Origin of the sequence: Agrobacterium salinitolerans, from assembly GCF_002008225.1 — a bacterium.
Taxonomy (GTDB): Bacteria; Pseudomonadota; Alphaproteobacteria; order Rhizobiales; family Rhizobiaceae; genus Agrobacterium; species Agrobacterium salinitolerans.
In genome coordinates, this window is the sequence record NZ_MRDH01000023.1 from 57372 (window position 1) to 172714 (window position 115343).

At 60.1% G+C, this 115343-nt stretch carries 105 protein-coding genes (2 of these 105 cut by a window edge); 39 read left to right on the forward strand and 66 right to left on the reverse strand.

Translation table 11 applies throughout. The features are described 5' to 3' along the window. The 4 genes from rpsU to BS627_RS16125 all read left to right on the forward strand — a co-directional run. Nucleotides 1-17, forward strand: the 3' end of a protein-coding gene (gene rpsU / locus BS627_RS16115; protein WP_077984195.1) for a 30S ribosomal protein S21. It extends 220 nt beyond the left edge of the window; only the last 17 of its 237 coding nucleotides appear in the window; its start codon lies off the left edge, out of view; its stop codon occupies nt 15-17. Between the two features lie 38 nt (nt 18-55). Next, the gene (locus BS627_RS16120) at nt 56-271 is read left to right on the forward strand and encodes a hypothetical protein (protein WP_077984196.1); all 216 of its coding nucleotides are present in this window, start codon (nt 56-58) and stop codon (nt 269-271) included. A 96-nt stretch (nt 272-367) separates the two neighbouring features. Beyond that, the gene (locus BS627_RS24630; RefSeq protein ID WP_162854307.1) at nt 368-505 is read left to right on the forward strand and encodes a hypothetical protein; all 138 of its coding nucleotides are present in this window, start codon (nt 368-370) and stop codon (nt 503-505) included. Between the two features lie 546 nt (nt 506-1051). Then, nucleotides 1052-1339, forward strand: coding sequence for a hypothetical protein (locus BS627_RS16125; RefSeq protein ID WP_077984197.1), 288 nt, complete (start codon nt 1052-1054; stop codon nt 1337-1339). A 367-nt stretch (nt 1340-1706) separates the two neighbouring features. Here the strand turns inward: BS627_RS16125 and BS627_RS16135 are convergent, their stop codons facing one another. Then, nucleotides 1707-2804, reverse strand: a complete 1098-nt coding sequence (locus BS627_RS16135; protein WP_077984199.1) for an acyltransferase family protein — start codon at nt 2802-2804, stop codon at nt 1707-1709. Nucleotides 2805-3115: 311 nt separating this feature from the next. Between BS627_RS16135 and BS627_RS16140 the strand changes: the two genes are divergently transcribed. After that, the gene (locus BS627_RS16140) at nt 3116-3352 is read left to right on the forward strand and encodes an acyl carrier protein (protein WP_077984357.1); all 237 of its coding nucleotides are present in this window, start codon (nt 3116-3118) and stop codon (nt 3350-3352) included. A 13-nt stretch (nt 3353-3365) separates the two neighbouring features. Here the strand turns inward: BS627_RS16140 and BS627_RS16145 are convergent, their stop codons facing one another. The 4 genes from BS627_RS16145 to BS627_RS16160 all read right to left on the reverse strand — a co-directional run bounded on the left by BS627_RS16145 (nt 3366) and on the right by BS627_RS16160 (nt 7636). Next, nucleotides 3366-5324, reverse strand: a complete 1959-nt coding sequence (locus BS627_RS16145; RefSeq protein ID WP_077984200.1) for a MacB family efflux pump subunit — start codon at nt 5322-5324, stop codon at nt 3366-3368. A 3-nt stretch (nt 5325-5327) separates the two neighbouring features. Then, nucleotides 5328-6551, reverse strand: a complete 1224-nt coding sequence (locus BS627_RS16150; RefSeq protein ID WP_077984201.1) for an efflux RND transporter periplasmic adaptor subunit — start codon at nt 6549-6551, stop codon at nt 5328-5330. A 22-nt stretch (nt 6552-6573) separates the two neighbouring features. After that, nucleotides 6574-6873, reverse strand: a complete 300-nt coding sequence (locus BS627_RS16155) for a hypothetical protein (protein WP_245307153.1) — start codon at nt 6871-6873, stop codon at nt 6574-6576. A 124-nt stretch (nt 6874-6997) separates the two neighbouring features. Then, complete coding sequence (locus tag BS627_RS16160; protein ID WP_077984202.1) at nt 6998-7636, reverse strand: hypothetical protein; 639 nt, start codon at nt 7634-7636, stop codon at nt 6998-7000. A 202-nt stretch (nt 7637-7838) separates the two neighbouring features. On the opposite strand from BS627_RS16160, the gene BS627_RS16165 reads away from it, so the two are divergent. Continuing rightward, on the forward strand, nt 7839-8570 hold the full coding sequence (locus tag BS627_RS16165; protein ID WP_193600487.1) for a response regulator: 732 nt from the start codon (nt 7839-7841) through the stop codon (nt 8568-8570). Then, complete coding sequence (locus tag BS627_RS16170) at nt 8567-9829, forward strand: HAMP domain-containing sensor histidine kinase (RefSeq protein ID WP_077984204.1); 1263 nt, start codon at nt 8567-8569, stop codon at nt 9827-9829. Before BS627_RS16165 ends, BS627_RS16170 begins: the two co-directional genes overlap by 4 nt. Nucleotides 9830-9831: 2 nt before the next feature. Here BS627_RS16170 and BS627_RS16175 read toward each other — a convergent pair whose 3' ends face one another. The 6 genes from BS627_RS16175 to BS627_RS16200 all read right to left on the reverse strand — a co-directional run bounded on the left by BS627_RS16175 (nt 9832) and on the right by BS627_RS16200 (nt 16815). Continuing rightward, the gene (locus tag BS627_RS16175) at nt 9832-10956 is read right to left on the reverse strand and encodes a glycoside hydrolase family 88/105 protein (RefSeq protein WP_077984205.1); all 1125 of its coding nucleotides are present in this window, start codon (nt 10954-10956) and stop codon (nt 9832-9834) included. A gap of 8 nt (nt 10957-10964) precedes the next feature. Continuing rightward, entirely contained in the window at nt 10965-12518 is a 1554-nt protein-coding gene (pglA, locus tag BS627_RS16180; protein ID WP_077984206.1) for a polygalacturonase PglA, read from the reverse strand. Nucleotides 12519-12629: 111 nt separating this feature from the next. Then, nucleotides 12630-13898 carry an ABC transporter substrate-binding protein gene (locus tag BS627_RS16185; RefSeq protein WP_077984207.1) on the reverse strand — a complete coding sequence of 423 codons (1269 nt, stop codon included), beginning with the start codon at nt 13896-13898 and terminating at the stop codon, nt 12630-12632. 43 nt (nt 13899-13941) lie between these two features. Continuing rightward, complete coding sequence (locus tag BS627_RS16190; protein ID WP_077984208.1) at nt 13942-15042, reverse strand: ABC transporter ATP-binding protein; 1101 nt, start codon at nt 15040-15042, stop codon at nt 13942-13944. 2 nt (nt 15043-15044) lie between these two features. Then, entirely contained in the window at nt 15045-15929 is an 885-nt protein-coding gene (locus BS627_RS16195; RefSeq protein ID WP_077984209.1) for a carbohydrate ABC transporter permease, read from the reverse strand. Nucleotides 15930-15933: 4 nt separating this feature from the next. Continuing rightward, nucleotides 15934-16815: a carbohydrate ABC transporter permease gene (locus BS627_RS16200; protein WP_077984210.1), complete on the reverse strand. Its 882-nt coding sequence runs from the start codon at nt 16813-16815 to the stop codon at nt 15934-15936. A gap of 212 nt (nt 16816-17027) precedes the next feature. Here BS627_RS16200 and BS627_RS16205 point away from each other — a divergent pair, with 212 nt between their 5' ends. Beyond that, a complete protein-coding gene (locus tag BS627_RS16205) occupies nt 17028-17954 on the forward strand; it encodes a helix-turn-helix domain-containing protein (RefSeq protein WP_077984211.1) in 927 nt (308 codons plus the stop codon). A 41-nt stretch (nt 17955-17995) separates the two neighbouring features. Here BS627_RS16205 and BS627_RS16210 read toward each other — a convergent pair whose 3' ends face one another. The 5 genes from BS627_RS16210 to kduI form a co-directional block, all read right to left on the reverse strand. Beyond that, on the reverse strand, nt 17996-18874 hold the full coding sequence (locus BS627_RS16210) for a D-galactarolactone isomerase (protein ID WP_077984212.1): 879 nt from the start codon (nt 18872-18874) through the stop codon (nt 17996-17998). After that, the gene (locus BS627_RS16215) at nt 18871-20007 is read right to left on the reverse strand and encodes a D-galactarolactone cycloisomerase (RefSeq protein ID WP_077984213.1); all 1137 of its coding nucleotides are present in this window, start codon (nt 20005-20007) and stop codon (nt 18871-18873) included. Before BS627_RS16215 ends, BS627_RS16210 begins: the two co-directional genes overlap by 4 nt. Before the next feature lie 24 nt (nt 20008-20031). Continuing rightward, on the reverse strand, nt 20032-20943 hold the full coding sequence (kdgD, locus tag BS627_RS16220) for a 5-dehydro-4-deoxyglucarate dehydratase (RefSeq protein ID WP_077984359.1): 912 nt from the start codon (nt 20941-20943) through the stop codon (nt 20032-20034). A gap of 113 nt (nt 20944-21056) precedes the next feature. Next, nucleotides 21057-21800, reverse strand: a complete 744-nt coding sequence (kduD, locus tag BS627_RS16225; protein ID WP_077984214.1) for a 2-dehydro-3-deoxy-D-gluconate 5-dehydrogenase KduD — start codon at nt 21798-21800, stop codon at nt 21057-21059. Further along, the gene (kduI, locus tag BS627_RS16230) at nt 21797-22621 is read right to left on the reverse strand and encodes a 5-dehydro-4-deoxy-D-glucuronate isomerase (RefSeq protein WP_077984215.1); all 825 of its coding nucleotides are present in this window, start codon (nt 22619-22621) and stop codon (nt 21797-21799) included. The genes kduD and kduI overlap by 4 nt, the downstream gene beginning before the upstream one ends. 139 nt (nt 22622-22760) lie before the next feature. Between kduI and BS627_RS16235 the strand changes: the two genes are divergently transcribed. The 3 genes from BS627_RS16235 to BS627_RS16245 all read left to right on the forward strand — a co-directional run bounded on the left by BS627_RS16235 (nt 22761) and on the right by BS627_RS16245 (nt 24765). Continuing rightward, nucleotides 22761-23558, forward strand: a complete 798-nt coding sequence (locus BS627_RS16235) for an NAD-dependent epimerase/dehydratase family protein (RefSeq protein ID WP_077984216.1) — start codon at nt 22761-22763, stop codon at nt 23556-23558. 109 nt (nt 23559-23667) lie between these two features. Then, on the forward strand, nt 23668-24405 hold the full coding sequence (locus BS627_RS16240; RefSeq protein ID WP_077984217.1) for a FadR/GntR family transcriptional regulator: 738 nt from the start codon (nt 23668-23670) through the stop codon (nt 24403-24405). Between the two features lie 42 nt (nt 24406-24447). After that, on the forward strand, nt 24448-24765 hold the full coding sequence (locus BS627_RS16245; RefSeq protein ID WP_003522691.1) for a cupin domain-containing protein: 318 nt from the start codon (nt 24448-24450) through the stop codon (nt 24763-24765). An 8-nt stretch (nt 24766-24773) separates the two neighbouring features. Here the strand turns inward: BS627_RS16245 and BS627_RS16250 are convergent, their stop codons facing one another. The 6 genes from BS627_RS16250 to BS627_RS16275 form a co-directional block, all read right to left on the reverse strand. Further along, entirely contained in the window at nt 24774-26006 is a 1233-nt protein-coding gene (locus BS627_RS16250) for a M24 family metallopeptidase (RefSeq protein WP_077984218.1), read from the reverse strand. 313 nt (nt 26007-26319) lie between these two features. Beyond that, complete coding sequence (locus BS627_RS16255) at nt 26320-28323, reverse strand: aldo/keto reductase (protein WP_077984360.1); 2004 nt, start codon at nt 28321-28323, stop codon at nt 26320-26322. A gap of 45 nt (nt 28324-28368) precedes the next feature. Then, nucleotides 28369-29454, reverse strand: a complete 1086-nt coding sequence (locus BS627_RS16260) for an ABC transporter ATP-binding protein (RefSeq protein ID WP_077984219.1) — start codon at nt 29452-29454, stop codon at nt 28369-28371. An 11-nt stretch (nt 29455-29465) separates the two neighbouring features. After that, nucleotides 29466-30302: a carbohydrate ABC transporter permease gene (locus BS627_RS16265; protein WP_077984220.1), complete on the reverse strand. Its 837-nt coding sequence runs from the start codon at nt 30300-30302 to the stop codon at nt 29466-29468. Then, on the reverse strand, nt 30299-31159 hold the full coding sequence (locus BS627_RS16270; RefSeq protein WP_065656190.1) for a carbohydrate ABC transporter permease: 861 nt from the start codon (nt 31157-31159) through the stop codon (nt 30299-30301). Before BS627_RS16270 ends, BS627_RS16265 begins: the two co-directional genes overlap by 4 nt. A 475-nt stretch (nt 31160-31634) precedes the next feature. After that, a complete protein-coding gene (locus BS627_RS16275) occupies nt 31635-32906 on the reverse strand; it encodes an ABC transporter substrate-binding protein (protein WP_077984221.1) in 1272 nt (423 codons plus the stop codon). A gap of 92 nt (nt 32907-32998) precedes the next feature. On the opposite strand from BS627_RS16275, the gene BS627_RS16280 reads away from it, so the two are divergent. Then, nucleotides 32999-33889 carry a helix-turn-helix domain-containing protein gene (locus BS627_RS16280; protein ID WP_077984222.1) on the forward strand — a complete coding sequence of 297 codons (891 nt, stop codon included), beginning with the start codon at nt 32999-33001 and terminating at the stop codon, nt 33887-33889. Here the strand turns inward: BS627_RS16280 and BS627_RS16285 are convergent. Beyond that, a complete protein-coding gene (locus tag BS627_RS16285; protein WP_077984223.1) occupies nt 33886-34731 on the reverse strand; it encodes an AraC family transcriptional regulator in 846 nt (281 codons plus the stop codon). The two genes, BS627_RS16280 and BS627_RS16285, sit on opposite strands and share 4 nt — an antisense overlap. Before the next feature lie 124 nt (nt 34732-34855). On the opposite strand from BS627_RS16285, the gene BS627_RS16290 reads away from it, so the two are divergent. Beyond that, nucleotides 34856-36052 carry an MFS transporter gene (locus BS627_RS16290; protein WP_077984224.1) on the forward strand — a complete coding sequence of 399 codons (1197 nt, stop codon included), beginning with the start codon at nt 34856-34858 and terminating at the stop codon, nt 36050-36052. A 47-nt stretch (nt 36053-36099) separates the two neighbouring features. Here BS627_RS16290 and BS627_RS16295 read toward each other — a convergent pair whose 3' ends face one another. The 11 genes from BS627_RS16295 to aztA all read right to left on the reverse strand — a co-directional run bounded on the left by BS627_RS16295 (nt 36100) and on the right by aztA (nt 47137). Next, the gene (locus tag BS627_RS16295; protein WP_077984225.1) at nt 36100-37113 is read right to left on the reverse strand and encodes a LacI family DNA-binding transcriptional regulator; all 1014 of its coding nucleotides are present in this window, start codon (nt 37111-37113) and stop codon (nt 36100-36102) included. Nucleotides 37114-37284: 171 nt separating this feature from the next. Continuing rightward, nucleotides 37285-38361 (reverse strand): ABC transporter ATP-binding protein, encoded by a 1077-nt coding sequence (locus BS627_RS16300; protein WP_077984226.1) that lies wholly within the window; start codon nt 38359-38361, stop codon nt 37285-37287. A gap of 4 nt (nt 38362-38365) precedes the next feature. Next, a complete protein-coding gene (locus tag BS627_RS16305; protein WP_077984227.1) occupies nt 38366-39196 on the reverse strand; it encodes a carbohydrate ABC transporter permease in 831 nt (276 codons plus the stop codon). A gap of 3 nt (nt 39197-39199) precedes the next feature. Next, nucleotides 39200-40144 (reverse strand): carbohydrate ABC transporter permease, encoded by a 945-nt coding sequence (locus BS627_RS16310; RefSeq protein ID WP_003499971.1) that lies wholly within the window; start codon nt 40142-40144, stop codon nt 39200-39202. A gap of 150 nt (nt 40145-40294) precedes the next feature. Next, nucleotides 40295-41554, reverse strand: a complete 1260-nt coding sequence (locus BS627_RS16315; protein ID WP_077984228.1) for an ABC transporter substrate-binding protein — start codon at nt 41552-41554, stop codon at nt 40295-40297. 36 nt (nt 41555-41590) lie between these two features. Further along, nucleotides 41591-42763, reverse strand: a complete 1173-nt coding sequence (locus BS627_RS16320) for a PLP-dependent transferase (RefSeq protein ID WP_077984229.1) — start codon at nt 42761-42763, stop codon at nt 41591-41593. Then, nucleotides 42760-43452 (reverse strand): FadR/GntR family transcriptional regulator, encoded by a 693-nt coding sequence (locus BS627_RS16325; protein WP_162520603.1) that lies wholly within the window; start codon nt 43450-43452, stop codon nt 42760-42762. The genes BS627_RS16320 and BS627_RS16325 overlap by 4 nt, the downstream gene beginning before the upstream one ends. 282 nt (nt 43453-43734) lie before the next feature. Then, nucleotides 43735-44208, reverse strand: coding sequence for a ribonuclease H family protein (locus BS627_RS16330; protein WP_077984231.1), 474 nt, complete (start codon nt 44206-44208; stop codon nt 43735-43737). A gap of 170 nt (nt 44209-44378) precedes the next feature. Beyond that, nucleotides 44379-45404 carry a zinc ABC transporter substrate-binding protein AztC gene (gene aztC / locus BS627_RS16335; protein WP_077984232.1) on the reverse strand — a complete coding sequence of 342 codons (1026 nt, stop codon included), beginning with the start codon at nt 45402-45404 and terminating at the stop codon, nt 44379-44381. A 28-nt stretch (nt 45405-45432) separates the two neighbouring features. Next, nucleotides 45433-46299, reverse strand: a complete 867-nt coding sequence (aztB, locus tag BS627_RS16340; RefSeq protein WP_077984362.1) for a zinc ABC transporter permease AztB — start codon at nt 46297-46299, stop codon at nt 45433-45435. Then, a complete protein-coding gene (gene aztA, locus BS627_RS16345; protein WP_077984233.1) occupies nt 46292-47137 on the reverse strand; it encodes a zinc ABC transporter ATP-binding protein AztA in 846 nt (281 codons plus the stop codon). Before aztA ends, aztB begins: the two co-directional genes overlap by 8 nt. Before the next feature lie 296 nt (nt 47138-47433). On the opposite strand from aztA, the gene zigA reads away from it, so the two are divergent. Next, entirely contained in the window at nt 47434-48639 is a 1206-nt protein-coding gene (gene zigA / locus BS627_RS16350; RefSeq protein WP_077984234.1) for a zinc metallochaperone GTPase ZigA, read from the forward strand. 93 nt (nt 48640-48732) lie between these two features. Here zigA and BS627_RS16355 read toward each other — a convergent pair whose 3' ends face one another. The 3 genes from BS627_RS16355 to BS627_RS16365 all read right to left on the reverse strand — a co-directional run bounded on the left by BS627_RS16355 (nt 48733) and on the right by BS627_RS16365 (nt 50640). Then, entirely contained in the window at nt 48733-49170 is a 438-nt protein-coding gene (locus tag BS627_RS16355; protein ID WP_077984235.1) for a YqaA family protein, read from the reverse strand. Nucleotides 49171-49267: 97 nt separating this feature from the next. Then, nucleotides 49268-49537 (reverse strand): hypothetical protein, encoded by a 270-nt coding sequence (locus BS627_RS16360; RefSeq protein WP_077984236.1) that lies wholly within the window; start codon nt 49535-49537, stop codon nt 49268-49270. After that, nucleotides 49534-50640, reverse strand: coding sequence for a CobW family GTP-binding protein (locus BS627_RS16365; protein WP_476726633.1), 1107 nt, complete (start codon nt 50638-50640; stop codon nt 49534-49536). The genes BS627_RS16360 and BS627_RS16365 overlap by 4 nt, the downstream gene beginning before the upstream one ends. Before the next feature lie 338 nt (nt 50641-50978). On the opposite strand from BS627_RS16365, the gene ugpB reads away from it, so the two are divergent. The 4 genes from ugpB to BS627_RS16385 all read left to right on the forward strand — a co-directional run bounded on the left by ugpB (nt 50979) and on the right by BS627_RS16385 (nt 55159). Continuing rightward, entirely contained in the window at nt 50979-52289 is a 1311-nt protein-coding gene (ugpB, locus tag BS627_RS16370; protein ID WP_169538598.1) for a sn-glycerol-3-phosphate ABC transporter substrate-binding protein UgpB, read from the forward strand. Nucleotides 52290-52358: 69 nt separating this feature from the next. Beyond that, nucleotides 52359-53240, forward strand: a complete 882-nt coding sequence (ugpA, locus tag BS627_RS16375) for a sn-glycerol-3-phosphate ABC transporter permease UgpA (RefSeq protein ID WP_077984238.1) — start codon at nt 52359-52361, stop codon at nt 53238-53240. A 9-nt stretch (nt 53241-53249) separates the two neighbouring features. Then, nucleotides 53250-54098 carry a sn-glycerol-3-phosphate ABC transporter permease UgpE gene (gene ugpE / locus BS627_RS16380; RefSeq protein ID WP_077984239.1) on the forward strand — a complete coding sequence of 283 codons (849 nt, stop codon included), beginning with the start codon at nt 53250-53252 and terminating at the stop codon, nt 54096-54098. Continuing rightward, nucleotides 54098-55159 (forward strand): sn-glycerol-3-phosphate import ATP-binding protein UgpC, encoded by a 1062-nt coding sequence (locus BS627_RS16385; protein ID WP_077984240.1) that lies wholly within the window; start codon nt 54098-54100, stop codon nt 55157-55159. Before ugpE ends, BS627_RS16385 begins: the two co-directional genes overlap by 1 nt. Nucleotides 55160-55230: 71 nt before the next feature. On the opposite strand, the gene BS627_RS16390 is transcribed toward BS627_RS16385, so the two are convergent. The 7 genes from BS627_RS16390 to odc2 all read right to left on the reverse strand — a co-directional run bounded on the left by BS627_RS16390 (nt 55231) and on the right by odc2 (nt 60776). After that, nucleotides 55231-55674, reverse strand: a complete 444-nt coding sequence (locus BS627_RS16390) for a glyoxalase superfamily protein (RefSeq protein WP_077984241.1) — start codon at nt 55672-55674, stop codon at nt 55231-55233. Between the two features lie 209 nt (nt 55675-55883). Continuing rightward, nucleotides 55884-56582 carry an OmpW/AlkL family protein gene (locus BS627_RS16395; protein ID WP_077984242.1) on the reverse strand — a complete coding sequence of 233 codons (699 nt, stop codon included), beginning with the start codon at nt 56580-56582 and terminating at the stop codon, nt 55884-55886. A 64-nt stretch (nt 56583-56646) separates the two neighbouring features. Then, nucleotides 56647-56862, reverse strand: coding sequence for a hypothetical protein (locus tag BS627_RS24360; protein WP_131829426.1), 216 nt, complete (start codon nt 56860-56862; stop codon nt 56647-56649). A 31-nt stretch (nt 56863-56893) separates the two neighbouring features. Further along, complete coding sequence (locus BS627_RS16405; RefSeq protein ID WP_077984244.1) at nt 56894-58189, reverse strand: MFS transporter; 1296 nt, start codon at nt 58187-58189, stop codon at nt 56894-56896. A gap of 89 nt (nt 58190-58278) precedes the next feature. Continuing rightward, nucleotides 58279-58680, reverse strand: coding sequence for a MarR family winged helix-turn-helix transcriptional regulator (locus BS627_RS16410; protein ID WP_077984245.1), 402 nt, complete (start codon nt 58678-58680; stop codon nt 58279-58281). 142 nt (nt 58681-58822) lie between these two features. Then, nucleotides 58823-59392 carry a GNAT family N-acetyltransferase gene (locus BS627_RS16415; protein ID WP_077984246.1) on the reverse strand — a complete coding sequence of 190 codons (570 nt, stop codon included), beginning with the start codon at nt 59390-59392 and terminating at the stop codon, nt 58823-58825. Between the two features lie 250 nt (nt 59393-59642). Further along, nucleotides 59643-60776, reverse strand: coding sequence for an ornithine/lysine decarboxylase (gene odc2 / locus BS627_RS16420; protein ID WP_077984247.1), 1134 nt, complete (start codon nt 60774-60776; stop codon nt 59643-59645). 537 nt (nt 60777-61313) lie between these two features. Between odc2 and BS627_RS16425 the strand changes: the two genes are divergently transcribed. Then, nucleotides 61314-62207, forward strand: coding sequence for a LysR family transcriptional regulator (locus BS627_RS16425; RefSeq protein WP_077984248.1), 894 nt, complete (start codon nt 61314-61316; stop codon nt 62205-62207). Nucleotides 62208-62263: 56 nt separating this feature from the next. On the opposite strand, the gene BS627_RS16430 is transcribed toward BS627_RS16425, so the two are convergent. The 9 genes from BS627_RS16430 to BS627_RS16475 all read right to left on the reverse strand — a co-directional run bounded on the left by BS627_RS16430 (nt 62264) and on the right by BS627_RS16475 (nt 75206). Beyond that, nucleotides 62264-63217, reverse strand: coding sequence for a substrate-binding domain-containing protein (locus tag BS627_RS16430; RefSeq protein WP_077984249.1), 954 nt, complete (start codon nt 63215-63217; stop codon nt 62264-62266). Between the two features lie 71 nt (nt 63218-63288). Continuing rightward, nucleotides 63289-64290, reverse strand: coding sequence for an ABC transporter permease (locus BS627_RS16435; protein ID WP_077984250.1), 1002 nt, complete (start codon nt 64288-64290; stop codon nt 63289-63291). Between the two features lie 50 nt (nt 64291-64340). Then, a complete protein-coding gene (locus BS627_RS16440; RefSeq protein ID WP_077984251.1) occupies nt 64341-65864 on the reverse strand; it encodes a sugar ABC transporter ATP-binding protein in 1524 nt (507 codons plus the stop codon). Between the two features lie 201 nt (nt 65865-66065). Next, nucleotides 66066-66689 (reverse strand): TetR family transcriptional regulator, encoded by a 624-nt coding sequence (locus BS627_RS16445; protein ID WP_077984252.1) that lies wholly within the window; start codon nt 66687-66689, stop codon nt 66066-66068. A 118-nt stretch (nt 66690-66807) separates the two neighbouring features. Further along, the gene (locus tag BS627_RS16450; RefSeq protein ID WP_077984253.1) at nt 66808-69942 is read right to left on the reverse strand and encodes an efflux RND transporter permease subunit; all 3135 of its coding nucleotides are present in this window, start codon (nt 69940-69942) and stop codon (nt 66808-66810) included. Nucleotides 69943-69954: 12 nt separating this feature from the next. Next, a complete protein-coding gene (locus BS627_RS16455; protein WP_077984364.1) occupies nt 69955-71145 on the reverse strand; it encodes an efflux RND transporter periplasmic adaptor subunit in 1191 nt (396 codons plus the stop codon). A 423-nt stretch (nt 71146-71568) separates the two neighbouring features. Then, the gene (locus tag BS627_RS16465) at nt 71569-73074 is read right to left on the reverse strand and encodes a sensor domain-containing diguanylate cyclase (RefSeq protein WP_077984365.1); all 1506 of its coding nucleotides are present in this window, start codon (nt 73072-73074) and stop codon (nt 71569-71571) included. Between the two features lie 168 nt (nt 73075-73242). Then, nucleotides 73243-74067 (reverse strand): bifunctional allantoicase/(S)-ureidoglycine aminohydrolase, encoded by an 825-nt coding sequence (locus tag BS627_RS16470; protein WP_077984254.1) that lies wholly within the window; start codon nt 74065-74067, stop codon nt 73243-73245. A gap of 92 nt (nt 74068-74159) precedes the next feature. Next, nucleotides 74160-75206 carry a class I SAM-dependent methyltransferase gene (locus BS627_RS16475; RefSeq protein WP_162520321.1) on the reverse strand — a complete coding sequence of 349 codons (1047 nt, stop codon included), beginning with the start codon at nt 75204-75206 and terminating at the stop codon, nt 74160-74162. A 316-nt stretch (nt 75207-75522) separates the two neighbouring features. On the opposite strand from BS627_RS16475, the gene BS627_RS16480 reads away from it, so the two are divergent. Continuing rightward, on the forward strand, nt 75523-77517 hold the full coding sequence (locus BS627_RS16480) for a putative bifunctional diguanylate cyclase/phosphodiesterase (protein ID WP_077984255.1): 1995 nt from the start codon (nt 75523-75525) through the stop codon (nt 77515-77517). A 42-nt stretch (nt 77518-77559) separates the two neighbouring features. Here the strand turns inward: BS627_RS16480 and BS627_RS16485 are convergent, their stop codons facing one another. Together BS627_RS16485 and BS627_RS16490 are read right to left on the reverse strand one after the other, a co-directional pair. After that, the gene (locus BS627_RS16485; protein WP_165691279.1) at nt 77560-78636 is read right to left on the reverse strand and encodes an Ldh family oxidoreductase; all 1077 of its coding nucleotides are present in this window, start codon (nt 78634-78636) and stop codon (nt 77560-77562) included. A gap of 91 nt (nt 78637-78727) precedes the next feature. Then, entirely contained in the window at nt 78728-81433 is a 2706-nt protein-coding gene (locus tag BS627_RS16490; RefSeq protein WP_077984256.1) for a DNA translocase FtsK, read from the reverse strand. Between the two features lie 375 nt (nt 81434-81808). Between BS627_RS16490 and BS627_RS16495 the strand changes: the two genes are divergently transcribed. From BS627_RS16495 to BS627_RS24635, 7 genes are all read left to right on the forward strand, one after another. Beyond that, nucleotides 81809-83419: an ABC transporter substrate-binding protein gene (locus BS627_RS16495; protein WP_077984257.1), complete on the forward strand. Its 1611-nt coding sequence runs from the start codon at nt 81809-81811 to the stop codon at nt 83417-83419. A 9-nt stretch (nt 83420-83428) separates the two neighbouring features. Next, nucleotides 83429-84418: an ABC transporter permease gene (locus tag BS627_RS16500; RefSeq protein ID WP_077984258.1), complete on the forward strand. Its 990-nt coding sequence runs from the start codon at nt 83429-83431 to the stop codon at nt 84416-84418. Continuing rightward, nucleotides 84415-85245, forward strand: a complete 831-nt coding sequence (locus tag BS627_RS16505; RefSeq protein WP_077984259.1) for an ABC transporter permease — start codon at nt 84415-84417, stop codon at nt 85243-85245. The genes BS627_RS16500 and BS627_RS16505 overlap by 4 nt, the downstream gene beginning before the upstream one ends. Next, the gene (locus BS627_RS16510) at nt 85242-86045 is read left to right on the forward strand and encodes an ABC transporter ATP-binding protein (RefSeq protein ID WP_077984260.1); all 804 of its coding nucleotides are present in this window, start codon (nt 85242-85244) and stop codon (nt 86043-86045) included. The genes BS627_RS16505 and BS627_RS16510 overlap by 4 nt, the downstream gene beginning before the upstream one ends. After that, on the forward strand, nt 86042-86821 hold the full coding sequence (locus BS627_RS16515) for an ABC transporter ATP-binding protein (RefSeq protein WP_077984261.1): 780 nt from the start codon (nt 86042-86044) through the stop codon (nt 86819-86821). Before BS627_RS16510 ends, BS627_RS16515 begins: the two co-directional genes overlap by 4 nt. A gap of 9 nt (nt 86822-86830) precedes the next feature. Further along, nucleotides 86831-87958: a pyridoxal-phosphate-dependent aminotransferase family protein gene (locus tag BS627_RS16520; protein ID WP_077984262.1), complete on the forward strand. Its 1128-nt coding sequence runs from the start codon at nt 86831-86833 to the stop codon at nt 87956-87958. Nucleotides 87959-88107: 149 nt separating this feature from the next. Beyond that, nucleotides 88108-88302, forward strand: coding sequence for a hypothetical protein (locus BS627_RS24635; RefSeq protein WP_077984263.1), 195 nt, complete (start codon nt 88108-88110; stop codon nt 88300-88302). A gap of 182 nt (nt 88303-88484) precedes the next feature. Here BS627_RS24635 and BS627_RS16530 read toward each other — a convergent pair whose 3' ends face one another. After that, a complete protein-coding gene (locus BS627_RS16530) occupies nt 88485-90296 on the reverse strand; it encodes an IlvD/Edd family dehydratase (protein WP_077984264.1) in 1812 nt (603 codons plus the stop codon). Nucleotides 90297-90820: 524 nt separating this feature from the next. Here BS627_RS16530 and ytfQ point away from each other — a divergent pair. From ytfQ to BS627_RS16565, 6 genes are all read left to right on the forward strand, one after another. After that, nucleotides 90821-91780 carry a galactofuranose ABC transporter, galactofuranose-binding protein YtfQ gene (gene ytfQ / locus BS627_RS16535; RefSeq protein ID WP_077984265.1) on the forward strand — a complete coding sequence of 320 codons (960 nt, stop codon included), beginning with the start codon at nt 90821-90823 and terminating at the stop codon, nt 91778-91780. A gap of 310 nt (nt 91781-92090) precedes the next feature. Next, nucleotides 92091-93614, forward strand: a complete 1524-nt coding sequence (locus tag BS627_RS16545) for a sugar ABC transporter ATP-binding protein (RefSeq protein WP_077984267.1) — start codon at nt 92091-92093, stop codon at nt 93612-93614. Beyond that, a complete protein-coding gene (locus BS627_RS16550; RefSeq protein WP_077984268.1) occupies nt 93611-94657 on the forward strand; it encodes an ABC transporter permease in 1047 nt (348 codons plus the stop codon). The genes BS627_RS16545 and BS627_RS16550 overlap by 4 nt, the downstream gene beginning before the upstream one ends. Further along, the gene (gene yjfF / locus BS627_RS16555; protein ID WP_077984269.1) at nt 94654-95634 is read left to right on the forward strand and encodes a galactofuranose ABC transporter, permease protein YjfF; all 981 of its coding nucleotides are present in this window, start codon (nt 94654-94656) and stop codon (nt 95632-95634) included. Before BS627_RS16550 ends, yjfF begins: the two co-directional genes overlap by 4 nt. An 18-nt stretch (nt 95635-95652) precedes the next feature. Then, the gene (locus tag BS627_RS16560; protein ID WP_077984270.1) at nt 95653-96387 is read left to right on the forward strand and encodes a FadR/GntR family transcriptional regulator; all 735 of its coding nucleotides are present in this window, start codon (nt 95653-95655) and stop codon (nt 96385-96387) included. A 130-nt stretch (nt 96388-96517) separates the two neighbouring features. After that, nucleotides 96518-97456 (forward strand): AraC family transcriptional regulator, encoded by a 939-nt coding sequence (locus BS627_RS16565; protein WP_077984271.1) that lies wholly within the window; start codon nt 96518-96520, stop codon nt 97454-97456. 7 nt (nt 97457-97463) lie between these two features. Here BS627_RS16565 and BS627_RS16570 read toward each other — a convergent pair whose 3' ends face one another. The 3 genes from BS627_RS16570 to BS627_RS16580 are packed head-to-tail and all read right to left on the reverse strand — an operon-like array spanning nt 97464 to nt 102932. Then, complete coding sequence (locus tag BS627_RS16570; protein ID WP_077984272.1) at nt 97464-100739, reverse strand: error-prone DNA polymerase; 3276 nt, start codon at nt 100737-100739, stop codon at nt 97464-97466. Continuing rightward, entirely contained in the window at nt 100736-102253 is a 1518-nt protein-coding gene (locus BS627_RS16575; RefSeq protein ID WP_165691280.1) for a Y-family DNA polymerase, read from the reverse strand. Before BS627_RS16575 ends, BS627_RS16570 begins: the two co-directional genes overlap by 4 nt. Further along, complete coding sequence (locus BS627_RS16580) at nt 102168-102932, reverse strand: ImuA family protein (RefSeq protein WP_077984273.1); 765 nt, start codon at nt 102930-102932, stop codon at nt 102168-102170. Before BS627_RS16580 ends, BS627_RS16575 begins: the two co-directional genes overlap by 86 nt. Before the next feature lie 227 nt (nt 102933-103159). On the opposite strand from BS627_RS16580, the gene BS627_RS16585 reads away from it, so the two are divergent. The 3 genes from BS627_RS16585 (at nt 103160) to BS627_RS16595 (ending at nt 105177) form a co-directional block, all read left to right on the forward strand. Further along, entirely contained in the window at nt 103160-103513 is a 354-nt protein-coding gene (locus BS627_RS16585) for a DUF1304 domain-containing protein (protein WP_077984274.1), read from the forward strand. A 4-nt stretch (nt 103514-103517) separates the two neighbouring features. Further along, complete coding sequence (locus tag BS627_RS16590; RefSeq protein WP_077984369.1) at nt 103518-104804, forward strand: glycerate kinase type-2 family protein; 1287 nt, start codon at nt 103518-103520, stop codon at nt 104802-104804. A gap of 121 nt (nt 104805-104925) precedes the next feature. After that, nucleotides 104926-105177, forward strand: coding sequence for a hypothetical protein (locus BS627_RS16595; protein WP_077984275.1), 252 nt, complete (start codon nt 104926-104928; stop codon nt 105175-105177). 103 nt (nt 105178-105280) lie between these two features. On the opposite strand, the gene BS627_RS16600 is transcribed toward BS627_RS16595, so the two are convergent. The 6 genes from BS627_RS16600 to BS627_RS16625 form a co-directional block, all read right to left on the reverse strand. Then, nucleotides 105281-106468 carry a Gfo/Idh/MocA family protein gene (locus BS627_RS16600; RefSeq protein WP_077984276.1) on the reverse strand — a complete coding sequence of 396 codons (1188 nt, stop codon included), beginning with the start codon at nt 106466-106468 and terminating at the stop codon, nt 105281-105283. Between the two features lie 21 nt (nt 106469-106489). Then, entirely contained in the window at nt 106490-107542 is a 1053-nt protein-coding gene (locus tag BS627_RS16605; RefSeq protein WP_077984277.1) for a sugar phosphate isomerase/epimerase family protein, read from the reverse strand. A 143-nt stretch (nt 107543-107685) separates the two neighbouring features. Next, entirely contained in the window at nt 107686-108759 is a 1074-nt protein-coding gene (locus BS627_RS16610; RefSeq protein ID WP_077984278.1) for an ABC transporter ATP-binding protein, read from the reverse strand. A 17-nt stretch (nt 108760-108776) separates the two neighbouring features. Then, on the reverse strand, nt 108777-109625 hold the full coding sequence (locus tag BS627_RS16615) for a carbohydrate ABC transporter permease (RefSeq protein ID WP_077984279.1): 849 nt from the start codon (nt 109623-109625) through the stop codon (nt 108777-108779). Continuing rightward, entirely contained in the window at nt 109618-110556 is a 939-nt protein-coding gene (locus tag BS627_RS16620; protein WP_077984280.1) for a carbohydrate ABC transporter permease, read from the reverse strand. Before BS627_RS16620 ends, BS627_RS16615 begins: the two co-directional genes overlap by 8 nt. A gap of 70 nt (nt 110557-110626) precedes the next feature. Beyond that, complete coding sequence (locus BS627_RS16625) at nt 110627-111928, reverse strand: ABC transporter substrate-binding protein (protein WP_077984281.1); 1302 nt, start codon at nt 111926-111928, stop codon at nt 110627-110629. Nucleotides 111929-112121: 193 nt separating this feature from the next. Here BS627_RS16625 and BS627_RS16630 point away from each other — a divergent pair, with 193 nt between their 5' ends. Genes BS627_RS16630 through BS627_RS16640 form a run of 3 tightly spaced genes read left to right on the forward strand, consistent with a single transcriptional unit; the run spans nt 112122 to nt 115133 of the window. Beyond that, nucleotides 112122-113321, forward strand: coding sequence for an ROK family transcriptional regulator (locus tag BS627_RS16630; RefSeq protein ID WP_077984282.1), 1200 nt, complete (start codon nt 112122-112124; stop codon nt 113319-113321). A gap of 52 nt (nt 113322-113373) precedes the next feature. Further along, nucleotides 113374-114474: a Gfo/Idh/MocA family protein gene (locus BS627_RS16635; protein WP_077984283.1), complete on the forward strand. Its 1101-nt coding sequence runs from the start codon at nt 113374-113376 to the stop codon at nt 114472-114474. A gap of 17 nt (nt 114475-114491) precedes the next feature. Further along, a complete protein-coding gene (locus tag BS627_RS16640; RefSeq protein WP_077984284.1) occupies nt 114492-115133 on the forward strand; it encodes a ThuA domain-containing protein in 642 nt (213 codons plus the stop codon). A gap of 45 nt (nt 115134-115178) precedes the next feature. Here BS627_RS16640 and BS627_RS16645 read toward each other — a convergent pair whose 3' ends face one another. Continuing rightward, a protein-coding gene (locus BS627_RS16645) for an amidase (protein WP_077984285.1) crosses the window boundary here: on the reverse strand, nt 115179-115343 show its 3' portion. 1194 nt of this gene lie beyond the right edge of the window; the window shows 165 of its 1359 coding nt (coding positions 1195-1359); its start codon lies beyond the right edge, outside the window — the gene reads right to left on this strand; it ends in the stop codon at nt 115179-115181.

The following is a 115343-nucleotide window of genomic DNA, read 5'->3' on the forward strand; positions in this document are numbered from 1 at the left end:
CCGCCCGCACCCGCTAAGCCCTTTGATACTGCTCTCTTACGTCAAGGAGAATGACATGGCCGCGACTAAAGAAGCTTTCTTCAAGCCCGGCAAGCTATCCGCACAGGACAAAGCATCACTGACGGATAACGCCGCAAAACAGATCATAAATACCGAGGCCGACCAGCGCGCCCGCAAAACAGAGCGCCTTCGCCAGCTTCGTGAGGCACAGGAAGCGTCATTTATCGCTGACGCGCCCGCATCCGCAAAGAAACGATCCGGCAAGAAATAGCCGGACGGGATTTCCAGAACCGCCCCGTCAAACGGGTCTTGAGGGGATGATCAATACCCGCTCGAGACCTCATGAATTCAGCAGGAGGAGGACACCATGGCCAAGGGTCAATTGCGCAGCAACAAGGAAATCCGCAAACCTAAAAAAGACAAGACGAAAACGCCAGCAGCAGCCCCGCCAGGCTCGCAGGTTAAGTTTGCCAATGCAACCACCGGGGATGGCAAGAAGACATGACGCCACCTGTGGCTGGGAAATCAGAACGAATAAATGCATCGCCATGAATGCAGGTCTTGATTTAGCCACATTGCCAAACTAAATCTCTTCCATAGCAACTGCTGGTGAGCGCGAATGAAATCGATGTTCGCAGTTGCTCCAGTCGCTTTTAGACTTTTGACCACGGATGTACTGGCACTGGTGTTGAGAGCGATATGAGGAAGGTCGGTGCAATATTGCCCCGGCCTTTTTTGTTGCCTGCGTCAGCGGCTATACCTCCCACCGTGTTTAGCGGAATTAACTTGCCTATTCCCCTTAAACGGCGCAGGCTCCGTGATAGTTAACTAAGCGGCGTTGCCACCGTCTGGTCTGTTGCGCCCTCAGCCCTGTCCCGCCTGTTGACGGCGGTAACGATCCGCAATTCACGCGACATGGATGACAGCACGCGCCGGAAACGGTTTATCTGACGCGTCCGCATTTCGAAACGTTGAAGCGTCCCAGCGCCATCTCTGGACGGCAGCGCGACGCTCCGGTTTTTTTCTAACTCCCGCAGGAAAGGACGACCTCATGTCTTCCGCACACGAAAATTGCATCATCACATCGCAGGACCTGAAAATGCTTCAGTCAGTCCTGGAAGGTCTCGGTTACGATAGCCGCACCATGGATGACGAAGTCATTCTCTACGACAATGCCGCCCGCAAGGTGATCCAGCTCTTTCAGGATGGCTTGACCGACCCTGCCGATATTTCGAAGGAAATGCTGTTCCTGTTCGGCGTTCACAAACATGAGCGCGTCAAACCGTGGAAACCGCTGCCGCGTTACGCCATTCAGGGCCTGCCGCCTCTTTACCAGTGATGGGCTTGCCGCCCTTTTCGTGGCGGCCTTCAAAATCACCGATGAAAATAACGGCTTGGCAAAAGTCGTATATCAGGCAACACTGAAATTGAGCATCCCGCGCGCGATCAGGCGCGTCCGGGAGTTTGGGTATCGAATGTGCATCCGGTGCGTTGCGGGGCCATGACAGGTCTGCGCCAGGTTTCGGTTGTTTCCCATACCGGTAAGTTTTGCGTCTGCGTGGAGGTGAGTATGACGTATGACTGGAGCGGCCGCAAAATGCGCCGCATGCGAGCGGCGAAACTGACGATCATCAGCCTCGTCGCAGCTTTTGTGCTGACAGCCCCGATTTTCGCCCATTATTGAGGTTTTCAGCCGCGAGGCAGGGTCATACCGGCTGGCGGATTTCGCTCCGCTTTCTCAACCGGTTCTTCAGCCATTTCTGAACGGGCTGATCGTAATAGACCGTCAGCAACCATGACAGGCATGTCGTGCCGATGAGAAAAACAAGGCCGGCCGACAAAGCGAGGTTTTCCCGGTGCACCGCGGGGATAAGAAGCTCCGTCCAGGCCAGAAGCGGAATATGCAGCACATAGACCGCATAGGACGCCGTGCCGAGAAACACCGACACCATTGACACCCCGCGCCCCGGAACCGTCTTGCTGGCGATAAACAGCAGGAGCGGCCAGACGACAAGGACAACCGCAAGATCGAAGAACGGCCGAAGCTCGCGCGACATCGGCACGGCCAGAATGAAGCAGACCAGCAGAAGGCAAAGCACCGCCTGAAAGGGTTTCAACTGCGGCACGCGATTGCGGAAACGGTAAATAAGCACGCCAGCAAAAAACGAGAAGAACACTCGCCCCATGCCGGCATACATTTCATGCCAGCGAAAACCGGCATGCAAACGGCCAAACTCGGCGGCAGCCACCATCAACACAAGGGCGCTGACCGTGAGCACCGCGGCGGTTTGTTTCGGCGTGGCCCGGACACCGAAGCGGGCGTAAAACGCATTCACTACCAGCTCATTGAAAAGCGACCATGCCGGGCTGACGAGAAACAGCGCACCGTTCAGCGTGAGCGTAAAGGGCGCCGGCAGAAAGAGCAGCCCTGTTACCAAGGCGAAAGCAAGCTCGCCCGGATCGATGAGACGGTGCAGATCGTCGATCGGCGTCGGCAGGCCCAGCACGTAGAGGCAGATGAAATAGGCGGCCATCAGGGCCAGCGCCAGCCCATAAAGAGGGTAAAGACGTGCGAAGCGCGCCTTCATGAAAAAGCCTGGCGTAATCGCCCCTTCGGCCAGTTTCCGGCTATAGGCATGCGCGAGCACGAAACCGCTGAGCGCAAAGAACAGATCCACGGCGAGATAACTCGAAGCCGTGCTTTTCCCGAACAGATCCTCGGCATGGCGGTGGACGATGAAAAGTGCGGCCACGCCCCTTATGCCATCGAGCAATATAAAGCGTTCCGGGGACGACTGGACCATGGCATGAGGCTCGGTGTGGCTGACGGATTTGAGGTTCACAGGCAACGAGCTTTACCGCGTTGCGGTTCACCGCCGCCAGTCACAAACTGTTTAACGTGGCGAACGTCCCATATTATTATGGAATACTAACGGGTGATCGACACTCTTTCGCGGCTGCGAAAGGCGTGCTACGTCCGGATGTCATCGATCTTTCGAGCCTTTGACTCTGCGGCCTGTCCTTTCGAAACTCAGCTTGATTTCGCTTGGATATCTTCGGCGCAAATTCAGATGGAGCGGCGTTCGGCGGCAGGCAACTTTCGCGGAGTCTCACCATGTCCACCATTGCAGAACGTATCAGAAAAATCATCGTGGACCAGCTTGGCGCAGACCCTGCCACCATCGTGGATGAGGCCAGTTTTGCTGACGATCTCGGTGCGGATTCGCTCGAGACCGTTCAGATCGTCATGGAAATCGAAGAGGAATTCGGGGTGGAAATTCCAGATTCCGCCGCAAGCACGATCCTGACCGTTGGCGACGCCATCCGTTTCGTCGAAAAAAACAAGACGTGACCGGCGGGGGGATTTACCCCGCAGACAAAGCCGCGACGGGATCGAGCTTCGACGCATTGCGCGCCGGCAGATAACCGAAGACAACACCGATCAGCGTCGAGCAGACGAAGGCGGCGATGATCGGCGCCGTGGAATAGACCATTGCGAAATTGCTGCTGAAGGCGGAGAAAAGCGCGCCGAAGCCGAGGCTGCCGAGCACGCCCAGCGTACCGCCGATGATGCAGACCAGCACCGCCTCGATGAGGAACTGCCGCAGAATATCGGTGCGGCGCGCGCCCACCGCCATGCGCACGCCGATTTCCGAAACGCGTTCAGACACCGAAACGAGCATGATGTTCATCACCCCGATGCCGCCGACCAGCAGCGAAATCACCGCAATCGCCGCAATCAGAAGAGTCAGCGTCTGCGTGGTGCTGGTGATGGTCTGGCGGATATCGTCGGTATTGAGAATGTAGAAATCCCGTGTGTCGTGCCGCTGGGTCAGAAGTGTCGTCACTGCCTGCTCGGCGATTGAGGCATCGACATCGTCAGCCACCTGCACCGTGATGCTGCGCAGCGACAGGTTGCCGAGAAAGCGCGACTGGACGGCGGTATAGGGCAGGTAAAGCGACAGGTTCTGGCTTGAGCCGAAACCGCCCTGCTGCGCCTGCGTGACGCCGACGATGCGGGCCGGCACCTTGCCGATGAGAATGACCTGGCCGACAGGGCTGCCGTCGAAATCCGCAAACAGCGATTTGCGGGTATTTTCGTCGATCACCACGTCCTGCGCCTTCTGCGCGACGCTTCCGCCATCGAAAAAGCGTCCCTGCGACAGCTTGGTGCCCTTGGCGACGAAATAGCGTTCGCTGACGCCGTTCACCAGCGCATTCGCCTCCTTCGCGCCGAAACGCACCGTGCTGGAGGTCGAGACCGTCGGCGTCACCGCCGCGACATAGGATTGCTTGGCAAGCGCGTCGGCATCGGAAACGACGAGCGTGGTGATCTTGCCCGACCTTATGTCGCCGAAATCCTTGCCGGCGAAGATTTCCAGCGTGTTGGTGCCGAGGCTCGATATGTTCTGCAACACCCGCTGCTGCGACCCCTGCCCCAGCGCCACGACGCTGATGACCGAGGCGATGCCGATGATGATGCCGAGCATGGTGAGAAAGGTGCGCAGCTTGTGCGCCCGCATCGACAGAAGCGCCATGCGCAACGCCTCGCGCAGAGACGAAACGAGACCCGCAAGACCCGAAGACCCGACGGAAACGGCAGCGGGTTCGGCATCGACCTGCGGTACGAGCGTTGCATCCGTCCTGCGGTCGGAAATGATCGTTCCGTCGCTGATTTCGATGATCCGCCCGGCGCGTCTGGCAATCGACATATCATGGGTGACGATGATGACGGTGCGGCCTTCGGCATGCAGCTCGCCGAGGATGCGCAACACCTCGTCGCCGCTGGCGCTGTCGAGCGCGCCGGTCGGTTCGTCGGCAAGAATGATCTCTGCACCGTTCATCAGGGCGCGGGCGATGGAAACGCGCTGCTGCTGGCCGCCGGAAAGCTGGCCGGGACGGTGATCGAGGCGTTCCGCCATGCCGAGGCGGCCAAGCAGCCTTGCGGCATTTTGCCTGCGGTCGCCCTGCGTCTTGCCGGCATAGATTGCCGGAATTTCGACATTGCCCAGCGCCGTCAGTTCGGCCAGCAGATGGTAGCGCTGGAAGATGAAGCCGAGATTTTCACGCCTGAGCGCCGAAAGCGCGTCGGCATCGAGATTACCCGTTTCCCGGCCCCTGATGCTGTAGCTACCCGATGTCGGGCGGTCGAGGCAGCCGAGAATATTCATCATCGTCGACTTGCCCGACCCGGACGCGCCGACGATCGCCACCATCTCACCGGCCTCGATGGTGAGGTCGATGTTCTTCAGCACGCTGATCGTGCCTTCGCCGGAGGGATAATCCCGCCGCACGGATTTAAGCGAAATCAAAGGTTCAGCCATGGTTCAAAGCCCCATCGGCGGGCCGCCCGGCCCCGGCATGGCGTTTGTGGCGGTGTCGGTGGAACGCTCGCCGGTCACCACGCGCTCGTTTTCGGCAAGGCCGGAACGCACTTCCGCAGTGACCTTGTTGTTCAGCCCGATCTCGACCTTGCGCTCGGAAACCCTGCCATCGGCACCGGCCACACGCACCGCATAGCTGCCGTCGCTGTTCATGCTGCCAAGGGCCGCCGAGGGGACGGTCAGCACGTCCCTCGCTTCGCCGAGAACGATATGGACCTCCGCCGTCATATAGGTACGCAGCTTGCCTTCCGGGTTCGGCACTTCGAACACGCCATTATAATAGATAGCCTCGGATGACGACGTGCTGGAAGAGGATGAGCTGGAGGATGAAGAGGTCGAGGAACTGAAGCTGGAATCGCTGCGCACCGATTCCGGCGCCGGCTCTATCGAGGCGAGCGTTGCGTCATACCGCTGCTGCGGCTCGCCGAGCACCGTGAAATAGACCGGCAGGTCCGGTTTGACCCGCGTTACATCCGCCTCGGAAATTTCCGTGCGCACCGTCATCCGGTCGAGCTGGCCCAGAATGACGATGGTTGGCGCGGATTGCGTGGCGTTGACGGTCTGCCCTTCCTGGCTGACGATCAACAGAACCGTGCCTTCGATGGGCGCTGTGATCTTGGTATAGCCAAGATTGGCCTCGGCCGTTTCCACCGCGACCTGCGCTTCCTCGATCTGGGCGTCGATGGCTTCGATCTGCGCCTCGGTGACGGCAAGGGCTGCGGTGGCGCTTTCGAAATCGGCGCGGGAGGCCGCGTTCTTCGACACCATCTCCTGCTGACGGGCAAGGCTCTGGCGGTTGAGAAGAAGCGTCGCCTGCTTCTCAACCCGCTGCGCCTTCACGTTCGCCAGGGCCGCCTGCGCCGTGCGCAGACTGTTCGTCTGGGTAACGGAATCGATTTCGGCGATCAGATCGCCCGCCTTGACCGTATCGCCGAGCGCCACCTTGACGGCGGTGATGCGGCCGGAGGCCTGCGCGCCGACGGCGACAAGGCGAACGGGTTTCAGCGTTCCCGTCGCCAGCACCGTCCGCTCGATATCGCCGCGCGTCACCGGCGCGGTGATATAGCCGGGTGTGGCCGCCCGCGTATATTGCGAGGACAGCCAGTAGCCGCCCACAGCGAGAGCGACAACCGCCAGCAATGCGCCTGCCTTGCGTGCCGTTTTCATATTGATGTCCTGTCCAGCCGGTTCACTCGAAGGAAGAAACCGGCGTCATCTCGTGTTTCACGAGGATGAAACCCCTCTCCGCTTCGATCCATTCATAGGCAGAGGCCGAGTTTCGCACCGCGGCCTTGAAGCAGGTGCTGCGAAGACGTCTGGAGTCCGTCTTTCCGCGCAGATCCTTCGCACAGGCGGGCTGGCGCCGCTGTTCATCCTGCCGGGACTTGGCCGCCGGCTGTTGCACGGGCTTGTCCTTTGCCACGGCCACCGACCAGGCAAAGCTCAAACCAAAAGCCGTTGCCAGCACCAGATAGAAATATCTCATCATCATGTTCCTGCTTGAAAATCACGCGGGGGATCGCAGGCGTGCGATCCCCCGGCTCCAGCCGTTGCCGGCTGATTTCCTCCTTTACTGGGGGGCAGATTAAAGGAGGAAACTTCGAAAGGTTGCCTCAGCCCCGTTCCGCCTCGGGAACCGGCGGCCTCATATCGCCATGCGGGGGAGCAAAGCCGCCGCGCTCTGCGGGGCCATGACGCGGGCCGGGAGGCGGAGGCGGCATCAGCGCACGCTCGAGTTCGGCAAGCTTCAGCACCTGCTGCGGCGAAAGCTTCGGTTTCAGCGCCGCAACGGCGTCCTGCAGGGCTTTGGCCTTTTCCGCCTTCTGCGCGATGATGCCTGCCAGTTCCTCTCCCGCAAGACGCGGCTCGGGCTTGGCCTTGCCTTCACCCGCCACCGGCGGCGGCGGATTGCGCTCCGGACCGGGGGAAACGAGATCGATCAACGCCGTGGTATAGGCGCGCCATGGACCGAGCTGTTCCGGCGTGACGCCGAGATAGATTTCGGCCGCCGAAAGCTTCGTCGCCAGCCCCAGAACATCCGGGCCGGGCATTCTGCGCATATGCGGCGGCAGCGGCCTTTCATCCGGACCCCGATCCGGGCCGATGTCCGGGCCGAGATCGAGATTGGCGGGCGGCGGCGCAGCCTGTTCGGTCGCCTGGGGTGCGGGCGCATTCTCTTCCGCTGCCTGCGCGGCGGCGGAAACGCCCATAGTTGCTGTCGCGATGGCGGCGGCCAGTAGCGAGTGTCTCATCTTACCTTCCTTCCGTTTTCCAACATGAAAGGATGATAGGAGCATCGCGTTTCCGGCTTTGGTCCGAATGTTTCCAGGCTGCTTCCGCAAACCGCCTATTTGTAACCGAATGTTGCCAGAATGGCCCCGGAAAGCTTTCGTTGCAAAAATCCGCCGTTTCTTTTCAGCGCTTATGTATAGTGGCATCAAAAGGTTGGACGATATGACGACAGTTTCGGTGACACATATATTGATCGTCGATGACGATCCGGAAATACGCACATTGCTCGCGAAATATCTCGGCTCGCAGGGGTTTCGCGTGTCGATGGCCGCCGACAGGCGTGAGTTCGAGGAAAAGATCGCCAGCTCCGATCCCGATCTCATCGTGCTCGACGTGATGCTGCCCGATGGCTCCGGCCTCGATATCTGCCGCGATCTGCAGGGCCGCCGGCCGCGCACGCCGGTCATTCTCCTGACTGCGCTGAAGGAAGATGTCGACCGGATCGTCGGGCTGGAAATCGGCGCAGACGACTATCTCGGCAAACCCTTCAATCCGCGCGAACTGACCGCGCGCATCAAGGCCGTGCTGCGCCGCGCGACACCGCAGGAGGCTCCCCGCCCCTCATCCGCCGCCTATGGTTTTGCGGATTTTACCGCCGATCCCGAGCAGCGCTCCGTCATCCGCGCCAGCGGTGAAAAGATAGATTTGACGGGAGCGGAATTCGATCTGCTGAAAGTCTTTCTCGACAGGCCCGGTCGGCTGCTTTCCCGCGATCAGCTTCTTGATCTCACGCAGGGCAAGGATCGCGGCCCGTTCGACCGTTCCATCGACGTGCTGATGAGCCGCTTGCGCAAGAAGCTGGACGCCGACACCCAGACGCCGATCTTCAAGACCGTGCGCAATGGCGGTTACCAGATGACGGTTCAGGTCAGAACCCTACCGGTGCAGCGATGAGCTCGCTTAAAAACCGCATCACGGCGCTGATGATCGTCTCCATCATCGCCGTCATCGCACTTGCGACTTTTGTGGCGGACCGGACGTTGCAGCCGCCGCCGCCCGACGCCACTATCGAGCCGCTGGCCCGCAGCCTCGCCTTTGCCGTGACCATGGCCGAACGTGATCCTTCCCTGCAGCAGCCCGGCTATTTCCAGATAGAACAGAAGCCGCCGCAAGGCGATCTCGACGGCATGCTTTCGGAATTTCTGGAAAAGGCGCTGGCCCGCGTCGGAGAGCCGCGCACCGCGATGGTCATCCGCTCACCGGGAAATCCTGCCCCCGTGGCGGCTATCGCGCTGGAAAAAGGCGGCTGGCTGGTTGCGGAAATTCCGCATATGGGTCCGCCGCCGGGCGGCTGGAAGATTTTCGGCATGTGGATCGGGCTGATCATTCTCGGCAGTGCCGCCGTTTCGATCTTTGCCGCCAGCAAGATCACCCGCCCGCTCGACATGCTGGAAAATGCGGCCGCCAGCATCGGGCCTGACGGTTCGCTGCCGCACCTGCCGGAAATCGGACCGGGCGAAATCCGCGCCACGGCGCGGGCGCTGAACGAACTCGCCACCCGCCTGAAGGCGGCGATGGAAAGCCGCATGCGCCTCGTCGCCGCCGCCGGCCACGATCTCAGAACCCCGATGACCCGCATGCGGCTCAGGGCGGAATTCATCGAAAACGGCGAGGAACGGGCCAAATGGCTGGCGGATCTCGAGGAACTGGACGCCATCGCCGACAGCGCCATCCTGCTGGTACGGGAAGAGGTCCGCCAGGACAGCATCCAGACGATCGACATCGGCAGGCTTCTCAGCGAAATCGTTAGCGATGTTTCCGGTCTCGGTCATGCGGGCTCGCTTGTCTTCATCGAGCCGGAAGCCGCCATGACCATCAAGGCGGCCCCGCTGGCGCTCAAGAGAGCCCTGCGCAACCTCATCCTGAACGCAGTCACCCATGGCAAGAAGGCTCATATCGATCTGATCGGAGACGAGAGCGAAATCGTCGTGACCATCAGGGATGAAGGCCCCGGCATTCCGCAGGAACTGATCGGGCGGGTTTTCGAACCCTTCTTCCGGGTGGACCTCGCGCGGCGCAAATCAATCCCCGGCGTGGGTCTTGGTCTTGCCATCGCCAGGGAAATCATCGAGCGCTTCGGCGGCACGATCACCATTGCCAACCACAAGAAACAGGGCCTTATCCAGACCGTGACCTTCGCAAGGGCAGCGTGACGTCACGCCGCTGAAACAGCCTGCGCCTGCCGCTTGGCCAGAAGCAGGTTTTCAGCATAGGCCATCATCAACGGCCCGACGCCCTTGGCATCATCAGACACCACCGGCTCGGTCAGATAATATTCCGGCGTTCCATCGCGATAATTGCCCTCGAAGCCGCCAAGGCCCGCGACGTGCACGATGCCCGTGAGGCGCGTCACGCCTTCTTCATCGGCTTTCAGCCGCGTTTCCAGAAGCGCCTCAAGCGCGCGGCGACCCGCCGAAAGGGCGGCATTCGCCTCTTCGCCCTGCACGAGCTTAAGCCGCGCCGCGCGCAGCAAGGCATAGGCGAACATGGCCGAGGCGGATGTTTCCTCATAATTGTCCGCAAGGTCCGGATTGTCGACAACCTGCATCCAGAGGCCGGTCTCGGTCTGCCGGGCGATGATACCGGCCAGAAGCGACTGCGTCTTGTTGCGAAGCGCCACCATCGCATCGTCATCCGGCAGGGTGGCCAGCGCGTCCACCAGCGCCATGGCGAGCCAGCCCACCGCGCGTGCCCATATAGCGGGAGATTTTCCGCTTTGAGGATCGGCCCAGCGCTGGCTGCGGCTCTCGTCATAACCATGGACATAAAGCCCGCCGCTATCCTTCGTCGCCGCGAGCGCTGCTGAAAACTGCCGCAGCGCATCGTCGATCAGTTCCGTCCGGCCCGTCGCCTGCGCATATTCTATCTGGAAAGGAAGCCCCATATATAGCCCGTCCAGCCAGACCTGATGCGGATAACGCTTCTTGTGCCAGTAATTTCCGGATGCGATGCGTGGATGGCTGCGCAGTTGCCCCGCCAGATGTTCCGCCGCAGCGAGGTAACGCGGATCGCCCGTTTCCGCCGCAAGGGGAAAGAGGATACGGCCGGCAAGGATATGGTCGATATTATATTCGTGCGGATCGTAACCGGCGAGCGTGCCGTCTGGCGCTATCTGCGCATCGGCGAGACGATGCAGATGATCGTTCCAGCGCGCCTCCCCGGTCGCCTCGAACAGCTGCTGCAGACCGCGATAAATGCATCCATCCTCATAACACCAGCTTCCGCCCTTGTAATGTTTATAAAGGCTGGAGAATTGATCAAAATATTCAGTGGCTTTCATCTGTTTTCTCAATTGGAATCTGACACAATGGAAACGGAAGCATCGCTCAACAGGGCAGGATTATCGCAGACTATATGCGCCTGCTCGAAAACAATCGCCTCATGGCGCATGGGACGCACCCCGTCGGCCATGATCGGCGGCGTTGCGATGGCCGAAGGATCGCGCGAGACGATGGTGAGATTGCGGATGGCGACGTTGCGGATGGGCGCTTCGGCAAGGCCCAGAAAAGCGCCGGCCGCATGGGAGAGATTGCGGATCTCGACGTCCTCCACGCTAATGCCGTCGATAAAGGGCGTGCCGCCATCGACCGGCGCCGGGTTTCGCGATTGCACCCAGTCGTCATGTCCATCGGCATCGCAATGATAATGGGCATTGGCGGAAAGCGCGGTCTGCACGCCATCCAGCAGCACCCGGCGCATGGCAATGTTGCTGACGGTGCCGCCGCGCCCGCGCCGTGTCTTGAGGCGCAGGCCGCGATCCGTGCCGACCATCTCGCAATCCTCAACCGCCACGTCACGCACACCGCCGGACATTTCCGAACCGATCACCAGCCCGCCATGGCCTCGTTCCATTAGGCAATAGCGCACCCGAACGCCCCGCGTTTCCGAAAGATGATCGTTCTCGCCATCAGGACCGCGCTTTCCCGCCTTCACCGCAATGCAATCGTCGCCGACGGAAAAGCGCACGCCTGATATCGTGACGTTGCGGCAGCTTTCCGGGTTGAAACCATCGGTGTTCGGGCTGTCATGGGGCGCGACGATGCTGAGGCCGGCGGCAATCAAGTCTTCGCAGCCCTGCGGATGGATCGTCCAGGAGGCAGCGTTTCGGATCGTGAAACCGAGCAGGTTTGTCTTCCGGCAGGAAACGAGATGCAGGCCGCGCGGCCGGCGCGCGCCGTCGCGGGTTTCTTTCGGCCAGCTCCACCAATCGCCTCTGTCGCCAGAACCGTCGAGAACGCCCCTGCCCTCGATGACGAGATTGTCTGCCGCAATCGCATGAACCGGCGCGGCGAAACAGGCGTCCGGCAAGCCTTCCCAGCTTCCGAGCATACGGCCTGCCTCATCGCGGGCAGGCAGGATCGGCCAGCTCCTGCGGGTGGAGGGCGCGCGCAGCACGGCTCCTTCGGCAAGGTGGAAGGTCATATTGCTTTTGAGGCGTACGGGAAATGCCGTCCAGAGACCGCCCCCGAGACGCAACGTGCCGCCGTGCGGCACCGCGGCCACGGCCCTTTCCAGCGCCTGCGCGTTGGCGCGCACACCTTCTTCATCATCGAGCGCAACATTCGACATCAGGGAAAATGCCGCAGCCTCGACAAGCCCGGCGCAGGAGGCGGTTTTGAACGCCAGCGTCGCGAACCCCTCCGCCTCGAAGAGATAACGAGTATCCGGGGAGAGATCATGCAGCAGCGTCACCACGGACGCGGTTTCACCGCGCCGTTCGTCGCCATCCGGCGACGTCAGACGCCATGCCGTTTTAGACGGAAGGAAATATCGGGCGCCGGGCGCAGCAAGGCAAAGCGCAGCCATTCGCGCCGAAGACGCGATGATAAGGGGTTCGTTCATGCTCTCTTCTCGTCTTTTTTTGCATAGCCGACCAAACCCTTGGCGGACATGCTTCATATCGTCCGGCGTCCGGATAGAGGGCCCGCCACCGGAGGCGGCGGGCCATTGTCATCAATCGAACTTGGCAAGAACATCGTTGGTCGTATCGATGATCTGCTCGGCGGCCTCTTCCGCCGTCAGCTGGCCATAGGCATATTCCTCAAGCGTATCGATAAAGCCCGATCGGATTTCAGGATGTTCGTTGAAGGGCGAAACCACTGGTCCCGATGCCGCCATGACGATGGCGTTGGCGGCCCGCACTTCCGGCTCGCCCTTGCCCCCCAGACGCGCCGCCGCGGCCTTCGATGCGGGCAAACCGCGCGAGGTGCCGAGCGCATCGATGCCTTCCGGTTCGTTCAGCAGGCAGTTCAGGATTTGCGCAGCCGCTTCCGGGTTCTTCGAGTTTTTCGAGATCGAAAACACCATGGAAGGCTTGCGATAGACACCCTCTGTCACGGCATCGGCACGCTTCAGCATCGGTACCGGTTTCAGAACCTGCCCTTCCTTCAGGGGGTCGGCATATTTCGAATAGGTCGAATCCCATTCATAGGAGCCGGCGATGCGGCCTTCCGACCAGGACGGCTTCTCATAGAGATTGACGTTACCGTCGGCCGCTTCCTCTTTCTGGGAGCGGATGGAACCGGTTTCGACCAACTTACCGACGAAGGAGATGCCCTCTGCCAGTTCCTCGGGCGTCCAGGCCACGCGGTTGGTCTTGGGATCGACCAGATCCTTGCCGGTCTTCTGCACGACAGCCAGCGTCACCAACAGCTGGGCAGTCTCCTTCACGGCATTGAAGGTGTAATAGTCCTTGCCGAGCTTTTCCTTGATGGTCTTGGTTGCCGCAAAGAACTCGTCCCATGTCTTCGGAATTTCAACACCGGCCTTTTCGAAGGTGGTGACGTTGAAGAAGAAGACGCGGCCGGTGGTGGAAACGGAAAGCCCCTGCAACACGCCGTTCATCGAACCGGCGTCCAGATCGCTCTCGGCCCATTGGGAAAGATCGAGCGGTTTCAGCTGGCGCAGATCGGCAAAACCCTCGCCGTTCTTGGAAAACAGCGGCAGCCATGGCCAGTTGACCTGAACGATATCGGCTTCCGTCTTGCCGGCCATCTGCGTGGTCAGCTTTTCCAGATAGCCGTCGAAGCCGGTAAATTCACCCTTGACTGTATGGCCATATTTCTCACCGCAGGCGGCAATGGCCTTCTGGGTGGCGACATGGCGGCTTTCGCCGCCCCACCAGGACATTCGCAGTTCCGCAGCACCTGCCGCCGGAGCGGCTGCCATCGCCACATAGGCGGCGCCGGCGAGCATCGCCATCATTCTGGTCATCGTCTTCATTGTTCTTCTCCTCCTCGAAAAATCAGGCACGCCCGTTCCCTCCTCACAGCGAGACGTTGCGGCCATCGGCCTTGTCGAAAATATGCAGCTTCTCCGGGTCCGGCTTCAGCCGCAGGATGCCGTCGCGCCCAAGCGCCTCGAATTCCGCCGCACCCACAACACTCACCAGCTTCTGGCCGCCGAGATCGGCATGCAGATAGACCTCGTGGCCCATGAATTCCGCATTGGTGAGCTTCGCCTGCAGCGCCGGGCCATCGGTCGCCTCCGTCAATGACAGATGTTGCGGGCGGATGCCGATGACCGCATCCGCGGGTCTGGCCGATAGCCGCTGCTCCAGATGCGCGCCGATGGGCAGGCGCTGGCCGGCGATGACGAACTCCGCGCCCTCGATTGCCACATCCACCAGGTTCATTTCCGGCGTGCCGATGAAGCCGGCGACGAAAAGATTGGCGGGGTGGTTATAAAGCTCCTTCGGGGTCGCGACCTGCATGATGCGGCCGGCCTGCATGACGCAGATACGGTCGCCCATGGTCATGGCTTCCGTCTGGTCATGGGTGACGTAAATCACCGTCGAAGACAGGCCTTCCGCCTTCAACTGACGGTGCAGATCGGTGATGCGCACCCGCATGGAGGCACGCAGCTTGGCGTCAAGATTGGACAGAGGCTCGTCGAACAGGAACACGCCGGGCTTCTTGATGAGCGCGCGGCCCAGCGCCACACGCTGCGCCTGCCCGCCGGAAAGCTGTTTAGGCAGACGGTCTAGCAGCGGCTCGATTTCGAGAATGCGCGCGACATTGTCGATTGCCTTTTCGATTTCGGGTTTTGCGACACCGGCGATCTTCAGGCCGAAGGCGAGATTGCCGCGCACCTTCATATGCGGATAAAGCGCATAATTCTGAAACACCATGGCGATGGAGCGCTTGCCGGGCGGCAGGTCGTTGACACGCTGGTCGCCGATCAGGATTTCGCCGCCGGTGATTTCCTCCAACCCCGCCACCATACGCAGCGTCGTGGATTTGGCGCAGCCGGAAGGGCCGACGAATACCATAAACTCACCATCCTCGACATCGAGATCGATGCCGTGCACCGCCTTGAAACTGCCGCCATAGACTTTTTCGAGATTTTTAAGTTGAACGCTTGCCATTTTCAGCCCTTGACCCCGCCAGACGAGATCCCTTCAATGAAATACCGTTGCGCCGCGAAGAACACGATCAGCGCAGGTGCGATCGTCAGCACCGACATCGCCAGGATGCGGTTCCATTCGAAGGCTTCGGTGGTGTCGATGGAGAGTTTGAGCGCAAGGCTCACCGGATATTTGTCGACCGAGGACAGGTAGATCAGCGGTCCGAGGAAATCGTTCATCGTCCACATGAACTGGAACAGGCAGACCGAAATCAGCGCCGGCGCCAGCATCGGCACGACGATGTAAATCAGCGTCTGCAAGCTGTTGGCGCCATCCACCCGGGCGGCCTCTTCCATATCCGATGGCAGCGAGCGCAGGAACTGCACCAGCATGAAGACGAAGAAGGCATCACCAGCGAGCGCGGACGGCACCCAGAGCGGCAGGAAGCTGTCCAGCCAGCCGAGATCGCGGAACAGGATATATTGCGGAATGCGGGTGACGACATTCGGCAAAAGCAGGATGGCGATGACCGAGCCGAACAGGATCTTCTTCAGCGGAAAATCGAAGCGGGCAAAGGCATAGGCCGCCATGGTGCAGGAAATCGCCGTGCCGATGACCTTCGGCAGGATGATCAGGAAAGAATTCCAGAAGAACCGGCCGAACGTATAAGGCGTCGAGGTTTCCCAGCCGCGGACATAGCCGTCCAGTGTCGGGTTTTCCGGGATGAAACCGGCACCGGAGAAGATTTCCGAATTGGTCTTGAAGCTTGCGCCCACCAGCCAGATCAGCGGGTAGAGCATGACGAGGCCGACCGCGAAGAGAAGCACGTAGCGCACCGAGGTGGAGACGAGCCTCAGCCGCGCCCGGCGGGCCGCCTGCATGTCGTTGAGGATTGCGATATCGGTCATGGCATCAATTCCGCTTGTCGCCGGCGTAATAGACCCACTTCTTCGAAGACCAGAAGGCCACGAGGGTCAGCACGGTGATGATGGTGAAAAGCACCCAGGCAATGGCGGAGGCATAACCCATGTTGAACTTCTTGAAGGCCTCGTCATAGATGTAGAGAGGCAACAGGTAAGTGGACTTCAGCGGCCCGCCCTGGGTGATGATGTAAGGTCCGTTGAACTCCTGGAACGCCTGCACCATCTGCATGATGAGGTTGAAGAAGATCACGGGTGTCAAAAGCGGCAGCGTGATGAAGAAGAAGGTTCTCACCTTGCCGGCCCCATCGATGGCGGCCGCTTCATAAATCGACTTGTCAATGGATTGCAGGGCCGCGAGAAAGATCACCATCGCCGAACCGAATTGCCAGCAACGCAGCAGCGTGATGGTGAAAAGGGCGTTGCCAGGATCGCCGAACCAGTCCACCGGCGACAGGCCGACGGCGGCCAGCGCCATATTGGCAAGCCCCTCGCTCGCGAAGATATAGCGCCACAGCACCGCAATCGCGATTGAACCGCCAAGGATGGACGGCACATAAAAGGCAGTGCGGAAGAAGTTGATGAATTGCAGCTTGTAATTGAGGATCGCAGCAATGAAGAGGGCAAAGGCAAGCTTCAGCGGCACCGTCAGGAACACGTAGAACAGGGTGACGTTCAGCGATTTCATAAACGTGCGGTCGCGGGTGAAAAGCCGCTCATAATTGGCAAGGCCCGCCCATGTGGGATCGCTCATTAGATCGTAACGGGTGAAGCTGAGATAGAGCGAGCCGAGGAACGGGATGGCCGTGAAGACCAAAAGCCCGACGATATAAGGCGTCAGATATCCCAGCCCGAGGAAACGCTGAGATTTCATAATGCTCCTCCCCGCGTCCCGACGGAACGCGAATGACAGAATACAATTTCGTACAAGTGATTCTCCCGGAACGGCCGGCGGCGGGCGCGTGATGGCGCAGTTTCTCGCCGCGACCGATCTCCTCCCTCATTGATACGGCGCATAAAAGTAATTTATGCGGTGACAAAACCAAATTTCCGCGCCAAGGTGAATTAACAAAGACGAGGAAAAAGATGGACGAAATCGAAGGTGGCATACTCTCGTCCGTTCCGCCTGCGGCGCTCAACCTCAACCTGACGCGCGCCACGATCAAGATGGAGCATTCGCGCACCTGGCAAATCGACAAATCCAATCCGGTCGACGATCTGATCATTTGTCTGGAAGGGTGCGGACACTATCTTATCGATGGCGAGGCGCGGATGCTGGAACCGGGTGACGCGATGCTGATTTTTCGGGGTCAGCGTTTTATCGGCTGGAACGAGCAGGCCGTCACCTATCGCGGGGTGGCGCAGCATTTCACGCTGGATATTTACGGCCGCCACAACCTGATCGCGCAGATGGACCTGAAACCGAAAGTGAAGCTGAGCCGCTGGCCGCTTTTGGAACCGCTGGTGCGCCACTACCGGCAGAGCGCCCCACCCTCCTCCGTCACGCTTGGCCAGCACCATCTTTTCATGGTGCTTCTCATCGCCTTCATCGACGACGCCTTCCTCGGATGGATCGACCGCCCGAGTTTCCAGCCGGAGGGGACGGAAGGCCTCGATCTTGCGGTGATGAAGGCGATCACCATGATTTCGGCCAATCCGCTCGACCCTGATATTGCCGGCAGGGCGACCGAGGCGGCTCCCTATAATCGCGATTATTTCTTGCGGGAATTCCAGAAGCGGGTCGGTCGGACGCCGCGCAAATATCAGGAGTTCAAGCGCATGGAACGCGCCATGCATTTTCTTGAGGCGGGTCTTTCGGTTTCGGCAGCGGCCGCCGAGGTGGGTTACGGCGACCCCTATTATTTTTCACGCATGTTCAAACGCACGCTGGGCTTAAGTCCGCGCGACCATATGAACCGGATACGCCGCAGCCGGCACGGCAATCTCATGGCCTTTGACGAACACGAACAGCAAAGGCTGCTTGCCGATGAAATGGAAAAGGCCCCGACATAGCGGGGCCTTGTAACGGAAGAGTATGATTGTCCCGAATTGACCTATGCCGCCTTGAATGGAGGCAGCTTGAACAGCGCTTCCGGGTTTTCCACCAGCGCCCGATGGCGCGCCGCTTCATCCGGCAGCCAGCCGAGTATGAGTTCCGCAAGGCGTGCATCGTCGGGATAGGCGGCCGTCTCGCGAATGGAATTATGCGGCCAGTTGGTGCCCCACACGATTCGTTCCGGCGCATGGGCGGCGACAACGCGCGAAAAGGCGGCGACGTCCTCATAGGGCCAGTTCTCACGCGAACTTTCATAAACGCCGGCGAACTTGAACCAGAGATTGCCGCGGTCGATGAGTTTCAAAAGCGCCGCCATTTCCGGGCCATCGGTTTTGATGCCCTTAAAGAACTTGCCGTGGTGATCGAACACCCACCGCGAGCGGATGTTCTGAAGACGCGGCAGGTGATCGAGCAGCGTATTGCCGTCGAATTGCACCGCCACCATCCAGTCGGCCGCATGCGCGCGCTCGTCCACAGCTTCGAGCTCGGACAGGTTTACCGCACCGCCCGGCAGGTCCATGATGCGCGCCCCGACCGCGCCGCTGGCGGTAAGCTTTTCCATGTCCTTTTCGGTCGTCGTCGCATCGATGATGACCACGGCGCGGGCTGCCTCACCCATCTCTGCGACGCAGGCGAGCGTGTTGCCATTATCGCGCTGATGGGCGTTGCCCTGCGTGATGATGACCCGGTCTATCCCGAGCCATTGCATGAGGCGACGATAATCCTCCGGCCCCGGCAGAGCGCCCGGAGGCAAGCCAGGGCCACCCGGCAAGGCAGGATAGTGGGGCAGGTACATGTGCATCTGCGTATCGACCGCGCCTCTCGGAAAGGCAGGATTCGGCGCTGCGCCGCTCAGTTTTCTGACGAGTTCGCTCATGGGTCTGGCATCCTGAATTCGGTCAACGCGTCGCGGTTGATCTCGATGCCGAGACCGGGACCATCGGGAATGGCGACAATGCCGTTCACCGCCTCGAGAGGCTTTTGCAGCACGGTCTGGCGGAACGGATTATGGGTGCGGTCAAATTCCATGATTGGCTCAATGGGATTGACCCGCACCGGATCGGGCGTCATCGCCGCCATGAATTGCAGTGCGGCGGCAATCTGCACGCCGGTGCCCCAGACATGCGGCACGATGCGCACGCCGTGCAGCGTGGCGAGCGTCGCGATCTTCTGCGTTTCGGAAAATCCGCCGCAGCCGCAGAGGTCGGGCTGGAGAATATCCACCGCACCAGCGGAAAGCGCCTGCCACATGCCATATCGCCCATGCCAGGTCTCACCGCCTGCAACCGGGATCGGTTGGCCGGCCCGCACCCGGGCATAGGCATCAAGCTGTTCGGGGACAACCGGCTCCTCGAACCAGTCGATGCCATAGTCGGCGGCACGGTTGCCGAGCGTGATGGCTTCGGTGACGGTATAGCCGTGATTGGCGTCGATCATCAGCCGCATATCCGGCCCGATCGCCTCGCGCACGGCGGCGATGACGCGAAGGTCTTCCTCGATGCCGAAGCCGATCTTTATCTTGCAGGCGTGAAAACCCTCTGCCCGCCGCTGCGCCATTTCGGAGGCGTTGTCGGAGACGCGGTCGACGCCATCGCGCTTGAAGCTGCCGGTCGCGTAGGCCTTCACGCTTTCGCGCCAGCGCCCGCCAAGCAGCATCGAGATTGAAGTGCCATAGTGCTTGCCCTTGATATCCCAGAGCGCGATATCGATGCCCGACAATGCCGTGAGGCTGAGGCCGCGCTGGCCCTGATCACGCAGGGCATTATAAAGCACGGCCCAGATCTTTTCGGTCTGGCGCGGATCCTGGCCGATGAGCCAGCCGGAATAGGCCTGAACCACGGCCGCGTTGGGCCTCGCCGGACCGAGGCATTCGCCCCAGCCGACGGTCCCGTCGTCGCATTCGATTTCCACCAGAACATGGGCCCGCCGGTCGAAACGCATGGAGGCGCTTTCGAACGGCGTGTCCAGACGATGTTCAAGCAGATGCGTCCGCACCGCTGTGATTTTCATCGCTCCCCTCCCGTCATTCCGTCCTCAGGCCTTGCGCTTGTGCGTGCCGATCAGGGCTTCGAGCATGCCGACTTCCTCATTGGTCAGATCCTTCAGCGGCGCACGCACCGGACCGGCATCGAAGCCCTGCAGGCGCACGCCAGCCTTGATGGCGGAGACGGCGTAACCCTTGGCGCGGTTGCGGATCGCCATGAACGGATAGAAGAATTCCGTCAGGATACGCTCGCAGGTGGCGCGTTCGCCGGCTCGCAGGGCGGCGTAGAACTCATTGGCAAGACCGGGAACGAAGTTGAAGACGGCCGAGGAATAGGTGGTGAAACCAGCGCCGAGATAGGCTTCGGCAAACAGTTCCGCCGTCGGCATGCCACCGAGATACATCAGGCGGTCGCCCATCTTGGCGGTGATCTGGCGAACGAGGCCGATATCGCCGGTGCCGTCCTTGAAGCCGACGAGGTTCGGGCATTCGTCGCAGAGACGCGCCAGCGTATCCGCCTGCAGCACGGAATTGTCACGGTTGTAAACCATGACGCCGATGCCGACCGACTGGCACACCTTCTTGATGTGGGCGTAAAGCCCTTCCTGTGGCGCATCGATAAGGTAATGCGGCAGAAGCAGGATGCCGTCTGCGCCGACCTTTTCGACCGAGCGGGCAATATCGACGGCGATCTCGGTGCCGTAACCACAGCCGGAAACGATGGCGGTTTCACCGGCCACATCCTTGGCGGCGGAAACGATAGTCGGAATTTCATCCGGTTTCAGCGAGAAGAATTCGCCCGTACCGCCGGCGGCAAACAGCACCGGCGCCTTGTAACCGGCGAGCCACTCCACATGCGCCCTGTAGCTATCGGCGGCAAAACGACCCTCGGCATCGAAATGGGTGACCGGGAAGGACAGCAGACCGGAGCCGAGCGCCGTCTTGATTTGTTCGGGGTTCATCATCGAAATTCCTCTGCAAGTTCACTGACTGAACGTCACCTAAGCTGCTCGCCATAGATTTGTCAACAATTCATCATACAAGTTATATGATGAATTTTGAAAACTGGCGCGGATCAGCGCGCCAGCCAGCCACCATCGACATTCAGAATGGCGCCATGCACATAGTCCGCCGCCGCAGATGACAGAAAAACCGCCGCCCCGGCGATGTCTTGAGAATGCCCCCAGCGCCCTGCCGGGATGCGCTCCAGAATAGCCTTGTTGCGGGCTGCATCGGCGCGTAGCGCCTCGGTATTGTTGGTTTCGATGTAGCCGGGCGCAATGGCGTTCACATTGATGCCCTTTGCCGCCCACTCATTGGCCAGAAGCTTGGTGAGACCGGCGACACCATGCTTCGCCGCCGTATAGGACGGCACGCGAATACCGCCCTGAAAGGAAAGGAGCGAAGCGATATTGACCACCTTGCCGGACCGGCCTTTCGCCAGCAGCTCTTTCGCAAAAGCCTGGGTGGTGAAAAACAGCGCCTTGAGATTGACGTCCATCACCTCGTCCCAGTCGAGTTCGGAGAACTCGACTGAATCGGCACGGCGAATGATACCGGCATTGTTGACGAGAATATCGAAACCGGCGCCGGCAAAACTGTCCTTCGCCGCCAGCGGATCGGCAAAATCGATGGACAATGCGCTGGCCTTGCCGCCGTCACTGGCGATCATCTCCAGCGTTTCATCCGGCGCGCGGCGGGCGGCGCAGACCACCTCCGCACCGGCCGCGGCGAGCCCAACCGCAATCGCCTGGCCAAGCCCCGTATTCGCGCCGGTGACGAGCGCCTTACGCCCCTGAAGCGAAAAGGGATTCTTCATTTCAGGTCTCCCGGCTGAATGAAGTCCATGTCGGTGTAATCGACATTGTCGCCCGCCATGGCCCAGATGAAGGTGTAAGAACCGATGCCGGCGCCGGAATGGATGGACCAGGGCGGGGAAATCGCGCCCTCTTCATTCGAAATGAACAGATGCCGGGTCTCCTGCGGCTCACCCATCAGATGCAGCACGCGGGACTTCTCATCCATGCCGAAATAGAGATAGGCCTCCATGCGACGGTCATGAATATGCGAGGGAACGGTGTTCCAGACGGAACCGTCCTCCAGCGTCGTATAACCCAGCACCAGCTGGCAGCTTTCCATGACCAGCGGATGGATGAACTGGTTGATGGTGCGCTTGTTGGAGGTTTCGGTCGCGCCGAGCTTGACCTCTTTGCTGCTGGCCAGCGTCACGAGCTTCGCCGGCAGGCTGCGATGCGCCGGGCAGGAGGTGATGTAGAATCGCCCTGCCCCGTCAAAGGTCACCGCGCCGCTGCCTGCACCGAGATAAAGCACGTCACCGCGATTAAGGGTGTAGATCTCGCTGCCGGCGCTGACCGTTCCGGTCTCGCCGATATTGACGATGCCCATCTCGCGCCGGTCGAGGAAGGACGGTGTTTTGGTTTCTTCCACCTTGTCCAGCGTCAGCGGCGCACCGTTCGGCACAGCACCGCCCATCACGAAGCGGTCATAATGGGTATAGATCAGCCTGATTTCGCCGGAACGGAACATGTCGTTGGCGAGGAAATGCCGACGGAGCCCTTCGGTATCCAGCGTTTTTGCATATTCCGGGTTCACGGCCTGCCTTGTTTCAACGGTCAACATCAAACTCATCCCTCATGATTGTTGCGTATAGCACATAATATATGTTATCCGCTTTTTGTACGATCTGTATGACAAGGTCAAGGGGTGAAGCCATATCTCGACCGCATCGGAGACGTGCAAGCGCTAAGGGAGACTGGCAATGAAACGGCTTCTTGTTACCGGTGCGGCAGGCCAACTCGGTCGCATGATGCGTCAACGTCTCGCGCCAATGGCGGAGATTTTGCGTCTTGCCGATCTCGCCCCGCTCGATCCGGCTGGGCCTAACGAGGAATGTGTGCAATGCGACCTGGCCGATGCGGCAGCCGTCGACGCTATGGTGGCCGGCTGCGACGGCATCGTGCATCTGGGCGGCATCTCCGTGGAAAAGCCCTTCGAGCAGATTCTCCAGGGCAATATCATCGGGCTGTATAATCTCTATGAGGCCGCCCGCGCCCACGGCCAGCCGCGCATCATCTTCGCCAGTTCGAACCATACGATCGGTTATTACCCGCAGACGGAGAGGCTTGGACCGGATGTTCCCTTCCGCCCGGATGGGCTTTACGGCGTCTCCAAATGTTTCGGCGAGAGCCTTGCCCGCATGTATTTCGAGAAATTCGGCCAGGAGACCGCGCTTGTCCGCATCGGCTCCTGCACGCCGGAACCCCTTAATTACCGCATGCTGTCCACCTGGTTTTCGCATGACGATTTCGTCTCGCTGATCGAGACGGCGTTCCGCGCCCCCGTGCTCGGCTGCCCCATCGTCTGGGGGGCGTCGGCCAACGATGCGAGCTGGTGGGACAATTCGCATCTCGGCTTTCTTGGATGGAAACCGAAGGACAATGCCGAGGCCTTCCGCCGGAAGATTGCCGAAACGACGCCGCAGCCGGATGCGCGCGACCCGATTGTCCGCTTTCAGGGTGGCGTGTTTGTCGACAACCCGATCTTCAAGGAGACGTGAAATGTCGCACGGACGTTTCCCGCTAAAAAGGCGGGATTGCATGCCAGGCCGCGAATGACGTATCGAGGAACGGTGCACGCAACCGACATTTTTTAGAACGGCGACCAAGATGACAAAAGCGACAAGCTCCGAACCGGCATCTCCACAAGGCAGAACGCTTGTGGTGAAGGTTTCGGAGGAACTCCGCAGCCAGATCGCCAAGGGCCGTTACAAGACGGGCGAACGTCTGCCCTCCGAAGCGCAGATGACGCAGGAATTCGGTGTCAGCCGTACCGTGGTGCGGGAGGCGATCGCCTCGCTGCGATCCGACGGTCTGGTGGAGCCGCGTCAGGGCGCGGGTGTTTTCGTACTGGAACCCGCACCTACGGAGCGACGTCCCTTCCACAATGTCGATCTTGCGCGCGTCTCCTCGCTGATCGAAATGCTGGAATTGCGCACCGCCGTCGAAGGTGATGCCGCCGGTCTTGCCGCCATTCGCCGCTCGCCGGCGCAGGAGGAAAAGATCATCGAGGCCTTCGATGCCTTCCGCGCCAGCGCCACCAGGGGCGTGCCTACGGCGGAAGCCGATTTCGCCTTCCATCTCGCCATTGCCGAAGCGACCAACAATCCCCGCTTCAGCGAGTTTTTGCAGGTGCTCGGCCCCACCCTCATTCCGCGCCGCGCCGTGGCCGAAAACGGCGCTGAAACCGTGCTTTCGCCCGCCGATCTCGCCCGACTCGTCGGTGAACACGAAGCGATCCTGATCGCGATACAGGACGGCGACGAAGAGGCGGCGCGCAGCGCCATGCGCAGCCACCTGAAAAGCAGCCAGACGCGTTATCGCTCCATGCTGCGCGCGCCGCGCTGAGATCGCCAGTTAAAACCGCATTGCATGACCGAGGAGAACGATATGCAGCAGCTTCCGACCTTCCCCACCGTTTCCCCCGACGATGGCGTGGAGCGCACCGTGCTTTCCGAAGCGCCGGAATTGATGGTGGTCTCCTTCCGCTTCAAAACCGGCGCCGAAGGCAGGCTGCATAGCCATCCGCATGTGCAATCCACCTATGTCGCCAGCGGCAGCTTCCGCTTTTACCGCGACGGTGAGGCCTACGATCTTCAGAAGGGCGACAGTCTCGTCATTCCCGGCCATATCGAGCATGGCTGCCTGTGTCTGGAAGAGGGCGAGCTGATCGACTGCTTTACCCCGCGCCGCGACGATTTCCTCTGATCCGGCGCTCAGTTCGCCGATAAATCCCGCAGGGTGCGTGGCAGGCTGTTCATGCATTCCGCTCCGGAGGCGGTGACGAGGAACTGGTCCTCGATCATCAGCGCGCCCAATCCTTCGCCATAAAACGGCGCTTCAACCGCAACGACCATGCCGGGAAGAATGATTTCCGGATTGTCATGGGAAAAGAACGGCCATTCCTCAATGCCCACGCCGCCGCCGACGGAATGGCCGAAATGGCCGCGATAATATTCGCTGAAACCATCGCTGCGCATCGAGGCCAGCATGGCGGCGTGCACCGCACCGAATGTGTTGCCGGGACGAAGCGCTTCCAGCCCACGGGCAAAGGCCGCCTCCAACGCGCTGAAAACATCGGCGGTCAGCGGCGAGACCGGCCCCCACGAAAAACTCCGCGCGCCATCCGATGAATAACCTTCGACCAGCGTGCCGACATCGGCCTTGATGAGCGCTCCCGGCGTGACAACCGCCGCCATATCCGACAGGGCCGGGCCGACGGAAATATAGTCCCAATGCCCGCTCAGCGAAAAACCGGATGTCGCAGCATGCGCCTGTACGCCGGATTTCCAGGCGGCGGAGAGCTGACCAAGGGCTGCTCCCGGTCGGACGGCGGCCGCCATCGCGACCAACCCTGCCTCAGCAGCGGCTGCCGCCTGCCTGAGAAGTTTGATCTCGCGTTCGGATTTTACCGCCCTCAGACGTTTGAGCACCGTAGAACCATCAATCCAGTTCACGTGGGGCAGCGCCTGACGCAGGGCCAAAAAATCGGCGGCAGGCATGAATTCTAGGTCTGCGCCAATGCGCGCGCCCGACAGTCCGCGCTCCCGCAGCAGGTCGGCCAGCAGGCCGAAACAGGCGGCGCGGTCGAATGTCTCCGGTCTCGGGCCACCGGAGTTGTTGCGGCGATAGGCGTCGTCCACCTGCGCGATGGTTTTGACTTCCGACAGATCGACCATGTCGATCCAGATGCGATGGCAGCGCAGATCGATCTCCGGCGCGGCCTTTCTCACAAGCGGAGCGGCATGATCGCTGACAACGGCGGCGAGCGTCACCCCGGCATCGGCTGGAACAAGCGCAATCGCTGAACCAGCCCTGCCCCACATGGTCGCCACGCCGGCAGGAGCACCGACGGCATAACGGAAGGCTTCGGGCTGGAACAGCACCAGCGCATCAATGTCCGCCTCCCGCATCAGCTGCTGCGCACGGCTTCGGTCGATATCGCTCATGGGAACCCCGGTGATTGTTTGGCGGCAGGTTTGTGAACCTACGCTTTAGCAGTCACCGGGAGAGGAAAGAAGGTGGAAGACATCTCTATGCCGAGTGTTGTCAGTTGCGCGAGCGCTTCCCGCTTGTTCTTCTCCCCGCCGGGGAGAAGTCCGCGGCAGCGGGATGAGGGGGGCAAGGGTAGAGTTATCCGGAGAGCTGGCCCCCTCATCCGACCCTTCGGGCCACCTTCTCCCCGGCGGGGAGAAGAAACGGGCGACAACATCTTGCCCAATATCGTTGAGGCGGCGGATAAACCCGCCGCCTCATTACTTTTCACGCCTCCAGCCACTTCACCTGCTCGGCTGTCAGCCTGATATCCAGCGCCGAAAGACTGTCCTCCAGCTCCGCAATCGTGCGCGGCCCGATCAACGGAATGACCGGGAAAGGCTGGGCGATGACATAGGCGAGCGCGATATGGATCGGGTGCCGCCCAAGTTCTTGGGCAAGCTCGATCGCCCTGTCCCGGCGAACGAAATTGCGGTCGGAATACCAGACGCGGACGATTTCTTCATCGTCCTGCTTGTCCCGCCCGGCACGCTCGGTGAAGAAACCGCGCCCCTGGCTGGACCAGGCGAAGTTGGGGATCTGACGCTGTTGCAGCCATTCTTTCCACTCGTCATCCGATGCAGCGACGCAGCCCGCCCAGATAGGGTCGAGCATTTCCGCCAGCGAAAAATTGTTGGAAAGCGCGGCCGGCGCCTGCTTGCCGTTCTTCGCAGCATAGGCGGCCGCCTCATCCATACGTTCGCGTGTCCAGTTGGAGCCACCGAAAATGCCGCGAACGCGCCCGCGCCGGACTTCGGCATCCATGGCGTCGACGAACTCGCCGACCGGAACCTCCAGATTATCGCGATGCATGAAATAGGCATCGACATAATCCGTCTTCAGCCGCGCGAGCGACTGATCGAGCTGCTTTGCGATCATATCAGGATAGCAGAGCGGCGAATGTGCGCCCTTGCCGATCAGCACGATCTCTTCGCGCGGCACGTTGCGGCTGGTGTGCCAGTCGCCGAAAATCGTCTCCGTCCTGCCTGCACCGTAGACATAGGCCGTATCGAAGAGGTTGCCGCCCGCTTCATAGAAGGCATCCAGCGTCAGCGACGCGGAGGCGAAATTGGGGAAGAATTCGAAACCGAGCGCGACCACGGAAGCGGGTTTGGCAAGGCCCGGAATCTGCCGTTTCGGCACTGCGTTTCCGGCCACGACCTTGCCGCCGGCAATATTCGCGACGCGCGACGTTGCTTTTTCAACGCTGTATTCAAGCCCGACGGAAGCCCGCCATTGATCCATGACACGCAGATTGCCGAGGCTGTCCGCCCAGGCCATGCCGGGTGCGTCGAATTCCTTTTTGCCATGCCGGATCGCCTCGCCGGCCGCGTCGACCTCAAAAGAATAAAGCCAGCGATCCTCCGGCAACTCGATGGTTTCCACCTTGTCGCCCCTGATAATATCGATGCGCCCGGTGCCGCCCTTGTGGCCGGCGGCGAACCAGAAGTCCTTGACCTCGATACGGCCCTCCGAGCCGATGATGCGCAGCACATTGTCCTGCGCCGCCATGATCGAGCACGAAACTTCGGCGACAATGCCGTTTGCGAATTTCAGCACGGCCGAGGCCCATTCATCGACGCCCGACTGGCCGAGATGGGCGACGCCCGCCACCTTTTCCGGTTCGGCGAAGGGTTTTCCGACCACGGCGCCGGCGATCAGCCGCACCATGGAAACCGGATAGCCGCCGACATCGAGAATGCCGCCGCCGGCCGTTTCATTGGCGAAAAGCCGGTGATCGGCCCGGAACGAGCCCATGTTGAAACCGAAGCTGGAGCGGATGATGCGGATATCGCCGATGGCGCGGGCTTTCACGAGTTCCAGCAATTTCGACGTCTGCGGATGCAGGCGATACATATAGGCTTCGCCGGCGAAAACGCCGGCCTTTTTTGCCTCGTGGAAAATGGCGTCGGCATCATAGGCTGAGAGCGCGATGGGTTTTTCCACCAGCACGTTCTTACCCGCCCGGATCGCCTTGATCGCCCATTCGGCATGGCCGGTGTGGGGTGTGGCGATGTAGACGGCGTCGATATCGGGATCGGCAAGCAGCGCATCGTACCCATGGATCACACGCGCACCGGCAAAGGCCTCGGCAAGGCCGGGCCTGTCCGGATTGCGTGTGGCGATGGCCTCTAACCTGCCGGTTCGGGAATGGGCAATGCCATCGGCAAAAGTTCTGGCGATGGTGCCCGGGCCGATGATGCCCCAGCGGATCGGTTGTTCGGTCGTCATGAAATCCTCGTCCTTCATATCAATCTTGGGTGCTTGGGAAAGGGTTCAGCGCAGGCGGTCGCCCTTGCTGTCGAAAAGGAAAGCCCTGCGGGCGGAAAGGCCGACAGTCAGTCGGTCGCGATTGCCGACATCGCGCGATTCCGGCCGCTCGATGATGAGCTGCTCGCCGCCTTCGGTCCGGGCATAGACATAGCTGGTATTGCCGAGATGTTCGGCGACATCGACATGAACGGTGAGATCGGCATCGCCCGCGCCCGCATCGGCAAAATGTTCGGGCCGCATGCCGAGCGACACTCTGGCTCCCTCGTTCAAACGGGCCGTGACCGGCAGGCTCAGCCGCACAGTAGGATCGCTGTCGAGGGAGAGCGTGACGCCCTCCGCGCTGCTGCCGACGATGGTGGCGTCGAGAAAATTCATCTTCGGCGAACCGACGAAACCGGCAACGAAACGGTTGCCGGGATCGTCGTAAAGATCGAGCGGCGCGCCGACCTGCTCGATATTGCCCGCCCGCAGCACGACGATCTTGTCGGCAAGCGTCATCGCCTCGGTCTGGTCATGCGTCACATAGATCATCGTGGTGCCGAGCTGCTTGTGCAGCCGCGAGATTTCCACGCGCATCTGCACCCGCAATTCCGCATCGAGGTTCGACAGCGGCTCATCGAAAAGGAAGACCTGCGGTTCGCGCACGATGGCGCGGCCGATGGCCACACGTTGGCGCTGGCCGCCGGAAAGCTGTTTCGGGCGTCGCTCCATCAGCTCGTTGATCTGCAGGATTTCCGCGGCGCGTTTGACCCGCTTTTGCGTATCGGCCTTGGGGTTACCGTTCATCCTGAGCCCGAATGAGAGGTTTTCGGCCACCGTCATATGCGGATAAAGCGCATAGGACTGGAACACCATGGCAATGCCGCGATCGGCCGGATCGGCATCGCTGACCGTCTTGCCGCCAATCACGATATCGCCACCGGAAATATCTTCCAGCCCGGCGATCATTCTGAGAAGCGTGGATTTGCCGCAGCCGGAGGGGCCGACGAAAACGACGAATTCCCCGTCTTTCACCTCCAGATTTGCGCCATGGATCACCTCCAGCGCGCCATAACGCTTCACAACGTTTTTGAGCGAAAGTTCCGCCATGCGGCCTCCCCTTACTTGACTGCCCCGGCGGAAATGCCGGCGATGAAGTGGCGCTGCAAAGCCACGAAAACCACGAGGATGGGTGCGGTGAGCAGCACGGCCCCCGCCATGATGCCGCCCCATGACACTTTGGTCAGCCCGATGAGGGTGCCAAGCGCCACGGGTGCGGTCATCATTCCTGGGCGGGAATTGATGAGAAGCGGCCAGAGGTAATTGTTCCACGAGGCCAGGAAGAGAATGATCGACAGTGCCGCCATGGTGGGCCGTGCCAGTGGCAGGGCGATGCGAAGGAAAATCTGCCATTCCTTGACGCCCTCCACCCTTGCCGCATCGAAAAGCTCGGTCGGCATCATCGAGAAGGATTGCCGCATGAACAAAACGCCGAGGGAATTGAACAGCGGCGGCACGATCAGGGCCACCCAGGTGTTGGCCAGCTTGAATTCGCGCGCCACCATGATGAACTGCGGGATAACGACAACGGCAAAAGGCAAGGTAATGGTCCCGAGAATGATGGCGATCACCACCCTGCGTCCGGCAAAGCGGTAACGCGCCAGCGCCCAGCCCGCCATGGAGGTCAGGAACACCGAAAGAACTGTGTAGATGACGGCAACGGTGATCGAGATGAACATGGCCCTGAGGAAATTGGTATCCGCCTGCAGGTTGTTGAAATTCTCGATGAAGTTGGTGGAGGGCGCTAGCACGATATCAGGGCTGAAAATGCCGTAATCCGGCATGGTGGAGAATACGAACATCATCCACAGCGGAAACAGCCAGACGATGGCAAGCGGCGTCAGCGCCGCATGCAGGGCGATCTTCTGCCAGAAAAGCGATCTCGATTTCGATCTCATTTCGGCTCCCTCCCGACCCAGAGATTGAGGAGTGAAATGGCGATGGCAAGCGCCGCCATGGTGTAGGCAATGGCCGAGGCGTAACCGAAATTGAGCGACGTGAAGCCTTGGCGATAGAGGAACAGCCCCAGCGTTTCCGTGCCGCCGCCCGGCCCGCCCCTGTTAGTGATGAGGAAGGGTTCGGCAAACAGCTGCATGGTGCCGATGACCGACAGCACGACGCAGAACAGGATGATGGGTTTAAGCAACGGCAGGGTGATATAAAAGAACTGCTGCCGCTTGCTGACCTTGTCGAGCGTCGCCGCTTCATAGACATCGCCAGGAATGGATTGCAGACCGGCCAGGATGATGATGGCGTTATACCCCGCCCAACGCCAGGTGACCGCGATGATGACGAGCGCCATGGCCGCATTGGCATTGTCGAACCACGAGACGGGCGAAAGGCCGACGGAGGTGATGAGCTTGTTGATGATGCCGAAATCGGCGCTGAACATCAGCCGGAAAACCGCCGCATAGGCTACCTCGCCGACAACGACAGGTGCAAAGAAGGCAAAACGGTAAAGCGGCCGTGCTTTCAGCAGCGGCGAGTTCAAGAGCACCGCCATGACGGTGGCGAGCGCGATCATGACCGGCACCTGAATGACCAGAATGATCAGCGTATTATAAAGCGCATTATAAAAGGCCGGATCGGAAACGAGCCGCCCCCAGTTCATGGAGGGCGCGAACCGCCATGGGTTGATGCGGGTATTCTGGAACGACAGCATGAACGAGCTGATGATCGGCCAGACCCAGAAGGTGGCGAAAATCAGGAGATAGGGCGCAAGGAACGCATAAGCGATCCTGTTCCTGGACGGCATGACGACCTCCATATGCCGGACGATGGGCCGGATAAATGGAAAAGCTTTGAGGCCTGCCCCCGTTTGAGGGCGAGACCATTGCAAGGCGGTGCGGCCTATTTCTTCTCCCCGAGGGGGAGAAGGTGGCCCGAAGGGTCGGATGAGGGGGCGAGCTCTCGGTCTATCGCTAACGTCGCCCCCTCATCCCGCTGCCGCGGACTTCTCCCCCTCGGGGAGAAGAAACCCGTGGCACCCGCTCGGCTCCTGAACCAGCGGATCACTCCGCAGAAATGACTTCACCCCTCAAGGGAAAATGCCATTGCAACACGGCGCGGCATATTTCTTCTCCCCGAGGGGGAGAAGGTGGCCCGAAGGGTCGGATGAGGGGGCGAGCTCTCGGTCTATCGCTAACGTCGCCCCCTCATCCCGCTGCCGCGGACTTCTCCCCCCGGGGAGAAGAAACCCGTGGCACCCGCTCGGCTCCTGAACCACCGGTTTACTCCGCGACCGGCAAACCCGTCGCCGTTTCGATCTGCTTGGCCGCATCGTCGAGCGCGGCCTTCGCATCGGGATATCCGCCGGCGAAATATTTCGTCTGCGTCGCCTTGTAGATCGCATCCGCATCCGACTGGAACGCCGTGCCACGGCTCGGCACGATCTTCGGCAGGGTGGCGAGAATGTCGGTCCACACCGCCTGCCCGCCCCAATAGGGCTGTTTTTCCTTGACGAATGGATCATTGATGGCAGACAGCAGCGAGGGAACGAGGCCGAAGGATTTCAGCATCGTCACCTGCCCTTCGTTGGTGGTGAGCGCGTAATCGATATATTTCCACGCGGCTTCCTTGTGCTCGGATGTCGAGCTGATCGCCAGCGACGAACCGCCGAGATTGGCGGCATGCGGACCGTCCGGCGTCAGGCTCGGCATCAGATAGACGCCCCATTTGCCGGAGAGATCGGGAGAGCCGGAGCGGATGGTGCCCTCGTACCAGGCGCCATACATCTGGCTTGCGGCCTTGCCGGCGGTATTGGCCTGAATTTTCTCATCCCAGATCGCCGCCGTGATGATGCCTGCGTCTTTCATTTCCTTGATCTTTTCAAGGGTCGCGACACAGGCGGGCTTGTTGATGGTGATAGTCTGGCCATCGGTCGAAAAGTAACCGCATCCCTGCTCATTGGCGATCATGCGGAACCATTCGCTGTCGCCGTTAAAATCGGCCTGCGCCATGACGGTGCCGGGGTTGGCGGCCATGACCTTCTTGCCGGCCGCAATGAAATCATCCCAGCTCTTGATGTTCGCCGGATCGACGCCTGCTTTTTCATAGAAGTCACGGCGGTAGAACACGGCCACCGGGCCGGAGTCCCACGGAACCGCATAGGCGACGCCGTCAACCTCCAGCTCCGTGCGCTTGAAGTCAGGGAAAAGCGCCTGTTTCTCAGGCGTATAGCCAAGTTCGGTCAGATTGGCGAAACAATCCGGAAAACGGCTCCAGAACAGTTCCGCCTCGAAATTCTCGATGGTGACGATATCAGGAAGACCATCACCGCCGGCTGCGCAGGCAGCCAGTGTCTTGTCAAAAACCTGATTGTTTCCAAGGTCTTCAACAACGATCTTGATATCCGGATTCTGCTTGTTGAAGCCTTCCACCGTGGATTTCAGCGCGGAAGCCGCGACGTTCCAGCTCCAGATGGTGACGGTTTCGGTCTGCGCGAAAGCCGGAGCTGCGAGAAGCAGCATGGCCGTAGACGCGCCAAGAAATTTCAAGCACATTGAAAACCTCCCTTTTTCAATTGCCGTTCTTCAGCGAACATGGGCACATTAGCGGCGGCAGGAAATCTGTCTCGTACAAAGGGAATATCGATTTGGCGAAAAGTAAGGTTGCCGAAAGAGCTTTTTACCAGCCCGGTGCGAGCAGCATCGAAGGTATGCCAACAACGCTTCAGCTGTTCCACAACCACCCGCCCATCATGCTCCGGCCCCACTGGCACGCGCAGGTGGAGGTGAATTACCTGATGTCGGGATCAGTGCATTACCGCATGGGCGATCACGACCTGACGCTCAACGCCGGCCAGATGTGTATCTTCTGGGGTGGCCAGCCGCATCAGATGGACCGTTCTTCCGATGATTCCTTTTACGCGGGTGCGCATCTGCCGCTGGTGCATTTCTTTCGCATGCGCCTGCCGGCCGCCGTCTCCAGCCAGTTGATGGGTGGTGCGACAATGGTGAGCGCCGAGACGGATAGGGCGGATGCGGAAAATTTCGGCCGCTGGTTCCGTTACGTCACCTCGGGCAATCCGGTGAAAGCCCAGCATGCGGTGGAGGAACTGCTGCTAAGGGTCGAGCGGATGTTCCTCGAGCCGTACACCGTCATCTCCTCTGCCCTCAATGGAAAACGCAGACAGGATGACGAGGGCATGGCGCCCTCCATTGGCGTGGTGCGCATGTGCGACTTCATCGCCGCCAATTTTCTCGACGATATCGACGCGACGGAGATTGCCCGCGCCGCGTCGTTGCACCCGAAATATGCAATGAACCTGTTCCGCAAATCGACGGGCATGACGCTAATCAAATATCTCACCCTGCTCCGGCTTTCCCGCGCACAGGCGATGCTGATGACGGGCAAGGACAATATTCTGCAAATCGCCATGGAAAGCGGTTTCGGCTCGGTCAGCGCCTTCAACAAGGCCTTTCGCCAGATATCAGGCATGTCGCCTTCCGATTTCCGCCGCGATATGCGGGCGACGGCGGCTTAATCTTCACTATCGGCGAAAGCGGAGCTGCGCTGCCGCGCCGCCTGACGGTAAGCGCGCGGCGAACTGCCGAGCATCCGCCGGAACATGGTGGTGAAAGCCGGGATGTTTTCATAACCCGCATCCAGCGCCACATTGGTCACCGCTTCGCCCGCCGCCAATCTCGGCAATGAGGCAAAGATGCAGGCCTGCTGGCGCCAGGTAACGAAGCTCACCCCCATCTCCCGACGAAAAAGGCGTGTGAAGGAGCGGCGGCTGATGCCCATTGCCGCGGCCCAGTCGTCGATCTCCACCCGCGCCACCGGCTTTTTAAGGAAGTCACGGCAAAGCGCAGCCAGCCGCTGATTGTCCGGAAAAGGCAAGCCCAAAGGGCGTTCCGGCAGGCGATTCACCTCATCCAGCAAAAGGGAGCGCACCAGGCCCTGCCGGTGAAAGGCTGACGGCTGGTGCTCTTCGGCCAACAATTCGGAAATAAGGCTCGAGGCCAGATCGGTTACTTCCACGACCTTTGGAGACATTGCCTGGAAGAGATCGGGATGGACGTAGATCGAGTGCATCTCGACCGTGGATATGACTTCGGCCTCATGTTGCAGGCCTGCGGGAATGAGCAGCCCGTGACCGGGCGGTATCATCCAGCGCCCGTCCGCCGTGCTGACGAGCACCACACCCCGGCGCGCGCACCAAATCTGCACACGGCTATGGTTATGGGGCGGTGTGCGATGCCCGGTCGGATAAACCCGATGAAGCGCCAGTACCGGCTCGTTGGTGCCGTCAATCAATTTCAGGCTACGCTCATGCTCTTCAAGCGTTACGCCCACGAACTGCGCAGATTTGATTTTAGCCATTTGGCCCACTCACAAAGAAAATCGTCCAGAACACAAATGCAGGCCAGAAACAATATGAATAAAAGCGGGAAGAAATAAAGACGTGTTTCCCGTTGTTTGAGCGGGAATCTGAAGAGGATTTACCATGGCCACCGTCACTAGCACCGGGTTCAACCCGCAACGCACGGCGTTTTCAATAATCGCAGCCGCCAGCTTCTGCCATATGCTGAACGACATCATGCAATCGCTGCTGACGTCGCTTTACCCGTTGCTGAAAGCCAATTACGCGCTTGATTTCGTACAGATCGGCCTGCTCACCTTCGCCTTTCAGGTCACCGCATCGCTGCTGCAGCCGGTCGTCGGCATGGTGACGGATCGCTGGCCGATGCCGTTTTCCCTGCCCGTCGCCATGCTGTCCACCTGCGCCGGCCTCATCACGCTCGCCTTCGCCCATAGTTTCGAGGTTCTGGTGATCGGAGCCTGCCTCATCGGCATCGGCTCGGCGATCTTCCATCCGGAAGCCTCTCGCGTTGCGCGCCTCGCATCCGGCGGCCGCCACGGTCTGGCGCAATCATTCTTCCAGGTGGGCGGCAATACCGGCACGGCTATCGGCCCGCTGCTCGCCGCTTTCATCGTCATCCCGCTCGGCCAGTCGAGCCTGAGCTGGTTCTCGCTGATCGCGCTCCTCGGCTTCGGCGTGCTTTCCTGGGTCGGCGTCTGGTACACCCGCCACCGCCGCGCAACCGTCGGCAAGGCCGCGGCCAGCCGCGCCCTGCCCCTCTCGCGCGGCACGGTGATGATGACGCTACTGGTGCTGGTGGTTCTCACCGCCACCAAGAATGCTTATCTCGCCAGCCTGTCCAGCTACTTCACCTTCTATACAATCGACAAGTTCGGCCTTGGCGTACAGGACGCGCAGGTTCTGCTGTTCCTTTTCCTCGGGGCTTCGGCACTCGGTGTGTTCTTCGGCGGCCCGATCGGCGACCGTTTCGGCTCCCGCGTCGTCATCTGGTTCTCGATCCTCGGCGTCATTCCCTTCGCGCTCATGCTGCCCTATGCCAACCTGTTCTGGACGGCGGTTCTGGTGGTTGTCATCGGCTTCGTCTTCTCCTCCGCTTTCTCGGCCATCGTCGTGTTCGCGCAGGAACTGGTGCCGGGCCGCGTCGGCCTCATCGCCGGCATGTTCTTCGGTTTCGCCTTCGGTTTCGGCGGCATCGGGGCTGCGGTTCTGGGCGTCTATGCGGATAAGGAAGGCATCGAATTCGTCTACCGCATCTGCTCCTACATGCCGCTGCTCGGCCTTCTGACAGTGTTCCTGCCGAAACTGCCGAGCCACCGCTAGGACCGGCCAATAGCGGCGGTCATTTCAAACCTGACCGCCGCCCCGCATCAGGCCGATTTTCGCAACATGAGGTCGGCACTGAGGAGAATGCGATCACGAATGCGGGTCGACTGACCCGCCTCCTCGTTCAGCTTCTGAAAAAGAAGCTCGATCGACAGCCTGCCGATCTCGTTATAATTCTGCGCCACGGTCGTAATCGGCGGGTTGGCGTAACGCGACAGCGGATGATCGTCATGACCGGCAACCCGCAGATCATACCCGGTGCCATGGCCGACCTTCATGCCCTTCTGCGAGGCAGCCGAAATGACGCCGAAAGCGATCCGATCATTGGCGCACAGGATGGTTCGGGAGGGCAGATCTCCCATTCGTTCGAAAAGCCGGCTCGCCTCATCGAACGCAAACCGCTCGAAATCCCATCGCGCGGGCTTCGCGACATCCAGGCACAAGGGTTCGCGGCCGAGACGCCGCATAGCCTCCTCATAGGCTATACGGCGCGTCGAGGAGTTGTTGTTGACCTGCGGCATATCGAAATAGCTGGGCGGCTCACCCGAGCGGCAGAGGTAATCAACGATCAGGTCAACGCTCTGCCTGTTATCAGTGCCGACAAAGGCCGACATCTCGTCCAGCGGCGAGTCGACATAGACGATGGGGATGGTAGCGGCGAGCTGTTCTAGCGTCGAGCAGTGCGATGTAACACCCAGCGGCGCGATGATCGCGCCCGCGATGTTCATGGACTTGAAAGTATGGATGGCACGGTCTTCGATTTCCGGCTTTCCATCCGAAGACAGCACGAAGGCAAGAAAACCGGCCTCGTTGGCAATCGATTCGATACGGTTCGTCAGGGCCATGTAGAAAGGGTCGGCATAATTCGGAATGACAATGCCAATAATATTGCTGCGACGGCGGTTGAGATTGACGGCAAACATATTCGGCCGGAAGCCGGATTTTCTAAGCGCCTCCTCTATTGTGTCCCGCGTCTTCTTACGCACCGAGGACGGGTCATTGAAGTATTTGGATACCGTCGGGCGAGAGAACCCGACGAACTCCGAAAATTCCTCCATCGTCCTGATAGACTTGGCCACAATGTTACCCCCAATGAAAGAATCATGGGTAGATTACATCGCTCTTTCCTGTCGCGAAAGACCGATCATATGCGCCTCCCGGAAGGCAAAACATCAGAGCGTACAAACTATACATTCGTTCTCATAACATAAGTATAATAGCTTCAAGTATCAGGTTCCATCGATCCGGGCGCCGCTCCTGTCGAAGACATGCAGCCGCTCCTGCGGGAAACCGACCCGAAGGGATTTGCCCGGCTGCAACAGCGCCCGGTCTGACGAAAACAGCTTGAAGGGCAATCCGTGCACGGTGAGATGCAAGATGACGCCGAGGCCGGTCGGCTCGACCAGATCGACCGTCGCTTCAACATCACCCTCGGCCGGCGCAACGGTGACATGTTCCGGACGGATGCCGAGCGTGACCGGCTCGCCATCGGCCAGCTTCACATCCCGGCCAAGCTCAAGGCGCGTGCCGTCACTCAGCACGACGAAACTACCGCCATTCTCCCGTCCGATCCGGCCTTCGAGGAAATTCATGCCCGGTGAGCCGATAAAGCCGGCAACGAAGAGATTGGCGGGACGGTCATAGAGATCGAGCGGCGCCCCGATCTGCTGCACATGGCCGGCATTCATGGCGACGATACGCGATGCGAGCGTCATCGCCTCGATCTGGTCATGGGTAACGTAAACCGAGGTTGCGCCGAGATCGGCATGCATGCGCTTGATTTCGGCGCGCATCTGTTCGCGCAGCCGGGCATCGAGGTTGGAGAGCGGCTCATCGAACAGGAACGCCTTTGGCTGCCGGACAATGGCGCGGCCCATGGCGACGCGCTGGCGCTGGCCGCCGGAGAGCGCCTTCGGGCGGCGGGCGAGATAGGGATCGAGGCCGAGTTTCGCGGAAGCACCGGCCACCGCCGCCGCGATGGTTTCTTTCGGGCTGCGACGCAGGCGAAGGCTATAGCTCATATTGTCGGCAACGCTCATATGCGGATAGAGCGCGTAGGATTGAAACACCATGGCGATATCCCGGTCCTTCGGCCGGCGATCATTGACGCGCTCACTGTCGATGAACAGGTCGCCGGACGTTATCTCCTCAAGTCCCGCGATCATGCGCAGCAACGTCGATTTTCCGCACCCGGATGGGCCGACGAGAACGATGAACTCGCCATCACCAATATCAAGATCGACGCCATGCAGCACTGCGAGGTCGCCATAGGTCTTGCCGACATTCTTCAGCTCGATGGAAGCCATGGGATTATCCTTTCACCGCGCCGGCCGTCAGGCCCTGCACGAGATAACGTTGAATAAGCAGGAAGAAGAGGCAGGCCGGAATGAGCGCCAGAACGCCCGCCGCCATCATCTGCCCGAAATCGACGGAGAATTTAGACACGAAGGTCAGAAGGCCGACCGGGAAAGTGGCGCTCTGGTTGCCGGAAATCAGCATCAGCGCAAACAGCAGCTCGCTCCATGCGGCGGTGAAGACGAAGCCGAGCGTTGCGGCAATGCCCGGCAGCGTCAGCGGCAGAATGATCTGGCGGAATGCCGTAAACCGGCTTGCACCGTCGATCATCGCCGCCTCCTCCAGATCCTTCGGAATGCCGTCGAAGAAGGACTGCATGAGGAAAGTGGCGAAGGGAACGTTGAAGGCGGTGTAGACGATGACGAGACCCGTCAGACTGTTGGTGAGGCCGAGCGGCGACAGCATCTTGAAGATCGGCGCGACCAGCATCACCAGCGGGAACATCTGGGTGATCAGCATCAGGGCGACGATCCAGTATTTGCCCTTGAAACGGAAGCGTGACAACGCGTAACCCGAGAGCGAGGAGAGTACCGTTACGGCAAGCGCCGTGGAACCAGCGACGATGACGCTGTTCTTAAAAAACGTCGGGAAGGCGCTGTTTTCTATGACGAAACGATAATGGTCCCATGTCGCCCGCGACGGCCACATTCGCACACCTTCGCTGTAGAGCAGGTCATTCGGCGTGACGGAGACCTTGAGTAGCCAGAACAGCGGGAACAGCGCAAAAGCGATATAGGCGAGGATCGCCAGACGATGGGCAAGGGTGAAAAATATCCTTGATGTCATCGGTCAATCCTTCTCGATCAGGCGCTGGCGCAGCAGCACGATCAGCATGGAATAGGCAAGCAGCAACACCAGCAGCACCAGCGCAATGGCCGAGGCATAACCGAAATCCAGACGCCTAAAGGCCTGGGTGAAGATGTAGCTGGCGACGATCTGCGTGCGGTCGGCCGGTCCGCCATTGGTCATGACGATGATGAGATCGGCGAAATTGGCAATCCAGACGGTGCGCAGCAGGATGGTGATGGCGATGGTGGGGGCGAGAAACGGCAGGGTGATCGAGGTGAAACGCTGAAGCGGATTCGCCCCGTCGATTTCCGCAGCCTCGTAGAGATCGCGCGGAATCGCCTGCAATGCGGCAAGCAAAGTGATGGCGAAGAAGGGAATGCCCCACCAGACATTGGCAATGATCGGCCCCCACATGGCGAGATGCGGATCGGCGAGAATATTGTTGGGTGCGGATAAAAGCCCGAGCGACACCATCCAGTGCGGCAGCGGCCCGATGACCGGGTTGAACAGCCATGCCCAGTTGAGACCGGCGAGAAAGGTCGGCACGGCCCATGGCAGAAACACCAGCGCCTGAGCGAGCCCCCTGCCTGCGAAAGGCTTATCCAGCAGCAGTGCCAGAATGAGGCCGAAGAAGAATTGCAGGAAAACCGAAGCGCCTGTCCACCAGAGCGTGTTTTTCAGCGCCCGGTAAAAGGCCGCGTCCTGCGACAAAGCCTCCAGGTGTTTCAGGCCAACGAAACCGCCGGAGAACGGGTTGAGCAGCTGCACGTCGCGAAACGCATAGGAGAGGCCAAGCACCAGCGGCACCAGCATGACGGCGACGATGAGCACCAGAACGGGCGCGCTGTAGAGCCATGGTTCGGCCCAATCAGCAAACCGCCGCATCGCGGGCTTGCCAGCCGGTTTGCGCGCAGCCACCGGCCCGGCGCCATGGGCATAGGACATTGTATCGCTCCCTGATCGGACGACGGAACGGACGGGTTTTCCAGCCTCTCGGCTCACCGATCCGAAAAATTGCAAGAAAAAGCCTGTCGCAGCGAAGGCCGGCAAGACCCGCCGCACGGGCATTTGCGCCCGCACGGCTGGTGCGTGTCGTTACTTCGAGGCGAGGAACTTCTGCTGCGCCTTCGTCATGTAATCCGCCCATTGCTTGGCGAGGTCTTCCGGCGTGATGTCGCCGAGCAGCGCTTCCTGAGAGGTCTTGATCACGAGCGAGTCCTTGAAGAAGGCGAATTCCTCAAGATAGGTCGGCATCGTCGTCGGCACGGCGTTCTTGTCCGCCAGTTCATCGAACCAGCCCTTGAACTGCTCGCTGGCATAGAAGGGGTCCTTCTCAGCCGACTTGTGCACCGGCAGCGCGCCCGTCTTCTTGTTCCACTCGATATTGCCTTCCGGTCCCTCAAGCGTCTCGATCAGCTTCCAGGAAAGGTCCTTGTTCTCGGATTTCGACATCATCGACCAGCCGGCGAAACCAATGGTGGGGAACGTCTTGCCATCGGGTCCCTTCGGCATGGTCATGACGCCGAAATCTTCCGGCTTCATGCGCTGGGCAATGGCGATCAGCGCATCCGGATCCTGATCGAGGAAGGCGCAGGTGCCGGAATAAAAACCGGCGACGATCTCGTTAAAGCCCCAGTTGACGCTGTCCTTCGGCGCCAGGCCGTTCTTGTAAAGATCGATCACATAGGTCAGGCCCTTCACCCAGCCGGGGCTATCGAATGTGGAAGTGCCGTCCTTGGTGAAGAACTCGTTCGAGCCAGCCATGGACGCGCCGAACATGACCCAGCCGTTGAGGCCGCCAGGGCCGCCGCGCAGGCAATAGCCGTATTTGCCGGGCAGTGCCGCGACCTTCTTGGAGGCGTCGGCAAACTCCTCGAGCGTCTTCGGCGGCTCCTTCACGCCGGCTTCGGCCAGCAGCTTCTTGTTGTAGAACATGGCGCGCAGATAAAAGCCGTAGGGCAGCATATAGGCGGTGTTCTTCACATCGCGGCCGAGTTCGAGCGTGCGCTCGCTCAAGCCCGCCGTGTGTTCCCACTTGGCGAGATAGGGTTCAAGGCTCTCCAGCATGCCGTTATTGGCATAAAGCGACAGCCAGGTATCAGGCATTTCCATCACATCGGGAATATCGCCCGCGGAAACCATGGTGGCGAATTTCTGGAAGGCCTCGCTCCACGGCAGCGAGATGATCTCTACCTTGGTGCCGGGATTGGCCGCTTCGAATTTCGAGACGATGCCCTTCAGCGTTTCGGTGCGTTCCGGGCTGGTGATGACTTCCACCAGTTTCAAGGTCGTGTCCGCCAGCGCCGTTCCGGTCATCAGGGCGGTGAAAATTGCTGCTGCTACCAGTTTTTTCATGTCGTTCTCCCCTTTTTGTGGTCAGTTTAAAAAACGTCAGGCGGCGGAGGCCGCCTTGATCGCGGGTTCGAGATCGTTCCAGAGCGCTTCCGTGCCCTCCAGCCCAACATGCAGGCGCACGGAGCGTGCGCTGATGCCGAAGGTGTGGGCGGAGTTTGGTTGCGCCTTCTGTTCGAGCACCACTTCGCCCGGAACGATCAGGCTTTCATGCCCGCCCCAGGAAACACCCAATTTGAAAAGCTTGAGCCGGTCGGCAAAAGCGCGCACATCCACCCCTTCCTTGAAAAGGAAGGAAAACAGGCCCGACGTGCCGTTGAGACCCGGCGGCAGGCGGTTCGCCAGCCCGGGATGGCAGACGGTTTCCACGACGTCGAGCGCGTGAAGACGCGTTGCGATATCCAAAGCCGAGGCCTGATGCGCCTTCATGCGCAGCGGCAGGGTGCGCAGTCCGCGAATGAGCAACCATGCATCGAAGGGAGACATCTTGCCGCCGAGATAGGGATAGGTTTCCGCCCGGATGCGGTCGATCATCGCCTTCGAACCGGCAACCACGCCGGACACCACATCGCTATGGCCGCCGAGATATTTCGAGGCCGAATGCACGACGAGATCGACGCCAAGCGAGATCGGCTGCTGGAAGACCGGGCTTGCCCAGGAATTGTCGATGACGGTGACGGCGCCATGCCGTTTGCCGATGGCGGCCAGCGCACCGACATCATGCGCTTCCATCACCCAGCTCGTCGGGCTTTCCATGTAGAACAGCTTTGCGCCCGGCATCGCCTTTTCAACCGCCGCCTCATCACGACCATCGACATAGACGACCTCGATATTCATGCGCTGCATGAAGGTGCCGAACAGGCGGAAGGCATCGGGATAGACATGGCGCACCGCGACGAAGCGGTCGCCCGGCGAGACGAAGGACAGCACGGTGGAGGAAATGGCCGACATGCCGCTCGCAAAACCGAGCGCATCTTCCGCCCTTTCGAGCTTCGCCAGCATTTCCTCGAACAGCCGCACGGTGGGATTGAGCCCGCGCGTATAAACCGGCCGCACCTTTTCGCCGCGATAGGTGGAGACCATCTCGTCATAGCTGGAAAAGGTGAAAAGCGAGGTCTGCACGATGGGCGGCACCACGGCGTCGAAGGCGTGGGCTTCGTCATGGGCGACGATCAAAGAGGCGGGATCAAAGAGATCGTTGCCATGGTTCATTTCGACATGTCCTTGATATCCTCCTCGACGACGGCGAGGATTTTCAGTGTTTCTTCACGGGCGGTCTCCGCATCGCCCGCAGCGATCGCGTTGAACAGGGTACGGTGAAAGGGAAAGGAGCGACCGGCGAAATCCGGGCGGTCGAACGGTTTCGACCAGAAACGTTCGAAACCTTCGCGCATCTGCTCCAGAAGCTGCTTGAACAGCGTATTGTGGGTGGCGTCGTAGATCGACAGATGGAAGGCAAGGTCGGCTTTACCGGAGGTGCCTTCGGCCAGATGCACCCGCTCCATCTCATCGAGCCGCGCTTCCATGGTGGCGATATCGTCTGCCGTGCGGCGACGAGCGGCGGCCATGGAGGCCTCCACTTCGATGCCGCGTCGTACTTCCAGCGTCATCAGCAGCGCGTCGCGCAGGCTTTCGGCATCGATGGAGATCGGCATATGCACGGTGGCGGCGGAAATCGGTTTCAGGAGGTAGTTCCCGCTGCCCTTTCGGCTGTCGATCACACCGAGCGCCTGAAACTTGCGGATGACTTCGCGGATGGTGGACCGCCCCACGCCCAGCGCCGCCATAAGTTCCCGCTCCGCCGGCAGCCGATCTCCCGCCTTCAGTCCAGCCCGCTCCACATACTCGGAAAGCGCAGCCTCCACCTGGCGCACACGGTCGCTCGGCGGAATCGGCTGCATGAGTTCCCGGCTGGACCTGTCCAAAACGCATCCCCTAAATTGGTCTGACATCTTACCATTTCAAAAGGTAAAAGGAATGTCAACGGGCAAGGGACGCTGTACGCTCCTCTCAGCAAAATCTCGTATGCTGCTGAAAAAATAGAAATAATGAAATGCCCAATGTGTCTCTTGGATTATTGGTGCAGCAAAAAAGTAACTGCGCGATCCCTCGATATCGAAAAGTCAGAGTGCGGGCTTGAAGGGAATCGATTGTGCCGCATCACGACGACTGAGAGCCGCCGATTAAGCCGTCTTCACGCGAGCCACCTGACGCGCCAATGCGTCGGCATGCTCATTGCCGACAGTGCCGGAATGCCCCTTGCACCATTCTACGGCCACATGGGGATGCTGCTCGAGCAACGTGTCGAGCTGCTGCCAGATTTCCCTGTCAGGGATCGGTCTTCGGCGGCTACGCTGGTTGGGCGTGATGCGCGTCCAGCCATTGTTGCGCCAGATCGCTCTATACCGCCGACAGCCCTCAATGACATGAACTGCATCCGTCCAGAGCGTGACTGCCCGCGTTGGCGCCTCAGCGGCGATCCACAACATGGCATTCAGGACGGCGAGGACCTCGAACGTATTGTTGGATGTGCCGGCCGCCTTGCCCGAGGCCGAATGGATTTGGTCGGCTGTTTCATAAACGACGAACGCCCATCCTCCGGAACGGGAGGCGTCATCGAAGGAGCCGTCGGTGAAAATGTGAAGCGCATCGGACATGACGGGTTGTGTAGCACCCAATCGGAAACCACTAAAGCAACACGCCATTTGAGAAGGTTTCTTCGGTGCCAATAGCGTTTCCCCCTCGCAGGCAGCCAAAAAGCGCGGGCAGAAAAGCAGAAAGGGCGGCGCAAGCCGCCCTCCCCGACTCCACAACGAAAGAGCTGAACTTACTGGCCGAGAACCGCCGCCGTGATCGTCTGCATATTGTGATTGATCATGTCGATATAGGTCGAAGCCGGGCCATCGGCAGTCGAAAGCGCGTCGGAGTAGAGCGTGCCACCAACCTTGAGACCGGTTTCGCTGGCGATCTGGTCGATCAGCCGCTTGTCGGTAATGTTCTCGACGAAGATCGCCGAGGCCTTGTCATGTTTTACCTGGTCAACGAGCTTGGCGACATCGGCGGCCGAGGCTTCTGATTCCGTTGATACGCCTTCGGGCGCAAGAAAATTCAGACCATAGGCATGCTCGAAATAACCGAAGGCGTCATGCGAAGTAATGATGACGCGTTTTTCCGGCGGGATGGCGGCGATCTCGGTCTTCACCTTCTCGTTCAGCGCGGCAAGCTTGGCGATATAGGCGTCCGAATTGGCGGTGTAGGTGGCGCAACCGGCCTTGTCGACTTCGCAAAATGCGCCGGCAATGTTCTTCACGTAGATTTCCGCGTTCTTGATCGACTGCCAGGCATGTGGATCGTATTCGCCGTGATGGTGATGCCCCTCATGGCCGTGGTCGTGATCATGGGCCTCGGCGGTCTCATGGCTGTGGCCGGCTTCTTCGGCCTTGTGGTCGTGGCCATCCTCTTCCTCGGCTTCCGGATGGGCGTGACCTGCCGGCTCTTCAGAAAGCTTGAGCGGCTCCACACCCTTGGTCAGTTCCACCACCGGCGCCTTGGTGCCGCTGGTGTCGATCAGCCGCTTCAGGAAGCCTTCGAATTCCAGACCGTTGACCAGCACCACATCCGCCTTGCTGACGGCGACGGCATCGGCCGGGCGGGGTTCATAAACGTGGGCGTCACCATCCGGCCCCACCAACGTGGTGATCTCCACGCGGTCACCGCCGACGTTTTTAGCAAAATCGGCGATGATCGAGAAGCTCGCCACGACCTTGAGTTCGGCGGCGGACGCCTGCGCCATCAGGACCGGGGAGAGGGAAAGAAGGCTGACGCCAGTGGCGAGACGGAGGGTTTTGAACATGAAGGTTCTCCTTTTTCGAACGCTGTTTTCAGGCCGTCCTGTGACGGCCGGAACCGAGAAGATCGCTGAGCACGCCGCGCGTGCCGACGAGGATGGAGAGGGCGTAAATGACGCCCGCGGACAGGATGATCGCCGGGCCTGATGGCAGCGATGCGTGATAGGAAAGGAGCAGGCCCGCAAAGCAGGACACCATGCCGATGCCGATGGAAATGAAGCACATTGGTGCGACACGGTTGGACCAGAAGCGGCTGGCGGCGGCGGGCAGCATCATCAGCCCGACCGAGAGCAGCGTTCCCAGCGCCTGAAAGCCGCCGACGAGATTGAGCACAACGATGGCAAGGAAGAGGAAATGCACCGGGCTGCCCCAGTTGCTGACCGAGCGCAGAAACAGGGGATCGAGGCATTCCGCCAGCAGCGCCCGCCAGAAGGTGATCATCACCACCAACGTTACGATGCAGATGCTGCCGATCAGGCCGAGCGCCTCATTGTTCAGCGCCAGCACCGTGCCGAACAGCACATGCATGAGATCGACGCTGGAACCGCGCCATGAGACGAGCAGCACGCCGAGCGCAAGCGAGATGAGATAAAGGGCGGCAAGGGAAGCGTCTTCCTTCTGGATGGTGAAGCGTGACACCGCGCCGGCGCCGAGCGCGACCAGAAGGCCGACAGCCAGCCCGCCGATGGTCATGGGCAGGATTTCCAGCCCGTAGAACAGAAACCCGACTGCCGCCCCCGGCAGGATGGCATGAGACATGGCGTCGCCCGTCAGGCTCATGCGGCGCAGCATCAGAAACACCCCGACCGGGCCGCAGCTGATGGCAAGGATCAGCGCACCGGCGAGCGCCCGCTGCATGAAGACATATTGGACGAAGGGTTGGATGAAGATATCAGCCATGGGCATTCGAATTCGCGCGTGAGTGGTCATGGGAATGGGAATGGGAATGGGAATGGGCGGCGGCAGCGTGCGAACTTGCCCCGACGATCTGCAGCGAAGGTGCTTCGGCCGGATCGCACCAGGGCGCATTTTCTTCCCACGCCTCGTGAAAATGCCGCGCCTGCCGGATGTTCTCGGACTTCAACACCTCGGCCGTAGGACCCAGCCCGACGAGCTTTCGGGCGAGGAACAGGGTCTCTGGAAAATGCTGCCGCACGAGCTGGAAGTCATGAAGGACCGCCAGCACCGTGCGCCCCTCAGCCACCCATGACTTGATCAGGACCATAAGGTCGGCAACAGTCTTCTCATCGACGGCATTGAAGGGTTCGTCGAGCAGGATCAGCTGCGCATCCTGCAACATCGCGCGCGCAAACAAGGCACGCTGCATCTGGCCACCGGACAGTGAGTCTATATTTCGCTTTTCAAAACCGGAAAGCCCGACCGCCTCCATCACGCGGCCCATCGCTGCCCGGTCTTCGGGACGGTGGCGGCCAAGCAGGCCGCGTTGCGGCCAGAGACCAAGCGCCACCAGATCCCGCACCTGCGCCGGAAAGGAGCGGTCGAGTTCCGATTGCTGCGGCAGATAAGCGACGGACAGATTTGGGCTTAACCGGCATTCCCCGCCGAGCGGTTTCAAAATGCCGGCAATGCCTTTCATCAGCGTCGATTTTCCAGAGCCATTGGCGCCGACCACCGCAGTGAGCGAGCCTTTGGCGATATCGCCATTCAGATGATGCACGGCCGCGCGGCCGGCATATCCAAGCGTCAGGTTTTTGAAGGTGAGGCACGGATCGCTCATCGATCCCTCCAAGGCAGGATGTCATTCGATGGCCCTTGATATGTAATGTTATTACATTCGTCAAACGAATACGTAATGAAATAACATTAACTATCGGAAAGATGCGTTGCGCTTCGCATAAGTCACAGCCCCCGCATAGCGGGACACTTTTTTTCTGTCGCCCGTTGACAGGCGGACGATTTGTAATGTTATTACGTTACATCACAGAGACGGGGTAGCACCGAACCCGTCGTTTTCAGATCGTCCGCGTGGTCGCCATGAGGTGCACGCGAGCGTTGCCAAAGAACGAGGTCCTTATGTCGCACAAACTTCCCGTCACCGTGCTTTCCGGCTTTCTGGGCGCTGGCAAGACGACGCTCCTCAACCATATTCTCGCCAATCGCGATGGTCTGCGTGTGGCGTTGATCGTCAATGACATGAGCGAGATCAATATCGACGCCGCGCTGGTGCGCGATGGCGGCGCCAATCTCTCCCGCACGGAGGAGCAATTGGTGGAAATGACCAATGGCTGCATCTGTTGCACGCTGCGCGACGACCTCCTGAAGGAGGTGCGGGCGCTGGCCGAACAGGGTCGTTTCGATTACCTGCTGATCGAATCCACCGGCATCGCCGAGCCGCTTCCGGTCGCTGCGACCTTCGATTTTCGCGACGAAAACGGCCGCAGCCTTTCCGATGTTGCGCGTCTCGACACCATGGTGACGGTGGTGGATGCCGCCAATCTTCTCAACGATTACGGTTCGTCCGATTTTCTGGCCGACCGGGGTGAAACGGCAGGCGATGGCGACAACCGCACCATCGTCGATCTCCTGGTGGAGCAGATCGAATTTGCCGATGTCGTCGTCCTCAACAAGATCGGCACCGCGACGCCAGAGGAACGGGACGCCGCCCACAAGATCATCGTCGGGCTGAACCCGGATGCAAAACTCATCGAGGCCGATTTCGGCAAGGTGGCGTTGAAGGAGGTTCTGGGCACCGGCCGTTTCGATTTCGCCAGGGCGGAAGAACACCCCCTATGGTTCAAGGAATTGCACGGCTTCAAGGACCACATTCCCGAAACCGAGGAATATGGCATCCGCTCCTTTGTTTACCGCGCCAAAAAACCCTTCGACCCTGTGCTGTTCCAACGCTTCATCGACCGCGCCTGGCCAGGCGTGGTGCGCGCCAAGGGCTTCTTCTGGCTGGCGACGCGTCCGCGTTATGTCGGCGAGATCAGCCAGGCCGGCGCGTTGGTGCGTACCGGCAAGATGGGCCTGTGGTGGTCCGCCGTGCCGAAAGAGCAATGGCCGCGCGAGAAGCAGTTCCTCGATATGATGAAGCCCTATCTCGATCCGGTCTTCGGTGACCGCCGGCAGGAAATCGTCTTCATCGGCTCCGATCCGATGAACGAGGCGCGCATCCGCGCGCAGCTCGACGCCTGCCTGATCGATACCGAGGCATTCACACCGGATGCATGGCGGCACCTGCCCGATCCTTTCGCAAGCTGGGACCGGCAGGCGGCTTGATCGTTCCTCGCCCTTATTTTAGCCGGGCGTGTGCGCCTTTCGTCTTCTCCCCGCCGGGGAGAAGAAACAGGCCGCCCCGTTTCTTGCGAAACACTACAGAAAATTCAGCGTCACCAGCGCCAGAACGAGATAACGCCCAACCTTGGCGACGGTGACCAGCAGCAGAAACACTGGCAGCGGTTCCTTCATGATCCCGGCGGCAACCGTCAGCGGATCGCCGATCAGCGGCGCCCAGCTGAGCAGCAGGGACCATTTGCCATAGTGCCGATACCAGTTCTGGGCGCGCTCCAGCGCCGCCTCACCGACCGGAAACCAGCGTTCACGCCGAAAGCGCTCGATGCCGCGGCCGAGCAGCCAGTTCGCAAAGGAGCCGGCGACATTGCCGGCGCTGGCCACGACGACCAGCAGCCAGACGGGCTGTGATTTCAGAAGGATGAGGCCGGCCAATGCGGCCTCCGACTGCATGGGTAGAATGGTCGCTGCTATGAACGCCGTCAGGAACAAACCCGCATATACCGCCAGATCGGCCATTGCCCGCCCTTCATCCTCCACGAATCCCGTCGCTGCCCCTGACGTGGCGGATGAGGGCGGCGGCGGTCAAGCGCATCTTGAGCCTGAAAACGGGTTCTCAAGCCGAATTCGCGGCGATGGCGCGCACGATATCGTCATGATCCACGGCGAGAAGCGCCTTGTGGATGGATAGTTGCCGGCTTGTGCCGGAAGCCGACAGGATGACGATCACCGTTTCGCGCGGCGGGCAATCCGGCAGGGCGCAGGAAAGCTCGGTGACTGTAATAATGTCTTCGGGGTGGAGATGCAGCAAATCGCGGGACCATTGCTTCACAAGACGGGCCTGCGAGACGATTGCGGAGCCGCTGCGCGCAAGCGGATTGTTCATACCCTGCCCTTTCGCCCCGCCTGCGCGGCCAATGTCTCGAAGAGAGCGCGGATCGGCTGCTGCGGCATATCCATGCCGATCAGCACGATGCGCGTGCCACGATTGCCATCCGGCCAGCGCTCCAGGCGGGTCAATGGATAAAGCCGATGCTGTACCGCATGGGCGATAACCGGTCGCTCCGGATCATCCGTCGCGCCGAAAATTCCCTTGAGTCGCAGCAGGCCGGAATGCACATTGCTGGTGACGAGCTCCAGAAAAGTGACAATCGCTTGCGGATCAAAAGCGCCGTCAAAGGTAAGATCGAAAGCCTCGACCCCGACGCCATGGCGGTTGATATCGTGCTGGTGGGCGGCATGAAGGCTCAGCCTGTCTGCCGCAAGCCATCCCGGCGCATCCTCCGGCTTGCCGCGCAGCGAATAATCCGAGGTTGCAAACAACGACATCAGATCGAAATCGACCGCATTGCGGTCATGAAACGAGGCCGCAGGATTGAGATCGGCGAGGCTTTCGCGGTCCACGGCTGCAGCATCGACAAGATCGGTTTTCGTCAGGACGATATGATCGGCAAAGGCAAGCTGTTTCCAGCCTTCGATAAAGCTGTCGAGCATCGCCGGGCCGGAGACAACGTCGAAAGCCGTGACCACGCCGGAAAGATGAAAATGCCGCGCCACGATGTGATCGCGCAGGCCAAGCGCCGGCGTTCCGCCAGCGATCAGGCTGTTGATGATAGGTGCGGGATCGGCAAGGCCGGTGGTTTCGATGACGACCCGCGATACTTCCGGCATCACCCCTTCCAGAAAGGCCTGATGCAGCTCGTAAAGCGAAGTGCGAATATCGCTGGTGGCGGTGCAGCAGATGCAGCCCGTTGTCGTTCTGAAATATCGCTCAGACCCCGTCCGCACCAGACCGTGATCAATGGGAACTGCGCCGAATTCATTGACGATGACCGCGGCGTCGCGCATGGCCGGCTCAGTCAGAAGCGCATTCAGCAACGTCGTCTTGCCTGCGCCCAGAAAACCCGTCAGCAGGGTAACCGGCACTGTGCGGGCAGGTGGCGCGACGGCCGAATCGTCCCTGGGATCGACCGCATTCTTCCGCTTCATTCCGAACATATCCGCACCTTCACCATCCAAAAATTCGCCGCACCATAGTACGTAATGTAATAACATATCAATTGCGATTATTTGATTTCTGGCGCGCGCTAAACCAGCGCCAGCGCGTCGCCAACGGGCAGGCGCATGAAAAAACCACGGAACGAAGAAAATGGAATAATAAAACCGTTTCCTTCACTTTCGTTTTAATCGTTCCACGTTCTCTTGCATTTTCATTAGAGTTCGCTTTTAATCAGATCGCTAATGCAGAAAAGATCGCCCGCAGCCGGATCACGGAGGAACGACTGCAATAAGGGGCTGTATCTTTTACTGTTTTCATAACGGGAGGAATCGCCTTGAAAAAACTCAGCTACCGCCTTGCTGCGGCATCCGCGCTTTCGTTTTTTGTCACATCGAATGCTTTCGCTGCGACGGAGATTCAGTGGTGGCACGCCATGACCGGCGCGAATAACGAGGTCGTGGATACGCTTGCGAAAGAATTCAACGACAGCCAGAAAGAATACAAGATCACACCGGTCTTCAAGGGTACTTACCCGGAGACGCTGAATGCCGGGATTGCGGCGTTCCGCGCCAAGCAGCCGCCGGCGATCATTCAGGTCTTCGATGCCGGTTCGGGCGTGATGATGGGGGCCGCCGGCGCCATCAAGCCCGTTGCGGACGTCCTGAAGGAAGGGGGATACACCTTCAACAAGGATGAATATCTGGCCGGCATCGTGGCCTATTATTCCAAGCCCGACGGCACCATGCTGTCCTTCCCCTACAATTCGTCCTCGCCGATCCTCTATTACAACAAGGATATCTTCCAGAAAGCCGGCCTCGACGCCGACAACCCGCCGAAGACGTGGCCGGAAGTTTTCGAAGCCGCCAAGAAGATCAAGACCAGCGGCGCCGCCCAATGCGGTTTCACCTCCACCTGGCTCACCTGGATCCAGACCGAGAACTTCGCCGCCTGGAACAACGTCTCCTATGGCAGCAATGAAAACGGTCTTGGTGGCACGGATGTGAAACTTGCGGTCAATGCGCCGCTCTTCGTCGAGCATTTCCAGGCGATTGCAGACCTCGCGAAGGACGGCACTTTCCGTTATGGCGGCCGCACTTCAGAAGCCAAGCAGCTGTTCATGTCCGGCGAATGCGGCATCCTGACCGAATCCTCCGGCGGCCTTGGCGATATCGTCAAGACCGGCATGAATTACGGCATCGGCCAGCTTCCTTATTATGAGGGCCATGGTCCGCAGAACACCATTCCCGGTGGCGCCAGCCTCTGGGTCTTCGGCGGCAAAAGCGACGCCGAATATAAGGGCGTGGCCGAGTTCTTCCACTTCCTCTCCCAGACCAAGATTCAGGCGCGCCTGCATCAGGTCTCCGGTTACATGCCGGTGACGATCGCGGCCTATGAGGAAACCAAGAAATCCGGATTTTATGACAAGAACCCCGCCCGTGAAACGCCGCTGCTGCAGATGATGGGCAAGCCGCCGACAGAAAACTCCAAGGGCGTGCGTCTCGTGAACCTGCCACAGGTGCGCGATATCATGAATGAAGAGTTCGAGGCGATGCTGGCCGGCAAGCAGGACGCGAAAGCCGCCCTCGACAAGATCGTGGAGCGCGGTGACGCCGCCATCAAGCAGGCCGCCGGCAACTAAACGATCCCCTGCCCCGCCCGCATCCTCGACAGGGTGCGGGCGGCATTCCCATCTCATCAGGAGATCGCCGTGCAAAGCGTCGTATTCCCCAACAAAATCCTGCCCTATCTGCTGGTCGCGCCGCAGATCATCCTCACGGTGATTTTTTTCTTCTGGCCGGCAAGCCAGGCGCTTTACCAATCGACCATGCGCGAGGATGCCTTCGGGCTGAACAGCAATTTCGTCGGTCTGGCGAATTTTTCCGCTGTGCTTTCAGACGAAAGCTATCTGAACTCGCTGCAGGTCACGATCATCTTCAGCATCCTGACCGCGCTCGTCTCCATGGGGCTGGCGCTGCTTCTGGCGACGGCTGCCGACCGCGTTGTGCGCGGCAAGGGCTTTTACCGCACCATGATGATCATGCCCTATGCCGTCGCCCCTGCGGTTGCCGGCATGTTGTGGCTCTTCATGTTCAACCCGGCCATGGGCACCTTCTCCTATATCCTGCGCCGTAACGGCATCATGTGGGACCCGCTGCTCAACGGCGACCAGGCCATGCTGCTCGTCGTCGCGGCTGCCGCCTGGAAGCAGATCAGTTACAATTTCCTGTTTTTTGTCGCAGGCTTGCAGGCAATTCCTAAATCACTGCTGGAAGCCGCCTCCATTGACGGCGCGCGCGGTTCGCGGCGCTTCTGGACCATCGTTTTCCCGCTGCTAGCACCAACCACCTTCTTCCTTCTGGTCGTCAACACGGTCTACGCCTTCTTCGATACCTTTGGCATCATCCATGCCGTCACCGGTGGCGGCCCTGCCAAGGCGACGGAAACACTGGTCTACAAAGTCTATAATGATGGCTTCGTGAACCTCAATCTCGGCTCTTCCGCCGCGCAATCCGTGATCCTGATGGTGATCGTCATAGCGCTCACCGCCTTCCAGTTCCGCTTCGTCGAGAAGCGCGTGCATTACGGCTGAGGATTTCCCATGATTGAAAATCGCCCGGTCGCCCGTGTGGTCGCCCATCTGATGCTGGTACTCGGCATCATCATCGTGGCCTTCCCGATCTATTACACCTTCGTCGCCTCCTCCATGACGTCGACGGATATCATCCGCCCGCCCATGTCTCTCCTGCCCGGTGACCATCTTGGCGCCAATTACGCCGAGGCCATGGTTGGCGGTGTCGAAAGAGTGGTCGGTGTGAGCCTCGAACGGCTGTTGTTCAACAGCTTCGTCGTGGCGCTCGCCATCGCCATCGGCAAGATCGTCATTTCGTTCCTGTCGGCCTTCGCCATCGTGTTTTTCCGCTTTCCCTTCCGCATGGGCTTTTTCTGGATGATCTTCATCACGCTGATGCTGCCGGTGGAAGTGCGTATCCTGCCGACCTACAAGGTCATCGTCGATCTTGGGCTGATCGACACCTATGCGGGACTGACGCTGCCATTAATGGCGTCCGCGACGGCGACCTTCCTGTTCCGGCAGTTCTTCCTGACCATTCCCGGTGAACTGGTCGAGGCGGCGCGCATCGACAATGCCGGCCCGTTCCGCTTCATGCGGGATATCCTGCTGCCGCTGTCGAGAACCAATATCGCCGCTCTGTTCGTGATCCTGTTCATCTATGGCTGGACCCAATATCTCTGGCCGCTGCTCGTCACCAACGACGCCAAGATGAACACGATCATCATCGGCCTCAAGCGCATGGTGGATTTTACCGACGCTTCGACGCCCTGGAATTATGTGATGGTGACGGCGATCCTCGCCATCATCCCCCCGATTATCGTTGTGGTGCTGATGCAGCGCTGGTTCGTCAAAGGTTTGGTGGAGACCGAAAAGTAATGGCAAAAATTGCGCTGAAAGACGTCCGCAAGGTTTATGGCGGCAATGTCGAGGCCATCAAGGGCGTGTCGATGGACATCGCCGACGGCGAAATGATCGTCCTGGTCGGCCCCTCCGGCTGTGGAAAATCTACCCTGCTGCGCATGATCGCCGGTCTGGAAGGTATTTCCGGCGGCCAGATCGTCATCGGCGAACGGGTCGTCAACGATCTCGAGCCCTCCGACCGCGATATCGCCATGGTGTTCCAGAATTATGCGCTTTATCCGCATATGACGGTGCGCCAAAACCTTGCCTATGGCCTGAAGAACCGCAATACGCCGAAGGAGGAGATCGAACGGCGAATTACCGAGGCGGCAAAGGCGCTGGAGATCGAACAGTTCCTGGAGCGCAAACCGCGCCAGCTTTCCGGCGGCCAGCGCCAGCGTGTGGCCATGGGCCGCGCCATCGTGCGCAAGCCGGCGGCCTTCCTGTTCGACGAGCCGCTCTCCAACCTCGATGCCAAGCTGCGTGTGCAGATGCGCGTGGAAATCCGCCGCCTGCAACGTTCGCTCGCCACGACAAGCGTTTATGTCACCCATGACCAGATGGAGGCGATGACGCTGGCCGACCGGCTGGTGGTGCTGAATGCCGGCCGTATCGAGCAGATGGGCACGCCGATTGAGCTTTACGAAAAACCGGCCACCACCTTCGTCGCCACCTTTATCGGCTCGCCTTCCATGAACCTGCTGAACCATGACGCGACATCGGCAAACGGCTCTTCCGGCTGGTCGGTGCAGGGAACCCCGGCACTGCCGCAGGGCGTCGCCACGCTCGGCATCCGCCCCGAAGATATTACTCTCGCCGATGAAGCCCCCGCAGATGCCGCCTTCACCGGAACCGTGCAGGTGGACGCCGTGGAGCTGGTGGGCGCGGAAAGCTACGTGCACGGCTCCTTCGCTGACGGCACCACCATCGTTTTCCGCGTTCACGGCCGCTCGCAACTGCGCATCGGCGAAACGCTGAAGATAGCCGCACAGGCAAAGGATTTTCACCTGTTCGATGCGGCGGGGAAGAGAATCTAAACTTGCCTACGAAAAGGGACACCCGCCAGTCGGCGGGTGCTCGCACTATCGCTAGAATCTCCGCCAGCTCCTTACCAGACGAGTTCCACCTGCGGCCGGCCATTGGAGGTTTTCTCCACGGTGCGGCCGGACGTATCGACATTGCAATGAACGCGCTGCCGGAAAGCGGAAAAGCTTTCGAAAGTCACCACATCCACGGGATCATCGAGATGCAGGGTCAGCCGGTAGCGTTCGGGATCGCCGCCGAGCGCCTGCACACCTAGAACGGAAGCCACGAAGGGTTGGCCGAGGTAAAAACCTTCCACCCTTGACCCCAGAAGATAGGGGTTGAAGGCGGGGCGGTTGCCGGCCGATGCGTGGAGGGTGTTCCAGTCGCGGAAGCCATATTGCGCGGCGATGAGTTCCAGCGCTTTCGAATGGGTGATTGCTTGCCCCTGATCCTCAAGGGCGGCGCGCAGGCGTTTTGCCTGTTCTTTCAGCCCCTCAAGCGCGGGAAGCGGTTTGGACACGTTCATAACGGTTCTCCAACATGCGCATGCCGACTATTCCGAAGGGGGTCCGCGTTGCCATCGACGACATGCAAAACATGGGATGACCGTTATTGAAGAAAGAGCTTCACCAAGGGCGTAAACACCTGCGGACGGCCGGGGCTCTTACGCCCGTGGCCGTCCCTATAGCTCAGAAAGCGTCGCCCGTCAAAGGCAGCGCGCAGCCGATCCCGTGATCAGAAGCGATAGGTGATACCCGCGCCGATCAGCCAGGGATCGAGCTTGGCCTTGCCGCTGATCGGCGTGCCACCCAGTTCGGCGGTCCAGTCGGTCTTGAGGAAGATTTTCTTCACGTCGAAGTTCACGCCCCAATGCTCGTCCAGCATATAATCGAAACCGACCTGTACGGCTGCACCAAGCTTGTTCTTGACGTCGAGATTGCTGAAACCGGGCTTTTCCGTCTGGTTATAGAACAGCGAATAGTTCACGCCCGCGCCGATATAGGGCTTGAAAGCGCCGAAATCGGTGAAGTGATATTGCAGCGTCAGCGTCGGCGGCAGCAGCCAGGTCTTGCCGACAGGCGTGCCGGCGAGCACGCCCTCGCCGTTGATCTTGGCATAGGTGGTGCCGAGGATGAGTTCGGCCGCAAAGTTTTCGGTGAAGAAATAGCTGATGTCGAGTTCCGGGATCACGGTGTCCGAATAGGACAGGCCCGCGCCCGGCACGCCATCGACGCTGCCGCTGTCATGGGTGATGACGCCGAGGCCGCGCACGCGCAGCATCCACGGGCTTGCCGCCGCAATCGCCTCTTCGGCGGTGGGGGTCGGCGCTGCCTGGGCCAGATCGGCGGCCATGGCATTGGCGGATACCAGCATGGCCGCAACACCAGCCGCGACACTGGCAAACAAGGCGGTTTTTTTGTTTCTGTTCGTCATTCCATCTCTCCTATAGCGCACTGCAGCCGGGCAAGTCCCCGGAACCGGCTGATGACGGTGGGCTTTAGCGAATCTTCGCCCGCCGCAACCGCTTCGGAACCACTATGACGAAGGGGAAGGCAGGCCGATTGAGATGGATCAAACCGGGACGCCGATCATGGATCGGAACGATCAACCGGCAAACATTGTGACAATTACGCAACAAGCGCCGTCCAGCGATCGAAAAGCGGATGCACAACGCGCCCGGCAGATACCGGAAAAATACAAAAAAGGCCTGCATTTGCAGGCCTCCTTCCAGTGCATCATCTCTATCACGCGGCCTGGGGCGTAAGGGTTGTGGAGCCCGGCTTGCGCAGAAGCAGAACCGAGACGGCCGCGATCATGCACATCAGACCGGCAATCTGCAGTGCGGGCATATAGGTATCGAAATCGCTCTTGAAGAACCCGGCGCCAAAGGCGGCGGTGGCGGCTCCCAACTGATGGCCGGCAAACACCCAGCCGAAAACGAGACCGGCCTTTTCACGGCCGAAATTCTCGGCGGCAAGTTTCACCGTCGGCGGTACGGTCGCCACCCAATCCAGCCCATAAAAGACGGCGAAGACCGAAAGCTCCACGAAGCTGAACCCCGAGAATGAGAGATAAAGCAGGGACAGGCCACGCAGACCGTAGAACCAGAAAAGCAGGAAGCGATTGTCGAACCGGTCGGAAAGCCAGCCGGCGAAGATGGTGCCGAAGAAATCGAAAATACCGATTACCGCCAGCGTACCCGCCGCCGTCACCGCGGCCATGCCGAAATCGCCGCAGATCGAAATCCAGTGGGTCTGGATGAGACCGTTGGTCGAAAGCCCGCAGACAAAGAAAGTGCCGAAAAGCACCCAGAACACCGGGTTGCCCGATACGCTCTTCAAGGTCACCAGCGGCGATGCCAGTGTGGCGAGGAGATTGTGATCCTGCTTGACCGGTTTTGCCACCGCTGTCTCGCCATAGGCCGGCAGGCCGACATCGGCGGGATGGTCACGCATCAAAAGCAGCACGAGGACCATCGCGGTTGCGATCACCGCAACGGAAAGGGTCAAAGCGGTTCGCCAGCCGTAGGCTTCCGTCAACGCCGCCAGCAGCGGCAGGAAAACCAGCTGGCCGGTAGCGTTGCTCGCCGTCATGAGGCCGATCACCAGGCCGCGACGCTTGGAGAACCAGCGTGTCGCCACGGTAGCGCCCAATACCAGCGCGGTCATGCCGGTGCCGATGCCGATCACCACGCCCCAGAGCAGCAGCAATTGCCATACCTCAGTCATGAAGAAAGAGGCGACAATGCCGCCCATGATCAGGGCAAGCGCGGTGGACACCACCTGCCGGACGCCGAAATGATTCATGAAGGCGGCGGCAAAAGGCCCGAGCAGGCCAAAAAGCACCAGCCTGACGGCCATTGCGGAGGAAATATCGGCGATATCCCAGCCGAATTCCTGATGCAGCGGCTGGATCATCACCCCTGCGGACCCCATCGCACCGGCGGTGGCCAACATCGTCAGGAAGGTGGTTGCAGCAACGAGCCAGCCATAGTGCAGATTTCTGCCGGCCATCCAGCTGGCGAGGCGTGTGGAGAGCATGTTCAAATTCCCTTTCCAGCGGCCGCGGCCGATAGTTTACGGGTATATACCCTATATTGCGGGCAGATACCCGCTTATGTCCCAAAAAATTACAGAGCTGTGAGCAGTTCCTGTAATTGTGCTGTCTTCTCAGGCCCAAGCCGGGCCTCGATTTCATCCTGCACCCCATCCCAGAGCGGCGCGCCCGCTTTCAGGATCGCATGCCCTTCCCTCGTCACGGTCAGCATCGCTTCCCGTTGATCCTCGCCGTGACCGATGGCCACCAGACCCATGCGAGCCAGCACCTTGGCGTTGCGGCCGACTGTGGAACGATCCAGTTCCACCCGCGCGGCCAGATCGGTCAGCGAGACAGGCGCGGTGCGGTTGATATTCCGCAACAGGCTGAACTGACCGATATTGACGCCAAGCGGCGCCAGCGCCTCGTCATAATAAGACGAAACCTTGCGGGATGCTTTGCGCAACAGAATGCAGTGGCAACGATCATTTGGCATTTGTCTCGGGTATATACCCGTAAATTTCTATGCGCAAGAGGCGACTGAAAACTATCGACGGGAAAGACCGCGCGCTCGGATCACAGCGTAAAAACAAACCCCGGTTTTAGGCCGGGGGTTGATATCAGTATCGGGCCTTATCTCAGGCAGAGAGCCTGCGGCCGCTTGCCACCAGCAGGCCGGCAACGCCATCAAGCCAGCCGGCTTTCAGCTCCAGCGCCAGGAAACGGCTGCGCTCGAACGGGCCGGGCATGATGAGGTGCTGGGCCTTGTCGGGGAAAAAGCCGAAGCGCTCGTAATAAGGTGCATCGCCAACCAGAAGAACGGCGCCGTGGCCTCGCTTGGTTGCCTCGGCAATGGCAGCGCGCATCAGCGCCGAGCCGATGCCTTTCCCCTCATGGGCGGCATCGACGGCCAGCGGGCCGAGCAGCAGCGCTTCGACGGCGCGGCCTTCGCGCGAGATGCCGGCCTCGACGTTCCACAGGCGCACCGTGCCGATGACATGGCCGTCCTCATCGCGGGCGACGAGCGCCAAGCCTTCGGCCGGAACGCGGCCGGCGCGCAGCTTTTCGGAAGACTTGCGGCGGCGGCCTGCGCCCATGGCGCGGTCCAGCAGGTTCTCACGGGCGACGACATCGCCCGGATTTTCCTGATCGATATGAAATGTCTGCGGCGTGAAAAACGACCGTACCGAATTCAAAAGAGCGGCCATCCTTGGCCTCCCGTCACACTACCGCCCACACGCGGCCCTTGATGAAAATTGGTGGAGCCGTTCCGGCCCGCCGACACGCTTTCCTCGGCTGGAAGAGGTGCAGCAAGCAGGGATTTGCGCAACAGCACAATCGGCAGTGCCGGAACGGAAGCTTGGTCGAGACGCCGCCCTTTTCAGCGGACGGCGCTCGGACTTTTTGACCTGCGCATCGGGTTTTCCGAAAACCGCGTTACACTTTTCGGCCCGATGCTTAGATGACGTAAGCCTTCAGCGGTTCGAAGCCGTTGAAGGCGACCGCCGAATAGGTGGTCGTATAGGCGCCCGTGCCTTCGATCAGAACTTCGTCGCCGATGGTCAGAGAGACCGGCAGCGGGTACATGTTCTTTTCATACAGCACATCGGCGCTGTCGCAGGTCGGGCCGGCCAGAACGCAGGGCTCCATCTCGTCCTGATCGCGCTCGGTGCGGATCGGGTAACGGATCGCCTCGTCCATCGTCTCGGCGAGACCACCGAATTTGCCGATGTCGAGGAACACCCAGCGGTGGTTGTCATTGTCGGACTTCTTCGAGACAAGAACGACTTCCGCCTTGATGACGCCGGCATTGCCCACCATGCCGCGGCCCGGCTCGATGATCGTCTTCGGGATCTGGTTGCCGAAGTGCTTGCGCAGTGCCGTGTCGATCGCCTGGCCGTATTCTTCGGCAGCCGGAACGTCGCGCAGATACTTGGTCGGGAAACCGCCACCCATATTGACCATCTGCAGGTGGATGCCCTGCTTGGCAAGCGACGCAAAGACGCGCTTGGCATCGGCCAGCGCCGCATCCCATGCGTCGAGATTCATCATCTGCGAACCGACGTGGAAGGATACGCCGTAGGATTCGAGACCGAGCTGATGGGCGTAAACGAGAACGTCGACAGCCATCTGCGGCACGCAGCCGAACTTGCGCGACAGCGGCCATTCCGCACCTTCGCCATCCGTCAGCACGCGGCAGAAGACGTGCGCGCCGGGAGCGGCGCGGGCGACCTTCTCGACTTCCTCATGGCTGTCCACGGCGAAGAGATCGATGCCGAGCGCATGGGCGCGTGCAACATCGCGTTCCTTCTTGATGGTGTTGCCGAAGGAGATACGGTCGGCCGTCGCACCGGCATCGAGCGCCATCTGGATTTCAGCCACGGAGGCGCAATCGAAGTTGGAGCCGAGCGAAGCGAGCAGCTTCAGGATTTCCGGAGCCGGGTTTGCCTTGACGGCATAGTAGATGGCGCTGTTCGGCAGGGAGTGCCGGAAAGCGTTGAAATTGTCGCGCACGACGTCGAGATCAACCACGAGGCAAGGGCCTTCGGGACGTCGGGTCTTGATGAAGTCGAGAATGCGTGCAGTCGTCATCGATGTATTCCCTGTTAAACCGGCTTCGGAAAAATCCGAAGGACAAAGGACGCTCGAGATATGCATTCGAATCAGCCGGTGGAGGCGCAGAATCGATAGCATACGCTCAAGGCGCGAATGTGAACGACGCCCTGCCAGAGCATCATTCGGCTTTGTCTGCCATTGATTGGAGGGAATGACCCGACCGCACTTCAGGCAATGATGGTGTGCCTCTTTAGTACCCCGGCTGATGGAAAGCCGGCAGAGAACCAGAAAGGCCCGCACCGTCGTTGCTTCGTATGTCCTCGCATTTCCCGGTTGGCCGGAATAGCGACTGGAGGGGTTAGTTCCAGGTACCTTACCTAAATCCTCACCACATCGAGGACTCGGCGGACACACATGGGCACGTGCGACTTTGGGCAGCACGGGAGATAAGAATATTCGCAGTCATAATCAAGAGGATTTTTTCGCCAAAGAGCGGATTTTTTCGGCAATGAATTAAGGGTTGAACAGTCCGTCCTCGCCGTTCAATTATATGGAACGAACCGGAGGATTTTCATGGACACGCTCACCCGCATCCGCGCCTTTATCGATGTCGTCGAAGCGGAGGGTTTTTCCGCCGCGGCGCGCAAGACGGGGCGATCCAAGGCGCTCCTGTCCAAATATGTGCGGGAACTGGAGGACGATCTCGGCGCGCTGCTCCTCAATCGCACCACCCGGCAGTTCTCGCTGACGGAGGCCGGGCACACCTATTACCGCACGGCTTCCGACATTTTGAAGGAGATCGATAACCTTGCCGATCTGGTGCGCGAGAAGAATGCCGATCTGAAGGGTAAGCTCAGGATTTCCGTTCCTCGCACCTTCATCGACGCCGATGTCGGCCAGAGCCTGATCGACTTCGCCAAGGAAAATCCAGAACTCTCGCTCGAAATCGTCGCGGAAGACCGATTCGTCGATCTGATCGAGGAGGGTTTCGATCTCGCGGTTCGGATAACCCGGCTGGAGGATTCGGGCCTCATAGCCCGCAAGCTTTCCGATTTCCGGGTCTATGCGGTGGCGACGGCAGATTTCGTGGCGAAACACGGGCCACTCCATGGCCCGCAGGATTTCTCCCGCGTCCCCTTCATCATCGACACCAATACACGGTTTCACAATACGGTGCGGTATCTGGAGCCGGATGGCGGTTCGAACTCCGTCACCATCAGCGGACCGATCGAGGTCAACAGCCCGCAGGCGACGCTGCGCGCCGCCCGTGCCGGGCTCGGCATCGCGCTCGTGCCGGATTTCATCGCCAGACCCTATATCCAGTCCGGCGAACTGGTGACGCTGTTCGACGATTATATTTCCAAGGACAGGGGTATCTATGCGGTCTATCCGCATCGCCGCTACCTGCCCGCCAAGGTGCGCAGCTTCGTGGACTATCTCTCGGCCTGGTTCAGGAAGAACGGGTAGCCCGCAAAATGAAACGCCCGCCTTGCGGCGGGCGTCGGTACTAGCGGAAAATCAGATCAGAATGGCGAATCCGGGAAGTAGAACTGCTCGGCATTGTCCTTGGTGATCAGCGTCGCATCGAGGATATATTCACCCGCGACCGGCACCTGATCGTAGAAGTGCCCAGCGGTCAGTTGCATGGCTGTCGCCACCATTGCCGGCGGATAGAGTACGTCGACAGGCACCAGCTTGTCGCCGTCCATCACCTTCTTGATCATGTCCTTGGAGCCGGCGCCCGCAACGATATACTGGATATCGGTGCGTTTCGCCTGCTGGATGGCTTCCAGCACGCCGATAGCCATGTCGTCATCCTGACACCAGACCACGTCGATCTTCTTGTATTTGGTCAAATAGTCCTGCATCACACGGAAGGCGTCGTCGCGGTTCCAGTTGCCGTACTGGCGGTCGAGAACCTTGACGTTCGACCCTGCGATGCCCTTGTCGAAACCATCCTGACGCTGCTGGTCGATCGGGATCGGCAGACCGCGAATGACCACGACTTCGGCATCCGGCGTCGTCTTCTTGATGTATTCGCCGGCCACCTGGCCAAGCGCGGGGTTGTTGCCGGCAACATAGAGATCGCGGATCGAATTGTCGTTGACACTCGGCGCGCGGTCGACCAGCGCGACGAAGGTGCCCTTGTCCTTGATCTCCTTGATGGCGTTGACCAGCGGATCGGGATCGGATGGCAGCACGACAAGCGCATCGAGCCCCTGCACGGCAAGATCCTGCAGCGCATTTGCCTGATTGGCGGCGTCCGGCGACGTCTTGACGATGACGTTGAGGCCCGGATGCTCCTGCATCAGCAGCTTCGCCACACGCTCGGCATGATAGACGACGCCCGCCGTCCAGCCATGATCGGCCGCTGGAATGGAAACGCCAATGGTGACCTTCTTGTCCTGCGCGTGAGCCGGACCCGCCAGCACCGCAGCCAGCGCGGCAAAGGCCACGCCGATGAATTTTCTACGCATAGTCTCTTTCCTCCCAAGACCGGGGCGTTCCTCCTTCGACCGCGCCTGCCCCACTGGCGCGGCGTGATACGTCACCTGCGGCTGAGCGAGCGCTGCACCAGCATGGCGATGATGATGATGGCCCCCTGAATGGCGCCGATCAGATATTCGCTGACGAAGTTCGACAGGATCATGATGTTGCCGACGATCTCCAGAATGAAGGCTCCGCAGATCGTCCCCCAGATGCGCCCTACCCCGCCTCTCAGCGCCGTGCCGCCGACGACGACGGCGGTGATGGCCTGCAACTCCCACAACATGCCTGTGGTGGCCGAAGTGGAAGCGAGGCGCGGCACGTAAAGCAGCACCGCAACGGCGACACACAGCCCCTGCACCACATAGGCGATGGTGCGCACCCGGGTGACCGAAATACCGGAATAACGCGCTACATCCTCACTGGAGCCGACGGCCGTCAAATGCCGGCCGTAACGGGTGCGATAGAGCACGAAGGCGGCGATTGCAGCGGTGACGAAGATGACGATGACCGGCACCGGCACGCCGAAGACATTGCCGAAATAGACCGGACGATAAAGCGTCTGGATTTCCGGATTGCGCAGCGTGATCGCCCCGCCCTGCGACAACCATGTGGTCAAGCCGCGATAGATGCCCATGGTGCCGAGCGTGGCGATGAAGGGCTCGATACGGCCGATGGTCGTGATGAGACCGTTCGTCAGCCCACAGGCAGCACCTATGGCGAGCGCCAGCGCCATGGCGGTGAGCAGCATTAAAAGCGGACTTGCGATGACGCCGCTATTCATGAACAGGATCATCAGGCTGGCGACGAATGCGACCATGGCCCCGACGGAAAGATCAAGCCCGCCCGATGTGATGACGTAAGTTGCGCCGAGCGCGATGATGGCGATGAAGGCGCTGCGCGTAGTGACGTTCAACAAATTGTCGATGCCGATGAAATTGGGATTGGCGATGGCGCCGAGAACCAGCAGCAGGGCCAGCGCCACGAACGGCGCGACGGCGCGCAGGTCCCAGTCCTTCGAGGTCTTCGGCGTTTTGCCGTTGTCAAATGCGGCCTCAGTCATATTTCCCCTCAGTCTCTTTTGTCAGGCCATGTTTCCCGGGACACGGGCGCTCAGGCGGGTTCCTGCGTATGAACGCCCGTCGCCAGTGTCACGATGTCGTTCTCGGTCATGCGCTCACCCGTCACCTCACCGACGATCCGGCCCGACCGCATCACCAGAATGCGGTCGCAAATGCCGATCAGCTCCGGCATTTCCGAAGAAACCACGATGATCGAACGCCCCTCATCCGCAAGCCTGGCGATGAAGCGGTAAATTTGCTCCTTGGTGCCGATATCGATACCGCGCGTCGGTTCGTCGATGATGACGATGGATGGATCGAGCAGCATCATCTTGGCCAGCAGAAGCTTCTGTTGGTTGCCGCCGGAAAGCTGGCCCGCCAGCAAATCCTTGCGGCCGGTGCGGATGTCGAAATCCCGGACCGCATCATCGAGCGCCGCCGTTTCCCGGCGGGTATCGATCTGAAACAGCCGGCTGAATTTCTTGAGCGCGGCAAGCGTGAGATTGACACGCAAATCCTTGGCGAGCAGCAGGCCCTTGCCCTTGCGGTCCTCGCTCAGGTAAACGATTCCGGCCTTCAGGCTGTCTTCCGCCGTTGCGAAATGCACCGGCCTGCCGTGATGACGCACCGTTCCCCGACCGGCGCGCAGGCCGAGTATCCCCTCCATAAGCTCCGTTCTGCCCGCGCCAACCAGACCGGCAAAACCGAGGATTTCGCCCCTGCCCAGGCTGAAACCGGCATCCTGAGCATAGGCCGGAACGGTAAAATGCTCCACCTGCAGAACCGGCTCGTGTTCTCCGCCGGCGACACGGTCCGGATAAAGCTTGGCGACGTCGCGCCCCACCATCAGACGCGCCATATCCGCAGGCTCCAGCGTCGATGCCGGATGGGAGGCGACCAGTCTGCCGTCTCGCAGAACCGTCACCCGGTCGGCGATCTCCTTCACCTCCGGCAGACGATGCGAAATATAAAGCACGGCCACGCCCTTCGCCCGGATGTCCCTGATGACATTCAGCAGCGCATCCGTTTCGATGGGGGTAAGGCTCGCCGTCGGCTCATCGAAAATGACCACCCGGTGCGGCACCAGCAGCACACGGGCGATCTGCACGAGTTGCCGCTGGGCAATCGACAGGCTGCCGACAATGGCGTCCGGATCGATCGTACCGCCAAGATCGGCGATCGCCTTGCGGGCACCGGCGCGCATCGCGCGATCATCCACCGTCGGACCTCTGCATAATTCACGGCCGAGATAGATGTTCTGCGCCACCGTCAAATCCGGGGCCAGCAATATTTCCTGATGCACGAGGACGATGCCGCGATGTTCGGCGTCCACCGGTCCGGTGAGCGCAACGGCCTCGCCATCGATGCGGATTTCCCCGCCCGACGGCTTCTCATTGCCGGCCAGAAGCTTCATCAGCGTCGACTTGCCGGCGCCGTTCTCACCGATGATCGCGTGGACCTCGCCGGCCTGCACCGCAATCTCGATGTCCTTCAGAACCTGTACCGGACCGAAAGACTTCGATAGCCCAACCGTCCGGATCAAGGCCGGGTCTGGAGATTCGTCAGCAAAAGCCATGCGCCCTCACCGGTGTCCCGTAGGAACGGACGGCGCTTGTCCCTTAATTTTATTTGAAATGACCATGTGCGAACTCCTCCCAAAGCCCGAAGAAGAAGCTAGCGTTCGTTTTGAGGTACGTAAAGCAATTTTCGCTGGTCTTTTAGAATACACTCAAATTTGACCGTATGAACCGCAAACCAGAAGGTCCCGGAAGTCCCGTCATGATGCGGAGGAGCGCTGGAAACCCTTCATCAGGCGGTGCACGGCTTCGGCACCTTCCCTGGCCAGATCGAAACGCTTGCCGAACAGCAGCCAGTCGGAGCACATGCCTTTCAGCAGCCAGTATAGCGCATCGAGCGCAGAGTCCGCCGTCCAGTTGTCGTTGAATGCGCCTTCCGCCTGCGCCCGTGCGAAAGCGGCCTCGAGCCGATCCTTGTGATACCGATCCAGTTCTTCCTGCGCGTGCAGCACCGGAGCGAACTCATCGGAGTAATTGGTGCGCAGGCTGATGGTCATGATGCGCTGGCGCTGTTCATCTTTTGAAAGAAGCGTCAGCCATTTGCAGGCGGCTTCCTCGATCTTGGCGAGCAGAGCCAGCCCCTTGACGTCGGGGTCGCCGAAATCGAGCAAATCCGATTCCGGCAGGGACACCGATTGATAGAGGCCGATAAAGAGATCGCTCTTGCTGGAAAAATGCCAGTATATGGCACCACGCGTGACGCCGGCCGCAGCCGCCACCTCATCCAGAGAGCTGTTGGCCACACCCTTCTTGAAGAACACCCGCTCGGCGGCGGCAAGGATCGCCTGACGCGTCTCTTCTGCCTCGGCCTTGGTTCGGCGCATGCTGATGCCTCCTTCCAGTCGCGGCACGGCGCTTTCGCACCGTACCTTGTTTGCAGTGCCGGGCTGTCAGCCAAATGAACGCATTCATGTGACTTTTCGCCCAGCTGTCACACCCGTTTTATTCCGCTGGCGATACGGCGTCAGCAGCAATCTCGCTGCCCTTCTTCCGATCCCCGAAAATCTTCATGACAAAGACGAAGAAGACGGGAACGAAGAAGATCGCGAGGATCGTCGCCGAGATCATGCCGCCGAGAACCCCGGTACCGATGGCGTTCTGGCTCGCCGCACTGGCACCAGATGCGATCGCCATGGGCAACACACCGAGCGAGAAGGCAAGCGAGGTCATCAGGATCGGCCGGAAGCGCAGATGCGCCGCCTCCACCGTCGCATCATAGGTGGATTTTCCTTCCGCCCGCAAATCCTTGGCGAATTCGATGATCAGGATCGCGTTCTTGGCCGAGAGACCAATGATGGCGACAAGACCCACCAGGAAGTAGACGTCGTTCGGCATGCCGCGCATCATCACCGCCGCCACCGAACCGATGACCCCGAGCGGCACCACCAGCATGACGGAGAGAGGGATGGACCAGCTTTCGTAAAGCGCGGCCAGCAGCAGGAAGACGAACAGCACGCTAAGGCCGATCAGGGCCGGCGCCTGTGAGCCCGACTGGATTTCCTGCAGCGACTGGCCGGTCCATTCGAAACCGAAACCACCCGGCAGTTCGCGCGCCAGACGCTCCATTTCGGCAATCGCATCGCCGGAGGAGTAACCCGGTGCGGACTGGCCGCTGATACGGATCGCAGGATAGCCGTTATAACCGACCACCTGCGAGGGGCCGCGCACCCATTCCACCGAAGCGAATGAGCTGACCGGCACCATGCCGCCATTGGCGTTGCGGACGTTGAGGTTCAAAAGATCCTCGGTCTTCATGCGCTGGCCCAGCTCCGCCTGCACCGTCACACGCTGCATGCGGCCGGCATTGGGGAAGTCGTTGACATAGGACGACCCCATATTAGCCGAGATGGTGGCGTTGATGTCGCTGAAGGTCACACCGAAGGTATTGGCCTTTTCACGGTCGATGACGAGATTGACCTGCGCCGCATCCGGCATGCCTTCGATGCGAAGACCGGCAAGGATGGGGCTCTGGCGGGCGGCGGCCATGAGTTGGGCGCCCGCTGCGCTGAGCGCGGTCTGACCGGCACCCGACCTGTCCTGAAGACGGAAGGTGAAGCCGCTCGAGTTGCCCAGACCCTGAATGGGCGGCGGCGACAAGGCAAAGGACATCGCGTCTGGAAGTCCCCACAGCTTGCCGTTGATCCGGGCGGAGATAGCGGCAGCCGAATCCTCCGGCCCGCGTTCGCTCCAGTCCTTCAGCGTCGCGAAAGCGAGACCCGCATTCTGGCCGGAGCCGGAGAAGGAGAATCCCGAGATCGCAATGACGCGCTCCACCGCCGGCTCTTCCATGAAGATTTTCTCGATCTGCTGGATGGATTGCAGCGTGCGCTCGGTGCTGGCTTCCGCCGGCGCCTGAATATCGACGATCAGATAGCCCTGATCCTCGTTGGGCAGGAACGAGCTTGGCAGCTGCATATAGGCCCAGCCGAGACCGGCAAGCAGCGCCGCATAGATGATCATGAAACGGCCGGAGCGCTTGATGATGCCCCCCACCGACGAGGAGTATTTGTGCGACGCCTTATCGAAATTGCGGTTGAACCAGCCAAAAAATCCTTTTTTCTCGTGATGCCCTGCCTTGATCGGCTTCAGGAAAGAAGCACAGAGCGCGGGCGTGAGAGACAGTGCCAGGAAGCCCGAAAACAGGATGGAAACCACCATCGTCAGACTGAACTGCTGGTAGATGATGCCAACGGCTCCGGGGAAAAAGGCCATCGGTACGAACACCGCGGTCAGCACCAGCGTGATGCCGATGATGGCGCCCGAAATCTGGCCCATGGCCTTGCGGGTCGCCTCCTTCGGCGGCAGATGCTCCTCCGCCATGATGCGCTCAACATTTTCCACGACAACAATAGCGTCGTCCACCAGAATGCCGATGGCGAGAACCATGGCGAACATGGTGAGCACGTTGATCGAGAACCCCGAGACATACATGACGGCGCAGGTGCCGAGCAGCGCCACGGGCACCACCAGTGTCGGAATGATCGTGTAGCGGATGTTCTGCAGGAAGACGAACATCACCACAAAGACGAGGATCATTGCCTCTATCAGCGTGTGAATGACCTTCTCGATCGAGATCTTGACGAAGGGACTGGTATCATAGGGTATCTCATACTCGATGCCCTGCGGGAAATAACGTGACAACTCCTCCATCGTCGCGCGCACGCCTTCGGAGGTCTGCATGGCATTTGCCGTCGGCGACAGCTGGACGCCGATGGCCGCACTGGGTTTGCCGTTGAGACGGCTCGAGAAATTGTAGCTCTCGCCCCCCACTTCGACACGTGCGACATCACGCAGCCGCACCGATGAGCCATCGGGATTGGCGCGCAGCACGATGGAGCCGAATTCCTCGGGCGAGGTCAGCTGGCCCTGGACGTTGACGGTCGCGGAAATCTGCTGGCCGACGGGGTTCGGCGATGCGCCGATGCGGCCGGCGGCAACCTGCGAGTTCTGCGCCTGAATGGCGTTGATGACATCGTCCGAGGTCAGGCTGAGGCCCAACATCTTGTCGGGATCCATCCAGATGCGCATGGAGCGCTGGGTGGCGAACAGCTGCGCGCTACCGACACCCGGCACACGGCGCAATTCACCCAGCACGTTGCGGCTGAGATAATCGCCAAGACCGATGGCATCGGTGTTGCCGTCGACGGAGGTCAGCGCCACCATCATCAGAAACGATGTGCCGGCCTGTTCCACACGCAGTCCCTGTTGCGTCACAGAGCGCGGCAGACGGGGTTCGACGCGTGCAATGCGGTTTTGGACTTCGACCTGGGCTTCACCGATATTGGTGCCGGGCTCGAAGGTCACGTTGATCGAAATACGACCGGAGGATTCCGACGTCGACTCAAAGTAGATGAGACCGGGAACGCCGTTCAGCTCTTCCTCGATGGGCCGGGTAACACTCTGATAGATGTCTTCCGGCGAGGCGCCCGGATAGTTGGTGCCGATCGAAATCTGTGGCGGGGCCACATTCGGATATTGCGCAATCGGCAGCATGGGAATGGCGAGCAGGCCCGCCAGCATGATGAAGATGGCGACGACCCAGGCAAAAATGGGCCGATCGATGAAAAAACGTGCCATGGAAATCGGTCCTTATTGCTTTGCGGCCGGGACAGCGCTCTCGCTGCCGGCGGCGGCAGTGACATCGGGCTCCGGCGACCACGGTTCCGGCTTCACCTTCGCGCCCGGCGCGGTTTTCTGGAAACCTTCGGCAACCACGCGGTCACCATCCTTCAGCCCCTCCGAAATCACCCAGCGATCACCGATGGAGCGTCCGACGCTCACGCGCCGCTGTTCGACCGTGTCTTCGGCATTCACGACAAGAACGCTTGCCTGCCCGCCCGCGTCGCGCTGCACCGCCTGCTGCGGCACGGCAAAGGCCGCCTTCTGGATACCCTGCTGGATCTGGACGCGAACATACATGCCCGGCAAAAGATCGCCATTCGGGTTGGGGAATTCGCCGCGCAACGTCACCTGGCCGGTGGTTTCATCCACCGCTGCCTCGGAGAACAGCAGGCGGCCAGACACCGGATAACGGCTGCCATCATCAAACAGCAGGTTGACTTCGGCCTCGTTCTTGCCGGTCATCAGCTGGCCGTCTTGCAGCGCCTTGCGCAGGCGAATGAGATCGGCGGCCGGCTGGGTAAAATCGGCATAAATCGGATCGAGCTGCTGGATCGTCGCCAGGCTTTCAGAACCGGTCGCGCTGACCAGCGCGCCTTCGGTGATGCGCGCCCGGCCGATGACGCCGCTGATCGGCGCCTTCACATCGGCATATTGCAGATTGAGCCTTGCTTCCGCAACGCCTGCCTCCGCCACCGCCACTTCGGCATCGGCCTGCGCCAGCAAAGCGACGGCATTGTCGAATTCCTGCTGAGAGCCGACATTGGAGCGGCGCAGCTGCTGCTGACGGTCGGCGGTCTGCCGCGCCTGCAGTTGCGCAGCCTGCGCCCGGCGCAGCGTGCCTTCGGCGCTATCGACGCGCACCTGGAAGGGTGCGGGATCGATCCGGTAGAGCACGTCGCCTTCCTTCACCAGCGAGCCCTGCTCGAACACCCGCTCGACGATGATGCCGGAAACGCGCGGACGTACTTCGGCAAGCCGCGTCGGCGCGATGCGTCCCGGCAATTCGTTGGTGATGGGCAGTTCTTCCGGCTTCACGGCCACGACCTTGACCGCACCGGGCGGCGGGGCGGCGGGCGCGGACGCCTGCTCGTCGCTACACCCGACCAGGACGATGCCTGTCAACAACACCGCTACGATCTGCCCAAATCTCTTCGCCATACTGCGCTCCGAATCCATAAAATAAGTCACATTTACATACATACTAATACGTATGTAAAATTTCGGCAATAGAATTGCTGCAGTGCAAAAGCGCTCTCACGCGCTTGTGAAGATGTGTGCGACCCTGAAAGAACACCAAGGAAGAGCGGAACCGTGAAATGCGAGGGAGAGTCGGGCCAATTGCGCCGACGTCATCCTCGGGCCTGTCCCGAGGATCTGCCACCGTATCGATTTTATTCGACGTGGTTAGATCCTCGGCACAAGACCGAGGATGACGTTGAGGGAATGCTCACCCTTCATCACCGACTTCAAGAGACTGCAGCCTGTCCGGAAATTTAAACCGGACAGCAGTAAGACAAGCGCAGGGATGTCGTCGAGACCATGCAAACCGTCGCGGAAGACAAGAACTCCCCTCGCCTTTCCTTAGAACAGGCGCTTCAGCGAGGAGGCTTCCGGCTGCGGGCCGCCCTTCGTCGTGTCGTTATTGTCGGCGGCTCTGTTGCGCAATGCCGCATAATAGGCGTTCTTCTGCTCGTACATATTCATGTCCGCCCGGCGCACCAGCGATTCCATCGTCTCGCCGGCCTCGCTGGTCGCCAAACCCAGCGAGAGGCTTAGCGGCGCGCTGGAATAGAACTGGTTGTTGATCTTCAGCAGTTCGTAGACGGTTTCCACCATGGCGGCGGCGACCTGCTTGTCGGCGCCGGGGAGAAGGATGGCGAATTCGTCACCGCCGATGCGCGCGGCATGGTTCGGCGCAGTCACCACACCGTTCAGCACCTCACCCACCCGCCGCAGCAACGCGTCGCCGGCATCGTGGCCGAGCTTGTCATTGGCATCCTTCAGGCCGTTGAGATCGATGACGATGGCGGAAACCGGCCTGAGCGCGCTGCGCTCCAGCCGGTTCAGCTCGTCCGAATAGAAAGCGCGGTTGTGCAGCTTGGTCAGCACATCGTGCTTGCCGAGATACTCGAGGTAGGCTTCCGCCTTCTTGCGCGCGGTAATATCCGTCAGCGCCACCTGCACCAGCGACCAGTCGTGCTCATGGCCCGGAAAAACGGAAAAATGCAGGAGAACGTGCCGCTCCGAGCCATCAAGCGCATAATTCACCACCTCGCGATGGTGGGTGAGATTGCCGTTCCAAAGCTCCATCAGCTGTTCCCGGAACGGCTTTTCCATCTCACCACGGAAAATATCGCCTAGCCGCTGCAACAGAACCTGCCGGTCCGGCGCGCAGAACAGGTCAAGCGTCGCGCGGTTGACGTCGATGACGCGGATTTCGCTCATGCATTGCCGCACGAATTCGGGATGCACATCCATGAACACGCGGAAATCGACGATGCCGCGGTCCCTGACCTCCTCGATCAATCGCCGCACCCGGCTGAAATCTTCCACCCACAGGGAAACGGGTGAGTGTTTGAACATACCTTCGGCATAACGACGGTTGAGAAGCTCCTTGCGGCGGGCTTCCTCCCGCTCCGTCACATCCTCGGTGGTCAAAAGCAGCCGCCCGAGTGTTTCTTCGTGGCCGGGAATGACCGCGCCGCGCAGCTGAATATCCAGTCGCTTGCCGCCGATTGAATAATTGACCGCGTTGCTGGTGAACTCCGTCTTGCCCGCCCAGAGTTCGGAAAGCTCGTTCACATGGCTTTCCAGCATGTCGTCACGAAAAATCCGGTGCAGATTGTCAACGAGATGCGCCTGATCACGGGCCTCGAACAGCTCCAGCGTCCTGGGGTTGACCTTAATCACACGGATTTTCTGCGAACAGGCCGCTACCCTTGATAAATCTTCGAGAAGAAACGCCCTGATATCCTCCACGCCCTGAGACCGCCAGATATCGAACTGGCTTTTCACCTCGCTGAAATCTTCTATCCACATCGCCACGGGCGCAAGATTGAAGATGCTGGTATCGGTCGTCTCACTCATGCGGGCATTCTTCTTGAGGTAAATGCGGATGAAGGCCGAAAGGGTGCGGGGCAGCAATGGCCGCCCGCATCTCCGGATTTATTAGGGATATTCGATTTAACGCAAGCATTTATCGCGCAAACCGTCAGATTGGGCGATAATTCCTGAGCTTTGTGACTATGATGCCCGTTACCAGAGCTTCACGTGGCGGTTCACATCCTTGTAGAGCAGGTAACGGAACCGGCCCGGTCCACCCGCATAACAGGCCTGCGGGCAATAGGCGCGCAGCCACATGAAGTCACCCGCCTCAACTTCTACCCAGTCCTCGTTCAGCCGGTAGACGGCCTTGCCTTCTAGGACATAAAGACCATGTTCCATCACATGGGTTTCCATGAAGGGAATGGTCGCGCCCGGCTCGAAGGTAACGATGTTGAGATGCATATCATAGCGCACATCTTCCGGATCGATGAAACGGGTCGTTGCCCATTTGCCTTCCGTGTCAGGCATGGCCGACAGGGCGACCTCGTCTTCATGCGAAAAGATCGCCGGCGGCAGCTCCAGCCCGTCAACCGCCTGAAACGCCTTGCGGACCCAATGGAACTTGACCGGCGCCTTGCCCGAATTGCGAAGCCGCCAGCGGGAACCGGCAGGCAGGAAGGCGAATGAACCCTCCCGCAGCGCGTGCTGCACGCCCTCGAATTCCACGGTCATTTCGCCGTCAACGACGAAGATCGCGGCTTCAGCCCGCGCGTCCGGTTCCGGCCGCTCACTGCCGCCGCCCGGCTGCACCTCGACGATATATTGCGCGAAGGTTTCGGAAAAACCCGTCATCGGCCGGGCGATGATCCACGCGCGAGTGCCGGTCCAGTGCGGCAGAACGCTTGTTACGATATCGGACATGACGGTTTTGGGAATGACCGCATAGGCGGTCTTGAACACCGCCTTGCTCGACAGAAGTTCCGTCTGTCCCGGCAGACCACCCATATCCGAATAATATCTCTTCATTTCAGCCATTCCATTCAGCAACGCATTCGGCGCGGATTCTTAAGGCCGCGCCGGCGTTTAATCAAATAGTTATTGGCAAACAGAGATCGGTCCGAAGGACATCACACCTTCTTCCGCATTGTCGCGTAGACGATATTGTGGTTCTCACCGAAAAACACCTCCGCCTCGATGCTCGCAGGATCGGCGCTGGCATTGACGATTCGCCACATATCCGCCTTGGAGCGCAACAGCAGCGCCCAGTTCATGAAGGTTTCCATGTAACCGTCGACGACGATGTCTTCCGAGAAATTGGCGAAGAGGAACATGCCGCCGGGTTTCAGCATCTCCATGCAGCGCCGCGTGAGTTTGATCGCCACGCGGTCGTTCAGATAATCGTAAAGACCGGCCGCATAGATCAGGTCGAAAGTGCCTAGTTCCTGCGTGCGCAGCACGATATCACGCACGGAACCATCGATCGCCTCAATGCAGCTGCCGTTGAAATCACGGGCGACGGAACCGACGCTCAAGGGATCCTGATCGAGCGCCACCCAGCGCTTGATCCGGCCCTCTTTCAGCGCCACGGAGGCATCCGCCTCGCGCAGATGGCCGGAAGCGATGGTGAGGATTTCCGTCTCATCGCCATGCCGGGCTGCGGCCTCGTCAACGAACCGCGTCAGCAAATCGCGCCGCTCGCGCACGGCGACCGAGGAACTGGCGTCCTTCGTGTAGTCGTAAAGGGCCGCACCGAGCGGCGTGGCCTTTTTCACCAGTTCCGCAACGCTGTCGTGGCCATAAATGAAATCCAGCAACTGCGCGTCGCCCGAATAGCCACGCGGCTTTTCGAAGGACCAACGCGTGAACGGGTCTTCCAGAAAACGGTGCGAAACGGGGTGATTCTGTACCAGCGGTATCAGTTCAGCCCACACGCTGGAGTGGAGCTTATCACGCAGGAGATGAAGTGCACCTGCTATTCTATGTATTATCTCACGTGCTGAAACACGATTGTCGAATTGCTGTTGTGCCAATTCGAGAATGAGCGCCACCTCTGCTTTCGCAACTGCGAACTGCTCATCGAATGTTTCCGTTCTGCGCGCAAAAATCTCCTTTGCGACAGTATCCGGGGTGATCAGACTTGCCCCGTCAAGATTTTTTTTCTTTACCCGCACCACTTCAGCCTCCAGTATTAACACATTGTTAACTATACGTTTCTGGGAGGCGGATGGCCACTCGCTTTCGATTTTTGAGCGGTGTAGGGATACATTAGTAAATTAGCGTATTTTTTTGGTCACACTCGTGAGGACGGGAGAAAGCAGATACGCGATTTAGTGAAACTTAATGTTGCGAACGTATAATGCGTTCTTCCTTTCCATGTTCTCCGCACGCATCGGCAGAGATCGACGGGAACCCGCAACGGGTGCGGAAGCACACGGAAAAGTGGAATAAGCAGTTACTTAATAAAGTATACGCAACACTATGGGAAAGTGCATGAAGCACACATTGGGAGAGGTGAGTGGACAGCAAGACTATCGGCGGCCGGACTCCCGGTTTTCTGATGAACTTCTTGCCCTTTACCAGCAGGAAGGTGAACGCAGCCGCCGCGGTTCGATCCGCCGGGGCCTGTGGACCGCTGTTTTAATCTATCTGCTATTTGCCGCAACCGACATCATTCTCATACCCGACGTCGCGTCCTATACCATTCTTGCACGCTTCGCCGTCGTCCTGTCATCCCTGCTGACGCTGGAAATCCAGCTGCGCAAGGGTGCAAGTACTGCCGCGCTCGATCTCACCTGCGCCACGGCTCTCGTCATGGGATATATCGGTTGGCTGCTCCCTTCGCTGTTGACCGACAATACTGAAAACATGTCCTATTACATGGTTTTCGGGGCAATATTCATGATGGGCGCCAATCTGTTTTTCACCTTCCGCTTCCATCTGTCACTGGTGTCTTCAGGTATTATTCTCGTCTCCTATTTTGTGGCGGCTATGCAGTTTCCCGAAGATGGCTTCTACAAGATCGCCTTCGGCACCTTCTACATTTCCTGCTTCGTCTTCACCTCTTACGTGAACTGGAACCTGAACCGGGAACGCTACCATGTGTTCGTCAACGCACTGGAGGCGAAGGCCCAGCAAAAGGCGGCGGACGAGCGTGGCCAGGCGCTGTTGCGGCTTTCAAATACCGATTCCCTGACGGGCCTGCAGAACCGCCGCGCCATCGACCACCATCTGCGCCTTCTGTGGGAAAATTGGATCAGGAAGGAAGAAGGCTTTGCCGTTTTCCTCATCGACGTCGACTTCTTCAAGAAATACAACGACCGTTACGGCCATCAGGAAGGGGACAAATGCCTGGTGACTGTGGGCAACGCCCTGCAGGATGCGATCACCGAACACGGCGCTTCCATCGGCCGCTATGGCGGCGAAGAATTCATCGTGCTGGCGCCGTTCAAGACCAGGCAGCAGGTGGGTGAGCTTGCCGAGACGATCCGCCACACAGTTGAAAGTCTGTCGCTCCCGCATGACCAGCGCCGCGATGGCACCTTCATTGTCACCGTCAGCATCGGTGCGTCGTTCACCCGTCCCAATCCGGACGGCAAATTGGAAAAGATCATCAATGAAGCAGACCGCGCGCTCTATATAGCCAAGGGCAATGGCCGCAACTGCATGAAGCTGTTCGATCCGAACGATCCGCAGACCAGCGACGAGACCGAGAATATTGCCGCCCTGCTGAAAATCGCCGTCGCGGAAAATCTGGTTTCCCTCGTCTATCAGCCTATTCTCAACGTTTCGACCAACGAGACGGCAGGGGTAGAGGCGCTGATGCGGCTCCGCCTGCTGGATGGCACTCCTGTCGCGCCTGGCGTCTTCATTCCAATTGCCGAACGTACCGGCACGATCATGGAACTTGGCCTGTGGACCATCAAGACGGTTTGCAAACAGATCCTGGCCGATGACACGGTGGCCGTCGTCAGCGTCAACGTCTCGCCGATGCAATTGAAGAATCCCGGTTTCGCAACCTCGGTGGCCGCCATTCTCGTGGAGGCCGGCATTGCCGGCAACAGGCTCGCCTTCGAAATCACCGAAGGCGTCGACATGGAAATGCACTCAGACGTGCTACGGTGTCTGAACGACCTGAAAACGCTTGGTATCAATATCTGGCTTGATGATTTCGGGACCGGTTTTGCCGGGCTCTCCTGGCTGCGCATGACGGATTTCGATACCGTCAAGATCGACCGCTCCTTCCTGCACGACAGCAAGGCCCCGCGCGGACGCGCGATGCTGCAGGACATGATCCGCCTCATCCGCAATCGCGGCCACAAGATCCTGATCGAAGGCGTGGAGACCGAGGAACAGCTAAGACTCGTGCGGCAGATGGAGATCGACTACGCGCAGGGTTATTATATTGGGCGTCCGGTCGGGGCCGAGAGGCTGAGCGCGGCGGCGGCGCCCTATCCGCGCCCCAACATGCTGCTGCGCCCCGCCTGATCCAGCGATGTCAGCGCAGACTGCCCTCATGTACTGGCCGCTTTAATGATAGGCGGGCAGGCTGAGCAAGAATTTTTCCGCAAGTTCTGAAAAGGCCGCCCGTGTGACGGGATCGACAGGAGCGCCTTCCCTCTCCCGCCTTGCCGCCACCGCCCACTCCCGGTCACCTGGCGCCATGACCTTGCAGTCTTCCCGCACAGGGGATCCGCGCAGGACCTCGAGATAACGTTTCATGCCCTCGTCGAACACGTCGCGCTCCAGGAAGGCCTCCGGCTTCAGTGCCAGAACAAAGGCTCCGAGCCCGCGCGGCGTTGAAAAATCCGGCCCGCCCATGGGAGCGAGATCGAAACTGAGCTTCATGCCGGAGAGAACAGCGCTGAAAATCTCGACCATTCCCGCAAGCGCCGCGCCCTTGAACCCGAACTCACCGCCAACAGGGGCAAGCATCTCGGCCGCATTGGGATCGCGCGTATCGACGCCGTCGCCATCCGAAGCGACGCCTTGCGGCAATTGCTGGCCAAGGCTGCGGTAAAGCAGAACGCGGTTATAGGGCACGGCACTCGTCGCCATATCCAGCAGCCAGGGCATGCCGTCCGCTGCCGGCACACCGATGGCAATGGGGTTGGTACCGTGGAAACGCATGGCGCCATCATGCAGGCGCACGAAACTGTCGGAATTGCAAAAGGTGAGGCCGATATAACCCTGCCGCGCCGCTTCCAGCGCATAAGCGCCGGCGGGGCCGAAATGCGATGAGTTACGGATCGCCACCGCGCCAATGCCGAATTTTTCCGCGAGCGCCATGGCGCTGTCCATCGCCGCATAAGTCGCGCGGGCGCCATGGGCATGGTCGGCGTCGATCGTCTCCACCGCACCGAAGCCCGAAACGCGGCGGATCTGCGGTCGCCGATTGAGACGTCCACCTTCGAGCGCGGTAATATAATGGGCGAGCAGGCGGACACCGTGGCTGTCCACACCGAGCCTTGTGCCGTGCATCATGGCGCGCGTCGCCGCATCGGCCGTTTCGTCATCGGTGCCGGCGGCCAGGAAAACGGCGCGGCAAAACCGCTCCAGCTCATCCAGCCTCGCCAGGACAGTGGCTTTTTCAGTGCTGTGCGCCATAAGGGAATCCTCCCAATTCCAGAATCCATGCCGCACAAGCTATTCACGGGGCGCGTTTTTGCAATCGAATATCGCGCGCCCGAAGGCTCAATCAGTCTTCCGTTCCCGTGGCATCGTAAGAAGAGCGTTCGCCGGCGATGATCGCGCGTTTGCCGACATGATTGGCAGGCCCGACAATGCCTTCCTGTTCCATGCGCTCGACCAGCGAAGCGGCGCGATTATAGCCCACGGACAGGCGGCGCTGGATATAGGATGTGGAGCATTTCTTGTCGCGCATCACCACCTTGACAGCCTTCTCGTAGAGATCGTCGCTATCGTCCTCACCCATGGCGGTCTTGTCGAAAACAGCGGCTTCCTCTTCCACATCTTCGTCGGTCTCGTCGGCGTCTTCGGTAACGGTGCCGAGATATTCCGGACGTCCCTGCGTCTTCAGATGCGCGACCACCTTTTCCACTTCCTCATCCGAAACGAAGGGGCCGTGGACACGGGCGATGCGGCCACCACCCATCATGTGCAGCATGTCGCCCTGGCCGAGCAGGTGTTCCGCGCCCTGTTCGCCAAGGATGGTGCGGCTGTCGATCTTCGAGGTTACCTGGAAGGAGATGCGGGTCGGGAAGTTGGCCTTGATCGTGCCTGTAATGACATCGACCGACGGGCGCTGCGTTGCCATGATGAGATGAATGCCCGCGGCGCGCGCCATCTGCGCCAGGCGCTGGATCGCCCCTTCGATTTCCTTGCCCGCGACCATCATCAGGTCAGCCATTTCATCGACGATGACGACGATGTAAGGCATGGCCGTGAGGTCCATTTCCTCCTGCTCGTAGACCGCTTCGCCGGTGGCGCGATCAAACCCGGTCTGCACGTTGCAGAATACCGTCTCACCCTTGGCGCGGGCGGTAGCGGCCCTTGCATTATAACCGTCGATATTACGCACGCCGAGACGTGACATCTTGCGATACCGGTCTTCCATCTCACGCACGGCCCATTTCAGGGCCATCACCGCCTTTTTCGGATCGGTGACCACAGGCGTCAGCAGATGCGGAATGCCGTCATAAACCGAAAGCTCGAGCATCTTGGGATCGACCATGATCAGGCGGCACTCTTCCGGCTTCAGGCGATAGAGCAGTGAAAGGATCATGGTGTTGATGGCGACCGACTTGCCCGAACCGGTGGTGCCCGCGACAAGAAGGTGCGGCATCTTCGCCAGTTCGGCGATGACAGGTTCGCCGCCGATGGTCTTGCCGAGGCAAAGTGCGAGCTTCTGGCGGGTCTCGGCGTAGTCGGTCGCTTCGATCAATTCGCGCAGATAAACCGTCTCACGCACCGGGTTCGGCAATTCGATGCCGATGACATTGCGGCCGGGTACGACGGCGACACGCGCGGAAAGCGCCGACATGGAGCGGGCGATATCGTCCGAGAGGCCGATGACGCGCGAGGACTTGACGCCGGGCGCGGGCTCGAATTCGTACAGCGTGACGACCGGGCCTGGACGAACATCGATGATCTCGCCCTTGATGCCGAAATCCTCCAGCACGCTTTCGAGAAGACCGGCGCTCTGCTCCAGCGCTTCCGGCGTCATGGTCGTGGTCTGCTGGACACGGGCTTCCTGCAGAAGATCGATGGAGGGGTATTCATATTCGCCTTCGGCAAAGACAGGCGCGTCGCGGAACATCGGCTGCGAGGCCTGGATGGGTGCGCGCGGCGTAAAGCGCGGCTCTGCCGTAATTCTCTCAACCGGCTGAACCTGCTCCACAGGTTTCGGCGCTTCGGCAACCATTGGCGTTTCCGTAACGGCCGGCGGCGCGACTTCCTGTTCAACGACCGGAAGGGCCGCAGGAACGACGGACTGGCGCACGCCGATCTCGCGGTAAAGCCGGATTGCGGAACCACCCGGCACGGTAATGACCGGAGGCACGGACGAAAGTACGGCCGCCGCGGCCGCCGGCGATGCAAAGGCGACCGGCGCGACAACAGCAGGTGCCGTGACCGAATTTGCAAGAACGGCGCGCGCGGACGCGGAGACGCCCTCGCCGGCAGCGCCCGGCAGATCAAGCGTCATCACTTCCCAGAACAGCTCATCAGGCAGATGGGCGGCGAAAGCTGGAATGGCAGCCTGCGGCGCGGTGGTCTGAACTGCATCGATGGCGGGTTCGACGGATGGCGGCTGAACCGGCGAGAATATCTGCTGCGCGGGCGCTTCTGAAGCTAGGGAAACCTCCGCCTGAACCGGCGCCCGGGCAGCGGCAGCCGCCTCTTCCGCCTGCTTGCGGGCAAGCTCCAGCCGCAATTTGTAGGTCAACGCCCTCGCACCCCGGGCCTCCGGCGGCTGCGGCAGGAACGGCATGCGCGGCGGCGGCATGCGCGGCTCCGCCGGCTTTATGACCGGCTGAGAGACAGGAGCAACCTCCTGCTGCACAGCCTGTTGCTGCTCCACCACTTCCGGCTCCGGTGCTTCAGCCGGAGCGACAGCCAGGACTTCCTCCTCCGGAATATTGGGGGTCTCGACCGGCATGCGCCGCGCAAACGCGCTTTCCGGCGTGCGGGTGAAACGGACATTCGGGCCGAGCACGAAAGCATTCTGCCAGCCGGGCATCTCGGCGCGGCCTTCGATGGCGTCGGCTGCGCTGACATCGGCATTCGGCTTGGGTGCCGCGCCGGCCTTCATCGCCGCCGTCTGCTGACCGGCAACCGACTGGCCGCCGGCATGACGAGCCTTCTCGCTCCCCTCCCCTACGCTATTGGACGAATTCTGGAATCTGGATCGGGAGAAGCTCATGGCAGCGTGCACACTCATCATAAACGTACATATTTCGGTCTCCCTGAAATAAAAAATAAAGGTTAATTACCCCTTTCCAAACGGGGTCGACGAGGTAGATTTTCGTTTCGTCCACAGGCGGCACGGGGCACATGCCATCGAGGGAACGGCACTCCAACCACTTAATTTTATTAGGTTATATCAAATTTTCAGAGCATTACCGAGGGCAAGATGACACGGTGAGAAAAGCGTATTGCCGCCGGAAAGCATATTGTTTCCGCAAAGGTGCGCGCAACGTAAAATCATTGCTGTAAAGCCCGCGAATTAACGTGGACACTGCCGAGGTTGCAGCCTTAAGATCGGCCTGCCGCGGCCCAAGCGGAAAGGCCCGTCCAGCCCTCATTTCCGGAGTGAATCATGTCGCCTGTCCATCTGTCCCGTCGCTCGCTTCTCAAGACCTCGCTTCTTCTTGCCGCAACCACGGGGCTGGCAGGCATTGCCGCTGCGCAGCAGGCGGCGCCCGGCGGAAGGTTGATCGTTGCGGCCGATTCGGAGCCGAAGAACCTCAATCCGGCGATCGTCGCCTCAAACGGCGTGTTTTATATTGCCAGCAAGATCATCGAGCCGCTGGCCGAGGCCTCCTTCAACGGCAAGGACGGCCTGGAACCGCGCCTCGCAACCGAATGGGCGGGATCGGATGACGGGTTAAGCGCCACCTTCAAGCTGCGTGAGGGCGTGACCTGGCATGATGGCAAACCCTTTACCTCCGCGGACGTTGCCTTTTCGGCGCTCTACGTCTGGAAACCATTGCAAAACCTCGGACGGCTGGTCTTTGCCAATCTCGATAAGGTCGACACGCCGGATGAACACACGGCAATCTTCCGCTTCTCCAAGCCAACGCCGTTCCAGCTCATCCGCAACGCGCTGCCGGTCGTTACCAGCGTCGTGCCGAAACATCTTTATGAAGGCACCGATATCGCCACCAACCCGGCCAATACCAAACCGGTCGGCACCGGGCCTTTCGTCTTTGCCGAATACAAACCCGGCGAATATTATCGCCTGACCCGCAATCCCAATTACTGGGGCAAGGACGAACCGCAGCTCGAAGAGATCATCTATCGCGTCTTGCCCGACCGCGCAGGCGCTGCCTCGGCGCTGGAAGCGGAAGAAATACAGCTGGCCGCCTTCTCCGCCGTGCCGCTGGCCGATCTCGACCGCATCTCGAAGGTGCCTGGGATCAAGGTCATCGCCGATGGTTACGAGGCGCTGACCTATCAATTGGTGGTGGAAATCAACCATCGCCGCAAGGAACTGGCCGACCTCAAGGTCCGGAAGGCCATCGCCCACGCCATCGACAAAAAATTCGTCATAGACAAGGTCTTTCTCGGTTACGCCACGGCATCCACCGGCCCGGTACCGAAGAACGCCCCTGAATTCTACACCGACGATGTCGAAACCTATGATTTCGATGTGGCCAAGGCCAACGCCCTGCTGGACGAGGCGGGTTATGCACGCGGCCCGAACGGAACACGTTTCTCGCTGAAACTTCTGCCGGCGCCTTACTTCAATGAAACCAGGCAGTTCGGCTCCTATCTTCGTCAGGCGTTGCAGGAAATCGGCATCGATGCCGAATTGGTCAACAATGATTCAGCCGCTCACCAGAAGGCCGTTTACACCGATCATGCCTTCGATCTCGCCATCGCGCCGCCGGTCTTCCGCGGCGACCCGGCAATTTCCACCACCATTCTCGTGCGTTCCGGCATTCCGACCGGCGTCGGCTTCTCCAACCAGGGCGGTTACGAGAACAAGACTCTGGACGAACTGATCGACAATGCGGCGATAACAGTCGATACGGCGGTACGCACGGCGCTTTACAAGGATTTCCAGAAGCAGGTCGCCGCCGATCTGCCGCTGATCAACGTTGCCGAATGGGGCTTCATTACCGTGGCGCGCGATACGGTCAAACATGTCGCCAGCAATCCCCGCTGGGCCGTCTCCAACTGGGCGGATACGACGGTCGACGGCTGAGGACGCGCCGTGAAGCGTGCAACAACATTGCTGAAGCGTAGGGCAGTCAGCGCCATTCCGGTGCTGCTGATTGTCCTCGTCTTCACCTTCGTACTGCTTGAAAACGCATCCGGAGACGCGGTAGACGCCTATCTCGTCTCCATCGGCGGCGGTGATGCCGGGCTCAGGGATGTATTGCGCGAGCAATATGGCCTGAACGGTTCGGTGCTGGCCCGTTTCTGGCTCTATGCCAGCTCGGTGCTGCGGCTCGATCTCGGCTGGTCGCTTGCCTTCGACCGCCCTGTGCTGGGGTTGATCCTCGAGCGACTGCCGAACACGCTTCTCCTGATGGGCAGCGCTACCACACTCGCCTTCATCCTCGGCACCGGGCTTGGCATCGTTGCGGGGGCGCGTCCTGGCGGGCTGGCGGACCGCGTGCTTTCAACGTTTTCGCTGGCGCTTTACGCCACGCCCGGCTTCTGGCTTGGCCTCGTGCTCGCAATCGTCTTTGCCGTTCAACTCAAATGGCTGCCCACGTCCGGCATCGAAACCATCGCCTCGGGCAAACAGGGATTTGCAAGGGCGCTCGATATTGCCCGCCATCTCGTGTTGCCGGTCGCCAGCCTCGGCCTCATTTATCTCGCGCTTTTCCTGCGCGTCATGCGCACCGCCATGGCGGCGGTCTGGCCGCTGGATTTCGTGCTGTTCGCCAGGTCAAAAGGGCTTTCCAAACGGCGGATCGTGCTGCGCCATGTCGCGCGCAATGCCGCTCTTCCGCTCGTCACCGTGCTTGGCCTGCAGGCCGCAACCATGCTGGGCGGCAGCGTGGTAGTTGAAAGCGTCTTTGCCATTCCCGGCTTTGGCCGGCTGGCGCAGGAGGCGGTCAGCGGTCGCGACACGCCGCTTTTGATGGGCATTATTCTAACAAGCGCCGTCTTCGTCATCCTCGTCAATCTCGCCGTCGACATTCTCTATGCCGTTCTCGATCCGCGCATCGGCAGCGGGGAGCGACAGGCATGAGTTTCGCTCTCCGGCTGCTGCGCAGTTTCGAAGGCGCCACAGGCGCCATCATTCTGGCGCTGCTTGCCGTGACGGCGCTCGCCGCGCCCGTCGTTTTTCCCGGTGACCCGCTGGCCATCGCCGGTGAGCCGCTGATCGCGCCCTTTACGGATGCCGCTTTGCCTCTCGGCACCGACCGGCTTGGCCGAGATGTGCTGGCCGAACTTGCCCACGGCGCGCAGTCCTCTTTGCTCGTTGGCATTGGCGCCGCCGCCGCGGCGCTGGTGATCGGCGCCGTCATCGGCACCATTGCCGGTTTTGCAGGTGGCCTCGTGGATGAAGCATTGATGCGCGTCACCGACGCCTTCCAGATCGTGCCGAATTTCTTGCTCGCGCTCGCCTTCGTCAGCACCATCGGCCCTTCCATGCCCATTGTCATTCTCGCCATTGCGCTCGGCGCATGGGCGGATCCGGCGCGGTTGATGCGGGCGCAGGTCTTGAGCATACGCGAGCGCGATTATGTTCAATCCGCCCGCGCCATCGGCATGCATCCGTTAGAAATCGCCTTCCGGCAGATTTTACCGAACGCCCTGCCGCCGGTTCTGGCGCTGGCCGCCATCATCGTTGCGGCAGCCATTCTCACCGAAGCGGCGCTGTCCTTCCTCGGACTTGGCGATCCCAATATCGTCACCTGGGGTTCTATGATTGCCGAAGGACGTAACGTCCTGCGCTCGGCCGCGTTTTTATCCGTCATCCCCGGCATCGGCCTTCTGGTCACCGTTCTCGGCGTTTATCTTTTCGCAGAAGGCGTCAACAGGGCGATGGCGACGAGGAGGCAAGAGCCATGAGCGGAAATGCGCTATGCCGGATCGACGATCTCAGCGTTTTTTATGCGGCAGGCGATGCACCGGCACTGCAGACTGTTTCGCTGACGATCCGGCAGGGGCAGAGGCTGGCGATCATCGGCGAAAGCGGTTCGGGAAAATCCACGCTCGGCAGAGCCATTGCCGGTCTTCTTCCCGGCAATGCGCGGGTTTCCGGCGATATTTCCTGGAGCCGCGATAGCGGCCTGTTTCACGGCAGGCCGCAGCCCGGACGCGATATCGGTACGATCTTTCAAGATACCGGCGCGACGCTGAACCCGGTTCTCACCATCGGCGAACAGGTGGCGGAAGGCGCCGTTCGGCATCTCGATCTGTCGTGGAGGAAGGCGCGCGATCTTGCCCGCGACCTTCTGGACCGGGTGCGGCTGCCGCATCCTTCCCACCTGCTTGCCGCCTATCCGCACCAGCTTTCCGGCGGCCAGAGACAGCGCGTGGCAATTGCCGCCGCCATTGCCGCCAATCCTTCGATCCTGATCGCCGACGAAGCCACGAGCGCGCTCGATACTGTCAGCCAGGCCGCCATCGCCATGCTGCTGGACGATCTGGTGCGGCGGGAAAACAAAACGCTGGTGTTCATCACCCATGATATCGGCCTCGCCTCCAGCCTTGCCGACGAGATCGCGGTTCTGCGCGCGGGGCTGCTGGTGGAACACGGCCCGACGCGGCGGGTGCTTTCCACGCCTGCCCATGACTATACGCGCGCGCTGCTTGCCGATTATCTCGATCTCTCCACTCCGCCGCTCATCAGCGAGGCCGCGTCATGAACGAAGCCCTTCTGCGCGTCGACGGATTGTCGAAAACCTATCGCACCGGCGCAAGAACAGTGGCGGCGCTTGCCGACATCTCTTTTTCGCTTCAGCCCGGCGAGACCCTGGGACTTGCCGGTCCCTCCGGCTGCGGGAAATCGACGCTGGCGCGCATTCTGATGCGGTTGATCCCGCCCGACGGAGGCACGATCCATTTCAAAGGCCGTGACTGGCTGGCGCTTGACGGAGGCAAGCTTCGTGCCGCCCGCCGGCATATGCAGATGGTGTTTCAGGACACGCATGGCGCCTTCAATCCGCGCGCCAGCGTCGAGGATGCCATCGGTGAACCGCTGCGCATCCATCGTATGGTGAAAAGACGCGACCGCGCGGCGGAAATACACCGTCTTCTCGAGCGCGTGGGCCTGCCCGCCAGCTATGCCGGCCGCTCGGTCTTCGAGCTTTCCGGCGGCCAGAGACAGCGTGTCGCGATTGCACGGGCTATTGCGCTCGAACCGTCGCTTCTCATTCTGGACGAGGCCGTCTCCGCGCTCGATGTTTCGGTTCGCCGGCAAATCCTCGAACTGCTGGTGGAAATACAGCGGGAGACGGCCGTTTCCTGTATTTTCGTCTCCCATGATCTCGCGGTTATCCGCGCCGTCTGCCACCGCGTCGCCATCATGGAAGCGGGACAGATCGTTGAAATCGGCAGGACGGGAAATATCGTTTCGGCGCCGCAATCCTCGACCGCCAGAACCCTGATCGACGCCGCACCGCGCCTGACCATTGCCACGTAAGGAAAAGACATGCCCGTTCCCGATTATGCATTGCTGCTTGACCCACCCGCTTTTCCCGCGGAGCGTTACGCCATTCTGGCTGATCGACTGGCAGCCTTGATGGGCACGGGCAACGACGTCCTTCTCATACAGGCGGAAGCCGTGCTGGCACTCGAGGCGGCGGCGACGAGCCTTGCCCGACCGGGTCTTAGAGCGCTCAACATCGTCACCAGCCCCTATGGCGCATGGTTCGGCGGCTGGCTCAATAGAGGCGGCGCGACGGTGCGCAACCTGACGGCCAGTCCCGCAAAGCCGGTCACGCTGGAGGAGGTGGAGCGGGCGTTGAACGAGGGCCCGGACTTCGATCTTCTCGCCATCGTCCATGCGGAATCGGCAAGCGGCATTCTCAACCCCCTGCCCGCCATTGCCGCGCTCGCTCGGCAAAGGGGTATCGTGACCCTTGTCGACGCCGTGGCGTCCATCGGCGGCCATACCTTCGAGGTCGACCGGCTGGGCATCGATATCGCCGTCATCGGCCCGCAAAAGGCGCTGGCAGGCCCGGCCGGGGTTTCCGCCATTTCCATCAGTGAAAGGGCGTGGGATCTATTTTCGCATGGTAGGGCGCTGGAAAACTCCATGCTCTCGCTTCTGGACCAGAAAAAACTCTGGCTCGATGCCGGCCGCGGCGCGCTGCCCGGAACGCCCGCTCCGCTGGAATTCTACGCGCTGGAGGCCGCCCTCGACAGGATAGAGGCCGAAGGTCTGACTTCCGCCAACGAACGCCACGAAAGAGCGGCGGCGGCCACCCGGAGCGGCATCAGGGCGCTCGGTATCCTGACCTGGGTGGAGGAGGCGCACGCCTCCGCCCTCGTTTCCACGGCGATCCTGCCGGATACCCTGGAAGCCGGAGATTTTCTCGCGGCTGCATCCAAAAAACAGGGCGCAGATCTTTCTTACGGTGTCGGCCCCGGCGCTGAACGACTGATAAGGCTCAATCACACCGGTCGGCGGGCGCATCCGGAGGCTGTGAAAGCCAATATCGCGGCCTTCGCCAGCGCCCTGAAAAGCCTCGGCCATGCCGCAGATACCGATTCCGCGCTGGAAGCGGCCGAAAAAACCTATTTTGACTCTCCTGCGAACAGCGTTCAACGCCCCTGATAAACGTTCATTGCGCCGAATCCTGCGGCGTTGAAATGTCAGTCACGGCATTGTCGTTAAAAATGGTAGACAAATTCCCCGGCCAATCTTGACGAAATCATGGCAACGCGCGAAACTTAACACACTGTTAACTCGCGTGAAGAAGGGAAATGGCCATGGTAGCAGGTTTCAACATGCTCTCCTTTGACCTCTTTGGCATCGGCCGAAGGATGCCCGTCGTCAAGGAACGGATGGAGACCGAGTTTCAGGACAAAACGCCGCGCAGACCCGACGACGAGTCGCACGATGACGACCGCGATCAGGAATATGAACTGTTCTTCTGGTCGCTTTACCCGGTGATCTGATGCCTGCCTGGCAAGCTTTTAAACCATCGGCAAAATAGGTTTTCCGTTGCCTCATCGCTACGGGGCGCGTGGGCTACTGCGCCAGACAAGCGCCGTAACCTCGATATTTTCAGTTTACCGTCAAACCAAACGAAAAGCGGCCCCGGGAAAACCTCGAGGCCGCGCAAATCCGACGATGGATGTTAATGGTTGTCGCGCGGCAGGCCCTTGGTCTGGGCAATGCGCTGGTACTTCACGGCCGGTTCCAGAACCGCGCCGGTTTCCATCTGGCTGACGATACCGCGCTGGATTTCCTGCCATGGCGTCTGGTGGTCGGGGAACTTGTAACCGCCCTCGGCGGAAAGCGCCTCGTAACGCTTGGCCAGTTCTTCGCCAGAAATCAGGATATCCGCCTTGCCGCGGCCCACATCGATGCGGACGCGGTCACCCGTCTGCAACACAGCCAGACCGCCGCCGGCCGCTGCTTCCGGGGAAGCGTTGAGGATGGACGGGCTGCCCGACGTGCCGGACTGACGGCCGTCACCGATGCAGGGCAGCGAATTGACGCCTTCTTTGAGAAGATAATCCGGTGCGCGCATGTTCACCACTTCCGCCGCACCCGGGTAACCGATGGGACCGGCGCCGCGCATGAAGAGGATGGTATTGGCGTCGATCTTCAGCGACGGATCGTCGATGCGGTGATGGTAGTCCTCCGGACCGTCGAACACCACGGCACGGCCTTCGAAGGCTTCCGGATCGTTCGGGTTGGAGAGGTAACGGTTGCGGAACTCTTCCGAGATCACGCTCGTCTTCATGATGGCGGAGGAGAACAGGTTGCCCCGCAGAACGCGGAAGCCAGCGCGCTCCTTGAGCGGCTGCTCATAGGGGCGGATGACCTTCTCGTCTTCGATGATCGCGCCACGGCAATTGTCGCCGATAGTCTTGCCGTTGACCGTCATGGCGTCTTCCATGATCAGTCCCTGGGTCATCAGCTGGTTGACGACGGCGGGAACGCCACCCGCATGGTAATAATCCTCGCCCAGATATTCGCCGGCCGGCTGCAGGTTGACGAGCAGCGGCACGTCTTCGCCATAGGTCTGCCAGTCATCCACCGTCAGCTCGACGCCGACGTGGCGCGCAAGGCCGTTCAGGTGGATCGGCGCGTTGGTGGAGCCGCCGATGGCCGAGTTGACGCGGATGGCGTTGATGAAGGCGTCTTTGGTCATGATATCGGAAGGCTTCAGGTCTTCCTTCACCATTTCGACGATGCGCAGGCCGGTAAGATAGGAGACTTCCTGACGGTCACGGTAAGGCGCCGGAATGGCGGCGGAGCCCGGAAGCTGCATGCCCAGCGCTTCGGCAAGCGAGTTCATGGTCGTTGCCGTGCCCATGGTGTTGCAATAACCGGTGGAGGGAGCCGACGAGGCGACGAGCTTGACGAAGCCCTGGTAATCGATCTCACCCTTCGCCAGCAGTTCGCGCGCCTTCCAGACGATGGTGCCGGAACCGGTGCGTTCGCCCCGGAACCAGCCGTTCAGCATGGGGCCGACGGAAAGGGCGATGGCCGGAATGTTGACGGTGGCCGCCGCCATGAGACAGGCAGGCGTGGTCTTGTCGCAGCCGATGGTCAGGACGACGCCGTCGAGCGGATAACCGTAAAGCACTTCCACGAGGCCGAGATAAGCGAGGTTGCGGTCAAGACCGGCGGTTGGGCGCTTACCGGTTTCCTGAATCGGATGCACGGGAAATTCAATCGCGATGCCGCCGGCTTCACGGATACCTTCACGCAGGCGGTTTGCCAGCTCCAGGTGGTGGCGGTTGCAGGGGGAAAGGTCAGAGCCCGTCTGCGCGATACCGATGATCGGGCGATCGGACTGCAGTTCGGCCTGGCTGAGACCGAAGTTCATGTAGCGCTCGAGATAAAGCGCCGTCATGTCCGCATTCGCGGGATTGTCAAACCACGCGCGCGAACGCAGCTTGCCCTGAGTTGCAGGAAGATTATCAGATGTCGTCATGATGCGGGTCTCCAGCCGGAAGTGGCCAACGGTAAAATATTACGAAATGCGACAAGCTTATGTTGCGCACAAGGAAAATGGAATCAGCGTTTCGGAGATCACGCATAACCGACAGAGTGAGCCCAGACGAGTGGCATCGAGCTGCACTTCGGCTTTAACCGAATATTTTTCGGCATTTACGCCCATCGCGGGATTACGCAACGGAATCTCCCTCCCTCTTTTGCCGACTAAATTTCGTCCCGGGGGCGCGAAAGTTCCGGCAAAAATCGTTTTCTTATTTGTATTACTATTAGATAAAATCATATGCTGTCAAGCGCGGCGACACCAGAAGGCGCGGCAGACAAGATCGTTCGAAACGATAAACTCGAATTATACATCTAATTGATATTAAAAGTTAAATGCTAAAATTTGCAAATGAATATCGTGCCCGAAAATTCAATTATTCGAAAATGCCTCTTTTCAAGAGTATTACTATATGCTCATAGTGTTGGCGTCACGCTGACATCATCTCTGGGAGGATTAAGATGAGAAAAGCTCTCGCGACAGTTACTGTCGCCGTTTCGCTGTGCCTTGCATCAAGTGTTTCCGCACAATCGCTGACCGTCGGCTTCTCGCAGATCGGTTCGGAATCCGGCTGGCGCGCGGCTGAAACCACCGTCACCAAGCAGCAGGCGGAGAAGCGCGGCGTCACGCTGAAGTTCGCCGACGCGCAGCAGAAGCAGGAAAACCAGATCAAGGCCGTTCGCGGCTTCATTGCGCAGGGCGTCGATGCGATCCTGATTGCACCCGTCGTCGCAACGGGCTGGGACGCCGTGCTAAAGGAAGCCAAGGAAGAAAAAATCCCTGTCATCCTGCTCGACCGCCAGATAGAGGCTCCTGACGATCTTTACCTGACGGCCGTAACCTCCGATCAGGTTCACGAAGGCAAGGTTGCCGGCGACTGGCTGGTCAAGGACGTCGGCTCCAAGGATTGCAAGGTTGTGGAATTGCAGGGCACGACCGGCTCTTCGCCCGCCATCAACCGCAAGAAGGGTTTCGAAGAGGCCATCGCTTCCCACGCCAACATCAAGATCGTGCGCTCGCAGACGGGTGACTTCACCCGCACAAAGGGCAAGGAAGTGATGGAGAGCTTCATCAAGGCGGAAGGCGGCGGCAAGGACATCTGCGCTGTCTACGCCCACAATGACGACATGGCCGTTGGGGCAATCCAGGCGATCAAGGAAGCCGGCCTGAAACCTGGAACCGACATCAAGATCGTTTCCATCGACGCGGTGCCTGACATCTTCAAGGCCATGGCGGCCGGAGAAGCCAACGCCACCGTCGAACTCACGCCTGACATGGCGGGACCCGCTTTCGACGCCCTTGAAGCCTATCTGAAGGACAAGAAGGAGCCGCCGAAGTGGATTCAGACCGAATCCAAGCTCTACACGGCGTCCGATGACCCGATGAAGGTCTACGAGGCAAAGAAGGATCTGGGCTACTAAGCCATTTCTTCTGGGAAACGGCGCAGGAGCTGCGCCGTTTCTTTCGGTTGTGAAACGACGGGCGAAAATCCGATACTGAATGATTTCATGGAGCGAGCGGGTGTGGCCTGCTTCTTCTCCCCGCCGGGGAGAAGGTCGCGGCAGCGGGATGAGGGGGCAAGCTCTCCGAAATCCGGTAATGTTTCCCCCTCATCCGACCCTTCGGGCCACCTTCTCCCCGGCGGGGAGAAGAAACGAGCGGCCACCGCTCGCTTTATGTGATCATTCTGCGCCCTCGTGGCGAGACCCATTGCAATACGGAAACTGCTCTATGTCCGAAACGGCACCACTTCTGGAAGCACGCGCCATCGGCAAATCCTTTCTCGGGATAACAGCGCTTGATAGCGTTGATTTTTCGCTCGGACGCGGTGAAATCCATGCGCTTCTCGGCGAAAACGGCGCGGGCAAATCGACGCTCATCAAAATCCTGACCGGCGTTTATCACCGCGACAGCGGCTCGATCTTTCTGGAGGGCGCAGAAATTGCGCCCGCCAATGTCGGCGAGGCGCAGGCGCTCGGCATCGGCACCGTTTACCAGGAAGTGAACCTTCTCGAAAACCTGACGGTTGCGGAAAATCTCTTTCTTGGCCGCCAGCCCCACCGCTTCGGCATGATCGACCGCGCCTCAATGCAGAAGCAATCACAGGCGCTGCTGACGCAATATGGTCTTTCCATCGACGTCAACGCCCTGCTCTCCAGCTATTCCGTCGCCATCCGCCAGATCATTGCTATCGCCCGCGCCGTCGATCTTTCCGGCAAGGTGCTGGTGCTGGACGAGCCGACTGCCAGCCTCGACGCCCACGAGGTCGGAATGCTGTTCGGGGTGCTGAGAAACCTGCGCGCGCGCGGCATCGGCATCATCATCATCACCCATTTCCTCAATCAGGTCTATGATATTGCCGACCGCGTCACGGTTCTGCGCAATGGTCGCCTCGTCGGCACGCGCGATATCGGCAGTCTGCCGCGATCCGAACTCATTGCGATGATGCTGGGTCGCGAAATGCAGCACATCACCCAGGAACATCAGGCGGCGGACGATACCGTTATCGAGGGTGAACCCCCGATCCGTTTCGAAGGTTACGGCAAACGCGGCAGCATCGCCCCTTTCGATCTCGGCATCCGCCCAGGCGAGATCGTTGGCGTCGCCGGTCTCCTTGGCTCCGGCCGAACGGAAACCGCGTTTCTGCTGTTCGGTATTGATCGTCCCGATACCGGCAACGCGACGATAGACGGAAAACCGGTGACGATTTCGTCGCCCGAGGCCGCGATAGCGGCCGGATTCGGCTTCTGTCCGGAAGAACGAAAGACAGACGGCATCATCGGCGACTTTTCCGTCACCGATAATATTGCGCTGGCGCTGCAGGCCCGGCAGGGCTGGGCACGGCCGCTCTCCCGCCGGCAAAAAGCGGAACTTGCCGAAAGCTTCATCAAATCGCTCGATATCCGTCCGGCCGACCCCGAACGGCCGATCAAATTCCTGTCCGGCGGCAATCAGCAGAAGGCCATTCTGGCGCGCTGGCTCGCCACCCATCCCCGGCTTCTGATCCTCGATGAGCCGACACGCGGCATCGATATCGGTGCGCATGCGGAAATCCTGAAAATGATCGAAAAACTCTGCAGCGAGGGCATGTCGCTCGTCGTCATCTCCTCCGAACTGGAAGAACTGACCGCCGTCGCCCATCGTGTCGTCGTATTGTCCGACCGCCGCCATGTCAGCGAATTGAAGGGCGGCGAATTGACCGCCGACAACATCATGCGAGCGATTGCCGATGCGGCGAAAACGGAGGCGGCATGATGGCAGCAATGACACGACGCTTCAAACGACTTGCTCCGCAGCTTGCCGCGCTCTTCATCATTCTGGCAGCGATTACAATCATTTCTCCGGGTTTCCTGCATGTTTCGTTCCAGAACGGCCGACTCTATGGCAGTCTGGTGGATATTCTCGTGCGCGCCGCTCCCGTGGCTCTGCTGACCATCGGCATGACGTTGGTCATAGCCACCAAGGGCATCGATCTTTCCATCGGCGCGGTCATCGCCATCTGCGGCGCGGTTGCGGCCACGCTGATCAGCAATGGCCATTCCATTCCCTCGGTCATCGTCATCTCACTTGCGGTGGGCATTGCCTGCGGCCTGTGGAACGGCGTGCTGGTCGCCCTTCTTGACATTCAGCCGATTATTGCCACCCTGATCCTGATGGTGGCGGGACGCGGCATCGCCCAGCTCATCACCGAAGGCGTCATTCTCACCTTCAACAATGACAGCTTCGCCGCCATCGGCTCCGGCTCGTTCGCAGGCATCCCGCTGCCCGTCATCGTCTGGGTGGCGGCGGCGCTGTTGATCGGCCTTCTGGTGCGCAAGAGCGCGCTTGGTTTCCTGATCGAGGCGACCGGCATCAATCGCCGCGCCGCAGCTCTTGCCGGAGTTCAGGCGCGCTTCCTCTTGTTCTTCGTCTATGCCGTATCCGGCCTCTGCGCGGCCATCGCCGGCATGATCGTGACCGCAGATATTCGCGGCGCGGATGCCAACAATGCCGGCCTGTGGCTGGAGCTGGACGCCATATTGGCGGTGGTCATCGGCGGCGGCTCTCTGAATGGCGGGCGCTTCTCCATTACCGCCTCGTTGATCGGCGCCCTCATCATCCAGACCATCAATACCGGCATCCTCGTCTCGGGCTTTCCGCCGGAATTCAACCTCATCATCAAGGCCGGCATCATCATGGTCGTGCTGACGCTGCAATCGCCGGCAATCATCACGGTACTGGGCTTCGTCAGACCACCCAAGCCAAACGCTAAACCGGCCGCCGCCGATGGCATGACCAAGGAAGGAACCGTGCGATGATCCATAGCCGCAACCTGCCCTTCCTCACCACGCTGACGATCTTCGTGGTCGCCTATTTCCTCTGCGTGCTGCAATATCCGGCGATGTTCTCGACACGGGTGATAGGTAATCTTCTGACAGACAACGCCTTTCTCGGCATCGCGGCCGTCGGCATGACCTTCGTCATCCTGTCGGGCGGCATCGATCTCTCCATCGGCTCGGTCATCGCCTTTACCAGCGTCTTCGTAGCCGTGATGGTCGGCACCTATAATATCCATCCGCTGCTCGCCTTCGCCATCGTGCTGGCGGTCTCGACGCTGTTCGGTTGCCTGATGGGGGCGATGATCCGCTTCCTGTCGATCCCGCCTTTCGTGGTGACGCTGGCCGGCATGTTTTTGGCGCGCGGCGCGGCTTACCTCATCTCCACCCAGTCTGTGCCGATCTCGCATCCCTTCATCGATGCGATACAGGGCTTTTATTATCGCTTTCCCGGCGGCGGCAGGCTGACGGCACTGGCCATGCTAATGCTCCTCGTTTTTGCGGCGGGCATGTTGATCGCTAGCCGCACCCGCTTCGGCGCCAATGTCTACGCGCTTGGCGGCAACCCGCAATCGGCAGAGCTGATGGGCGTGCCGATCGGGGCGACGACCATCGGCATCTATGCGCTTTCCGGTTTCCTCTCCGGCCTCGCCGGCATCGTCTACACGCTCTACACCTCGTCGGGTTATTCGCTGGCGACGGTGGGGGTGGAACTCGACGCCATCGCCGCCGTCGTCATTGGCGGCACGCTTTTGACCGGCGGCACGGGGTTGGTGGCAGGAACCTTCATCGGCCTTCTGATACAGGGGCTGATCCAGACCTACATCGTTTTTGACGGAACGCTTTCTTCCTGGTGGACGAAAATCGTCATCGGTGTGCTGCTTTTCATCTTCATCGTGTTGCAGCGCGCAATCATCTGGTATTCAAACAGGAGACTGGCCGGACCGCATCCGGCATAATTGCCAAGGGAGGCTTGCTTGGGGCTGCTCGAAACGACGATTAGCGGGCGAAAACGCCGGAACAGCCACGCCCATGTGGTTTCCGAACTCGGCAGCGCCATCGTTTCGGGCAGAATTGCGGAAGGCTCCCTGCTGCCCAACGACGCGGAGCTTTCCATGCGCTTCGGCGTCTCGCGAACAGTGCTGCGCGAGACGATGAAGACGCTGGCGGCGAAGCGACTGGTGGAGCCCAAAGCGAAGGTCGGCACCCGCGTTCTCGACCGTTCGAGCTGGAACTTCTTCGATCCGGATGTACTGGGCTGGCGCTGCGAGGCCGGCATAGACCAGGAATTCGTCAAGCATCTGGCGGAAATCCGCCTGGCGCTGGAACCGGCGGCGGCAGCCGCAGCGGCCCTGCAGGCCTCCAATGACGACATCGTGTCCCTCTATGTCATCGCCGCCAAATTCGACAATCCGAAACATACGCCCGAAAGCATCGCCAAAGTCGATCTCGAATTCCACCTTGCCGTGGCGCATATGTCCGGCAATCCCTTCATGCGCTCGGCAAGCGGCCTGATTGAAGCCGCGCTGGCCATCTCCTTCCAGCTGTCGTCGCCAGCCGCTTCGACGGGCACCATCGCCGAAATCGCCTCCAACCATCTGCGCATCGTGCATGCAATTGCGGCGCGTGACGCGGATGCGGCGGTAAAGGCTATGCGTCACGTGATCGAGGTCGGCAAGGACCGCACGCAGAACGCGATCAAGACGGTTTAGAGCCCCCTCCGGCACGGAACCACAGTGGCCCGCTTCGCAGGCCGCTCTTCACGCAGCACGTGACATCCAGGCGTTTTCATGCCATAAAATCAAAATTCCTTAACCGATCGTCCGAATTTTAAGAGCTGCCATGAATGATGCCCTGACCGAGATGCTGCGTGGCCTGAGACTGGACGGCGTGGAATACGGCCGTTGCCGCATGGCGACACCCTGGGCGACGGCTTTTCCCGAACAGGACGCCGCACGGTTTCATTTCATCGGCGTCGGTCAGGCGAAACTGCAGAAGCCTTCCGGCGAATGGCAGACGCTCAAATGCGGCGATGCCGTGCTTCTGCCCAGGGGTCACGCCCATGTGCTTGCCAGCGGCGAGAATGTGACGCCCTCTCCCTTTGACCGGTTTGGCAAAAAGGAAGTTTGCCAGGGCATTTTTGATATGGAATGCGCCAGCGCGGGCGGCGATACCGTGGCCTTTACCGCCTCGATGCGGTTCAATATGGATAATCTGCACCCGCTGTTGCAGCTGATGCCGGATGTGATGCTGACCAGCGATCTGGCCAAAAGCGACCCGGCAATTCCCCATCTCTTGGACGCCATGGCGCGCGAGGTGGAGCTGAACCGCGTCGGCGCAGGCGGTATTCTGGCAAGGCTTGCCGATGTGCTGACCGCAACCCTGATCCGCACATGGGTGGAACATGGCTGCGGCGATTCCAGCGGCTGGCTCGCCGCCGTGCGCAATCCCGAACTCGGCCGGGTACTGGCCGCCATTCATCTCAACCCAGAAAAAGACTGGAGCGTGGAAGAACTCGCCTCGCTTATGGGTGCATCCCGTTCCAGTTTCGCGGAACGCTTCACCCGCATAGTGGGCGAAAGCCCGGCGCGTTATGTGGTGCGCGTACGCATGCATCAGGCACGGCTCTGGCTGCGCGAAGGCATGCGCGTGACGGTGGCGGCAGAAAAGCTCGGTTACGATTCCGAAGCCTCCTTCAGCCGGGCCTTCAAACGGGTGCTCGGTGCGCCACCGAGCCAGTTTCGCAGGAAAGATGCGGCCGGGTTGGAAGATGCGGCTTAAAAGCTTCTCAGTGGAAATTGCGTGAAATGACCTTTATCCGCTCGACCGTGTCATCATTCTCCAAGACAGGTTGGGGACGTTTGCGGAACGCGCGATGATCCTCCGGCGGCGTGCCATGGTGGAACTCATCGCCGCGCCCATGCGGCAGGGGAAAGGCGCGGTTGCGCTCGCCCACACTGGCCAGCGCCTGCGACAGATCGGTCAACCGGTGGGCAACCAGATGTACCACCTCGCCTTCCCGCTGGATCTTGCCGTAAATGCCGACCATGCCGGCCGACAGCACCACGCGCCGGTATTTTTCAAAGGTTTTGACCCACAGCACCGCATTGGCGATACCCGTCTCATCCTCCAGCGTCATGAAGATCACGCCCTTTGCCGAACCGGGGCGCTGGCGCACCAGCACCAGACCGGCCGTTTCCAGCCATGTGCCATCCCGCACACGCGCCGCCTCCGCACAGGTGACGATGCGGCGGCGGGAAAGATCGCGGCGCAGGAAGGTCATGGGATGCTCGCGCAGGGTCAGCCCCACATGGCCGTAATCCTGCACCACTTCACCGCCATCCGTCATGGGCCTGAGCGCGACGGCGGGTTCTTGAAGTTCGTCCACGACAGTGTTTTCCCGGCTGGCGGCGGCGGCAAAAAGCGGCAGCGGCTCATCCCTCAGAGCCTTGATGGCCCAGAGCGCCTCGCGTCTGGCAAGCGAAAGCGACGGCAGAAAGGCATCGGCCTCCGCTAGGCAGACCAGGGCGGCGGTCGGAACGCCCGCCCTTCGCCAGAGATCGTCCACCGAGGCAAAAGGCCGGTCCTGCCGGGCGGCGACGATATCGGCAGCGTGCTTGTTGGCAAGCCCCTTCACCAGACGCATGCCGAGCCGCACGGCATAACGCTCCTTGCCATTTACATCTCGTTTGCCCGTCGGCTCCAGCGTGCAATCGAAGCGGCTGTTATTGACGCAGACTGGGCGCACCTCCACGCCATGATCACGCGCATCTCGCACGATCTGCGCCGGGGCATAAAAACCCATGGGCTGCGAATTGAGAAGCGCCGTACAGAAAATATCTGGATAATGGCATTTCAGCCATGAGGAGGCATAGGCAATCAGCGCGAAGGAAGCCGCATGGCTTTCAGGGAAACCGTAGCTGCCGAAACCTTCGAGCTGTTTGAAGATACGTTCGGCGAATTCTTTCTCATAACCGCGCTCCACCATGCCATCGATCAGATCCTGCCTGAATTTGGAGATGGTGCCGACATTCTTGAAGGTTGCCATGGCGCGGCGCAACTGATCCGCCTTGCCGGGTGAAAAACCGGCGCATTCGATTGCGACACGCATGGCCTGTTCCTGAAACAGCGGCACACCGAGCGTCTTGCCGAGTACCCCTCTCAATTCCTCTTTAGGGTAATGCTCTTTCTCATTCCCATCACGGCGGCGCAGATAAGGATGCACCATATCGCCCTGAATGGGGCCGGGGCGAACAATCGCGACCTGTATGACGAGATCGTAAAATATCTTCGGCTTCAACCGCGGTAGCATCGACATCTGCGCCCGGCTTTCGATCTGGAAGGTACCAAGCGTATCGGCCTTCTGGATCATCTCATAGGTGGGATCGTCATCCTGCGGCACGGTAGCGAGATCGTACTTATCACCGGTACGTTCTTCCAGCATGTTGAAGCCGCGCTTCATGCAGGAGAGCATGCCGAGCGCCAGACAGTCCATTTTCATGAACCTCATGATATCGACATCGTCCTTGTCCCATTCGATGATCTGCCGTTTGTCCATGGCAGCAGGTTCGATCGGCACCAACTCGTCCAACCGGTCATGGGTCAGAACAAAGCCGCCCGGATGCTGGCTATGGTGGCGCGGCGTACCAACAAGCTGGTTGGCAAGCTCGAATGCAAGTTTCAGGCGGCGGTCCTCCATATTGAGGTTCAGCTCCTTGAGCTGCTTCTCATCCACCCCTTCGCTCCAGCGCCAGACCTGTGAGGATAGCAGTTTCGTCAAATCTTCGGGCAGACCCAGAACCTTGCCGACATCGCGCAACGCCCCGCGGCCGCGATAACGGGTGACGACCGAGCACAGCGCGGCCTTGTCGCGACCATAGGTATCATAGACCCACTGGATGACCTCCTCGCGCCGCTGATGTTCGAAATCCACATCGATATCCGGCGGTTCGCGTCGCTCCTCGGAAACGAAACGTTCGAACAGGAGATCGACCTTGACGGGATCGATGGCGGTAATGCCAAGCACGTAACACACCACCGAATTGGCGGCCGAGCCGCGTCCCTGACAGAGAATATCCAGCGAGCGTGCATGACGAACGATAGCATTCACCGTCAGGAAATAGGGAGCATATTCCAGCCTGCCGATCAGGCCAAGTTCGTGATGCAAAGCCTTTTCCACCTTATCCGGCAAACCATCCGGATACCGCCCCGGCGCCGCCTCCCACACCATCTTTTCCAGCGCCTGCTGCGCCGTCAGCCCCGGCAGGCTGCGCTCTTCGGGATATTGGTAGACCAGTTCTTTCAGCGAAAATTTGCAGCGTTTCGCAATTTCAAGGCTGCGGGAGAGCGCCTCGGGGTAACGGGCGAACAGCCGGTGCATCTCTTCCGGCGGTTTCATATAACGGTCGGCATGGCGCTCGCGGCGGAACCCCGCCTCATCGATGGTGCAATTGTGCCGGATACAGGTGACGACATCCTGCAGCATGCGGCGCTCGGGCACATGAAACAGCACGTCATTGGTCACCACGGTCGGCACCCCTGCGGCTAGCGCCATGTTCGACAGTTCGAAAAGCCGCATCTGGTCGTTGGGCCGCCTTCTGAGACTGAGCGCCATATAGGCGCGGTCGAAAAAAGCAGCCTTGAGCCGGCGCAGGCGAAGCGCGCAGAGATCGTCGGCTAGATCGGCGAGCAGCACGACGATCAGTCCTTCGCCATAGGTGACGAGATCGTCCCATGTCAGCCGGCATTTGCCCTTGCCGCCTCTTTTTTTGCCAACGGAAAGCAGCCGGCAAAGACGGCCGTAGGCCTGGCGATCCATGGGATAGGCAAGCACGGAAATATCGTCATCCAGATCGAGCCGGCAGCCGATGACGAGGCGGACGCCATGATTATTGGCGGCTTCGTAAGCGCGGGGAATGCCCGCAAGGCTGTTGCGATCCACGATACCGAGCGCCTCGATGCCAAGATTTTTGGCCTGTTCGAAAAGCTCCTCGCAGGAGCTGGCCCCGCGCAGGAAGGAAAAATGCGTGGTCACCTGCAGCTCGGCATAACGCGGCGTACTCATGCGAAGACCCCGTGGATGAACCATCCTTGCGAACCGGTCTCGGCATGTTCGCCGTCGCCGGAGCGGAAAATCCAGAAGCGCTCGCCGCTTTCATTTTCCACCGTGAAATAATCGCGCACGGCGGCCTTTTCCCGGTCGCGTTTCCACCATTCACCGAACACCCGCTCCGGCCCGTCGGCGCGCCGCACATTGTGGCGCACGCCCTTCCAGAGGAAATAACGCGGCGGATGGTCCGGCAGCAGCGCCAGCGTTTCGATGGGTTCCGGCCTTGCAAAAAGCCTGACCGGACGCGGCCAGTGGCCAGGCCAGCCGAGCCTATCTTCTGGCGCAAGCGCCGCAACGGGGGTAAGGGAGCGTTCCGGCACATCGCTCGCCACCGCCGCGTAACGATAGACCCTGTGGCCACGATTGAGGATGACATCGACCGTATCGGCGATGTCCGCACGCCCCTCCTCCAGAAGCGAGGATCGGGCCTGTGCGGCGAGAAGCGGTTCGGCATGGGTGGCGGTCAGCACTATCATCTCGATGCCGAAGCCGGGATCGATGGTGTCAATACGGTCGGTCAAAAGCCGGACCAGCTGTTTGACATCGCGCACCGGTCTTGATGTGCCCGCCCTTATGGCCTGCAGACCACTATCCACCCTGTGCAGCACCAGATCGACCCGGCGAGCACCAAGACCGCGCTTTTCCAGCGCGGCGCAAAGGTCAACAACGAGCTTCTGCGTATAACGGGCAATCGTCTCCGCTGCTGCGATGGGTTCGGGAAAGGCGCGCCGCACCTCCACCAGCTCGGCCACCCGCACCGGTTCGATGGGTTCGCCGATCTCTCCGAAAGCCTGGGAGAGACGACGGACAAGCTCGGGGCCGAAACGCAGGGTCAGCGGCGCGCGCGGGGCTTCGGCAAGCTCACCGATGCTGCGGAAGCCGAGCACTTTCAGCCCGGAAACGATACGCTCCTCCAGCCTCAGCGCAGAAAGCGGCAGGCCGCTGATCGCCGCTCTCTGGCTACCCGGCGGTATGATGCTGATTTCCTCACGGCTGAAACGTGCCAGCGCATGAGCCGCCCCCCAGCTATCGGCAATGGCGGCGCGGGCGGCAAAGCCTGCAGCATGCAGGCGGTTGACCATGCCGCTCAGCATCAGCGTCTCATTGCCGTGCAGATGGTCAGCACCCGCTGTGTCCAGCACCAGCCCGTCCGGCGGGTCGGCAGCGACAATGGGGGCGTAGATGCGTAAAAAATGAAAGGCCAGTTGCTCAAGGGCGCGGGCATCACCAGCCGAGTCCAGATCTTCCATAAGAAGACCCGGCACCAGCGCCTGCGCCTTGCTGACCGGCGTGCCGGGGCGGATGCCCGCCGCCTTTGCCGCCTTATCGAGCCCCAGCACCAGCCGGCGGCTGCCCTGGCGGCCGATCATGACCAGCGGCGTTTCAACCGGCGGCGCGTCCTTGCCCGAAAGACGCCGGAAGCGATCCGTCGGCCATGTCGGCAGGTAGAGCGAGACGACCCTTTGCATCACAGGCTTCCACTTCAAATTCGGCGCTTTCGCCGCCGCGACATCGCAAGAGTTCAAGAAACCAGCGCGGCCTGCCCACCCCCGGCACCGGCAAAGGCGACGAGGGCCGCACGGAAATCCGCCAGCGTGTAACGGACGCGGTCGGCTCGCCGAACAGCGCCGCATCGGCCGGACGCCTGAAACGGCGGATGGCGATGCCGGTAACGCCAGAGGTTTCCGCCGTCAGCTGCAGCCGTCGCGAGGCGTTCATCGGCAATTTCGCCAGTTCGCCCATCACCGCGCCGAAACCATTGCAGCGTAGGCCCTCCTCGAAACAATCGAGCACGCCTTTCTCATCGCGGCATTCAACGATGATGAGCCGGTTCTGCGATAGGCCCGCCTGCGTCAGCCCCGGCATGAACAGATCCCGTCGGGTGACGCACCATAAAACCTTGCCGGAAAGCCTTGCCGCCACACCGGCCGCAAAAAGGGCAGCCGCCGCGCCATCGACAGCGCCATTGCCGCCGCCGCTCACCTCATGCAGGCAGCCGAGCTTTAGCCCGCCTCCCGGCAGGTGATGGTCGAGGGCATCCACGCCGAAAGGCAAAGTTTCGTGCAGGCGCGGAGCGCCGTTACCGATCCTTTCCAGCCTTTCACGCAGCTCTTCGACAAGGAGCAACTGATCCGCGCGCTTTTGCATGGCATGACAGGTTTCAATTCCGGTTATTCATCTTAATTGTTCTTGTTTTGTTCCTATTTCGGTAAAGAGTCAAGCAACAGGTTGGCGCTCTTCAACAGTTTGCACGGGAAGAGAGGATTCCGGCCTTGCGGCGCTCTGCCCCATCGTTAAAACGGAATTGTCCGCTCGCCGCCTGTTTTCCCCCGACAGCCGCAGGCAACGGACATCATGGTTTGGAGGAACCACCGATGATCGCCAGCATCTTGATTGCCGTGGTTGCGGCGATCCATATCTACATCGTCATTCTGGAAATGCTGCTGTGGGAAAAGCCGGCCGGCCGAAAAGCCTTTGGTCTCTCGGCGGATTTCGCCCGGCAGACAAAAGTGCTTGCCGCCAATCAGGGGCTTTATAACGGCTTTCTCGCAGCCGGGCTGATCTATGGGCTCACACAGGGCGATGACGGGCTCAGCTTCAAGGTTTTCTTCCTGACTTGCGTTCTGATCGCCGGTATTTTCGGCGCGATCACTGCCAATATGAAGATCCTGTTCATTCAGGCATTGCCGGCATTGTTTGCGCTCGGCTTCCTCTGGCTTGGAGCATGACCTGATGACCGCATGGAACGACACCTCCGCAAGAGACGCTCTCAACCGCATTTTCATGGCCGCAGTCGCCAGCGCCGATCCGGCAAAGGTGCTGCAACACCACCTCCCCTCCCCGCCCAAAGGGCGTTGCGTGGTCGTGGGCGCCGGCAAGGCTTCCGCCGCCATGGCCGCAGCGCTTGAAGCGGCATGGCCACATGTGGAGCTCTCAGGTGTGGTGGTGACGCGTTACGGACATGCCGTGCCGACGGCGCGTATCGAAATCATCGAGGCTTCCCATCCCGTGCCCGACGAGAAGAGCGCGGAAGCGGCAAAACGCATTCTCGCCGCAGTCGAAGGGCTCACCGCCGACGATATGGTGATCGCACTGATTTCCGGCGGCGGTTCGGCACTGATGGTCGCGCCAGCCGACGGCATGACGCTTGCGGACAAGATGGCTGTCAACCGTGCCTTGCTTGCCAGCGGCGCGACGATTTCCGAAATGAATGCGGTGCGCAAACACCTCTCCCGCATCAAGGGCGGACGGCTGGCGCTGGCCGCCAAACCCGCCAAGGTTGTTTCACTGCTGATTTCCGACGTTCCGGGTGACGACCCCTCAGAGATCGCCTCCGGGCCAACGGTTGCCGATCCGAGTGACATTCAAACCGTGCGGGAAATCGTCTCCCGTTATGCGCTCGATCTTCCCGAAAACGTGCGCAAGGTGCTGGAAAAAGGCGAGGAAACCCCGAAGGCGGGCGATATCGCGGAAGATATCCGGCTCATCGCCGCCCCCTCGCTCGCCCTGCAGGCGGCAGCGGATGAGGCAGTGAAACTTGGGCTTATGCCGCTCGTCCTCGGAGATTCACTGGAGGGTGAGTCAAAAGATGTCGGCGCAGTCATGGCCGGCATCGCGCTTTCCGCCAGCCGCAAGGGCCTTCCGGTCAAAGGCCCGGCCGTCCTGCTCTCCGGCGGCGAAACCACGGTCACGCTGAACAGGGGCGTTGGCGGCAAGGGACCGGCAGGCAAGGGCGGTCGCAACACGGAGTTCTTGCTGAGCCTTGCGCTGACGCTGAAGGGTGCGGATGGCATCTGGGCCATTGCCGGCGACAGCGACGGCATAGACGGCGTGGAGGATGCGGCAGGTGCGGTGGTGACACCGGACACGCTTGCCCGCATGCGCAAAGCCGGTGTCGATCCGCGCCAGTCGCTCATGAGCCACGACAGCTACACCGCTTTCAATGCAGCAGGAGACCTTGTCGTCACGGGACCGACCCTGACGAATGTGAATGATATCAGGGCGATTCTGATCGGGTAATAGCGGAGAAGTTTGCAGTGACTATTATGGGCCTTCCGACGCGGGCTTCTCGGAGGGAAGACGTTTTGACTATGCCTTCGGAGAGGAGTAATCTAGCGCGATATCCTTTGGAGCTTCAGCCATGCGTTCTGGAGTACTCATATTCGGCCTGATCATGGCCCTTATTCCGACTTTGGCGGATGCCCACAATTGCAAATGCCGAAATCGCGGTGCCATGTTCGAACTCGGCCAGACATCCTGCCTGAAGGTCGATGGCGGCTCCTATCTCGCACGTTGCGAGATGAAGCTCAACGTTTCGTCCTGGACCAAGATCGAGGACGGTTGCCCCGTAACGCAACGGGTGCAGTCGATGTCTCCTGGCTCTTATCAATAGTCTTGAGCCTTGAGACTAGGCGATAACGAAGGAGCGAGCCCGTACCGCGCATTTCTTCTCCCCGGCGGGGAGAAGAAATGCGCGGGCAGGGTCGTGTCCAATCTTACAGCTTCACCCAGCCGCCGTTCTTTTTTCCGGATTCGACGCAGGCCGTAACGAAGGCGACGCCTTTTACCCCGTCATCGACGGTCGGATAAATCACCGCCTTGTCCAGCGCCGAGCCGTCGCGGCTGGCCTCAATGGCATGGGCCGCTTCAGTATAGATGGTGGCAAACGCTTCGAGATAGCCTTCCGGGTGGCCCGATGGAATGCGGGTGACGCGCGCCGCAGCAGCCCCGGCGCCTGCACCGCCGCGGGTGATCAACTGCTTGGGTTCGCCGAGCTTCGTGAACCAGAGATAGTTCGGATCAGCCTGCGTCCATTCGATGCCGGCTTTGTCACCATACACACGAACTTTCAGCCCGTTTTCGTGACCGACCGCAACCTGGCTGCACCACAGCAGCCCCTTGGCCGCCTGTTTGCCATCCCTCGCCTTGAAACGCAGCATCACATGCGCGTTGTCGTCCAGCCGGCGGCCTTCGACGAAGGTGTGCACATCCGCCGCCAGTTCGTCGACTTCCAGGCCGGAAATGAAGCATCCAAGATTATAGGCATGCGTGCCGATATCGCCTGTGGAACCACCCGCACCCGATTGCGCCGGGTCGGTGCGCCAGACGGCCTGCTTGGCGCCCGTCTGCTCGATGGGTTCCGCCAGCCAGTCCTGCGGATACTCCATCTGCACCAGACGGATCGTGCCGAGAGCGCCCGATTCCACCAGTTCCCGCGCATGCCGTACCATGGGGTAGCCAGTGTAGTTATGCGTCAGGATGAACAGAGCGTCCGCCTTGTCGGCCACTTCCTTCAGCTTTTTGGCGTCTTCCAGATTGGAGGTCAGCGGCTTGTCGCAGATGACATGGATGCCGCGCTCCAGAAACGCCTTCGCGGCCGGATAATGGACATGGTTTGGGGTGACGATCGCCACCGCCTCGATGCCATCCTCTCGCAGCGCTTCTTTTTCGGCCATTTCCTCGAAAGAGCCGTAGCATCGTTGGGGATCGAGCCCCAGCTCACGGCCGGAAGCCAGGGATTTTTCCGGGGTCGAGGACAGGGCCCCTGCCACGAGATCGAAACGATTGTCGAGCCTTGCTGCCATGCGGTGAACACCACCGATAAAGGCACCCGAACCACCGCCCACCATGCCAAGACGAATCCGCTTGTTCGCCTTGTCGGTTGTCTTTCCTTCAATAGCCATAATGTTTCCTCTGCAATGCTCTCAAAGTCCAAGCATACGGCGGTTGGCCGCATCGTCGGTGCCGCTTGATGCGAAGTCGTCAAAGGCTTTTTCCGTGACGCGGATGATATGCGCCTTGACGAATTCCGCCCCTTCGCGGGCGCCGTCTTCAGGGTGTTTCAATGCGCATTCCCACTCAACCACGGCCCAGCCGTCAAAATCATTGGCCGCCATCTTGGAGAAGACCGCACCGAAATCAACCTGCCCGTCACCGAGCGAGCGGAACCGGCCGGCACGGTTGACCCAGCCCTGATAACCACCATAGACGCCCTGCCGTCCGGTTGGATTGAACTCCGCATCCTTGACGTGGAACATCTTGATACGGTCTTTATATATGTCGATATTGTCGAGATAATCGAGGCATTGCAGCACGTAATGCGAGGGGTCGTAGAGCATGTTGGCGCGCTTGTGGTTCTTCACGCGCTCCAGGAACATCTCGAATGTCACGCCATCGTGCAGATCTTCGCCGGGATGGATTTCGTAGCAGACATCCACGCCCTGTTCATCGGCATAATCGAGGATCGGGGTCCAGCGTTTCGCCAGTTCGTCGAAGGCCGTTTCCACCAGACCAGCCGGGCGCTGCGGCCACGGGTAGACGAACGGCCAGGCAAGCGCGCCGGAGAATGTCGCATGTGCCTTGATGCCGAGATTTCTTGAGGCCTTCAGCGCAAACTTTACCTGCTCCACCGCCCATTCCTGGCGCGCCTTGGGGTTGCCGCGCACTTCCGGTGCGGCAAAACCATCGAAGGCCTCGTCATAAGCCGGGTGAACTGCGACGAGCTGACCTTGCAGGTGAGTGGAAAGCTCGGTGACTTCCACGCCATTCTGGCGCGCGACACCGGCGAACTCGTCGCAATAATCCTTCGATTCCGCGGCCTTTTTGAGATCGATCAGCTGGCTTGCCCAGGTCGGCACCTGCACGCCGATATAGCCTTTCTCAGCCGCCCATTTGGTTATGCTGTCCCAGCTGTTGAACGGTGCGGCATCGCCTGCGAACTGGCCGAGAAAAAGCGCCGGTCCCTTGATCGTTCTCATTAAAATCTCCTCCTGCATCGATACAGTTGCGCGGTAACCCGCTTCGATCCCAAGCGCCAAGCTAACCGCTCGTTATTTTCAGACAAGCCCCAAAAGCGAAAGGGCAAGAGAATTTCAGCATTCCATCAAAACATTGGGGGCGCTTAGAGCGCGAGCCCGCTCGCCCTGTCGAAGACATGTACCCGCTCATGATGAACGCTGGCGGCAAAGGGTGTATTGACCTTCACCAGCTGCTCGCCATCCACCACTGCGGTGACCTGATCGCCTGCGAGTTCGAAGACCACATGGGTCTGTGCGCCGGTTGGCTCCACAAGTACCGTTCTGCCCGTAAGCGAGATATCTCCGCCGATCGCCGAACCGATATGTTCCGGCCGTAGCCCGATCGTGACCGACTGGCCGCGCTTGACCTTTCTGTCAGCGGCGATGCGGATCGCCGTCCCATCCTTCAGCCGGGCGGCAGGCTGGTCGCCCTCGCCATCCACCACACCCTCGATCAGGTTCATCGCGGGCGAGCCAATGAAGGCGGCGACAAAGAGATTGGCGGGGGTCTTGTAAAGTTCGAGCGGCGTACCCTGCTGCTCGATACGGCCCTGATTGAGCACCACCACCCGGTCGGCCAGCGTCATCGCCTCGATCTGGTCATGGGTGACATAAATCGAGGTCGTTCCGACCTTTTGGTGCAACGCCTTGATTTCGCTGCGCATCTGCACGCGTAGCTTGGCATCGAGGTTTGAAAGCGGCTCATCGAACAGGAAGACGGCCGGGTTGCGCACAACGGCGCGCCCCATGGCGACACGTTGGCGCTGGCCGCCGGAAAGCTGCGAGGGCTTACGGTCTAGCAGGTTTCCGAGATCGAGCATGCGGGCGGCCTCCGCAACGCGCTCTTCAATCACGCTTTTCGGCTGGCCGGCAAGCTTCAGGTTGAAGCCCATGTTTTCAGCCACTGTCATATGCGGATAAAGCGCATAGGACTGGAATACCATCGCGATGTTGCGCTCGCGCGGGGTCATGCCATTGACCACCTTGTCGCCGATGAGAATATCCCCATCGGTGATTTCCTCCAGCCCCGCGATCATGCGCAACAACGTGGACTTGCCACAACCCGAAGGGCCGACCAGCGCGATGAATTCACCATCGGCAATATCGAGTGAGATGCCGTGAATGACATCGAGCGCGGCATAGGACTTGCGGATATCCTTAAGTTCGACGGAAGCCATATTTTGCTCCTTTCATGTCACGATTTGACGGCACCGGCCGTCAGGCCCGCGATGATGTGTTTCTGTGCGAGGAAGAAGACGATGACTGTCGGCAGGATCGTCAGCGTGATGAAGGCGAGAACCAGCTGCCATTCCGTGCCGAACTCGCCGCGATACACCATGATGCCGAGCGGCCAGGGATATTTCGATTCCGAATTCAGCATGATGAGCGGCAGGATGTAGCTGTTCCAGCTGCCGACGAAAGAGACGATGCCAACGGTCGCCACGATCGGCCGCGAAAGCGGCACGGAAATGTGCCAGAAGAAGCGCAGATACCCGCAGCCATCCACAAAGGCTGCCTGAAACAACTCATCCGGCAAATTGCGGAAATAGTTGCGGAACAGAAGAATGCTCATGCCAAGGCCGAAAGCCACCTGCGGCAGCACCACACCCCAATAGGTGTCGAGAAGGCCCAAATCGCGAATGCGGATGAACAGCGGCAGGATGGCGGTCGCCGCCGGAAACATCAGCCCCAGCAGGAAATAATTGAGCAGGAACGACGAGCCGAAGAATTTCACATGCGCGAAGGTGAAGGCCGCCATGGCCGAGACGGTCAGCGTGAGAAAGACCGTCAGCAATGCGATGACCAGCGAATTGAAGATTTGCAGCCAATAGCGTTTGCCAAGCAGGATATCGCCGTAATTGGCCCATTGCCATTCGGCCGGGATACCGAACGGGTTGACGCGCAGGTCTCCCAGCGTCTTGAAGCCGCCAAGGGCCGTCGTCAGAAGAGGAATGAGCACGACGGCCGCGATCAGGCTCAGCGAGATATAGAGATAAAGCTTGGTTTGAAGCGGCATGCGCACGGAAGTGGATGTGTCAGTCATGGCGCATGAATATCCTTTTGTAACCGAAGGCGAGCGTCACGCAGATGACGAAAAGAACAACGCCCACCGCACTGCCAAGGCCCACCTGCATACGCATGACGCCGTAAGTGTAGAGGAAGGTGACCATGGTCTGCGTGGAGTTGGATGGACCGCCGCCGGTAAGCGGCATGATCATGTCGAACAGTTGCAGCGAGCCGATGACCGCAAAGAAGACGGAAAGGCGAACCGTAGAGCCGAGCATCGGCAGCGTGACGTAGCGGAATTTCTGCCAGCCGGACGCGCCGTCGATTTCGGCCGCTTCCAGTACATTCTTGTCGACGGATTGAAGGCCCGCGATGAACAGCATCATGTGGAAACCGAAATATTTCCACACGATGACACCGAGCACGGCATAGATCGCCACATCCCTGTCGGCCAGCACGTAAGGATTGGCGAATCCGAAGAAGTTGGAAATCGCGGCAAAGAGGCCATAGTCGCCATCATAAACGAAGCGCCAGATCAGACCCGCAGCAACATCCGCCAGAACGTAAGGCAGAAAGAACACCAGCCGGAAGGCAACGACGCCGGGAATGCGATGCGCCAGCATCATGGCAAGCCAGATGGCGAGCGGTATCTGGATCAGGATCGAGATGAGGATGATCAGGCCGTTATTGAGCAAAGCCTGCGAAAAGGCGGCATTGCCGAACAGGACCTGGAAATTCTTCAGGCCGACAAAATCGGTCGGTGTGCCGTAACCGTTCCAGCGATAAAGACTATACCACGCCGCCTCACCCATGGGCAGGATGACGAACAGGGTAAAGAGTAGCAGGGCGGGCGGCAGGAACACCAATAGGGTCAGCGCCCGATCATGCGCGACTGAACTCCGCTTGTGCCTACCCTTTGTCGCGCCACGCGCCGGCATGGACGCAGAAGTCATGGAAATATCCGTCATCTCTATCCGCTTTCATGGAGGCAGATAAGCAGCGCCGCACATTCGCGGCGCTGCCATGGAAATCGTCAGATCAGCGCAGCTCGAATGCGTCCTGAATCTGCTGGGCACCTTCTTCGGCGGTCATCTGGCCGGATACGATCTCGACCGAAATATCATTGACGACGCGGCCGACGGCGGCGCCGAGCGTCTGATCGAAGAAGTTCTGGTGCCAGGTGGAGGCGGCGAGCTGCTTGGCCGAATCCGCCAACAGCGGGTTCTTCACCGCACCGGCTGCACCCGTGGCGACCGGCAGGATCATACCGGCGGTCGCCATCTTCTCTTCGCTTTCCTTGCTGGTGAGGAAAGTGGCGAAATCGATCGCTTCCTTGGACGCATTCTTGGTGACCGCCCAACCGTTCAGGCCGCCCAGCGTATCGGTGGCCTTGCCGGCACCGCCTTCGACAACCGGGAAGGCAAAGCGCCCGATGTTTTCAGGGGCCAGACCCTTACCGTCGCCGGCATTCTTGCGCTGGTTCGCTTCGGTATTGTCGAAGCCGAGAATGATTGCAGCCTTGCCGTCACCAAAGACGCCGAGCGCCTGCGGCCAGGTGGAGCCGAGATAACCGGGCTGGAAAGGTTCAAGCTTGCCGAACTCGGCCAGCTGCTCACCCGCCTTGATGATGGCAGGGTCCATGAAGCCTTCGCCTTCGCCCTTGCGGGCGGCATCAAACACGGCCTGCCCGCCATTGCGCATGACGAGGTAGCTCCAGTAGAAATGGATCGGCCATTTTTCTCCGCCGCCGCCGGCAATCGGCACGATGCCCGCGTCCTTGATCTTCTTGACGGTTGCGCTGAAATCCGCCCAGGTCTTGATATCCTCGGCCTTCACACCTGCCTTGGCGAACAGTTCCTTGTTATAAAAGAAGCTGACAAGGCTGACACGATAAGGCACGGCCCAGACCTTGCCGTCAAAGGACAGGCCGTCGATTGCAGACGCATTATAGGCCTGGCGCAGTTTGCCGCCATCGGCATCGAAAACCTCGGTCAGATCCTTCAGCGCACCAGTCTTAGACTGCTCCTCAAGGACGCCGCCGCCCCAGCTGTAAAAGAAGTCGGGCACGTCGTTGGATTGCAGCAGCGTCGGCAACTTCGCCTTGAAGGCCTCGTTTTCGAGGAACTGCAGTTGGATGTCGACATCGGGGTGCTTGGCCTCGTATTCCTTGGCGATCTCCTCCCAGACGGCCACGGATTTCGGGTCCAGTTCCACATGCATCCATTTTACGACCGTCGCGGCCGAGGCGCTTGTTGCGCCGAGCATGAGAGCAATACTTGTCGTTGTGGCAAAGCTTACGAGCTTGCCGCTCAGGCTTGCGCCTGCGTGCCAAATCGTCATGATGGTGATCCTCCCTGGGGATATCCTCATTTATTCCCCGATGCGGATTAATTCATATCAGGGTTCGCTCATTGTCAAGGCACAATGCCGATTTTTTGCGCTTGGCGCTTGACATACCCCACCCTCACCCCGTTATTTAATCCGTATTCCGATATAAATCGGGAGGCAACGGCATTGATCGCAGCAGGACCCCATGAAGACCGCAGACCCAGAATTGATGCGCGCGATCAACAGGCTGAGCGTGCTCGACAGCATCCGCCGGCATGGACCGATTTCCAGGGTGGAGATCAGCGAACGCACCCAGCTTTCCACGACGACCGTTTCCGCCATCACCGCTTCTCTTCTGGATGATGGGCTGATTCTCACCCGCCATCTCGGCGACATCAGGACGGAAGGTGGACGCGGAAGACCGCGCGTGATGCTGGAGCTGAACCCGGATGCCGCTCGCGTCGTGGGGGCAAAGATAGCCGCCAACCGTATGGTTTTCGTCGTCACCGATTTTTGCGGCAACGTCCTTTCCACCCTCGCTCTTCCAATCCGTGTCGATCGCCAGCCGATCGGCGTTATCGCCGATCTCGTTGAAGACGGAGTACGGCGCTGTGTGGTCGATGCGGGTCTTTCACTCGAAGATGTGGACATGGTCTGTCTTGGCCTGCCCGGCGTCATCGAACATCGCACCGGCAAAATCCGCAGCAGCCCGATCCTGCGGGAGGTGAACGTCAATTTCGCCGAGGAAATGACGGCGCGGCTGAATTCGCCGACCATCATCGAAAGCGATGCCCACGCCATTACGCTCGCCCATCACTGGTTCGGCCACGCGCGTGATCTCGAAGACATGGTGCTGATTTCGCTCGAACAGACGCTTGGGCTTGGCGTGCTGCATCAAAACCAGCTGTTTCGCGGTGCCGGTGGCCTCAGCCACAATCTCGGCGACCTCGTCATCGGTCTTGCCAGTGAAGGCACGGTGCGGCTCGCGAGCCAGGCAGGCGAGAACGCCATTTTAGGCTCCCGCCCGGCGGATGGGCGCTTTGCCGAGGCGATCCGGCTCGGTCGCGGCATGCAGCATGCCCATGCATTGATTGCGGCGGAAGACAACGACCTCATCGCGGCCGCTTCGCGCGCCGGCGCAGCGCTCGGCCTGACGCTTGCCAATATCGTCACGCTGTTTGCGCCGCCGCGTGTCATCATCACCGGCTCCAGCCTCGAACTCGGCGAACCCTTCATCGCCAGCATTCGCGACAGCTACAACGCCGCCGTGCCGCCCTCGCTGGCCGGTGTCGCGGAGCTGGTTTTCGACGTTGCGAGCGACGAATTATGGGCGCAGGGCGCTGCGGCCGTTGCGCTCTACGAGCTTTACGAATCGCCATGGAACACCACGGGACCGGCGCTCTAACCCGCTATTTTGAGCACAGGCCCAGGCATTTCTAATTTACGGGAGGAATCATATGAACAAGGTCGGCATCGGCATCATAGGCTGCGGCAATATTTCCAGCGCCTATCTCAAGGCCATGGCGTCGTTTCCCATTCTCGACATTCGCGGTCTCGCGGATATGAACGAGGAGGTGGCGAAAACCCGCGCCGCAGAATTTGGCCTTCCGGCAACAAGCGTAGACGCGCTTCTTTCTGACCCCTCGGTGGAAATCATCGTTAACCTGACGATCCCCAAGGCGCATGTGGAGGTGGGACTGCGGACGCTGGACGCCGGCAAACACGCCTATTCGGAAAAACCGCTCGGCATCAATTTCGCTGAAGGTAAACGGCTTGCAGATGCCGCAAAAGCAAAGGGCCTGCGTATCGGCTCGGCCCCGGATACATTCCTCGGTGGCGGCCACCAGACGGCACGCCGGCTGATCGACGATGGCGTACTTGGTCAGCCAGTCGGCGGAACGGCCACTTTCATGTGCCCCGGCCATGAACGCTGGCACCCGAACCCCGCCTTCTATTACGAGGTTGGCGGCGGGCCAATGCTGGATATGGGACCCTATTACATCACCGATCTCGTCAACCTGTTCGGCCCGGTCGCCAAGGTGGCAGGCTTTGCCATTGCGCCACGCAATGAGCGCCTCATCACCAGCGAGCCGAAGAATGGCGAAAAAATTCCCGTTCATGTCGCCACCCATGTCTCCGGCGTGCTCGCTTTCGAAAATGGCGCTGTGGTTCAGGTCGGCATGAGCTTCGATGTAGCCGGCCACAAACATGTACCGCTGGAACTCTACGGCACGGAAGGCACGCTGATCGTGCCCGATCCCAACCATTTCGGCGGCGAGGTGCAATTGCTGAAAAAGGGCGGCGAGTTCGAGCCGCAGGCGCTGTCGTCCCCCTATGCCGACGGCAATTACCGGTCCATCGGCGTGGCGGACATGGCCCATGCCATCCGCGAGAACCGCCCGCACCGCGCCAATGGCGATCTTGCCCTGCATGTGCTGGAGGTGATGGAAGCCTTCCAGACGGCATCGGACAGCGGCACCACCGTTTCCATCACCACCAAGGCGGAGCGCCCTGCTCCGCTTGAAACATCGCTGGTCGACGGCCAGCTCGGCAAATAATCCCGAGGAGGAAATAAATGCGCGAAGCACTCATCGTCTGGGGCGGCTGGAGCGGCCACGAACCGCAGGAATGCGCCACCATCGTCAAGGACATTCTGGAAGAGGATGGCTTCAAGGTCTATGTGGAGCACTCAACGGAGGCTTTTGCAGATCCTTCGGTGCATGATCTGAGCCTTGTTGTACCTATTGTCACCATGTCGAAGATCGAGAAGGAAGAAATCAAGAACCTGACGACCGCCGTCGAAAACGGCGTCGGCATTGCCGGTTTCCATGGCGGTGCGGGCGACAGTTTTCGCGAATGCGTGGAATATCAGTTCATGATCGGCGGACAATGGGTCGCTCATCCCGGCAATATCATCGACTACCATGTCAACATCACCCGCCCCGACGACCCGCTGATGGAGGGGATTTCCGATTTCCCCTATACGTCGGAGCAATATTACATGCATGTCGACCCCTCCAACGAGGTGTTGGCGACAACCAAGTTCACCGGCGACCATGCCTGGTGGATCGACGGTGTGGTCATGCCGGTGGTCTGGAAACGCAAATACGGCAAGGGCCGCGTCTTTTATTCCGCGCTCGGCCATCAGGCCAAGGAGTTTTCCGTGCCGCAGATGAAAACCATGTTCCGCCGCGGCGCCAACTGGGCGGCGCGTTGAAGCATACGTTGAGAGGCGGCCAAACAAGGCCGCCTTTTCCTTTCCTCAGCCGCGAATAATCTCTTCCGCCGCCATCGCCGCGCCTAGCACATGGTCATCCGTGTCATGGAGACCGGAAAGCAACAGGCCAACCGGCATGCCCGCATCGCCCTTTCCGCAGGGGATGGAAACGCCGCAGAGATCGAAAAAATTGCCGATCTGGGTGTTGCG

Coding starts and splice junctions, on each gene's coding strand:
- BS627_RS16120 (WP_077984196.1), top strand. CDS start 56: ATGGCCGCGACTAAAGAAGCTTTCTTCAAGCCCGGCAAGCTATCCGCA.
- BS627_RS24630 (WP_162854307.1), top strand. CDS start 368: ATGGCCAAGGGTCAATTGCGCAGCAACAAGGAAATCCGCAAACCTAAA.
- BS627_RS16125 (WP_077984197.1), top strand. CDS start 1,052: ATGTCTTCCGCACACGAAAATTGCATCATCACATCGCAGGACCTGAAA.
- BS627_RS16135 (WP_077984199.1), bottom strand. CDS start 2,804: ATGGTCCAGTCGTCCCCGGAACGCTTTATATTGCTCGATGGCATAAGG.
- BS627_RS16140 (WP_077984357.1), top strand. CDS start 3,116: ATGTCCACCATTGCAGAACGTATCAGAAAAATCATCGTGGACCAGCTT.
- BS627_RS16145 (WP_077984200.1), bottom strand. CDS start 5,324: ATGGCTGAACCTTTGATTTCGCTTAAATCCGTGCGGCGGGATTATCCC.
- BS627_RS16150 (WP_077984201.1), bottom strand. CDS start 6,551: ATGAAAACGGCACGCAAGGCAGGCGCATTGCTGGCGGTTGTCGCTCTC.
- BS627_RS16155 (WP_245307153.1), bottom strand. CDS start 6,873: ATGATGAGATATTTCTATCTGGTGCTGGCAACGGCTTTTGGTTTGAGC.
- BS627_RS16160 (WP_077984202.1), bottom strand. CDS start 7,636: ATGAGACACTCGCTACTGGCCGCCGCCATCGCGACAGCAACTATGGGC.
- BS627_RS16165 (WP_193600487.1), top strand. CDS start 7,839: ATGACGACAGTTTCGGTGACACATATATTGATCGTCGATGACGATCCG.
- BS627_RS16170 (WP_077984204.1), top strand. CDS start 8,567: ATGAGCTCGCTTAAAAACCGCATCACGGCGCTGATGATCGTCTCCATC.
- BS627_RS16175 (WP_077984205.1), bottom strand. CDS start 10,956: ATGAAAGCCACTGAATATTTTGATCAATTCTCCAGCCTTTATAAACAT.
- pglA (WP_077984206.1), bottom strand. CDS start 12,518: ATGAACGAACCCCTTATCATCGCGTCTTCGGCGCGAATGGCTGCGCTT.
- BS627_RS16185 (WP_077984207.1), bottom strand. CDS start 13,898: ATGAAGACGATGACCAGAATGATGGCGATGCTCGCCGGCGCCGCCTAT.
- BS627_RS16190 (WP_077984208.1), bottom strand. CDS start 15,042: ATGGCAAGCGTTCAACTTAAAAATCTCGAAAAAGTCTATGGCGGCAGT.
- BS627_RS16195 (WP_077984209.1), bottom strand. CDS start 15,929: ATGACCGATATCGCAATCCTCAACGACATGCAGGCGGCCCGCCGGGCG.
- BS627_RS16200 (WP_077984210.1), bottom strand. CDS start 16,815: ATGAAATCTCAGCGTTTCCTCGGGCTGGGATATCTGACGCCTTATATC.
- BS627_RS16205 (WP_077984211.1), top strand. CDS start 17,028: ATGGACGAAATCGAAGGTGGCATACTCTCGTCCGTTCCGCCTGCGGCG.
- BS627_RS16210 (WP_077984212.1), bottom strand. CDS start 18,874: ATGAGCGAACTCGTCAGAAAACTGAGCGGCGCAGCGCCGAATCCTGCC.
- BS627_RS16215 (WP_077984213.1), bottom strand. CDS start 20,007: ATGAAAATCACAGCGGTGCGGACGCATCTGCTTGAACATCGTCTGGAC.
- kdgD (WP_077984359.1), bottom strand. CDS start 20,943: ATGAACCCCGAACAAATCAAGACGGCGCTCGGCTCCGGTCTGCTGTCC.
- kduD (WP_077984214.1), bottom strand. CDS start 21,800: ATGAAGAATCCCTTTTCGCTTCAGGGGCGTAAGGCGCTCGTCACCGGC.
- kduI (WP_077984215.1), bottom strand. CDS start 22,621: ATGTTGACCGTTGAAACAAGGCAGGCCGTGAACCCGGAATATGCAAAA.
- BS627_RS16235 (WP_077984216.1), top strand. CDS start 22,761: ATGAAACGGCTTCTTGTTACCGGTGCGGCAGGCCAACTCGGTCGCATG.
- BS627_RS16240 (WP_077984217.1), top strand. CDS start 23,668: ATGACAAAAGCGACAAGCTCCGAACCGGCATCTCCACAAGGCAGAACG.
- BS627_RS16245 (WP_003522691.1), top strand. CDS start 24,448: ATGCAGCAGCTTCCGACCTTCCCCACCGTTTCCCCCGACGATGGCGTG.
- BS627_RS16250 (WP_077984218.1), bottom strand. CDS start 26,006: ATGAGCGATATCGACCGAAGCCGTGCGCAGCAGCTGATGCGGGAGGCG.
- BS627_RS16255 (WP_077984360.1), bottom strand. CDS start 28,323: ATGACGACCGAACAACCGATCCGCTGGGGCATCATCGGCCCGGGCACC.
- BS627_RS16260 (WP_077984219.1), bottom strand. CDS start 29,454: ATGGCGGAACTTTCGCTCAAAAACGTTGTGAAGCGTTATGGCGCGCTG.
- BS627_RS16265 (WP_077984220.1), bottom strand. CDS start 30,302: ATGAGATCGAAATCGAGATCGCTTTTCTGGCAGAAGATCGCCCTGCAT.
- BS627_RS16270 (WP_065656190.1), bottom strand. CDS start 31,159: ATGCCGTCCAGGAACAGGATCGCTTATGCGTTCCTTGCGCCCTATCTC.
- BS627_RS16275 (WP_077984221.1), bottom strand. CDS start 32,906: ATGTGCTTGAAATTTCTTGGCGCGTCTACGGCCATGCTGCTTCTCGCA.
- BS627_RS16285 (WP_077984223.1), bottom strand. CDS start 34,731: ATGGCTAAAATCAAATCTGCGCAGTTCGTGGGCGTAACGCTTGAAGAG.
- BS627_RS16290 (WP_077984224.1), top strand. CDS start 34,856: ATGGCCACCGTCACTAGCACCGGGTTCAACCCGCAACGCACGGCGTTT.
- BS627_RS16295 (WP_077984225.1), bottom strand. CDS start 37,113: ATGGAGGAATTTTCGGAGTTCGTCGGGTTCTCTCGCCCGACGGTATCC.
- BS627_RS16300 (WP_077984226.1), bottom strand. CDS start 38,361: ATGGCTTCCATCGAGCTGAAGAATGTCGGCAAGACCTATGGCGACCTC.
- BS627_RS16305 (WP_077984227.1), bottom strand. CDS start 39,196: ATGACATCAAGGATATTTTTCACCCTTGCCCATCGTCTGGCGATCCTC.
- BS627_RS16310 (WP_003499971.1), bottom strand. CDS start 40,144: ATGTCCTATGCCCATGGCGCCGGGCCGGTGGCTGCGCGCAAACCGGCT.
- BS627_RS16315 (WP_077984228.1), bottom strand. CDS start 41,554: ATGAAAAAACTGGTAGCAGCAGCAATTTTCACCGCCCTGATGACCGGA.
- BS627_RS16320 (WP_077984229.1), bottom strand. CDS start 42,763: ATGAACCATGGCAACGATCTCTTTGATCCCGCCTCTTTGATCGTCGCC.
- BS627_RS16325 (WP_162520603.1), bottom strand. CDS start 43,452: ATGCAGCCGATTCCGCCGAGCGACCGTGTGCGCCAGGTGGAGGCTGCG.
- BS627_RS16330 (WP_077984231.1), bottom strand. CDS start 44,208: ATGTCCGATGCGCTTCACATTTTCACCGACGGCTCCTTCGATGACGCC.
- aztC (WP_077984232.1), bottom strand. CDS start 45,404: ATGTTCAAAACCCTCCGTCTCGCCACTGGCGTCAGCCTTCTTTCCCTC.
- aztB (WP_077984362.1), bottom strand. CDS start 46,299: ATGGCTGATATCTTCATCCAACCCTTCGTCCAATATGTCTTCATGCAG.
- aztA (WP_077984233.1), bottom strand. CDS start 47,137: ATGAGCGATCCGTGCCTCACCTTCAAAAACCTGACGCTTGGATATGCC.
- zigA (WP_077984234.1), top strand. CDS start 47,434: ATGTCGCACAAACTTCCCGTCACCGTGCTTTCCGGCTTTCTGGGCGCT.
- BS627_RS16355 (WP_077984235.1), bottom strand. CDS start 49,170: ATGGCCGATCTGGCGGTATATGCGGGTTTGTTCCTGACGGCGTTCATA.
- BS627_RS16360 (WP_077984236.1), bottom strand. CDS start 49,537: ATGAACAATCCGCTTGCGCGCAGCGGCTCCGCAATCGTCTCGCAGGCC.
- BS627_RS16365 (WP_476726633.1), bottom strand. CDS start 50,640: ATGAAGCGGAAGAATGCGGTCGATCCCAGGGACGATTCGGCCGTCGCG.
- ugpE (WP_077984239.1), top strand. CDS start 53,250: ATGATTGAAAATCGCCCGGTCGCCCGTGTGGTCGCCCATCTGATGCTG.
- BS627_RS16385 (WP_077984240.1), top strand. CDS start 54,098: ATGGCAAAAATTGCGCTGAAAGACGTCCGCAAGGTTTATGGCGGCAAT.
- BS627_RS16390 (WP_077984241.1), bottom strand. CDS start 55,674: ATGAACGTGTCCAAACCGCTTCCCGCGCTTGAGGGGCTGAAAGAACAG.
- BS627_RS16395 (WP_077984242.1), bottom strand. CDS start 56,582: ATGACGAACAGAAACAAAAAAACCGCCTTGTTTGCCAGTGTCGCGGCT.
- BS627_RS24360 (WP_131829426.1), bottom strand. CDS start 56,862: ATGCAGGCCTTTTTTGTATTTTTCCGGTATCTGCCGGGCGCGTTGTGC.
- BS627_RS16405 (WP_077984244.1), bottom strand. CDS start 58,189: ATGCTCTCCACACGCCTCGCCAGCTGGATGGCCGGCAGAAATCTGCAC.
- BS627_RS16410 (WP_077984245.1), bottom strand. CDS start 58,680: ATGCCAAATGATCGTTGCCACTGCATTCTGTTGCGCAAAGCATCCCGC.
- BS627_RS16415 (WP_077984246.1), bottom strand. CDS start 59,392: ATGGCCGCTCTTTTGAATTCGGTACGGTCGTTTTTCACGCCGCAGACA.
- odc2 (WP_077984247.1), bottom strand. CDS start 60,776: ATGACGACTGCACGCATTCTCGACTTCATCAAGACCCGACGTCCCGAA.
- BS627_RS16425 (WP_077984248.1), top strand. CDS start 61,314: ATGGACACGCTCACCCGCATCCGCGCCTTTATCGATGTCGTCGAAGCG.
- BS627_RS16430 (WP_077984249.1), bottom strand. CDS start 63,217: ATGCGTAGAAAATTCATCGGCGTGGCCTTTGCCGCGCTGGCTGCGGTG.
- BS627_RS16435 (WP_077984250.1), bottom strand. CDS start 64,290: ATGACTGAGGCCGCATTTGACAACGGCAAAACGCCGAAGACCTCGAAG.
- BS627_RS16440 (WP_077984251.1), bottom strand. CDS start 65,864: ATGGCTTTTGCTGACGAATCTCCAGACCCGGCCTTGATCCGGACGGTT.
- BS627_RS16445 (WP_077984252.1), bottom strand. CDS start 66,689: ATGCGCCGAACCAAGGCCGAGGCAGAAGAGACGCGTCAGGCGATCCTT.
- BS627_RS16450 (WP_077984253.1), bottom strand. CDS start 69,942: ATGGCACGTTTTTTCATCGATCGGCCCATTTTTGCCTGGGTCGTCGCC.
- BS627_RS16455 (WP_077984364.1), bottom strand. CDS start 71,145: ATGGCGAAGAGATTTGGGCAGATCGTAGCGGTGTTGTTGACAGGCATC.
- BS627_RS16465 (WP_077984365.1), bottom strand. CDS start 73,074: ATGAGTGAGACGACCGATACCAGCATCTTCAATCTTGCGCCCGTGGCG.
- BS627_RS16470 (WP_077984254.1), bottom strand. CDS start 74,067: ATGGCTGAAATGAAGAGATATTATTCGGATATGGGTGGTCTGCCGGGA.
- BS627_RS16480 (WP_077984255.1), top strand. CDS start 75,523: ATGAAGCACACATTGGGAGAGGTGAGTGGACAGCAAGACTATCGGCGG.
- BS627_RS16485 (WP_165691279.1), bottom strand. CDS start 78,636: ATGGCGCACAGCACTGAAAAAGCCACTGTCCTGGCGAGGCTGGATGAG.
- BS627_RS16490 (WP_077984256.1), bottom strand. CDS start 81,433: ATGATGAGTGTGCACGCTGCCATGAGCTTCTCCCGATCCAGATTCCAG.
- BS627_RS16495 (WP_077984257.1), top strand. CDS start 81,809: ATGTCGCCTGTCCATCTGTCCCGTCGCTCGCTTCTCAAGACCTCGCTT.
- BS627_RS16505 (WP_077984259.1), top strand. CDS start 84,415: ATGAGTTTCGCTCTCCGGCTGCTGCGCAGTTTCGAAGGCGCCACAGGC.
- BS627_RS16510 (WP_077984260.1), top strand. CDS start 85,242: ATGAGCGGAAATGCGCTATGCCGGATCGACGATCTCAGCGTTTTTTAT.
- BS627_RS16515 (WP_077984261.1), top strand. CDS start 86,042: ATGAACGAAGCCCTTCTGCGCGTCGACGGATTGTCGAAAACCTATCGC.
- BS627_RS16520 (WP_077984262.1), top strand. CDS start 86,831: ATGCCCGTTCCCGATTATGCATTGCTGCTTGACCCACCCGCTTTTCCC.
- BS627_RS24635 (WP_077984263.1), top strand. CDS start 88,108: ATGGCCATGGTAGCAGGTTTCAACATGCTCTCCTTTGACCTCTTTGGC.
- BS627_RS16530 (WP_077984264.1), bottom strand. CDS start 90,296: ATGACGACATCTGATAATCTTCCTGCAACTCAGGGCAAGCTGCGTTCG.
- ytfQ (WP_077984265.1), top strand. CDS start 90,821: ATGAGAAAAGCTCTCGCGACAGTTACTGTCGCCGTTTCGCTGTGCCTT.
- BS627_RS16545 (WP_077984267.1), top strand. CDS start 92,091: ATGTCCGAAACGGCACCACTTCTGGAAGCACGCGCCATCGGCAAATCC.
- BS627_RS16550 (WP_077984268.1), top strand. CDS start 93,611: ATGATGGCAGCAATGACACGACGCTTCAAACGACTTGCTCCGCAGCTT.
- yjfF (WP_077984269.1), top strand. CDS start 94,654: ATGATCCATAGCCGCAACCTGCCCTTCCTCACCACGCTGACGATCTTC.
- BS627_RS16565 (WP_077984271.1), top strand. CDS start 96,518: ATGAATGATGCCCTGACCGAGATGCTGCGTGGCCTGAGACTGGACGGC.
- BS627_RS16570 (WP_077984272.1), bottom strand. CDS start 100,739: ATGAGTACGCCGCGTTATGCCGAGCTGCAGGTGACCACGCATTTTTCC.
- BS627_RS16575 (WP_165691280.1), bottom strand. CDS start 102,253: ATGCAAAGGGTCGTCTCGCTCTACCTGCCGACATGGCCGACGGATCGC.
- BS627_RS16580 (WP_077984273.1), bottom strand. CDS start 102,932: ATGCAAAAGCGCGCGGATCAGTTGCTCCTTGTCGAAGAGCTGCGTGAA.
- BS627_RS16585 (WP_077984274.1), top strand. CDS start 103,160: ATGATCGCCAGCATCTTGATTGCCGTGGTTGCGGCGATCCATATCTAC.
- BS627_RS16590 (WP_077984369.1), top strand. CDS start 103,518: ATGACCGCATGGAACGACACCTCCGCAAGAGACGCTCTCAACCGCATT.
- BS627_RS16595 (WP_077984275.1), top strand. CDS start 104,926: ATGCGTTCTGGAGTACTCATATTCGGCCTGATCATGGCCCTTATTCCG.
- BS627_RS16600 (WP_077984276.1), bottom strand. CDS start 106,468: ATGGCTATTGAAGGAAAGACAACCGACAAGGCGAACAAGCGGATTCGT.
- BS627_RS16605 (WP_077984277.1), bottom strand. CDS start 107,542: ATGAGAACGATCAAGGGACCGGCGCTTTTTCTCGGCCAGTTCGCAGGC.
- BS627_RS16610 (WP_077984278.1), bottom strand. CDS start 108,759: ATGGCTTCCGTCGAACTTAAGGATATCCGCAAGTCCTATGCCGCGCTC.
- BS627_RS16615 (WP_077984279.1), bottom strand. CDS start 109,625: ATGACTGACACATCCACTTCCGTGCGCATGCCGCTTCAAACCAAGCTT.
- BS627_RS16620 (WP_077984280.1), bottom strand. CDS start 110,556: ATGACGGATATTTCCATGACTTCTGCGTCCATGCCGGCGCGTGGCGCG.
- BS627_RS16625 (WP_077984281.1), bottom strand. CDS start 111,928: ATGACGATTTGGCACGCAGGCGCAAGCCTGAGCGGCAAGCTCGTAAGC.
- BS627_RS16630 (WP_077984282.1), top strand. CDS start 112,122: ATGAAGACCGCAGACCCAGAATTGATGCGCGCGATCAACAGGCTGAGC.
- BS627_RS16635 (WP_077984283.1), top strand. CDS start 113,374: ATGAACAAGGTCGGCATCGGCATCATAGGCTGCGGCAATATTTCCAGC.
- BS627_RS16640 (WP_077984284.1), top strand. CDS start 114,492: ATGCGCGAAGCACTCATCGTCTGGGGCGGCTGGAGCGGCCACGAACCG.